Origin of the sequence: Microbispora sp. H10949, from assembly GCF_014161435.1 — a bacterium.
GTDB lineage: Bacteria > Actinomycetota > Actinomycetes > Streptosporangiales > Streptosporangiaceae > Microbispora > Microbispora triticiradicis.
In genome coordinates this window covers 57,672-172,722 of sequence record NZ_JABBWZ010000014.1, presented here as the reverse complement: position 1 = coordinate 172,722, position 115,051 = coordinate 57,672, and the positions used below count along the sequence as shown (strand labels likewise).

Genomic DNA, 115,051 nt, shown 5'->3' with positions numbered 1-115,051 from the left:
CGAGGGCAACGCGGCGCCCGGTCTGTTCAGGACGCCCGAGCAGGGTGCGGCGACACCGGTCTGGGCCGCCACGGCCCGCGAGCTCGACGGACACGGCGGTGCCTACTGCGCCGACTGCCGCGTCACCGGGGAAGGCCCGGCGGACGACGACGAGGCGGCCCGTCTCTGGGCGCTCTCGGCCGGCCTGACCGGCCTCGACCACATCCGCTGAGCCCTTCGACCGCGGTTTACATTGATCGTTTCCCTGGAGGCGGGTAGCTTGGCGCTGATTACATAATTACAAAGGGGTGGGTTGGTGATCGTCGAATACATCCGGTACCGGGTCGCCGACGGGGAGGAGTTCGAGGCCGCCTACCGGCGCGCCGTCGTGCCGCTCGGGCGGGCGCCGCAGTGCCTCGACTACGAACTGTCCCGTTGCGTGGACGAGCCCGCGTGCTACATCCTGCGGATCATCTGGACCTCGGCCCGTGACCACCTCGAAGGCTTCCGCGGCAGTGAGCACTTCCGCGAGTTCTTCGCCGAGATCAAACCGTACGTGTCGGACATCGAGGAGATGCGACACTACGAGAAGGTGATCGAGAAGACCGAGCCCACGCTGTTCGAGTGGGCCGGGGGCGCGCAGGCGCTGGACCGGCTGACCGAGGCGTTCTACGGGCGGGTCAAGGACGACGACCTGGTCGGGCCGCTCTTCGCGCACATGGACGCCCGTCACCCCGCGTACGTGGCGATGTGGCTCGGCGAGGTCTTCGGCGGCCCGGCCCGCTACAGCGAGGAGCGCGGCGGCCACTCGCACATGGTCTCCCACCACCTCGGCAAGGGCATCACGGAGCAGCAGCGCCGCAGGTGGGTGAGTCTGCTCATGGACGCGGCCGACGAGGTCGGGCTGCCCGCGGACCCGGAGTTCAGGGCGGCGTTCGCGGGTTACGTCGAGTGGGGAACCCGCCTGGCCGTCCACTTCTCACAGCCGGGCGTCACACCGCCGGGCGAGGAGCCGGTGCCGCGCTGGGGCTGGGGCGTCATGCCGCCCTACCAGGCCTGAACCCCGGGCCGGGCGGGCCTGGCCATCCGTCTCCTCACCTCAGCGTCCCCTTCCGTACAAGGAGGTCCCAAGACGCGTGGCGGTAACATCCGCCGCGGTTCTCCCATCGGTCAGATCCTCCATGGCCTGCGGAAACGCTTGTATCAAGTGCTCTGGACGCCCTCGGGACGTTCCATTGAGCATCGAATTGAGGCCGTTGGGCGGCAACTCGTCAGGTGAATCCTCCCTTTCAGTAATCGATCCCATTTCGGGCGGTATGCCGGTTTGGTCCGGGAGAGGGAGGCGCCCGCGGCGCAATTCGGGAGTCAGGGAAAGCCCAGGTGGCTCGACCTGCGCGACCCGATACGGGCCCAAGGAGGGACCATGCATCGCAAGTCCGGACAGCTCGCTCTCTCGGCGATCATCGCCGCGACGTTCACGGCCGGAGGGGTCGCTCTGGCGAGCGGCGCGGCCTCCGCCGCCACGATCTCGCCGCAGGAAAGGGTGCCGGGTGGATCGGCGCGCTCGCTGGCCTACACCACCGTCCTGGAGCCCTCGCTGAGCACGGTCGCCGAGGTGCCGGCCATCTCCACGATCGCCGTGCCGGAACTGCCCGCCACCCTGGCGGCGATGCCGCAGGCGATCTCCACGTCCGCCCTGCCGGCGGGCATTCCGATGTCCGAGATCCCGATGTCCGAGATTCCGATGGCCGCTCCGATCGTGGCCGCCCGGCCCTCAAGCCTCTCGATCACCGTACGCGAGCAGTTCCCGAGCTCGTCGTTCTCGCGCGAGTGGCGCGGCTCAAGCCTGAGCGGCCTGAGCAGCATGGGCGGCCTGAGCGGCACGATGGAGCAGGCGCGGGCCGACATCAACGCGGAGGCCGGCAGCGCCATGCAGCGCATCAGGGACGAGGCCGCCAGCGCCCAGAAGCGCATCGAGCAGCTGGCGAGCGACGCGATGGCGCAGCTGCCGAGCGAGTCGTCCTCGCTCCCGTCCTCGCCCGAGTCGTCACTGGAGTCGTCCCAGGAGTCGTCCGTCGAGTCGTCGGTGGAGTCGTCCACCTCCGGTGAGTCGAGCCTCGGGACGGAGAGCGAGGCGTCTTCCTCGTCCTCGTCCTGCCAGTGACGAGCGCGTACGACCGATCGGAGAGGGTCCCGCACGTGCCGCGTGCGGGACCCTCGCGTGCGGGGCCGGCTCCGGGTGGTACGTCCGCATCGCCATCTCTCCAGGCTGTGAAGACACCAATAGGTGGCGGTTAGGTAATCGCCGACCCCGCTGGCCAGGCATAACGCGCTTTTCCACAGAGTGGATAGACGTGGCACCTCACAACGCGATGTAGACCTGGTTTGCTCGCTCGCGGCGATGCTTGCACCATGGGCGTGGCTTACCTGGAAGAATTGGCTAGACCGCTAGGGTGAATACTTCAATGCGGCTAACCGGAACGAGAGCAAGAGGAAACCGCGCCAGCCGGATGGATCGGCGCGAGCGGAGGCGTGATGGCTCGCAGGTCAGACGTCCAGCAGGATCCTCGGATCGCTGGCGACCCTGAGCCGTACCCTCCGGAGGGCCTCGACCGGTCGATCGCCGCTCACGGCACGGCCCCCCGGCGCAGAGGATGGAGCGGCGGTGGAGGCCGCTGGCTCGTCTGGGCCGGACGCGCGATCCTCTGGGCCCTGATCATCGTGATCGTGGTCAACGGGGTCCGGGCGCTGTTCGAGCGCTCCATGCAGGACACCGGCACCGGCACCACTCCGGCCGAAACGGTCACGTCCGCCTTCCCGACGACGCGGGCTGCGGCCTTCGCGGACCAGTTCGCGGCGGTCTACCTCAACTACGACGCGGCCAACCCCCAGCAGCGTGCGGAACGGCTGAAGGCGTTCCTGCCGGAGGGCGCCGACGCGCAGTTCGGCTGGAACGGCTACGGGCGCATGTCCGCCGGCGCCTTCCAGTACGCGGGAATCGACGTGATCGACGACCACAACGCCCGGGTGAGCGTGTCGTACCAGTCCGGGGACGCCCGTGGCCTGCTGTCCGTGCCGGTTTACTACGACGGCGGCAGGTTCGTGGTGTCGGCGCAACCCGCCCTGCTGCCCGACCCCGGCCCGGCCGGTCTGCCGCAGCTTGCCGAACCCGACAGCGACTCCGCCACCGAGGCCGAACTGCGTCCCCAGCTCGAAGGCTTCTTCAAGGCGTACGCCGCGGGCAACCAGGTGGATCTGCAGCGGTACGTCGCGAACGGCGTGACGATCGAGGGCTTCAACGGCAGGTTCGCCTTCGCCGAGCTGAAGAAGGTGTCCGTGCCACCGGGTGGCGCCGACAGCAGGAAGGTGACCGCGGTGGTGGTGTGGGCAGTGGCCTCCGGGGACGCGGCGGCGCCGAGTCCGTCCCAGGACCCGGCGGGCGAGCCGGGAGGCCTCGAACAGGCCTACGAGCTGACGATCGAGAAGCAGGGCGGCAAGTGGTTCGTCAAGGACATCCAGGGTGCGAACCGGTCCGTGGGGTAGCGCATGCCCGGCACAGACATCGCTGATCCATACCCCCGGGAGGGCGAGAGTTGATTGTGAAGACCATCGCGGATCATTTCCTTGATCTCGCCGCACCGTCGCCGGCGCCGGTGACGGGCATCAACACCGAAGGTCTCGCCGAATTCCTCAGGAAGTTCTTCGCCCCGCTGTTCCTCGCGGTCGTCTCCGTCGTGGCGATCTTCTTCCTCTTCACCCGTGAGATCACCAGGTTCGTGCAGTTCATCATCCTGGCGATCGCGATCGGCGTGATCTTCTACGTTCCCAACATCATCGAGGTGACAGCGAAGGCCATCGCGGGCGCGCTCGGGATCAAGTGATCGGGCGGAGAGGAGGTTCGGGGTGGATCTGCCCACATATACCAATATCTGGCGTATTGAGAAGCGGCTGTACAAGCTGTACGACCTACGGCTGCCGATGCCGCTTCCGGTCGTCTGGATCGGTGTGTTCGTGGGTGTCTCCGTACCCTGGTGGCTCTTCCTCCTTCTGGTGAGACTGCCGCTGGAGGCGCCGTGGCACGTCGTCTACCTGGTTCCTCCCGGCGTGCTCACCTGGCTGTCCACCCGTCCGGTCATCGAGAACAAGCGTCTCACCGAGCTTCTGCAGTCGCAGGTTCGCTACATGGCCGAGCCCAAGACCTGGTGCCGGATGGCTCCGTTCGACGAGCCGGACGAGATCGCCCTCACCGGTCGCGTCTGGCGGACCACTCCGCCGGTCGTCACCGGCAACGGCAGAGCCGCCCTCCGGGGGGCCGGCGCCAGGGCGCGCCGTCCGATCTCGGTCAAGGCCGCCGCCGCCCCGGAGACCGCGCACGCCTCAGGCGCCTCCGCACGGGCCGCCGCGGCGCACGCGGGCGGGCCGCCACTCGACCCGTCCCGCGTCGTGCGACCCGCGGTGGCCGCCGCTGCCGCCGCGGCCGTGCCGGTCACCACCGGCAGCCCCGCCCCGCTCCCCTGGAGCGGCGCCGTGGCCGCGGCCAAGGGCGACGTCACGGGTGAACGGGTCTTCTCCCTGCCGCAGCCGTCCGCGCCGCCGGCGGACCCCGCCCGTACGGCCGATCCCGAGCGGGACCGTCACCCGGACGGACCTCCCGCCGGACGGGAGGACAGCACCGCCCACGACCGCGCGATCCACGACACAGAGTCGCAGGGCCAAGGCCAGGGCCAGGGTCAGAGCGAGAGCCAGGGCTGGGGCTGGGATCGGCGGGCGCCCGGCGCGAGCCCCGCCGTCTCGGAGTCCCACTCGGAATCTCACTCGGAGCCCCACACGGAGTCCCACTCGGGGACTCATCCGGTGCCGCCCCTCGGCACCGAGACGCTGCGCCGCCTGCGCAGGCTCGCCGCCTCGGCCGAACCCCGCTCTGTACGGCCCGCCGACCCGGCGTTCTTCACCCCGGACCGGCAGGACTCGGACCGGCACGACCCGGACGGCGAGCGGGCCGGTGACCCGCCGGCCGCGTCGGCCGTTCGAGAAATCGCCGCAGGAACCGCCGCAGAGACCACCACAGGATCGGCCGCAGATACCGCCCCGGAGGACGCTCCGAGGGCGGCTTCCGAGCGCGACGAGGCCACGCGGCAGCATGGGACAGCGCCGGGCGAGAGCGCGGAGGCCCGGCCCCCCGCCGCTCCTGTCGCTTCTGCCGCGTCCGATGCTCCCGCTGCTCCTGCCGCCTCCGAGTCAGCCGACGATGAGCCGGCCGACGATGAGTCGGCGGACGCCGAACCCGCCGCCTCCGACCCGGGCACGGGGAGGAGTGAGGCGCCCGCGCGGCGGGAGGACGCCGACGTTCTCGCGCAGCACCGCAGGGGGCGGCCGCCTCGGCTGGTGCGACCCCGTGAGCAGAGCGGAGCGTCCGGAGAGGCGTTCCCCGCGGCGGCACAGGCCCAGACCCCGCCCGATCGGCCCGCGGACATCGCGGCGGACATCGCGGACGTCCCGGAGAGCGTCGAGTCGGCCGACGGGACGACCACCGGTCCGGTCCGGACGGGCGCGACGGCGGCTGCCGGGCCTGCGAACACCAACACCAAGGCCAACACCGGCACCAACGCCAACACCAACACAAAGGCTGACACCGACGCGGACGCGGACCCGGCCGGTGAGGTATCCGCCCCGGTCGCGCAGCCGATCAGGATCCGGCCGCCCTACTCGCAGCCCCCCGCCGCGCACCGTTCCGAGCCGCAGCCGCCCGGCGGCCGGCCCGGTGATGCGCGGCCCGGCGACGCCCAGCCTGGTGCCGGTCATCGGGAGGGGTCGTACGGCCTCGGTCCGGGACCGGTAGGACCGACGGGCAAGGGGAGTGTCACGCCTCCGGCGGGTCCGGCCGGGGTGCCGATCCGGACGGTCCCGGCCGGGCCCCGCCACGCGGCCCCGTCCGGTGCGCGGCCCGCGCTGCCCGCCGCCGGCTCTCCGAGCGGCCGTCCGGGGCACGAGGAGCCGCCGCGGCTGCGCCGGGTCGAGGCGGTGGTGGGCCGCGACCCGTCCGGCGGCTGGCGGCGCCTGGCGCAGGTGGTCGTGGGCGGCAGCCGTACGGACGGCATGGAGGTCGACGAGGCGCGCGCCCGCGTCCCGCTGACCACGAGCAGGCGGATCATGGTGCTCGGCTGCACGGGCGGCGCCGGGCAGACGACCACGGCCTTAATGCTGGGCCACACGCTGGCCCGATACCGAGACGACCGGGTGCTCGCGCTCGACGCGAACACCGGCGAGGGCACACTGACCACGAGGATCGCCGCAGAGTCGCCGGAGACGCTGAGCTCGCTGCTGGAGGGCTCCGAGGAGGTGACCGGCTACCTGGGCATGCGGTCCTACACGACGCGCTGCGAGTCGGGGCTGGAGGTCGTCGGAGCGGACACCGACGACCGGGTCACGCAGCGTCTGGCGGAACGCGCGTTCCTGGCCGACTGGCGCCGGACGCTCGCCGCGCTCGACCGGCACTACCGGCTGACCGTCATCGACCCCGCGGCCGCGCTGGCCGCCCGCCTCCTGCCGTACGCCGACCAGCTCGTGCTGGTCGCCCCCGCGAGCGAGGACGCCTCCGAGGCGGTCGCGATGACGTACGAGTGGCTCGACGGCCACGGCTGCTCCGACCTGCGGCGGCGGGCGGTCATGGTGATCAACGGAGTGAGCCGCCGCAGCCTCCCCGACGTGGAGCAGGCGGAGGCGGTCGCGAGCGGCAGGTGCCGCGCGATCGTCCGCATCCCCTGGGAGGACGAGCTGGCGCCCGGACGGCCGGGACCGGTCGACATCACCCATCTCCGGACAGGCGGCCGCAGGGCGTACGTCGCGCTCGCGGGAGTGATCGTGAACGGCCTGGCGGCTGCCCAGGCCAAGCAGGAGGTGGCGAGATGAACGCCGGACGCGGGCCGCGGCGAGGGCGGTCGCGCGGGTCCGACGGGTCCCGGGACGTGCGATCAGGAGAGCTGGTGAAAGGTCGATGAGCAGGGCGCGCAGTCGCCTGGCGGTGCGGTACTTCGATGATCGGGTTCTGCTCACCGACTCGGCGGCCTGGGCCTACTTCCGCCTGCCGACGGTGAGCTACGAGTTCCTCACCCCCGAGGAGCGCGAGGCGCTGGCCACGAACGTCACGATCGCGCTGGCCGCGATCAGGATGCCCGACGCCGAGGTGCACCTGCGGGTCGCGCACCGGGCGTACCCGGCGGCGGAGTGGGCGATGGCCCTCAACGCGACCTCCGACGAGGGCCCGGGCTGGCGGGAGTACCTGGAGGAGATGTACCGCCACGTCTGGGCCAAGGACTTCTGGAGCAAGGAGGTCTACCTCGGCGTCAGGCTCGGCCCGCGCGGCGCCCAGCTCGGCACCGGCGTGCTGGCCCAGCTGTTCGGCTTCTACCAGCGCAGCGAGAAGAAGCTGGGCATCGAGGACGACCACGTGCCGGACCGGGAGATCGCCCGGTGGACCGAGGCCGCCGAGCGGCTCGGCCGGGCGCTGGCCTCCAGCGCGCTCTACGCCCGCCACGCCACCTCGACCGAGATCGCCTGGTTGTTCCAGCACGCCGCGGCGGCCGGTCTCGGCGAGCCGTGGCCCTCGGCCTCCCCCCGCCGCAGGTGGGGCAAGGGCGAGATCGAGGCGCTGGTCGAGGGCCAGATCCACAACGGCAGGTCGCTGCTGCGCATCCAGCAGCCCGCCGGCGAGGCCTACGTCGCGCACCTGTCGTTCGCCAGGTTCCCCGATCTCATGCCGTTCCCCGACGGCGAGCCGTGGCTGCACTTCGCCGACCAGCTTCCCTTCCCCGTCGAGATCTCCAGCCGGATGCGGCTGATTCCCCCCGTACGGGCCAGCAAGGACGTGGCGCGCAAGCTCGCCCACGCCCGCGACATGGACATCCACATCCGCGAGGCGGGGGCCGAGGCCCCGCTCGCGCTGGCCGAGCAGATCGACGCCGCCCGCATGCTGGAGCACGGCATCACCAAGGAGCGGCTCCCCTTCGTGTACGGCTGGCACCGGCTGAGCGTCAGCGCGCCGACCGAGGAGATGTGCGTCCAGCGGGTCGAGGCCATCGTCGAGCACTTCCGTGACATCGGCATCGACGTCGTCAACTCCACCGGCGACCAGTTCTCGCTGTTCTGCGAGGCGTTGCCGGGGGAGCGGCTGCGGGTCAACGCGTACGCCCAGCGGCAGCCGCTGCGGACGATCGCGGGCGGCATGGCCACCGCGACCGTCGAGATCGGCGACCGGGTGGACGAGTCGAACGCCGGGTGGATCGGGCCCTACGTCGGGGAGACCCTGGGCCGGGCGCGCAGCATCGTCCACTTCGACCCGCTCGTCGCGGCGGCGCGCAACCGCCCGACGGCCATCGCGATCACGGGTGAGCCGGGCGGTGGGAAGACCACGCTGGCGCTGCTGCTGATCTACCAGATGGCGCTGCGCGGCGTCACGATCGCGGTGATCGACCCCAAGGGCGACGCCGAGTCGCTCGTACGGCTGCTGCGGGCGCGGGGCCGGAAGGCGAGGGTCATCCCGCTGGGGTCGGCCGCGCCGGGCCTGCTCGACCCGTTCGCGTTCGGCGACGACATCGCGGCGAAGAAGACGATGGCGAGCGAGACCTTGCGGCTGCTGCTGCCGAGGATGTCGGAGGAGCGCGAGTCCGCCATGATCCAGGCGGTCGCGGCCGTGTCGAACGAGCCCGACCCCTCGCTGGGGAAGGTGGTCGACCACCTGGAGCAGTCGTCCGACCCCGCGTCGAAGAACCTCGGGGCCGTGCTGCGCTCCATGTCGGAGATGCACCTGGCCCGGCTGTGCTTCGACGCCTACGGCGGCGAGCAGATCGACACCGAGGGCTGGACCACGGTCTTCACGCTCGGCGGCCTCACGCTGCCCGACGTGGCGACGGTCAGGGACGACTACTCCTACGAGCAGCGGCTGTCGGTGGCGTTGCTCTACCTGGTGTCGCAGTTCGCCCGCCGCCTGATGAACGGGCTCGACCGGCGCACGCCGAAGGCCATCTTCCTCGACGAGGCGTGGGCGATCACGTCCACCCCCGAGGGCGCCAAGCTCGTGCCCGAGGTCTCCAGGATGGGCCGTTCGCGCAACACGGCGCTCGTCCTGGTCTCGCAGAACGCCGGTGACCTGCTCAGCGAACAGGTCACGAACTGCCTGTCGTCGGTGTTCGCGTTCCGGTCCACCGAGCGGGTGGAGGTCGAGCACGTGATGGAGCTTCTCGGCGTGGATCCCTCGGAGGACCACAAGGGGGTGCTGCGCTCCCTGGGCAACGGGGAGTGCGTCTTCCGGGATCTGGACGGCCGGGCCGGCCGTATCGGGGTGGACCTTATCTCGGAGGAGCTGCTGCGCTGGCTTGACACCAATCCGACACACGACAAACCCGGCGAGAACATGCATGATCTCTTTGACGGGGGCTCCGGTCGGTCGGGGGTCGCGCAGGAGGTGCGATCGTGAGCGTGCGCAGGAACGGTCCCAGAGGTCGCACCAGAGAGGGCGGCAGACGCGGCAGGAGGCTCCGGCGGAGCCTCGCCCTGCTGTTCGTCGCCTTCGCGGCGTTCGTGACGCTGCCGCTGGTCTTCCCGTCCGGTACGGCGAGCGCCGACGGGATCTGCGAGCTGTCGCCCAAACTCGCCCCCGAGATCGTGGGCGGCGGCGTCGACGGCCTGGTGCAGCCCCCGGCGCCGGACGACGCGACGGCCGCCGGCACCGGTAAGCCGCCCGCCGGCTCGGCACAGGGCTCGGCGGACGGCTCGGCGCCGAAGGAGCCGCTCACCAACTACGAGCGGTACGGCATGGCCGGGCAGTTCTGGCACACCTACGACCTCGGGTGCTCCGACGTCACCGCGGTCCTCGGCAACGCGTGGGCCAACACCGTCTTCTCCTGGGCCAAGGCCGTCGACCGGCTGACGATCAGCACGTACCAGGCGGCGGCCACCGAGGGCCCGCTGCAGCCCATCAAGGAAGTCGCCGACGACATCGTCAAGAACCTCGCCGACGCGATGTACTGGCCGTACCTGCGGCCGGTCGTCATCCTCGGCGCGATCTGGCTGGCCTGGTACGGCCTCATCCGCAAACGCGCGACGACGACCACCGAGGGCGTCGTCTGGATGGTCCTCGCGGTCACGGTCGCGATCTGGTTCTTCAGCCGCCCGGGAGACTTCACGGGCCTCGGCAAGACCGTGACCGACAAGACCGGCGAGATCGTCAACTCGGCGTTCTCCGGCCTGCCGGGGGCGGGCGGCGCGTCCTGTCTGCCCATGAAGGCGACCGAGCCGGGCGAGGTGCCGAGCGAGCCCACGGCGGGCGGCTACGGCCGGCAGGGCACCCCCGGCGTGGCCCAGAACGCCGACGCGCTGTGGTCGATCCTCGTCTGCAAGCCGTGGCTGATGGGTGAGTTCGCCACGGCCGACCCCAACGCCGGTCTCGTGAAGGGCCTCGGCCAGAAGACCCTCGACCTCCAGGCGATCGACGCCCAGGAACTGGCCGCCAAGCAGACTCCGGCCTCCGACTCGCATCAGCAGCGGTTCGAGGAGGAGGTCGCCAAGCCGCTGCAGAGCACTCCGGTGTTCTTCCTCTTCCAGGGCAAGGACTGGACCAGCCGCCTCGGCATCGCCATCGGGGCCTTCATCGCGGCGATGGTCGCCGGTCTGCTCATCTTCCTCGTCGCGGTGTCGCTGCTCGTGCTGAAGGTCGGCTTCCTGCTGCTGCTGATGCTCGCGCCGGTCTTCCTGCTGATCGGCGTGCACCCCGGCTCGGGACGGATCATCGCGATGCGCTGGCTGGAGATGCTGGTCGGCACGCTGCTCCGCCAGGCCGTGCTCGCGCTGGTGCTGGGCATCCTCGTGTACGGCTACGCGTTGATCATCTCGACCAACCTGCCGTGGGGCATGCAGATCCTCTTCATGGCGCTGCTGACGATCGCGGTCTTCTTCTACCGGCGGCCGTTCCAGCATCTGTTCGCCTCGATGGACGGGCACACGCTGGCCACGCGGATGCTCGGCGAGGCCGCGACCGCGCCGACCCTCTCCCGGGCGGCCGCCGTGCTGCCGCCGGTCGCGGCGGCCCGGGCGGGCCGGTGGGGCCTACGCAAGGCCGAGCCGATCATCGGCGCCGCCGCGATGGCGAGCGGTGCGGGCGCCGCCGCCGCTGCCGCCTCCTCCGTGGCCCAGGGCCGGGTGCGCGGCGAGGAGGGCGCGGGCAACGTTCCCGCCCAGGCCGGTGCGCGCGCGGGGGCGCAACCCGCGCCGCTCGACGCCGACGGGCAGGCGGGCCGTCGCAAGGCCGGGGTCGCCGCCGCCCGTCCCGGCACCGCCCCGCCGCTGAACCTGTCCGGCGTACGGCCGGCCGGTGCGCGGGGCCCGGCGAACGGCCAGGCGCCCGGACGGGCCCCGGGAGGCGGGGCAGCGCCGTCCGGGCCGTCGGCGCCGTCCGCTCCGTCCGTGCCCCGGCGGGTGACGGGAGCGGCGGTCACCGGTGTCTCCGCCGCCTCCGCCGCTCCTGCCGCCCCCGCGAGCGGATCCGGTGGGTCCGGTAGCGGGTCTGGCAGTGGGTCCGGTGGGTCCGGCGGGTCCGGTGGCGGCTGGTTCAGCGGCCGGTCCGGCGGCTGGGCCTCCCGGCCGTCGACCACGCGTGGCTCCGGCGGCGGGCCGGGCAGCCTGTTCGGCGGCGGCTCGGGTCGCTCGTCCCGGGGCTCCTCCGGCGGCTCAAGCGGCTCAAGCGGCTCAGGCGGTTCGAGTGGCGGTTCCGGCGGTCTGTTCGGCGGTTCGTCCCGCCGGGGCGACGCGGGCCGCTCCCGTCCGGCGCCGCCGCCACCGCGTGACTCGGGGTCGTCCGCCGGGCGTTCGCGTCCGGCCGAGCCGCCCCCGCTCTGGCTGCCGAGCCGGGGGGAGAGCACGCGGCGCGAGGGCGACGCGCCGGCCCCGTTCTGGGCCAAGCCGGCCGACCGCGACTCCGGCGAGTGACGGGACCACCGACGAGGCCATGAGAAGCCGGAACAGCGACCGGGGCAAGGGGCTCGCCTTCGGGGCGGCCGTGGTGGTGCTCGCCGCCGTCGGCGTCTACCTCAGCATGAGCCCGCCCACGGACGGCGACGAGCAGGCGAGACAGCAGTCGGTGGGCCAGTCGGTGGCCGCCACCGGGCGGGCGACCAGCGGAGCGCGGGAGCCCGGCCCGGTCGCCACCACGCCCGGCGCCTTCGACGTGTACGCGTACCTGCCGCTGTCGAGGGAGGAGATCGGCGCGGCGGCCGACCTGGCCCGCCGCTTCGCCGAGGCGTACGGCACCTTCTCCCACGACGAGGAGCCGGCCGCCCGCGCCGAGCGGCTCACGGCGTTCGCGACCACCGAGTTCGCGGGCCAGCTCACCAGGACCGTCACCGATCCCGCCGTGGCGGACCAGAACGAGGCCGACCAGGTGATCTCGAAGGGGTCGGCGAAGGTGGCGTCGATCCGCGACATGACGGGCAGTCAGGTGGTGTTCGTCGTCGACTCCACCCGGCACGTGACGGACCGGAGCGGCCAGAAGGACGTGCCCGAGCGGTTCGCCGTGACCGTCGTCAAGTCGGGCACCGACTGGCGGGTGTACGACCTGCAACTGGCCGACTCCGGCCAGGACGGGGACACCTCGCCGTGACCGTCCCGCCGCGCGGCACCTCGGTACGCACCTCGGGGAGCGTCGTCCGCCGGCTCGCCTCGGGAGGGCGGTCCTGGCGGTTGATCGCCGTGGCCCTCGTCGTGATCGTGCCGGTCACGCTGTTCGCCTCGATCATCCTCATGACCCCCAGCCCGTCGATGCTGCTCGGCGGCGGCTCGTCCGGGAACTGCGCCGAGGCCGCCACGGGACCCGGTGCCGGGGCGGACCTGTCCGCGACGGCGCGAAGCGACATCCCCGAGGACTACCTGGAGCTCTACAAGAAGTTCGGCAAGCAGATCGGCGTGCAGTGGAACGTGCTCGCCGCCATCGGCAAGCGGGAGACGAACCACGGCCGGTCCTCGCTGCCGGGCGTGCGCAGCGGCACCAACTACGCGGGCGCGGCGGGGCCGATGCAGTTCCTCATCAGCACCTGGGGCGGCCAGGCCAAGATGAAGATCGAGCCGGGCATCAACGGCTACGCCTCCGACGGCGACGGGGACGGCTTCGGCGACGTCTACGACCCGGCGGACGCCATCCTCGGCGCGGCCAAGATGCTCAAGCGCAACGGCGCCCCCGACGACCTCAGAAGGGCGATCTTCGTCTACAACCGCGCCACCTGGTACGTCGACCAGGTCCTGGAGATCGCCAAGCGCTACGCCGCGACGGGGGACATCGGCCTGCCCGCCGAGGCCGACCCGGCCTGCGACTCCGGGTTCGTCGAGAACGCCCCCGACGACGTCGTCCGCCAGATCCTCGAATACGCTCTGGCGCAGCGGGGCAAGCCGTACCGGTGGGGCGGCACCGGCCCGGACGCCTTCGACTGCTCGGGGATCATCTACATGGCCTACCGGAACGCCGGTCTGAGCATCCCGCGGACGACCTTCGGTCAGTGGCCCTTCGGCGTACCGATCGAGCAGGGCGAGGAGCAGCCCGGCGACCTCGTCTTCTTCAACGCCGGCCCCGGCACGTCGAAGGACAACCCCGGGCACGTCGGGATGGTCGTCTCGCCCGGCACGATGATCGAGGCGAGGTGCACCCTCTGCGGGCCGATCAAGGTGACGACCTACCGCGACCGGCCGAACATCGTGGGCTTCACCCGGCCGCTCCGCAACGAGACCGTGCTGGCGCAGCTCAAGCGGGCCCAGACGTGACCGGCAGGCTGGTCGTGGGCGCCGCGATCGTGGAGGACGGCCGGCTCCTGGCCGCCCAGCGGTCCGCGCCGCCGGAACTGCGCGGCGGCTGGGAGTTCCCCGGCGGGAAGGTCGACCCGGGGGAGGACGAGCGCGCCGCGCTGGTGCGCGAGTGCGTCGAGGAACTCGGCGTCGACATCGTGGTGTCACACCGCGTCGGCGGGGACTGGCCGCTGCCGAACGGCGGCGTGATGCGCGTCTGGCTCGCCGGGCTCGCCGCGGGCGTCCCCCGGCCGATCGAGCACCTCGCGTTGCGCTGGCTGGAGCCGCACGAACTGTACGACGTCGCCTGGCTGCCCGCGGATCTGCCGGTGGTCGCCGAGATAGAGACGCTGTTGCCCGGATAGGACGCAGAATCGTGCCCTGAGACCGGCTTTGCCGCGCCGTGGACGGAACTACAATCGGTGTTGACCTCGCACGCGCTGACAGGAGGCGATCGGTGATCGGACGCGCATACATCAGGGCCGCGTCCTCGGCTGCCGCGTCGCTGGCACTCGCCACGCTGGCGGTCGTGGTCGTGAGTCCCATGCTCGGCGCGACCGCCGACCCGGTGAACCCGTGCGACACCACCCAGGGCGACAACTGCGACGTCGTCACGGTCACCGTCACGCAGACGCCGTCGCCCTCGCCCAGCCCGACCGCCGAGCCGGTAGTGACGAAGACCGTCACCGTCACGCCGACGCCCAAGCGCACCACCCGCAAGCCCACGGCGACCCACTCCACCACCCCGCCCGCGTCGACCAGCGGCCAGCAGGGGCAACAGGGCCAGCAGGGGCAGCAGCCTCCGGCGACCACCGAGCACTTCCCCTCGACGACCGAGGTGCCCGCCGGGGCGGGCGGCACGTCCCCCACCCCCACCCCGGAGAGCGAGGGACAGGTGAGCCTGCCGCCGGCCTCGACGCCGGATGTCGGCCAGACTCCCACCGCGGCCGCCTCGTTCGAGGAGCCCGCGCCCGACACCGTGCCGTACGAGATCCGCAACGCATCGCCCGAGTACGACAAGGCGTCGCTGGCCCACCGGCTCGCGATCCCCGCCGGTGTGCTCCTCGGCATCGCGCTGATCGCCTGGCTGATCTTCGAGGGCCGGCTCCGGCGGATGGCCCACGCCGCCGCCGTACGGCGGGGCGGCCCGGTCGCCGCCACGGCCGCCGCACCGGAGACCCCGGCCTATCCGGCGGGCGCCGGCTACGCCCCGATGATGGGCTTCGTGCCGGTCCAGCCCTACCCGCAGCAGCCGTACCCCCAGCAGTACGCCGTGCCCTACCCGCAGCAGCCCTACGGCTACCCCGTGCCGTACGGGTACGCCCAGCCGTACGGGTACCCGGCCGGGGACCCCGCACAGGCTCCGGCACAGGCACAGGGGCAGGCGCCGGCGGCCGGAGAGCCCCAGCAGCGAGAGCAGTAGACCCGCAGTAGACACTCAGAGCAGCACACGAGAGGCGCCGCCCGGACGAGTCCGGGCGGCGCCTCTCGTGTCACGCGCGGGTCAGCGCTGGCGCTTGAAGATCTTCGAGCCCAGCCAGACCAGCGGGTCGTACTTCCGGTCGACCACGCGCTCCTTCATCGGGATCAGCGCGTTGTCAGTGATCTTGATGTGCTCGGGGCAGACCTCGGTGCAGCACTTGGTGATGTTGCAGTAGGAGAGGCCGTGGTCCTCCTGCGCCGACTCCTTGCGGTCCAGCACGTCGTACGGATGCATGTCGAGTTCGGCGATCCGCATGAGGTAGCGCGGGCCGGAGAAGTTCGGCTTGTTCTCCTCGTGGTCCCGGATCACGTGACAGACGTTCTGGCACATGTAGCACTCGATGCACTTGCGGAACTCCTGCGACCGCTCGACGTCGACCTGCTGCATGCGGTACTCGCCCGGCTTCACGTCCGCCGGTGGCGTGAACGACGGGACCTCGCGGGCCTTCTGGTAGTTGAACGACACGTCCGTCACCAGGTCCTTGATGACCGGGAACGTCCGCAGCGGCGTGACCGTGATGGTCTCGTCCTCCTCGAAGGTGGACATCCGGGTCATGCAGCCCAGGCGCGGCTTGCCGTTGATCTCCATGGAGCACGAGCCGCACTTGCCGGCCTTGCAGTTCCAGCGGACCGCGAGGTCGGGCGTCTGGGTGGCCTGGAGCCGGTGGATGACGTCGAGGACGACCTCGCCCTCGTTCACCTCGACGGTGAAGTCCTCAAGCCTGCCCTCGCCGCCCTCACCGCGCCAGACGCGGAACTTCGCCTTGTATCCCATCACGACTCCTTGACGGCGGCGTCGTACTCCGCCAGCTCTTCTTCGGTGAGGTACTTCTCCAGCTCGCCACGCTCGAACAGGCTGATCAGGTCGGAGCGCATCGACGGCTGGACCCTCTCCTCGACGCTCACGCCAGACTCGTCCGGCGTCACCGCCACGCGCAGCAGCTTCCTGCGCCACTCCGGCGACATGCCGGGGTAGTCGTCCCGGGTGTGCCCGCCACGGCTCTCCTCACGAAGCAGCGCGGCCTTCGCCACGGCCTCGCTCACCAGCAGCATGTTGCGCAGGTCGATCGCGAGGTGCCAGCCGGGGTTGTAGATCCGGCTGCCCGAGGAGGCGGTGTGCCTGGCCCGCTCCTTGAGCTTCTCGACGACCTGGAGGGCCTCGCTGATCTCCTCCGCCTTACGGATGATGCCGACCAGGTCGTTCATCGTGCGCTGGAGCTCGTGGTGGACCTCGTACGGGTTCTCCCCGCCGGTGCGCTCCAGCGGAGCCAGCGCCTCCGCCCTGGCCTCCTCGACCAGCCCGGCGGCCGCCGCCGGCCGCCTCGCCAGGCCGTCGACGTACGCCGCGGCGCCCGCACCGGCCCGGCGGCCGAACACCAGCAGGTCCGAGAGGGAGTTGCCGCCGAGGCGGTTGGAGCCGTGCATGCCGCCGGAGACCTCACCGGCCGCGAACAGGCCGGGCACCGAGGCCGCGCCGGTGTCGGCGTCCACCTCCACGCCGCCCATGACGTAGTGGCAGGTCGGGCCGACCTGCATGGGCTCCTTGGTGATGTCGACGTCCGCCAGCTCCTTGAACTGGTGGTGCATCGACGGCAGCCGCCGGATGATCTCGGCGGCGGGCAGCCGGGTGGACACGTCCAGGAACACGCCGCCCTGCGGTGAGCCGCGCCCCGCCTTGACCTCCGAGTTGATCGCCCGGGCCACCTCGTCACGGGGCAGCAGCTCGGGCGGGCGGCGGTTGCCCGCCTGGTCGTCGTACCAGCGGTCCGCCTCCTCCTCGGTCGTGGCGTACTTGTCCTTGAACACGTCCGGGATGTAGTCGAACATGAACCGGCGGCCCTCGGAGTTGCGCAGGACGCCCCCGTCGCCGCGAACCGACTCCGTCACCAGGATGCCGCGCACCGACGGAGGCCAGACCATGCCCGTCGGATGGAACTGGATGAACTCCATGTTGATGAGGTTCGCGCCGGCGAGCATGGCCAGCGCGTGCCCGTCGCCCGTGTACTCCCAGGAGTTCGACGTGACGACGAACGACTTGCCGATGCCTCCGGTGGCCAGCACCACGGCGGGAGCGTCGAAGACGATGAAGTCGCCGGTCTCCCGCCAGTAGCCGAAGGCCCCCGCGATGGCGTCGCCGTCCTTCAGCAGCCGGGTGATCGTGCACTCGGCGAAGACCTTGATGTACGCCTCGGGGTCGCCGTGCAGCTTCTCGTCCTCCTGCTGCAGGGCGACGACGCGCTGCTGCAGGGTGCGGATCATCTCCAGGCCCGTACGGTCGCCGACGTGGGCGAGGCGCGGGTACTCGTGACCGCCGAAGTTGCGCTGGCTGATCTTGCCGTCCTTGGTGCGGTCGAACAGCGCGCCCCAGGCCTCCAGCTCCCAGACCCGGTCCGGAGCCTCCTTGGCGTGCAGTTCGGCCATGCGCCAGTTGTTGAGGAACTTGCCTCCGCGCATGGTGTCGCGGAAGTGCACCATCCAGTTGTCGTTCGGGTTGACGTTGCCCATCGCGGCGGCGGCGCCGCCTTCGGCCATGACCGTGTGGGCCTTGCCGAAGAGCGACTTGCAGACGATGGCCGTCCGCTTGCCCTGCTGCCGCGCCTCGATCGCCGCGCGGAGTCCCGCTCCGCCGGCTCCGATGACGACGACGTCGTATTCGTGACGCTCCACCTTGAGATCCTTACAACGACGTGCTGCTTAAGCGAACGGGAAGTTGATGACGCCCTTGGCGACGAGGCGGACGTACAGGTCCGCGACCACGATCGAGACCATGGACGCCCAGGCGAACTGCTGGTGCCGCGCGTTGAGCTTCGAGACCAGCGTCCACGCCTTGTAGCGCAGCGGGTGCCTGGAGAAGTGGTTCAGGCGCCCGGCGGTGATGTGGCGGCAGGAGTGGCAGCCGAACGTGTAGCAGAGGACCAGGACCGCGTTCACCACGAGGATGACCGTGCCGAGACCGACGTGTCCCCAGTTGCCGTCCGCGTCGCGGAAGGACAGCACCGCGTCGTACGTCAGGATCAGACCGATGAGCGCGGCGACGTAGAAGAAGTAGCGGTGGACGTTCTGCAGGATCAGCGGCAGGCGCGACTCGCCGGTGTACTTGCTGTGCGGCTCGGCCACCGAGCAGGCCGGCGGCGACATCCACCACGAGCGGTAGTACGACTTGCGGTAGTAGTAGCAGGTGAACCGGAACCCGCCCGGGAACGCGAGGATCAGCAGTCCCGGCGGCAGGGTGTACCAGTCGCCGAACGGGGCGAATCCGAACAGCCGGGCCCCTTCCGGGCAGGTCGCCGCGGCGAGGCAGGGCGACGAGAAGGGGGCGATGTACGACCCGGCGAGCATGCTCAAGTCGAACATCGCCCAGAAGCCGTAAATCAGGAACAAGAAGAGCCCGGCGAACGTGAGCACCGGAGCAAGCCACCATCGGTCGGTGCGCAGAGTGCGCACCCTGATCTGCGCGCGTTGTTTCCGTACCGCGCTCTCGGCCGTTGTCTGGGTCATCGGAGACCTTCCACCCTCACTGACTCCGCGCACGCCGGAGCGGTCGCGCGTGCTCAGGCCGTGCTGCTCGGGCCGTGCTGACCCTGCTGCTCAGGCCGTGCGCGTTATTGGTGGGGCACACATTACGACGAGCACATCACGAACTGTGAGGAGGGTCACTCCTACCCGCTGTGATCTCGGTCACTTCCCCGGGAGTTTGACCACGGTGACGAAGAATTCGTCGATCTGCCGCACCACTCGGGTGAACTGCTCGAAGTCGACGGGCTTCGTGATGTACGCGTTGGCGTGCAGGTTGTATCCCCGAAGGATATCCTGCTCAGCCTCCGAAGTGGTCAGGATCACCACCGGGATGCTCCGCAGCGAGGGGTCGGCCTTGACCTCCTGCAGCACCTCGAAGCCGTTCAACCGGGGAAGGTTCAGGTCGAGCAGCACGAGGTCGGGCCGCGGCGCCGCGCCGTGCGGACCCTCGCCGCGCAGGAAGGCCAGCGCCTGCTCCCCGTCCTGGACCACGTGGAGGTTGTTGCCGACCTTGTTGTGCGAGAACGCCTCCTGGCAGAGCAACACGTCGCCGGGGTCGTCCTCCACCAGGAGGACCTCGATCGGGCGGAACTCACTCATCGGGGTCTCCCAGGGCCGGCAGCGTCCAGCGGAACGTGGCCCCGGCATCCCCGCCGGTGTCGAGCCAGATCCGGCCGCCATGATATTCGACAATCTTGCGGCAGAGCGCCAGCCCGATTCCCGTACCGGGATAGACGTCCCTTGAATGCAGCCGCTGGAAGATCAGGAAGATCCGGTCGGCGTACTTCGGTTCGACGCCGATCCCGTTGTCCGCGCAGCTGAACTCCCACACGTCGCCGTCCCGCCGTACGCCGATGTGGACGCGGGGCGGCTCCTCGGAGCGGAACTTGAGCGCGTTGCCGACAAGGTTCTGGAAGAGCTGCGTGAGCAGGGTCCGGTTGCCGAGGACCCTCGGCAGGTCGTCGTGCGTGACCGTCGCCCCGGTGTCGGTGAGCCGGGCGTCGAGGTTGCGCAGCGCGGCGGCCAGCGCGTCGCCGCTGTCCATCTCCTCCCGCTCGCCGCCCACCCGGCCGACCCGGGAGAAGTCGAGCAGGTCGTTGATGAGCAGCTGCATGCGCCGGGCGCCGTCCACCGCGAAGCCGATGTACTGCCGGGCCCGGTCGTCGAGCCGGTCGGCGTAGCGCTGCTCCAGCATCTGGGTGAAGCTCGCCACCTTGCGCAGCGGCTCCTGCAGGTCGTGGCTCGCCACGTACGCGAACTGCTCCAGCTCCCGGTTGGAGCGCCGGAGCTCCTCGGCCTGGTCCGCGAGCTGCTGGCGCGCCTCGACGGACGACTGCCACTCGGCCATGATCCGGCGGCGCATGCCGTCGATGTGGCCGGACAGCTCCCACAGCTCGGCCGGCCGGGTGACGCCGAGCTCGTGGTCGAAGTCGCCCGCCGCGACCTCCCGGACCTGCCGGGTCAGCCGCGCGATCGGGCCGACGACGGCGCGGCGCACGATCAGCGCGCAGACGACGAGCGCCAGCACCATCGCGCCGCCCAGCGCCGCGATCGCCGCGTAGATGGTCGTCCAGGCGGAGTAGAGCCGGTCCCGCGCGACGTCGTGGAGCCGGCCCAGAGCCGACTGCTGCCGGTCGAGCGCGGCCTTGACGGCCGCGAAGCGCTGGAGGTTGCTCCTGGCCAGGTCGGTGAGGGGGCCGGGACCCCGGTCGAGCGTCCTGGTGACGACCGGCTCGGCGTAGTCGCGCCGCCAGGCGTCCGTGGCTTCGGTGAGGGCGGTGATCTGGCCGCGGACGCCGTAGCCGTGGGGCAGCCGGGGGACGAGCCTCGCGATCTCGTCCTTCGCCGCCCGCTCGTCGGAGACGCCCTTGCGGTAGGCGTCGAGGTACTGCTGTTCCCCGGTGAGCCCGAACCCGCGGATCGCCCCCTCCTGCGCCTGTACGGCGGTGGCGACCCGCAGCGTGTGGAGGGCGGCCGGGTCGACCGCGTCGACGAGGGTCTGCCGGGCCTCCTGCGCCTGCACGAGCGCGAGCAGGGTCGCGCCGAGGGCGATGAGGAAGACGGCCAGCACGCCCGCGCCCGTGAGCAGGAACCAGCGGCTGACCGTCAGGCGGGAGTCCAGCGCGGGCGGGCTGAGCGGCGGAGGAGCGAGCGGGGGCGGGCCGGCGAGGGCCGGCGGCGCGCCCGTCTCAGGCGCGGTGGTCTCAGGGGTGGTCGTCTCAGGGGTGGTCGTCTCAGGCACTGGCGTCTCAGGCATGGTCGTCATGCCCTGCCCTCCCCGGCGCCCGTGATGCCGGTGACCCCGGTGATGCCGGTCAAGGCCGTTCTGCCGCGGGAGACGAGGACGGCCGCGACGTCGTCGTGCATGGCGCCGTCGAGGCTGGCGATGATGCGGTCGAGGTCGATCCCCTCCTGGGCGCGGATCAGGTTCGCCAGCCCTTCGGTGCCGAGCAGGTCCCGGTTCTCGCCGACCGTGGCCTCGATCAGCCCGTCGGTGTAGAGCAGCAGCGACCACCGCTCGCCCAGCGTGACGTCGATGGGCGTCCACTCGATGTCCGGGAAGATCCCGAGCGGCGGGCCGGACGGCGTCTCGGTGACCACCCCGAGCACGCCGTCACGCAGCAGCAGTGGCGGCGGATGGCCGATGACGTGCAAACGGGCGGTGGTCAGGTCCGGGCTGATGGCCGCGCTGCACATCGTGGTGAAGATCTCCGGAGACTTCCGCTCGTGCCGCAGCAGCGTGTCCAGCGTCCGCAGCACGTCGTTGCCGGTCTGCCCGGCGAGGACCAGCGTGCGCCAGGCGATGCGCAGCGCCGTGCCGAGCGCGGCCTCGTCGGGCCCGTGCCCGCACACGTCGCCGATCAGCACGTGCACCGCGCCGTCGGGCGTCTGCACCGTGTCCCAGAAGTCGCCCGCCAGCAGCCCGCCCGTACGGCCCGGAAGGTAGCGGGCCTGGTGCTGCAGCAGCGTGGGGTCGAGCAGCGGGACGGGCAGCAGGCCGCGTTCGAGCCGGGAGTTCTCCTTGCTGACGATGCGTTCCTGGAGCAGTTCGCGCATGGCGAGATCGGCGCGCTTGCGCTCGATCGCGTACTGGATCGCGCGGATCAGCAGGCGGGCGTCGACGTCCTGCTTGACCAGGAAGTCCTGGGCTCCGGCGGCGACCGCCTCGATGCCGGCGTGCGTGTCGCCGAGGCCGGTGAGCACCAGCACGGCCGTGTCGGGGGCCATGGCGATGACCTGCTCCAGCGCCTCCAGCCCGGTGGCGTCCGGCAGGGACAGGTCGACGACCACGCACTGCACGTCGTCGGTCAGCCGCTCGCGCCCCTCGGACAGCGTCCGCGCCCAGGTGATCTTCGGTGGCCTGTCGGCGTCCGCCAGCAGCTCCTCGACGAGGAACGCGTCGCCGGCGTCGTCCTCGATCAGCAGGAGCGTCAGCGGATCGGGCAGGTCAGGTGGGACGGGGGTCACGAACGCCTCTCGGTCAGCGTCGGCAGCATCGTGGGGACAAACTTAGCGTCAGGGGAGGGCGGGGTGCGGCTCCCCTGGCTACTCACATGGCTACTCACATCGCGACGAGTGCCTCGATTCCGGGGGCGAGGGTCCCGGCGTGCGCGGCCTCGCTCAGGAACGACAGCAGCGTCGAGCGGAAGGCCTGCGCCGCCCGCGTCGGCTCCACGTCCTTGCGGTGGGCGAGAGCGACCGTACGGCGGAGCCCCGGCACCAGTGGTGTGCCGACCAGCCCCGGCCGGTTCTCCAGCACCATCGAGGGCACCACGGCGATGCCGAGCCCCGCCTCGACGAAGCGCAGCACCGCGTCCATCTCCCCGCCCTCCACCGCGAAGCGGGGTTCGAAACCCGCCTGACGGCAGGCGGCGAGCGTCGCCTCCCGCACGTCGTAGCCCCGGCGGAACATCACCAGGGGCCGCCCGCGCAGGTCCTCGATCCGCATGAACGGCTTGCGCCCCCGGTCGCCCCCGGAGACCACGACGAGGTTCTCGCTCAGGATCTCCTGGGTGACCAGGGCCGGATCGCTGCTCTGCAGCGGCAGGATGATCAGCGCCAGGTCGAGCTGGCCGCGGGCGAGGTCCCGCACCAGGTCGCGCGACCCGCCCTCCTCGACCCGCAACTCCACACCAGGGTAGTCGCGGTGGAAGCGGGCCAGCGCGTCGGCCAGCAACCCGGCGCACAGGGAGGGGGTCGCGCCGAGGCGGACCCGCCCCCGCCGCAGCCCCGCGAGCTCGGCGACCTCCCGCCGGGCCGTGTCGGCGTCGGCCAGGATGCGGCGGGCGAGCGGCAGCAGCGCCTCACCCGCCGGAGTGAGCGTGACGTTCCCCCGCGCCCGGCTGAACAGCGGGGCTCCCAGCTCCGTCTCAAGGCTCTTGATCTGTTTGCTCAGCGACGGCTGGGCGACCCGCATCCGCTCGGCGGCCTGGGTGAAGTGCCGCGTCTCTGCCACGGCCGTGAAGTAGGCCAGTTGCTGGAGCTGCACAGCTCGATAGCCTACGGCTATGGTTCCCGGCGGCCCGATGCGGCCCCCGGACTGTGAGTTTGGTCGCACCCGCCCGGCGCGTCCCGGCCCCGCACGCGTACGGCGCAGAGGGCATAGCCCCCGGCTATCGAAACCAGAACCGCGATGACTTGGACGCCTGGAAAGACCGAACCTAGCGTTTCCATACGTGACTGCCACCATTGACCACTCTGTCGACCATGTTCCGGGGCACGGCCCTGCTGATCACGGCTCTGTTGATCACGGCTCGGTGGGGCGTGGCTCGGCGACCGCGCCGGTTCCCCGGCGGGACGTGTCCCGCGCGCCGGCCCGTCCCGGCCCGCGTACGCCCGCCCGGCGCGGCCTGTTCGGCACCTCCGCCGGCAGGAAGGCCGTCATGGCCGTCACGGGCGCCGTGCTCGTGCTCTTCCTGCTCGGCCACATGCTCGGCAACCTCAAGATCTTCCTGGGCGCCGGCTCCTTCAACCACTACGCCGACTGGCTGCGTACCGTGGGCTCGCCCGCGCTGCCCGACCGGACCCTGCTGACGATCACCGAGATCGTGCTCGTGCTCGCCGTCGCGCTGCACATGTGGGCGGCCGTGTCGCTCGCCCGCCGCGCGGCCAAGGCGCGGCCCGTCAAGTACGCGGCCAAGCGCAGGTCGCAGGCCGGCGGGTACGCCACGCGCACCATGCGGTACGGCGGCGTGATCATCGTGCTGTTCGTGATCTGGCACCTGCTCGACATGACCTTCGGCACGGTGAACCCCGGGGGCGGCGACGCCACACCGTACGACCGGATGATCGCCGGCTTCCAGCCCGGCCGCTGGTGGGTGGGGCTGTTCTACCTGGTCGCCATGGTCATGATCGGCCTTCACCTGCGGCACGGCCTGTGGAGCGCGTTCCAGTCGCTCGGCCTCACCCGCCGCCCCCGCGTCCGGAACGCGCTCAGGGCGGGCGCCGCCGTGGTCTCCGCGGTGCTCGTGGTCGGATTCGTCGCGGCGCCCGTCTGCATCATGATCGGAGTGGTCAAGTGAAGTTCCGCCGCCGCCAGCAGCAGGAGCCGGTGGTCCCGTCGCCGTCCCCGTCTCCGTCCGTGTCCCTGCCCGTGTCCCTGCCCGTGTCCCCGCCCCGGCCCGGCACGTACCGGACCGGGGAGCCCATCCGGGACACCAAGGCGCCGTCGGGTCCCGTCGAGGACCGCTGGGACACCCGGCGCTTCCAGGCCAAGCTGGTCAACCCGGCCAACAAGCGCAAGCTGACCGTCATCGTGGTCGGCACCGGCCTCGCCGGCGGCTCGGCCGCCGCGACGCTCGGCGAGCTGGGCTACAAGGTCAAGTCGTTCTGCTACCAGGACTCGCCCCGGCGGGCCCACTCGATCGCCGCGCAGGGCGGCATCAACGCCGCCAAGAACTACCGTGGCGACGGCGATAGCGTCTACCGGCTCTTCTACGACACCGTCAAGGGCGGCGACTTCCGCGCCCGCGAGTCGAACGTCTACCGCCTCGCCCAGGTCAGCGTGAACATCATCGACCAGGCCGTGGCGCAGGGCGTGCCCTTCGCCCGCGAGTACGGCGGCCTGCTCGACACCCGCTCCTTCGGCGGCGCCCAGGTGTCGCGCACCTTCTACGCCCGCGGCCAGACGGGCCAGCAGCTGCTGCTCGGCGCGTACCAGGCGCTGGAGCGTCAGATCGCGGCCGGCACGGTCGAGATGCACACCCGCCACGAGATGCTGGAGGTCGTCGTCAGCGGCGGGCGGGCCAGGGGCGTCGTGGTCCGCGACATGGTCACCGGCGAGATCGAGACCCACCTCGCCGACGCGGTCGTGCTGGCCACCGGCGGCTACGGCAACGTGTTCTTCCTGTCCACCAACGCCAAGGGCTGCAACACCACGGCGATCTGGCGGGCACACAAGAAGGGCGCGTACTTCGGCAACCCCTGCTTCACCCAGATCCACCCGACCTGCATCCCCGTCAGCGGCGACTACCAGTCGAAGCTGACCCTGATGTCGGAGTCGCTGCGCAACGACGGCCGCGTCTGGGTGCCGCTGCGCAAGGGCGACGGCCGGGCCCCCGCCGACATCCCCGAGGACGAGCGCGACTACTACCTGGAGCGCATCTACCCGGCGTTCGGCAACCTGGTGCCGCGTGACATCGCCAGCCGGGCCGCCAAGAACGTCTGCGACGAGGGACGCGGCGTCGGCCCGGGCGGGCTCGGTGTCTACCTCGACTTCGCCGACGCCATCGCGCGGCTCGGCCGCGACGCCGTCGAGAAGAAGTACGGCAACCTCTTTGAGATGTACGAGCGCATCACCGGCGAGAACCCGTACGAGGTCCCGATGCGCATCTACCCGGCCGTCCACTACACGATGGGCGGGCTGTGGGTGGACTACGACCTCCAGTCGACCATCCCCGGCCTGTTCGTGATCGGCGAGGCCAACTTCTCCGACCACGGCGCGAACCGCCTGGGCGCCTCGGCCCTCATGCAGGGCCTGGCGGACGGCTACTTCGTGCTGCCGACGACGATCGGCGACTACCTCGCCGGGGTCGGCGCGTTCGGGCCGGTCGAGGAGGACGACGTCGCCGAGGCCAGGAAGGCCGTCCAGGACAGAATCGACAGGCTCCTCTCCGTCAACGGCACCCGTACGGCCGACTCCTACCACCGCGAGCTCGGCCGGATCATGTGGGACTACTGCGGCATGGAGCGCACCGAGGAGTCGCTGCGCAAGGCGCTGGAGCGCATTCCCGAGCTGCGCGAGGAGTTCTGGAACAACGTCAAGGTGCCGGGCGACGCCGAGGGGCTCAACCAGGCGCTGGAGCGGGCCGGCCGCGTGGCCGACTTCTTCGAGCTGGCCGAGCTGATGTGCGTGGACGCCCTGCACCGCACCGAGTCGTGCGGCGGCCACTTCCGGGCCGAGTCGCAGGACGCCGACGGCGAGGCCCTGCGCGACGACGAGAACTTCGCGTACGTCGCCGCGTGGGAGTGGACCCCCGACGGCCCGGTCCTGCACAAGGAAGAGCTGGACTACGAGTACGTGAAGATGACCCAGCGGAGCTACAAGTGAACCTGACCCTGAAGATCTGGCGCCAGTCCGGCTCCTCCGACAAGGGGCGGATGGTGACCTACCGGGTCGAGGACGTCTCCCCGGACATGTCGTTCCTGGAGATGCTCGACGTGCTGAACGAGCGGCTGATCCTGGAGGGCGACGACCCGGTCGCCTTCGACCACGACTGCCGCGAGGGCATCTGCGGCATGTGCGGCATGGTCATCAACGGGGTGGCGCACGGCGAGCAGCGCGCCACCACCACCTGCCAGCTGCACATGCGGCACTTCGAGGACGGCGCGGTCATCACCATCGAGCCGTGGCGGGCCGCGCCCTTCCCGGTGATCAAGGACCTGGTGGTGGACCGGTCGTCGTTCGACCGGATCATCCAGGCGGGCGGGTTCGTCTCCGTCCCCGCCGGGTCCGCGCCCGACGCCCACGCCGTCCCGGTGCCCAAGGAGGACGCGGACGCCGCCTTCGACGCCGCGACCTGCATCGGCTGCGGCGCCTGCGTCGCGGCCTGCCCCAACGGCTCGGCCTCGCTGTTCACCGCCGCGAAGATCACCCACCTCGGCCTGCTGCCGCAGGGCCAGCCGGAGCGCGACTCCCGGGCCAGGGCGATGGTCGAGCAGATGGACGCGGAGGGCTTCGGCGGCTGCACCAACACCGGCGAGTGCACGGCCGTGTGCCCCAAGGGCATCCCGTTCGACACGATCGCCCGGATGAACGCCGACTACCTCAGGTCGGCTTCCAAGTAGCGCGACATCGCTCTGGGGCCCCGAGTTCCGGTGTCCGGGCACATAACCTCCCCTGCTCCCGGGTAACGTGTGATTTGTGTTGGCGTAACACGTCTGCCGTGAACCCGCAGGCGAGGAGTGTGCATGTTCGTGTCCGGTCCCCGTTCGACCTTGAAGGTCGCGTCCGTCGCGCGAGGCGACGCTCTCGTCGTGTACGCGGAGGGCGACCTGGACGCGACCACCGCCCACCTGCTGCGCGAGGAGCTGCGGCAGGTCTGGGAGTCGTCCAGGATCTCCGTCGTCGTCATCGACGTCGCCGAGATCATGTTCTGCGACTCCCGGGGGCTGAGCGAGCTTATCTCCGCACTTCAGCGGGGTCAGGCCGCGAACGTCAGGCTGATCCTGAGCGGCGTGCAGGGCGTGCTGCGCCGGGTGCTGACGATCACGGGTCTGCGCAACGTCTTCGAGCAGCACCCGACGGTCGAGGAGGCGCTCGGCAGCGCGTCCGACGCGGGCCCGCGGCACCCCCCAGGCCCGGAGATGGGCGGACTGTTCGAGGTCGCGGGCGACCGCTGACGGCTCTCGGGCCGGCGTGATCAGGCATCCCTCGCGAGCGGGAGCCACAGCAGGAAGAACGCCCCGGGGGCGGACGAATCCCTGACCTGCAGGCCGCCGCCGTGTGCTTCCGCGATCTCCCTGGCGATGGTCAGGCCGAGGCCCGGGCCGCCCTGCGCGCGGCTGCGGGCGGCGTCCAGCCGGTAGAACGGATCGAAGACCCGCTCCCACTGGCCATGGGGGATCCCGTCGCCGTCGTCGGTGACCAGCAGCTCACCGGTGTCCTTCCCATGCCGGACCTCCACCCGGACACGGGTCCTGGCGTGCCGCACCGCGTTGTCGAGCAGGTTGGCCAGGGCGCGCCGGACGAGGTCCTCCGCCACCTCGACCACGACCCCCGGCCGGATACTCAGGTGGACGCTGCACCCCCAGGACTGAAGGGAGGTCTCGTCCCGGACGAGGCGGCCCAGATCCAGCCGCATCGTCGACCCGGGTTCGGCGGCGCGCAGCCTGGTGAGCAGCAGCAGGTCGGTGACGATCGACTCCAGCCGGTCGACGTCGCCGAGCGTCTGCTCTAGCAAAGCCGGCAGGCCGGCCTCATCGGGATGCGACCGCGCGTCCTCCAAGCGCGTGCGCAGCGCGGTGAGCGGGGTACGCAGCTCATGTGAGAGGTCGCGGGCGCACCGACGCTGCCGGTCGCGCAGCTCCCTGAGGCGCCGGTTCGTATCGTCGAGGCGGGCGAGGGTGCCGTTGACGCTGCGGCCGAGCCGGGAGACCGGCCCGTACCCGTACGGCTCGGGGACTCGGCCCACGGTTTCGCCACGGTTGACGGCGTCCAGCCTCCTGGCGATCTCGTTCACCCGTCGCAGCGTGCGGTGTGGTCGTTCCGGAGACATGGTCGGTCACTCCTCGAAGGCCAGGTGGCGCCACGTCTCCAGAATCCGCGTTCCACCGCTCACCTGCCAGGACGCACTCAACCTTGGTGTGGAACTCCCCCTCAGACGGGAAAACGCCGCCTACTGTGGAGGTATGGAACGGAACCGGTTCCTCGGAGAGTTCCTTCGGGCGCGCAGGGAGGCCACGCCGGTCGAGCAGGTCGGCCTGGCGCGGGTCGGCCACCGCCGTACCCCGGGGCTCCGCCGGGAGGAGGTGGCCGTCCTGGCGGGCATCAGCACCGATTACTACTCGCGGTTGGAACAGGGGCGCGAACGCAATCCCTCCGACCAGGTCCTCGTCGCCCTCGCCAGGGTCATGTGCCCCGACCCCGAGGCCGTCGAGTATCTGTACGCGCTCGCCCACCCGTTGCCGAAGCGGTGCCGGGTCGTCGAGCAGCGCGAGGAGGCCGCGCCCACCCTCCTCCGGGTGCTGCGCGGATGGACGCGGACACCCGGGTTCATCATCGACCGCTGGATGAACATGCTCGCGACCAACCGTCTCGCCGATGCGCTGTACGCGGGGCTGGAGTGCAACGACAACCTCATCCGGCTGGTCTTCCTCAACCCTGAGGCCGTCCATTTCTACGCCGACTGGGAGAAGACCGCCAATCTCAAGGTGGCGCATATACAGACCGTCGCGGCGATGGATCCGCATGATCCACTCCTGCTCCAGCTCGTTCAGGAGCTCGAGGAGCACAGCGAGGAGTTCCGCCGCCTGCGGAGCCAGCGCGACCTGCGGCCGAGGACGACCGACACCAAACGGTTCCGTCATCGGCTGGCCGGCGAGCTGGCGTTCGAGTACGACTTCTACACCGCCAGGAGCGCCCCCGGCCAGCAACTCGTCCTCATGCAGGTCGAGCCGGGCAGCGCGTCGGAGCACGGACTGGCGTCACTGTGGGCTCTCGCCGATCCCGACGCCAACGTCATCCGGCTCGCCCAGACGCCCGAGCCGGTGCCGCCCGCGGAGGCGGAAGCGGTGACGGCGGCGGTGACGGTGGCGGTGACGGCGGCGGTGTCCGGGTTGAGTGATCGAGGGTGAGGCGTGGTCGCCGTCAACGCCTTGCCTGTCCCTGTCGCCGTGGGATGCTCAGAGGTGTAGCTTCTCTGTAGATCTTTCCGGGCTGAGGACAGGCGATGACGAGACTTGCCGTCACGGTGAGCCATGAGGCGACGCACACTCTCGTCACCCTGACCGGTGAGCTCGACGTGATCTCGGGCGAGCGGCTGCGCCCCGCGCTGGACAAGCTGCTCGACGAGGGCTACACCCGGCTCGTCCTGGACACCGCCCGGCTCGGATTCTGCGACTCCATGGGGCTGCGGCTGCTGCTGGAGACGCACGACCGCGCCGTCGCGGCGGGCGGCTTCATGAGGCTCGCCGGTGTCGAGGGCGTCTTCCGGAGGATCCTCACGGTCACCGGGCTGTACGCCGCGTTCCCCATCTACGGAAGCGTCACGGACGCGGTCGCGGCCGCGACCGACTGACCGGCCGGTCGGCCCCGGTCACCGCTGTCACCGCTGTCACCGCTGCCGCCCCGCGCCGGCCAGGTGACTCTTGACGTCCTCCCGGAGGGCGACCAGGTTCACCCCCGCATCGGCGAGGACCCGTACGCCCAGGCCCTCGCCCTCCCGGATGATGCCGAGGAGGATGTGCCCGTCGCGGATCTCCTTGCTCTTGAGCGCGACGGCCTCGCGCAACGCGAGTTCGAGCACCTTCTTGCTCCGCGGGGTGACGGTCGCCCAGCGGCCGCCGCCGGGGACCCCCCGGCGGCCCCGGGGCGCCTCGTGGTCGAGCGCGCCGGGGCCGAAGGCCTCCTCGACCTTCCGCCGCACGGCCGACAGGTCGATGCCGATCGTCTCCAGGGCCTCGGCGTCGATCTCCCCGCCGGCCGTGTTGCCGCGGATGCGCAGGATCTCCGTGCGCACCCGCTCGTGGTCGACCCCACGGGCCGCGAGGAGCCGGGCGGAGGCCGAGTCCGTGACGCTCAGCAGGCCGAGCAGGAGGTGCTCGGTGCCCGCCTGCCCGTGCCGCAGTCGCCGGGCCTCCTCGACGGCCTGCCGCACGGCCTGCCGGGCGTCTTCGGTGAACCGTTCGAACATCTACTTCTCCCGTCTCAGCAGTCCTCGGCCGCCCGCGTACTTCTTGTGCACCGCCTGCCGGGACACCCCGAGCAGGAGCGCGATGTCCTGCCAGGACCATCCCGCCGCGCGCGCGTTCTCCACCTGTAGCGCCTCGAGCCGTTCCACCAGCAGCCGCAGGGCCCGTACGGCCCGCAGGCCGATGGCCGGATCGCGGCTGCCGGCGTCGCTCGCCAGCTGTGCCGTGTCGCTCATGTCGTCAACATAGGTTGACGGCGCGATCATGTCAACCCTGGTTGACGGCAAAGAAAACGATTTGCCCTCCGACCTGCGATCTTGCGAGGCTGGAACAACCATGCGCTCTCTTCCTGTGACCGATCCCGGCACTCCAGACGCCCGCGGGCCCCTCCGGTACCTGTGGTGGGTGGCGCGCGCCCAGAGCGCCCCGCTGCTGGCCGGAGTGGGCCTCTCGGTGCTGTGGTGGCTGGGCCAGGCGCTGGTGCCGTCCGCGGTCGGCCGGGCCGTCGACGCCGTCACCGCGGCGGACTCGAAAACGCTCCTCACCTGGTCGGCGGTGCTGCTCGGACTCGGTGTGGTCCAGGCGGTCACCGGGGTCATGCGCCACCGCTTCGCCGTCTTCACCTGGCTGTCGGCGGCGTACCGCACCGTGCAGGTCACCGTGCGGCAGGCGGCCAGGCTCGGGGCGACGCTGCCCAAGCGGCTGTCGACCGGCGAGGTCGTCAGCGTGGGCAACTCGGACATCGCGCAGATCGGCAACGCGATGGACATCCTGCTCCGCGGCGCCGGGGCGGTCGTCGCGATCGTCGCGGTGACGGTGATCCTCATCGCCACGTCGGTCCCGCTCGGCCTGGTCGTGCTGATCGGCGTGCCGCTGATGGCGGCCGCCGTGGGTCCCCTGCTGAAGCCGCTGCACCGGCGTCAGCACGAGCAGCGCGACCTGCAGGGCGACCTCGCCACCCGCGCCGCCGACATCGTGGCGGGCCTGCGGGTGCTGCGGGGAGTCGGCGGCGAGCAGGTCTTCGCCGCGCGCTACCGCGAGGAGTCGCAGCGCGTACGGCACGCCGGCGTCCGGGTGGCCTCCGTGGAGTCCCTGCTCGAAGGCGCCCAGATCCTGCTGCCCGGCGTGCTGATCGCGTGCGTGACCTGGCTCGGCGCGCACTTCGCGCTCGACGGCCGCATCACCCCCGGCCAGCTCGTGGCGTTCTACGGCTACGCGGTCTTCCTGATCGCGCCGCTGCGCACGCTGACCGAGGCCGCCGACAAGCTCACCAAGGGGCACGTGGCGGCCCGCCGCGTCTGCCGCATCCTGTCGCTGGAGCCCGAGATCACGGGTGGCGACGCCCGCTTCACCGCCGGCGAGGGCACACTCCGCGACGGCGAGTCGGGCGTCGAGGTCCGGCCCGGACGGCTGACCGCGCTCGCCGCCGCCGCGCCCGAGGACGCGATCGCCGTCGCCGACCGCCTGGGCGCCTTCGCCCCCGGCGACGTCACGCTCGGCGGCGCGCCGCTGGCGGACCTGCCGCTCGCCGAGGTCAGGGAGCACATCGTGGTCGCCGACAACGGCGCGCGGCTGTTCTCCGGACGGCTGCGCGACGAGCTGGACGTGCGCGGCGCGGCCGGCGACGAGGAGATCGGCCAGGCGCTGTACGCGGCCTGCGCCGAGGACATCGTGGCGGCCCTGCCCGACGGGCTCGACGCGTACGTGGCCGAGTCGGGCCGGGAGTTCTCCGGCGGCCAGCAGCAGCGGCTGCGGCTCGCCCGGGCGCTGCTCGCCGACCCCGAGATCCTGATCCTGGTCGAGCCCACCAGCGCGGTCGACGCCCACACCGAGGCCCGCGTCGCCGAGCGGCTGGGCAAGGCGCGGGCCGGCCGGACGACCCTCGTCTGCACGACCAGCCCGCTCGTGCTGGACCGGGCCGACCACGTGCTGTACGTCGAGGGCGGCGTGGTGCGGGCCGAGGGCGGCCACCGCACGCTGCTCGGCACGTCGCCCGGTTACCGCTCGGCCGTCACCCGCGGAGAGGACTGAGAGGTTCAGGAATGGCCCGCGAGATCCTGCCGGTCGCCGACCGGGCGCAGGTGCGCGCCTACGCGCGCCGGCTGACGCTGAAGTATCCGCGTGAGCTGGGCCTGGCGCTGGCCCTGCACGCCCTCGCGGCCGTCGCGGGCCTGGTCGCCCCCCGGATGCTCGGCGGCCTGGTGGAGGGCCTCGCCGAGGGCAGGGCCGGTCTGCGCGTGGACGCGGTCGCCCTGGCCATCGCCGCCTTCGTGGCCGCGCAGGCGGTGCTGATCAGGTTCGCGGTGTACGCCTCCTCCCGGCTGGGCGAGAAGGTCCTGGCCGAACTGCGGGAGGACTTCGTCGGCCAGGTGCTCGCACTGCCGCTGTCGACGGTCGAGCGGGCCGGCGCCGGTGACCTGCTCACCCGCACCTCCCGGGACGTGGACGCGCTGTCGCGCACCGTGCGGCACGCCGTGCCGGAGACGCTGATCGCCGTCGTGACCGGCGCCTTCGTCGTCGGCGCCGTGATCCTCGTCGGGCCGCTCATGGCCGTGCCGTCGCTGATCGCCGTACCGCTGCTGTGGATCTCCACCAGGTGGTACCTCACCCGCGCCAGGGACGGCTACCTGCGCGAGAACGCGGCGTACGCCGACATGACCGAGGGCCTGGCCGAGACGGTCGAGGGCGCGCGCACCATCGAGGCGCTGGGCCTGCGGGACCGCCGCCACGAGCGGACCGACCGGGACATCGCCCGGTCGTTCGCGGCCGAGCGCTACACCCTCGGCCTGCGCATGGTGTGGTTCCCGGCCGTCGAGTTCAGCTATGTCGTCCCGGTCGTGGCGACCCTGCTCGTCGGCGGGCTTTTCCACATCGAGGGCTGGGTGTCGGTGGCCCAGGTGACCACCGCCACGCTGTACGTCCAGCAGCTCATCGACCCGCTCGACCGGCTGCTGTCGTGGACGGACGAGCTGCAGGTCGGCGCGGCCTCGATGGCCCGGCTCCTGGGCGTCGGCGGCGTCCCCGACGACCGCGCGGCCGGAACCGCCCGGCCGGTGGGGGAGGAGCTGAAGGCCGGCGGCGTGCGGTACGCCTACCGCCCCGGCCACGACGTGCTGCACGGCGTCGACCTCGACGTACGCCAGGGGGAGCGGCTGGCCATGGTCGGGCCGTCCGGGGCGGGCAAGTCCACGCTCGGCCGGCTGCTGGCCGGGGTGCACGGGCCGCGGACCGGGTCGGTCACGGTCGGCGGGGTCCCGCTGGTCGAGCTGCCGCTCGACGAGCTGCGCGGGCACGTCGCGCTGGTCACCCAGGAGCACCACGTGTTCCGGGGCACGCTGCGCGACAACCTGCTGATCGCCCGCCCGGACGCCGCCGACCCGGACGTACGCCGCGCCCTCGAGGCCGTGGACGCCTGGGAGTGGGTGGCCGCGCTGCCGCGGAGCCTGGACACGACCGTGGGCTCGGGCGGCGCGGCGATCTCGCCCGCCCAGGCGCAGCAGCTCGCGCTCGCGCGGCTGGTCCTGGCCGACCCGCACACGCTCGTGCTGGACGAGGCCACCTCGCTGATCGACCCGCGCGCCGCCCGCCACCTGGAGCGCTCGCTCGCGGCCGTGCTGGAGGGCCGTACGGTGATCGCCATCGCGCACCGGCTGTACACGGCGCACGACGCCGACCGGGTGGCCGTCGTGGAGGACGGCCGGATCAGCGAGCTGGGCTCCCACGACGAACTGGTGGCGGCGGGCGGCGCCTACGCCGCGCTGTGGGACAGCTGGCACGGCACCGCCCGGTGACTCAGCCGGTCATGTTCAGCCGGTCATGTTCAGGGACTTCTTGAGGAAGTCGAGCTGCAGGAGCAGCAGGTTCTCGGCGACGACCTCCTGCGGGGTCATGTGCGTGACGCCCGACAGCGGGAGCACGGTGTGCGGGCGCCCCGCCGCGAGCAGGGCCGACGACAGCCGCAGCGTGTGCGCGGCGACCACGTTGTCGTCGGCCAGGCCGTGGATCAGCAGCAGCGGGCGCTCCTGCTTCCCGGTCTCACTCCCGGCGCCCTTCTCGGCGTCGCCCAGGAGGGACGACCTCTCGTAGTGGCCCTCGTCCGGGTGGCCGAGGTAGCGCTCGGTGTAGCAGGTGTCGTACAGCCGCCAGTCGGTGACCGGCGCCCCCGCGACGGCGGCGTGGAACACGTCCGGGCGGCGCAGCACCGCGAGCGCGGCGAGGTAGCCGCCGAACGACCAGCCCCGGATCGCCACCCGCGACAGGTCGAGATCGCCCGGGTGCAGGGCCGCCACGCCCTGGAGGGCGTCCACCTGGTCCTGCAGGGAGATCGTGAAGTCGTGCAGCATCTCCCGCTCGAAGGCCGGGCCGCGCCCCGGCGTGCCCCGCCCGTCGGCCACGATCACCGCGAAGCCCTGCTCGGCCCACCACTGGGACTCCAGGAACATCCGGCGGGCGGACAGCACCCGCTGCGCGTGCGGCCCGCCGTACGGGTCCATCAGGACGGGCAGCGGGCCCGAGCCGGGCACGTGCCAGGACGGCAGCAGGACCGCCGCGGCCAGTTCGCGCTCGCCCGCGCGGACCAGCGAGACACGCGGCTCCAGGCCGGGCCGCTCCGCCACCGACCTGATCGAGGATCCCCCTGCAGACGCTGGTCTGACCGACACCGTCACGCCCTCGGTGTCGAGGCTCTGCCGGATGACGAGCGTCGTCCCGCCCGCACGGCGGCCGGAGTGGACGCCCGGCTCGGTGGTCACCGGGCTGAGGGTGCCGTCGTGGTACGTCCACAGGTGGATCTCGGTGGAGTCGCCGCTCGCCTGGAAGAGCACCGTGTCACCGTCCACGTCGAGCACCGCGCGGACCTGCAGCGACGGCGGCGTGACCGGCTCGGAGCCGACCACGAGGCGACGCCCGCCCTCGGCGTCGGCCACCCAGACGAGCGTCCCGCCGGACAGACGCGCCGGCACGCCGGGGACGATCTCCACCCAGGCCGGATCGGTGTCCTCACGCAGGATCGTCGTCTCGCCCGTGTCCGGGTCCGCCGACAGCAGGCGCATGCTCCTCTGGTCCCGCGAGAGCGTCACGAGCGCGAGGCCGTGGGCGTCCCACACGGCCGTCGCCAGGTACTCCTGCTCGAACGGCACCTCCGTACGCGTGCCGTCCAGGCCGATGACCCACAGCGTGACCTCGGCGTTGGCCGTGCCGGCGGCGGGGTAGCGCTGGGGGACGGGCTCGCGGGAGGGGTTGGCCGGGTCGGCGATGTGCCAGAGCGCGACCGGCGCCTCGTCCACCCGGGCCACGAGCAGGCGGTCCCCCGAGGGCGACCACCAGTAGCCGCGCATCCGGTCCATCTCCTCGGCCGCGATGAACTCCGCGAGGCCGTAGGTGACCGTGTCGCTCTCCGGCTCGGCGAGCAGGGTGTCGGTCCCGGTAGCGATCTCCAGCGCGTGCAGGGCGCCGCCCGTCACGTACGCCACCCGCGTGCCGGTGGGGTCGAGGCGGGGGTCGATGACCGGCCCCGCCGCCGGGAGCCGCCGCACCTCGCCCGTGGCGAGTTCGGCGAGGTACAGCTCGCCGGACAGCGCGAAGACGGCGAGCCGCGTCTCCCGGTCGGTGGCGTACGCCACCACGCCGCCGGCCGACTCCCGCGACCGCTCACGGCGGGCGCGCTCCTCCGGCGGCAGGTCCTCGTCGGCCGCGCCGAGCGCGAGCGGGTCGACGACCAGCCGCTCGGCGCCGGTCGCGCCGTCGGACAGCACGTCCAGCTCCCACAGGCACGTCACGGGATCGGTGCCCGACCTCGTCCTGAGGAAGACCACACGACCACCGTCGGGGGAGATCGTGAAGCCGCGCGGCACCCCGAGGGTGAACCGCCGGGTCCTGGCATGCAACCGTGGGAAGCTCTCCGTCATAGCTCCTCATACTGCCAGCAGGAGGGCACTACCCTCGGAGGCATGACTGACCGCCGTCTGCTGCTCGTGCACGCCCACCCCGACGACGAGACCATCGGCACCGGCGCGACCATGGCCAAGTACGCCGCCGAGGGCGCCCACGTGACGCTCGTGACCTGCACCCTCGGCGAGGAGGGCGAGGTCATTCCCCCGGAGCTCGCCCACCACGCGGCCGACCGGGACGACACCCTCGGCACGTACCGCATCGGCGAACTCACCGCGGCGTGCAAGGCGCTCGGCGTCACCGATCACCGGTTCCTCGGCGGCGCCGGCCGCTGGCGCGACTCGGGGATGATGGGCGGGGCGGCCAACGACCGCCCCGGCTGCTTCTGGCGGGTCGGCCTCGACGAGGCCGCGGGCGAGCTGGTCAAGGTGATCCGGGAGGTCAGGCCGCAGGTGCTCGTCACCTACGACGAGAACGGCTTCTACGGCCACCCCGACCACATCCAGGCGTACCGCGTCTCCTGGCGGGCCTTCGAACTGGCCGCCGACCCGGAGCACCCCGGCGGGGAGCCGTGGCGCGTCGCCAAGTTCTACTGCACCGCGATGCCCAGGTCCGTGCTGCGGCGTACGACGGAGACGATGCGCGAGACCCGCGTCGGCTTCTGGGTGCCCGACTCGGTCGAGGACCTGCCGTCGTGCCCCGACGAGGACGTGACGACCGAGATCGACGCCCGGCCGTACGTCGAGGCCAAGGTCGACGCGATGCGGGCGCACGCGACCCAGATCGCGGTCGACGCGCCCTGGTTCGCGTTGTCGAACAACGTCGGCCAGCAGATCCTCGGGGTCGAGCACTACATCCTGCGCGCGGGGGTGCCCGGGCCGCCCGGCATCGGCGTGCCCCCGGAGGCGGGAGGCATCGGCGAGCCGTACGACCGCGAGAGCGACCTGTTCTCCGGCATCGGCTAGGTTGGCGCTATGACCCCGGAGACCGAGGAGACGCAGGTCGGGGCCGAGGACGGTCCCGGCCCTGACGCCGGTCCTGTGGCCGGGGCCGTGGCAGGCGCGGCCTACGGCATGCTCTTCCTGCTGGGGCTCGTGCTGGGGGTCGTCGGCGGCTTCCAGCACGCGTGGTACCTGGGCGGGCTGCCGATCGCCGCGATCGCGTGGCTGGTCGTGCTGTTCGCCCTGCCGTACGCGATGGGCAGGATGATGGGCGGCAAGCTGGGGGCCCTCGTCCCGGCCGCCGGCTGGCTCCTCGTGTCGTTCGTGCTGTCCACGCCGCAGCGGGCCGGCGACCTCGCGATCGCCGGGAACCCCGCCGGCTACTGGTACCTCTACGGCGGCGTCCTCGCCGTCGCGGCCGCCGTGGCCGTGACCCGCTCCACCGGCTCCTGGCTGCTGCGGTCGTACGGCCGGGCGTGAGCTTGTCATGTAGCCTGCCCGGCAGCTTGCCCGGCTCCGGAGAGTCGCCGATCCTGGGGACATGCGGCGGTCGCACCGGGTCCGGCAGGTCATCAACTACGCCAATCTCTCCACACCCCTCGGCCTGCTGATCGCGAGGCTCGGCCGGGCACGCACGTGCAGGGGGGAGCGGGGGCTCGTCTACGCGCACGGCTACCGGATCCCGTTCCCGGTCGCCGGGGCCTTCACGGTCGGCAACGTGATCCTCACCAAGTACGGCGAGGGCTATCTCACCGGCCGGCTGCTCGACCACGAGGCGCGCCACGCCACGCAGTACGCCTTCTGCGTCGGCCTGCCGATGGTCGTGCTGTACCTCGTCGCCTCGGCGGTCTCGTTCGCCCTCTGCGGCCATCCGGGTTCGTGGAACCTCTTCGAACGGATGGCCGGCCTCGACGACGGCGGCTATCCCCGGCTGCGTCCCCTGTGGGCGAGGGCGCGATGGAGGGGGAATCGAATCCGCCGGTCGTAGGAGGAATATTTCCGGTCTCGTGGGGATCATGAGAGCGGAAGGGAGTTCCCCATGTCGCAGACGATCCAGCCGGAGAGCCCTGAGGCCCCAGAAATACGCGTTTCTTCCGATGTCGTCGTACGGCCCGCCACCACTCCCCGCCGGTGGCCGTCGAGCTTCGCCGACCGGCTGACCGCTCCCCTCCCGGACTTCCGAGAGGTGACGAGCGTCATGTGGCACGGGCAGCTCAGGCCCGACATCGGCGACGGCGACCAGATTCCTGTCCAACGTGTGGGCCTGCCCCGCGCCGCCGCGACCGAGACCATGGTGACCTGGGTCGGCCACGCGACGTTCGTGCTGCAGATCGGCGGGCTGACCGTCCTGACCGACCCGGTGTGGTCCCGGAAGATCCCCGGAGTGCGCCAGCGGCTGACCCCTCCCGGCGTCGCCTGGTCGGATCTGCCCAAGGTCGATGCGGTCGTGATCAGTCACAACCACTACGACCACCTCGACGCGCCGACCATCCGCCGCCTGCCGCGAGACACGGCCGTCTTCGTGCCCGCCAGGCTCGCGGCCTGGTTCCGGCGCCGGGGCTTCCACAACGTGACCGAACTGGACTGGTGGGAGTCGGCCCGCCTCGGCGAGGTGTCGTTCGACTTCGTCCCGGCCCACCACTGGAGCCGCCGTACGTTGTGGGACACCTGCCGGACACTGTGGGGCGGCTGGGTGCTCACCTCCTCCGAGCACCGGGTCTACTTCGCGGGCGACACGGCCTACGGGGAACGGTTCGCCCAGATCGGTGAGCGTTATCCGGGCATCGACCTCGCCCTCATGCCCGTCGGGGCCTACGATCCCCGCTGGTTCATGAAGGTCTCTCACGTCGATCCCGGGCAGGCCGTACAGGGATGCATCGACGTGGGCGCCCGGCGGATGGCGACGATGCACTGGGGCACCTTCGTGCTGTCCGGCGAGCCGCTCCTGGAACCGGTGCGCGAGGCCCGCGCCGCCTGGGAGTCGCGCGGCCTCGACCCGGGCGACCTGTGGGACCTGGCGGTCGGCGAGAGCCGTAGGCTGCCCTGACGAGGCGCTTTGGCACAATTCCCGCATGAGCTTCGCCACCGCTGATCTCTACGACGCCCACGGCGACGCGCTGCGCAGTTGCCTAACCCAGTTCCGTTCGTACGGCTCGCGTCCGCGGTTCTCCGGCCGGATCTCCACCATCCGTTGCCTGGAGGACAACGCGCTGGTCAGACAGGCCATCGGATCGCCGGGCGAGGGCCGGGTGCTGGTGGTCGACGGCGGCGGGTCGTTGCGTACGGCGCTGCTCGGCGACGTGATCGCGACCGCCGCCCTGAAGCACGGCTGGGCGGGCGTGGTCGTCAACGGCGCCGTACGCGACACGGCGGCGCTCGCCGGCCTGGACTTCGGCATCAAGGCACTTGGTTCCAATCCCCGCAAGAGCGCCAAGACCGGCCTGGGGGAGGTCGACGTCCCGGTGACCTTCGGGGAGGTCACCTTCGCCCCCGGCGAATGGCTCTACAGCGACGAGGACGGCATCCTCGTCGCCCCCGACCGCCTCGACCTCTGACCGGCCTCGGCTTCTTACCGATGCTGACTTCTGACCGACGCTGACTTCTGGTCGATGTCGGTTTCTGACCGGCCTCGACCTTTGACGGCCCGCCCGGCTCCCACGCGCCGCCCGCCCCTATACCCGCAGTCGGGTGGTGCGGGGGTTGCGGTAGGTGAAGGCCCAGCGGTCGTCTCCGATCTTGCGGCGGGTGTAGCGGGTGGGGTGGCGGTAGCGGTCGCGGTTGTGGAACTGGCACGCCGGTCCCAGCAGCTTGAGGTCGGTCAGCCCGCCGCTGCACCAGTCCTCGGCGTGGTCGATCTGGCACATCGTGGCCGGCAGCGGGCAGCCGTCCACCCAGCAGGTCGCATACCGGGCGAAGACCGCCCGCCGCTGCGCCGGGGTCGCCAGGCGGACCTTGCGGCCCATGTCCAGCACCTGCCCACCGGCGTCCATCACGATCCGCACCAACGTGCTGGTACGGGCCAGGCGATGCACGCTGGAGACGGGCAGCAGATGCCCGGTCGCCAGGATCAACCCCGGCAACCCCCGCAACCACACCCCCGGCGGCGGACTGTTCACCCCCACCCCCTCCCAGGCATCACCTTCCCGCCGGACGCTGCCTCCCAGCCACGCCCGGCCTCCCGGCCAGGTCTCGCGCCCCACCTGGGCGTCTCCTCCCAGCCAGGTGCCCATCGGGCCGGTGCCCGACAGGTCGGGATCAGGACCAGGGCCTGGGTAGGTGCCGGAGAAGTCGGGGCCAGGGCCGTCGCTCGGATCGGTGTCTGAGGGGCCGCTGGTGGCATGGTCCGCTGTGGGGTCGCCTGTGGGGTCGGCTGTGGGGTCGTCTGTGGGGTCGTCTGAAGGGCTGGCTGTGGGATCACCTGAGGGGTCGGTGCCTGCGGGCTCGCGTGAGGGTTCGTCGGCTGAGGGTTCGTCGGCTGGGGGGTCGTCGGGGAGGGATTCGGCGTTGACCAGTACCAGGAGCTCGGCCGCGATCTTGTTCTCCAGGAACGCGATGACCGCATCGGCGTTCCGCACGCTCGGGGTGCGGTCGTCGCCCTCGGCCTTGGGCCTGGCGTAGACGTCCAGCAGGTGCTGCATCCGCGCGGCGGCTTCGACCGGGAGGTAGAACTCTCCCTCCAGCCCGCCGTTCCTGCGCCGCCGGACCCGGAAGAACCGGCGGTCGAAGTCGGCCTGCTCGTCCTGCTCGTGGCCGTCGGGGTCCAGCACCGCCCGCAGATACCGCCCCGCCTTGGCCACCTCCGCCGCACCCGCCGAACCCGCCAACTCCAGCAGAATCCCCTCGGCGGTGGTCGCCTGCTCATCGGTCAACCCGGAGGTGGCGGTGCAGATCGCCTCCACGATGCCTTCGGCCAGGCTGCCCTCGGCGAACCGCTCACGCACCCGCGACAGACGACCCAACTCCACGCCCATCGTCACCAACCGACCGGCTCCGGGGATGGTCATCCCCCCGACAGAGCGCAACCACAACCTGGTGGAGGCATGCCCCTGGTTCCTCGCCTCCCCGGACCGATGCACCCGGCCCACCCGGGCGGCCAACGCCGAAGTGATCCGGTCACGGGCCACCAGCAACTCCTCGGCCTCGGCCAGACACACCTCCGCCGACTCAGGCACCGGCACCAGCGCCACTACCCGCGCCGCCTCACCAACCGCCGCCACCGCCACCCACGACGACGACCCACCGGCACCAGAAGCATCCCGGTCCGGGCCCGCATCGTTCCGGCCAGCGCCCGCGGCGCCGTCAGGCGCGCCACCAGGCGCGCCCTCGGCATCCCGATCAGGGCCCGCATCCCGACCCCGACCCACATCACCTTGGCCAGCGCCCGCGGCACCGTCCGACGCACCACCGGGAACAGCACCAGAAGCGCCACCAGGAAAACCGCCCGGATCGCCCGCCAAAGCGCAGTAGGGAACGCCAGCGGGATCGTCGCTCCAGGCTCCTCCTCCGACGCCGTCAGGAGAGACACCACTCGCGGTCTCATCACCGGTGAAATCAGTATCGGGCGCGTTGCCGCCACGAGTCTCGAATGCGCGGTCGAAGTTGGGCGTTTTCGCCGAATCGTCGAACCGGCTCGCGTGCTTCCGCGCCCTGGGCTCGACGATCGGCACATATTCACGGGCAAGTGCGCCCTCGGACGACCAGAGGGGCGAGTTGGCGGTGAGCTGATCCCACCAGTCGCCATCACCATTATCGTTCGAACGACGGAGGTGCTCAGGATCAGTGTCGAACAGATCCATCACGTCTCCTCACCGCTCGCTGATTCGAAATCCTGTATGAATTCTTCCATGTCAGCGCGCCGTGAACACCTCTGCATGGCGATTTGTTGGAGTCACAAATCGGCGGTTCATCAACGTGTTTCAGCCATTTGTCGGGCGATTTGTCGCCAGGGGATGTCGGATGATGCGGCAGCTCGCCGCCCGCAGTTCCGTCTCGCCCGCAGCGGACCGCAGCGGACTCGCGTTGGACTCGCGGAACATGGCCGCCGAGAGGCGCCCTGGCCGCCGCCAAGGCGTCCGGGTTGCTACCGCCGGGACGGCTCCCGGAACTCAAGCCGGCGGTGCTCCGGAACCCGAGCCGCAACGACTTCCGGAACCCGAGCCGAGACGGCTTCTGGAACTCAAGCCGGCGGTGCTCTCGAAACAGAGTCGGCAGGACGCTTGGAATCGAGCCGGCAGGCGCTCGGAACTCGGCCTGCCCGGAGCGCTGCCGTGGAGGTCAGATCCTGCCTATTTCGGCGGGCAGGTCGAGGGCGAGCACGTGGTCGAAGTGGAGGAAGGTCTCGAACTTGGCTCCCGGCGCGACCGACTCGTCGGTCTCCAGGTCGCCGAGCAGGCGCAGGGCCTCCGGGGTGTCGAGATCATTGTCCAGCGCACTCTGGACGCGTTCGGCGTGCGCGGCGTCGATCGGGCGGCTGGGCGACTCCGCCCACTCGGCCACGCTCCGCCGCAGGCGGCGCAGTTCCGCGTCGGCCGTCTTCAGGGTGTCCCAGGTGAGGTCCACCTGCTGCCGGTAAGGGTGCCGCAGCAGGGCCAGCCGTACGGCCAGGGGGTCGAGCCCCGCCGCGGCCACGCGGGACGGCGTCAGGGCGCCGCCAGAAGAACCGCCAGAAGAACCGCCAGAAGAACCATCAGGAGAACCACCGGGAAAGTCACCTTCAGACTCACCAGACGAGCCGCCGTCGGAGCCCACCGGCCGGCCCTCGAACAGCAGGCGTCCGGCGTGCGCCCAGTGGGCGGCCGCCTCTTCGCCGGTGGCGGCGTTCGACTGGGCCCGCACCCTTTCGTGGTGCGGGGAGCGCAGGTCGTCGCCGCCGACGTAGAGGTCGAAGCGCGGCCCGAGGAACCGCAGCGGCGTCGCCGTGCACTCGATGTCGCGGCTCGGCAGCCCGCGTCCCCAGGGCGCGTTCCAGGCCGCGCCCGCGCCATCCTCGTCGCCGGGCTCCCACAGGGTCCAGTCGCCGGAGGCCGCTTCACCGCGGATCTCCCCGTAGGCGGGGAAGGACGCCGCGTCGAACAGCACCGCCCCCTCCGGGGTGGCGTACGCGTGGCCGCGCTCGATGAGCCGTCCGATGAGCTCGATGATCAGGCCCATGGTCTCGCTGGTGCGGGGGGAGTGCTCGGGTGCGCGCAGGTTGAGCGCGAGGGACTCGGCTTCGAGCGAGGCTCCGTCGTCGCTCCCGTGCCCGAGGTCGTAGACGTTCCGGCAGGCGAGGACGCGCAACCCGGCCCGCTCGCTGAGGCGGCGGATCAGGTCGGCGAGCAGATGCGGGCGCGGGTCGCCGAGACCGGTGGGCCCGTGTGCGGCGCAGGTGTGCATCCGCAGGATCCGCGAACCCGCCGGTACGAGGGGCACGATCTGCCGGGTCAGGGTGTCGTGGAGCCGCAACATGCCTTGAGCCTACGTGCTGCGCCCGGCGTCCCCTTCACCCGAGCAAGGAACCTGAGTCAGGAAGCCCTCGGTCAGAAGAGGAAGGTCAGGACAGGAAGCGGAGGATCTCGCGGTCGCCGCGGTCGCGCAGGCGGTCGAGCACCTCTTCCCGGCCGGTTCCCTCGGCCAGGCCGATGCGCGCGCCGATGAGGCGCAGCCCCTCGGCCTCGGACGCCACCGGCGCGGTGTACCCGATCAGGTGCAGGGCCTGGTTGATCGCGGGCAGCCCGGCCGCGGCGGCGGGCAGGAACCGGGTCAGCAGTTCGCCGCCGTCGGAGACGGTGAGGAAGACGTGGTCGCCCTCGGAGGCGTTGTAGTCGGCCAGCACGTTCCTGATCGATCCGATGGTCGGCTGGTTGTGCCAGCTGATCACCACCTCGCCCGACGAGGTCGACACGGTGAGCTGGCCCCCGGGCGCCATGCCGAGATGGGCCGCGAAACCCGTCGGCAGCGGCGAGCCGGAGCCCCGCAGGTGTTCGGCGTTGACGTCGACCCGGTGCCACCACCGGCCGTCGCGGCTGCGGAAGCAGCGCCGGGTCATCGAGACGTCCCGGCGCGGCTGGTACGGCTCGCCCTGCGCCTGCCCCGCGACCCTGATGTAGCCGCGCTGGGTGCGTTCGAACCCGGGCCCTCCGGCGTACGCCCTGATCGAGCTCTCGCTCACGTCGTAGCGCGAGGTGAGGTTGTCCACGATCGTGCTCACGGACGCCTCGCCGCCCGCGCGCTCGATCTCCCGGGTGATCATCTCGCGGATGCCCAGGTACTCCTCGCCGCCCCAGCGGCGCAGGCCGTACTTGCTGCGGTCGAGCCGGATGAAGCGCTCGTCGGCGGCGAGCTGGTTGCGCAGCCCGACGAGGCTGTAGTCCTCGCCGATGCGGGCCTGGATCTCCTCCGGCGTCAACGGTCCGCCGGAGACCGCCAGCACGGCCTCGGCCTTGTCGCCCATGCTGCGCGGCCAGGGCACGACGTGCCCTTCGAGTACGCGCAGGTGCGGCACCGACGCCAGCCAGCGCTCGGCCACGTCCTCGCGTACGCCGAGCTGGGCCACCTGCGCGACCGCCTCGTCCATCGGGCGGGGGCCGTCGGAGAACAGCTGGCGCGTCTTCTCCCTGAGCTCGTCCGCGCCGCCCGCGACCAGCCAGCCGTCCACCTGGTCGTACCCCGTCAGCAGTGTGCGGACGAACCGCCACGCGGGGATCGCGAGGGTGATCAGCTCGGTGCGGTGCCACGGCACGGCCGCGGCGAGGTCGTCGGCGGGCACCGCGGAGCCGAGCCGGGTACGCAGCCAGGCCAGGTGGGCGTTGAGCGGCGCGGCGGCCGGGCTCTGCAGCCATTCCAGCACGTGGTCGCGCAGGTCGCGTTCGATCTGCCGGATCCGCTCGCGGGTGACGGAGAAGCGCTGGGCGAGCTCGTCGAGCGTGGCGCGCTGGGCCTGGCCGGGGTGCTGGCCGGACTGCTGGGAGGTGTCGTAGTAGAGCCGGTCCCTGGCGATGGCCCGCTGGCGGTCGTCCAGCCGGGCGAAGATCTGGTCGATGATCTCGGCCATCGGCCGTTCGGGGAGGGCCGGCGGGACCGGGACCCCGGCGGGCTCCCCGGCCGGCTCGGTGGCCAGCAGCCTGTCGATGACGTCGATGAACAGCTTGTGGACGACATCGCGGGGCCCGGGCGTCTGCAGGCTCTCCTCGGGGTGGGTGAACCTCAGCAGCGGCAGGATGTCGCCGAGGACCAGATGCGCCCAGCAGGCGCTGGTGAGGTCGGCGAGCCGGGAGGCGATCTGGACGGTCCCCACCGCCGCGCAGGCCCGGTCGAGGGGGAGTGCCTGCCACCACGCGTCGGGAAGACCGGGGTCGCTCGCGATCGGCTCTACCTGGCTGGGCGCGGTCCAGCGCAGCGGAGGCACGATGTCGCTAAGGCTCAGGTTCATGCAGGTCCAACCGGCGAGGGGAATATATCCGCAGTTCACACTAGGGGATCAGGCCAAGGTGGTCACACAGGCAGGAAGGGACTGGCGCGTCCCGAATAGGACACGTAGAGCAACTCTCCCGCTCGTGTGCACGCCACGTAGAGCAGCCCCCGTTCGCGTTGCAGATCGTGCGCCCGTGCCGTCGGATCCTCGGCGGCCGGGGTCAGCGCATCGGGCGCCGGCACGATTCCGTCAGCCACGCCTATCACGGCGACCCGGCGGAATTCCAGCCCTTTCATCCCGTGAAGCAAGGCGACTTTGACCGTGATGCCCGCTTCGCGAAGTGCGGTACGGGCGGTGCGCACGAGGTCAGCGGTACGCGCGGCTACCGCGATCTCGGCCGTGGGCACGCCTTCCCGCAGCCATTCGGCCACCGTCGAGACGAGGCCGGCGATCTCCGCCGCCGGGGTCACGTACTCGCGCACCATCGGGCGCGGACCGTGGCCCAGCCCGCGGTAGCCGTACAGCCCGGCGTTGCCCGCCACCAGGCCGTCGGCGGGCCCGCCGCCGCGCAGCCGCACGCCCCACGAAAGGATCTCCGGGGGCAGCCGGTAGGAGAGCTTCAGATGGAACCGGCGGACGGGGATGCCGACGTCCGCGAGCGCGACCCGCGTGTCGAACATGCGCTGGTGCGGGTCGCCCAGGATGAACAGGTCGTTCGGCGCGGCGGGGACCGCGGCCCGCAGCAGCCGCCACTGCGCGGGGTGCAGGTCCTGCGCCTCGTCCACCACGATGTGCCGGTACGGCTCCCGCCCCGGCTCCCGGTCGCCCAGCAGGTCGCCCACGGCCCGCCCCAGCAGCCCCGCCGCCTCGGAGGCGAGCTGGAGAAGGGTCCGCCGGCCCGTCTCGCGCAGCCGCCCGATGACGTGCTGGACGGCCTCCCACACCAGGGTCCTCGCCCCGGCGTCCAGCGGCACGCTGCGGCCCGGCCGGGCCGCCGCCTGGTACTCCTCCAGCGTCCGCAGGTCCTGCGCGAGGATCACCTGTTCCCACTCCCGCAGCAGGAACGCGCTGCCGAAGCGCCTGCCCGAGTGCTTCCCGAAGCGCCCGGCCGCCGCCTCCTGCCACAGCCCGGCCAGGTCGTCGGAGGAGACCAGCGCCGGGGCGCGGCCCTCCGCCTCGGCGACGATGCGGTGGGCGATCCGGTCCACGTTCCCCACCTCGACGCGCTTGCGCACCAGCTCGTCGCCGACCATCGTGTCGAGCCGCGCGGACAGCTCGGTCGCGAGGCCCTGCGAGAACGTGACCAGCAGGACAGGGCCGGTGGCCGCCCGGGCCAGCAGGGCCGCGCGGTGCAGCGCGATGACCGTCTTGCCGGTGCCGGCGCCCCCGGTGATCAGCACCGGCTCGTCGTACGCCGGCCAGTTGGCGTACGTGTGCTGCGGCGGGTAGAGGAACGTGCACCAGTGCGGCTGGGCGACGAGCCGCTCCAGCTCGGCGGCGTCGGCCGCGAACGCCGCCCGGTCGGGGCTGCGCCGCAGCGCGGTGAGCAGGTCCTCGGGGTCGACCTCGTCGGCCGCCCGGCAACGGCAGGCGTCCAGCTCGCGCCAGGCCGCCGCGAGCGAGCCGCCCCGGGCCAGCGCCGACAGCGGCGCGAACTGGCTGCGCGGGAGCAGCGGCTCCACCGCGGCGAGGTGGGCCTCCGACGTCATCATCCGCAGCAGCGGCAGCAGGCGGGCGTCCACGCCGATGTTCAGCAGGTCGGTGTCGCAGAAGTCCTCGAACACCGGACGGCCGCCGCTCCGCGACGCCCGGCGCAGGGCCGGTTCGATCCGCTCCAGCGCCTCGGCGTCCCAGACCTCCACGATCCCGACGGCCGTGTTCACCCCGAACCGGTGCCGCTGGGCGTACGACCACGCCTCGGCGTCCGGCAGCACGGTCAGCAGCCAGTAGACGTCGTCCTGCCGTACGACCACCCCTCGGTGGCGGTCGGCGAGCCGCAGCGTGGCGACCCGGGGATCGCGGCAGTTGCGCACCCTCTCGGGGTGCGGTGCGGTGGAGGCGTTCAGCAGGAAGCGGCGCACGGCGAGGATCGCCTCCCGGCGGACGGGCCGGGGGAGCGCGTCGAGCCCGTGCAGGAACTCCGGGGAGAGCGCGAGCCGGGGCATCCCGCTATCCCAGCAGGGACAGCAGGTCGCGGTCCCCGCGTTCGCGCAGCCGCGCGAGGATCTCCGGCCGCCCGGCGGGCCCGGTGAGCCCGACCCGCGTCGCGATCACCCGTGCCGCCTGCTCGGGCGTGCCGCCCGGAGCGGTGTAACCGACGAGGCGCAGCGCCCGTCTCGTCTCGTCACCGCCGGCCGCCGGCAGGTGCCGTACGCGCAGCAGGCCCTCCTCGGACAGGGTCAGGAAGATGTGGCTGCCCTCCTCGGCCGCGACCTCGGTGAGGATCCGCCGCAGCGAGCCCAGCGACGGCCGGGTGTGCCAGGAGAGGCCGATGTCCCCTGCGGCGCTCTGCACGGTCCGGGTGTCGCCTGGGGCGAGCCCGACGTAGGCCGCGAACCCGGTCGGCAGCATCACCTCGGCGCCGCCGAGATGTTCGCCGGAGACGTCGACCCGCAGCCACCACCTGCCGTCCGGCTGCCGGAAGCACCGCCGGGTCAGCGACACGTCCTTGAGCCCGCTCCCGCGGGGCACCCGCTGCGCGCGTAACTGGGGGACGCTGTCCAGCCACTCCCTGGCCGCGTCGGGACGGACGCCGAGTGAGCGGACCAGTTCGAGCGCCTGCGAGACGGTCGGCGGCCGCTCGGCGGCGGTGATCAGGCCGCGGGTCCGCTCCCGCAGGTCCTCGATGTCCCCGGCCACCAGCCAGTCGCCGGAGAGACGGTGGTCGGGCAGCGTGGCGAGCACGAACCGCCAGGCGGGCACCTCGAGCGAGCGCAGTTCGCGCCCGTGCCAGTCGGCCGCCCCGACCAGCCGCGCCTTCGGGACCGCGACCCCGAGCGCGGCGGTGAGCCGGGCCAGGTGCTCGTTGTACGGCGCCGCCTCCGGTGACGCGAGCCAGTGGGCGATCCGGCCGCGCAGGGCCGCCTCGGCGCCGGCGAGGACCTCGGGGGGTACGGCGAGCAGCTTGGCCAGCTGCTCGGGCGCCGACGGGTCGTCGGTGAAGACCCGGTTCTGCGCCACCATCCAGGTCTGGTCGTCGAGGTCGGCGAAGGCCGCGTCGATCAGCTCGGGCAGGCCGGCCGGCTCCGGTTCCGGCTCGGGCTCTGGTTCGGATTCGGGTTCCGAGGAAGGCTCCGGAGTCGTCCGCGAGGACTCCGCCAGCCGGGCGAAGACGGCGGAGAACAGGGCGGTGAGCACCGGCCGCGCCTTGACGAAGGGCTGGTCGGCCAGCTCCCGGCCGGACAGCGCGAGCAGGCCGTGCCATGATCCCGCCCGGTCGAGCGCGATCGCGACCTGGGGGTCGTCGGCCTCGTCGGGATCCAGCACGTGCAGCGCGGGCAGCACGTCGCCCACGGCGGCGGCGGGCCAGTGCTCCAGCGCGAGGACGGTGAGCAGCTCGGCGAGCGCCTCGGCGTCCGCGACGGCCAGCACCCGGTGCAGGGGGAGCGTGCGCCACCAGGCGTCGGGCAGGCCCGGCCGGTCGAGCGTCCCGATGCGGGCGGCATCACTCCAGCGCAGTGGTGGCACGAGGTCACTCAGGCAGAAGTTCATGCTGTCCCCATCGCTCACAAAGACCAGACCATAGTCTGGCAAATCGCCTCGCCGTGCTGGAGATTCCCGACTCAGTTGTCGGCTCAGTGGCGTTCGGCGGCGAAACGGAGGCGTACGTAGTCGGCCATCCAGCCCGACTCGCGCCGCAGCGCCGGGGCGGCCAGCTCGTTGACCCGCCGGAGCAGCGGCTCGACGGTCGCCGGAGGGACCCGGTCGAGCAGCGGGCCGGCGAACAGCCGCACCCAGTCGGCCGCGCCGTTGGGGCACTCGTCGAGAGGCGTGGGACGGTCGAAGTGTTCGAGCAGCCGCACCGTGAACCCGCCCTTCTCCAGCCGCAGGGCGTACTCGGCCGGGCCGGGGAAGTACCACGGCAGCTCGGGCTCGCGCAGGCCGTGCTCGCGCCAGGCGGTGAGCATGGCCGAGGTCAGGGCCGCGCAGTTGCCCGCGCCGCCCATCTCGGCGACGAACCGGCCACCCGGCCGCAGCGCCTCGCGCACGCATTCGATCACGGCGTCCGGGTCGCGGCTCATCCAGTGCAGGGCGGCGTTCGAGAAGACCGCGTCGTACGACTGGGCCACGGTGAAGTCGTGGCCGTCGCCGACGGTGAAGTCGAGGCCGGGGTGATGGGCGATGGCCTGCTCGATCATCGCGTGGGAGCCGTCGATGCCCAGCACGTGGGCGCCGCGCGCCGCGATCTCGGCGGTCATCACCCCGGTGCCGCAGCCGAGGTCGAGCACCCGCTCACCGGGGCGGGGGTCGAGCAGGTCCACCAGCGGCGCGCCGACGGGCGAGACGTAGCCGAAGGAGCTGTCGTAGGCGCGAGCGTTCCATCGAGTGGGACTGGGAGTTTCGTACCTCAAGATCGGCTCGCATTCTTACTGGCCGGTGCCGGGATCACCACGCTTCGATCCGCGGCTTGGCCACCACGCCTTGATCACCACGGTCTCGTGCCGACTGAGACTCCTGGGATCTGGTGGGATTCCGGTGGGATGCGACACACTTTACGGCTTCCGCCGCCTCTGCGAGTGTCAGCCGACATCCTTCGCCCAGTGTGTGGCCAGGTACGCCTTGGCCTTGTCCTGCTCGGGGATGGTGAGGATCACCGGGTCGCCGGACGCCTCGGGCAGCCGGGCGGCGGCGTCCCCGTCGAGGGCCCCGCGCGTCTGCATCGCCTCCATCCGCGACGGCCGGGCGTAGGCCTTGAGGAAGAGGTTCTGTCCCTCGTCGGACAGCAGGAACTCCTCCCACAGCCGGGCGGCGGCCGGATGCGGCGCCGCGGCGTCGATCGCCTGCATGTAGTAGGAGGCGAGCACCGCGTTCTTCGGGATCGTGACCCGCCAGGCCGCCGCGCCGCGCCCGCCCGCGGCCCGCGCCGCGTTCATGAAGTCCCAGTCCACCACCGTCGTGGCCTGGTCGGGACGGCCGAGCATGCCGCCCTTGCGCAGCCGCGCGAACAGGTTCACCCCGCGCGCGGCGTCGGGCAGCCCCTGGCCGAGCGAGGCGGCCATGACGCCGCTGAACGCCGACGCCACCTGCCGGGGGTCGCCGGGCAGCGCGACCGTCGTCCCCGGCCGGGCCAGCGCGGCGTACGACGCCGGGGCGGGCACCTTCCTCGGGTCGTAGCCGATCGACATGTATCCGCCGTAGGCGGCGTACCAGCGGCCGTCCTGGTCCTTGGCCTCGTCAGGGATGTCCGCCCAGCCCGTCACCCGGTACGGCGCGAAGAGCCGGGAGTTGGCCACCGCGACCTCCAGCGTGACGTCGAAGACGTCCGGCGCCTGGGCCGTCCCGCGCAGGCGGGCAGCGGCGTCGATCTCCTGCCGGCTGCTCGCCTCCGGCATGACCGACGTCACCTTGATCCCGTACTTGTCGGAGAAGCGGGCGATGATCTCCTTGTAGCCGACCCAGCCGCCCGGCAGGCCCACGACGGTGAGCGCGCCCTCCTTGCGGGCGGCGTCGACGAGCCTGTCCATCGTGCCGAACCCGTCGGCCAGACTGGCCGCGCGGGGATTCAGCGGAGGCGGCGGCCTGTCCGGCGTCCGCTGCCGGGAGCACGCGGAGGCCGCGGCCAGGAGGACCGCCGCCGAGGAGATCGTCACGACACAGGCGCGTAGGGTCACGTCGCGTATGCTCCGCCCCGCCGGCGCGGCCGGTCGAGGCGGCGCGCTGCGGGATTGCCGCCTGATTACCTCGGCTGTCCGGGCGGCACGACCTTGGCGGCGGCGAGGGTCTCCTCGTCGATCTCGACGAGGCTTCCGTCCCGTTTCCGCACGGTGAGCACCCCGTCGCGCCAGGATTCCAACACGCCGACGGCGTCCCGGTACCCACCTGGCGCCCTGCGCCGGGTGGTCACGCGTTGGCCCACGTCGGCGGGCGTGATCGCGACAACGAGACGGGCTCCGGCCCGAGGGGCCACGACGATTGCCCCCCTCCTGTTCCGGCTGGTAAGCAGGCACCGCAATACTAGGGCTAGCAACCCGCGGTCGAGCCGTGCAACCCAGAAGGAGCCCGAGGTGACGTACGTCATCGCGCAGCCTTGCGTGGACGTCCTGGACAAGGCGTGCATCGAGGAGTGCCCCGTCGATTGCATCTACGAGGGCGAACGCATGCTCTACATCCACCCCGACGAGTGCGTGGACTGCGGGGCGTGTGAGCCGGTCTGCCCCGTGGAGGCGATCTTCTACGAAGACGACCTTCCCGAGCAGTGGAAGGACTTCTACAAGGCCAACGTCGACTTCTTCGAGGAGCTGGGCTCGCCCGGCGGCGCCTCGAAGGTCGGGAAGATCAACAAGGACCACCCGGTGGTCGCGGCGCTTCCGCCGCAGAGCGAGGAACACTAAAGAGTCACCGACCCTCGCGGGCCCGCTCCGTCACGACTGGGGGATTTCCTTTGATCGCGTTGCCCGACTTTCCATGGGACCGGCTGGTGCCGTACCAGGAGGTGGCGCGGGCGCATCCCGGCGGGATCGTCGACCTGTCGGTCGGCACGCCGGTCGATCCGGTTCCCCCCGTCGCCCGCCAGGCACTCTCCGCCGCCGCCGACAGCCCCGGTTATCCCCTGACGTACGGCACGCCGCGGTTGCGTGAGGCGGCCGCGGGCTGGCTACGGCGGCGGCACGGGGTCGTCGTCGACCCCGCGGACGTGCTGCCGACGATCGGCACGAAGGAACTGGTGGCCTGGCTGCCGACGCTGCTCGGCGTGCGGCCGGGGGAGCGGGTGGTCTTTCCCGCGCTCGCCTATCCCACCTACGACGTTGGGGCCAGGCTCGCCGGAGCCGAGCCCTACGCGACCGACGGGCTGCTCTCGCTGGGGCCCGAGCGGGTGCCGCTCGTCTGGGTGAACTCGCCGTCCAACCCCACGGGACGGGTCCTGCCCGCCGAGCACCTGCGCAAGGTGGTCGCGTGGGCGCGGGAGCACGGCGCGATCGTCGCCTCCGACGAGTGCTACATCGAGCTCGGCTGGGAGGACGAGCCGCTGTCGGTCCTCCATCCGGACGTGTGCGAGGGCTCGCACGAGGGGCTGCTCGCGGTCCACTCGCTGTCGAAGCGGTCGAATCTCGCCGGATACCGCGCGGGGTTCGTCGCCGGCGACCCCCGGCTCGTACGGCGGCTGCTGGAGGTGCGCAAGCACGCGGGCATGATCATGCCCGCTCCGGTGCAGGCCGCGATGGCGGCCGTGCTGGACGACGACGCGCACGCCGACGAGCAGCGGGAGCGGTACGCCCGCCGCAGGGCGGCGTTGCGCCCCGCGCTGGAACGGGCGGGCTGGCGGGTGGAGCACTCCGAGGCCGGGCTCTACCTCTGGGCCGCCAACGGCGAGGACTGCTGGGACCAGGTGCGCGCGCTGGCGGACCGGGGCATCCTCGTCGCGCCGGGCGAGTTCTACGGCGACGCCGGGCGTGGTCACGTCCGTGTCGCGATCACCGCCACCGACGAGCGCGTCGATGCGGCGGTGAGCCGCCTCCAGTAGGATCGCGCGCCATGACGACAACGATCGTGATCGTGCTGGGCCTCGCCACGGTCGTCGTCCTGCTGGGTGCCGTGATGGCGAGCCGGCGCAGCCGTACGCGTCAGCCGGTGCGCACCCCGCCCACCGCCCCGGGAGAATCGGCGGCGCGGGACCTCGCGTCCGATCCCGACTACTTCGACCCCCGCACGATCAAGGTGGGGGACACGGTCTACGTGGAGGCCGCCCGCTACCGGGCCGTCGGCGCGGTGCACTGCGCGGTGCAGGGCGAGCAGTGGACCGACTACCTCCTCGACGAGGGCGCCCGCCGGTACGACAACTGGTTGTCGGTCGCGGAACGGCCGGGTCCGGGGGGTGAGCCGTCCCACCTGGAGGTCCTGCTGTGGACCGACGTGCCGACCCAGGGGATGGTGCCGGCCAAGCACATGCTGATCGTCGACGGCGTCGAGTTCTCCCCGATCGAGCGGGGCACCGCAGCCTTCCGGTCCGAGGGGAGGACGGGCCTGCCCGAGCGCGGGCTGCTCGACTTCGCCGACTACCGCGCGGGTGACGGCCGCCTGCTGTCGTTCCAGCGTGTGCAGGGCGGCCAGTGGGAGGCGGCGTACGCCCGTCCCCTCACTCCCGGATCCGTCCGCGCGGAACGACTGCCCTGATCACCGGGGTAGGTTCTGGATCGTGGAACGGCGCCTTACCAAACCTGTCGTGACCGTCGTGGTCATCGTCGTCCTGCTGGGCGGGGCGATCTTCTACGGCGCCTATCACCTGCTGAAGCGGACCGAGCCCTTCGCGCTCGGGGAGCACTGCCTCGTCACGACCCCCGAGGGAACGCTCGACATCGACATCGAGCAGGCCCAGGTGGCGGCCACCGTCGCCGCCGTCGCGGCCCGGCGCAAACTGCCCGAGCGGGCCCTCCAGATCGCCTACGTCACCGCGATCCAGGAGTCCAAGCTGGCCAACCTCCCGTACGGCGACCGCGACTCGGTGGGGGTCTTCCAGCAGCGGCCCTCACAGGGCTGGGGGACGGTCGAGCAGTTGCAGGACCCGGTCTACGCGACCCGCAAGTTCTTCGCCGCCCTGGAGAAGGTGAAGCACTACCGGACCCTGCCGCTGCACGACGCCGCCCAGGCCGTGCAGCGCTCCGCCGACGGCTCGGCCTACGCCGAGCACGAGCAGTCCGCCCGGATCCTGTCCGCCGCGTTCACCGGGCGGGTCCCGCGGGCCGTCCACTGCTGGTACCCGCCGGCCGCCAAGCCGGTCAAGCCGCAGGCGGAGACGGCCCGCAAACAGCTCGTGCGGGCGCTCGGCACCGAGGCGGCCGGCAAGCGCGGCTGGCTGGTCGCCGCCTGGTACGTCGCCCACGCCAAGAAGTACGGCCTGCGCGAGGTGCGGTTCGAGGGGGTCGCCTGGACGGCGGCCGCCGGGCACGACGGCTGGCGCAAGGACGCCAAGCCCACCGACTCCGTCCAGGTGGCGTAAGGTCGGGAGGCATGCGACTTGACCTTGCCGAGGACGTGGGCGCGCTGACCGCGCGGCTGGTGGACATCGAGTCGGTGAGCGGCGCGGAGAAGGCGCTGGCCGATGCCATCGAGGAGGCCCTCCGCGCCCTGCCCCACCTCACCGTGCTGCGGGACGGCGACGCGGTGGTGGCGCGGACCGATCTCGGCCGGGCCGAGCGCGTGGTGATCGCCGGGCACATCGACACGGTCCCGGTGGCCGGAAACCTGCCGAGCAGGACCGAGGACGGCATGCTGTACGGCTGCGGCACCTCCGACATGAAGAGCGGGGTGGCGGTGCAGCTCAAGCTCTGCCTGCTGGCCGCGCCGAACCGCGACCTGACCTTCGTCTTCTACGACTGCGAGGAGATCGAGGCCGAGCGCAGCGGGCTGCTGCGGCTCACCCGCACCCACCCCGAGTGGCTCGCCGGCGACTTCGCGGTCGTGATGGAGCCGACCGACGGGCTCATCGAGGGCGGCTGCCAGGGCACGCTGCGCGCCGAGATCACGGTGAAGGGCGTCCGGGCGCACAGCGCCCGCTCCTGGGAGGGCGTCAACGCCGTCCACGGGATCGCGCCGGTGCTGGACCGGCTGGTCCGGTACGAGCCGCGCAGCCCGCTGGTGGACGGCCTCCGGTTCCGGGAGGGGCTCAACGCGGTCGGCGTACGCGGCGGGGTGGCCGGCAACGTCATCCCCGACGAGTGCGTGGTGACCGTCAACTACCGCTTCGCCCCCGACCGGACGATCGAGGAGGCGTTCGCGCACGTGTGCGAGGTGTTCGACGGCTTCGACGTACGGCTCACCGACGGCTCTCCCGGGGCGCGGCCGGGACTGAACGACCCGGTCGCCGCGGCGTTCGCCGCCGCGATCGGCGGCACGCCCCGGGCCAAGCTCGGCTGGACCGACGTCGCGCGTTTCTCCGCCCTGGGTATGCCCGCCGTCAACTGCGGTCCGGGCAACCCCGACGTCGCGCACACGGCGGGAGAGAGCGTGAGCCTGGCCAAGATCGTCGAGAGCGAGCGCCGCATGACGGAGTGGCTTACCGAGAAGGTCGGCGGTAGATAGAAGAAAGTGGCTCTCCTCGCCGGCCATTTGGCGGGGAGAGCCACTTTCGTCCCGAGCAGCACCCTCGTTTCTTAGACGGAGCCTCGGCGAGGAGCGGTTCCCTCCCGCCAAGATTTCATCCAAGATTTTTTCGCCGGTCCCGACGGCGGCCGTTAGCGTGACGGGCATGAACTACACCCGACCCGAACGCCGGCAGGGCCCATCGCTGGTTCGCGGCGGCCTCGTCCCCGAATCCACCCACGACCAGCGCCTGCTCGACCGCCGGGGCCCCACCGGCTGGCTGCACGAGGACCCGTGGCGGGTCCTGCGCATCCAGTCGGAGTTCGTGGAGGGCTTCGGCGCCCTCGCCGACCTTCCCCCGGCCGTGACGGTCTTCGGGTCGGCCCGCACCGGTCCCGACACCGCCGAGTACGAACTCGGGGTGAAGGTGGGCGCGGCGCTCGCCAAGGCGGGCTACGCGGTGATCACGGGTGGCGGCCCCGGGGTGATGGAGGCGGCCAACCGCGGCGCGCTGGAGGCGGGCGGCGTCTCGGTGGGCCTCGGCATCGAACTGCCGCACGAGCAGCGGCTCAACGACTACGTCGATCTCGGCATCGAGTTCCGGTACTTCTTCGTCCGCAAGACCATGTTCGTGAAGTACGCCAGCGGGTTCGTGGCCCTGCCCGGCGGGTTCGGCACGCTCGACGAGCTGTTCGAGGCGCTGACGCTGGTCCAGACGCGCAAGGTGACCTCGTTCCCGGTGATCATGATGGGCGTGGCCTTCTGGACCCCGCTGATCGACTGGATCCGCGACACCCTGATGGCGTCCGGCAAGATCTCCCCGCAGGACGTCGAGCTGGTCACGGTCACCGACGACCCCGACGAGGCCGTACGGACCATCGTGGAGGCGGACCGCCGCGACCCCAACAAGTAAGGTGTCCGGGTGTTCGTGTGCGTCTACTGCTCGTCCAGCCAGCGAATCGACCGCAAGTACGCCGACCTCGCCCGGGAGGTGGGCACGGAGCTGGCCCGCCGGGGCCACGGGCTCGTCAGCGGCGGCGCGGTCGTCTCCTGCATGGGCGAGGTCGCGCGGGCCGTCCGCGCGGGCGGCGGCCGGACGGTCGGCGTGATCCCCCAGGTGCTCGTGGACATCGAGATCGCCGACACCGACTCCGACGAGCTGATCGTCACCGCGGACATGCGCGAGCGCAAGGGGGTCATGGACGCCAGGTCCGACGCCTTCCTCGTGCTCCCCGGCGGCATCGGCACGCTGGAGGAGCTGTTCGAGATCTGGACCTCCAGGGTCCTCGGCATGCACGAACGGCCGCTGGTCGTGCTCGACCCGTGGGGGCTCTACGGCCCCCTGCGCGTCCTGGTCGACGGCATGTACGAACACGGCTTCCTGCGGCCCGACGCCTTCGACGCGATCGCGTGGGCGACCACCGTGGACGAGGCCCTCGATCTGCTCGAACGGCCGGTCCCGCAGTTGCGCCCCACCGGAGAGGAACTCGGCGAGAGCTGACCGCCCGGAGGACGGGCCCGGCTCAGGCCAGCCCGCGGCGGGTCAGGGCCGGGGGCCGGCGGCCCAGCAGGGCCTCGGTCATGTCGAGCGCCTGCCGCACGGAATGGGAGACCGCGGGGTGGGAGGTCGCGGGGTGGGACGTCCGGAAGACGCCGGCGCCCGCCCAGGCGTACGCCGCGGCGGCGGCGATCGCCTCGGTCTCGTCCTCCGGCAGCGTCACCAGGACGGTGCGCCCCGCCCGGACCAGGGCGGACACCTCCGGCAGCGAGGCGGCCTCGGCCCACTCCGGGTCGGCCGGGTCGTCCGGCCCGATCACCAGCGTCATGCCTTCCATGCTCGCACGCACACGAGTTGTGGCACGATTCGTATGTGCTGGTCGTACTCGTCATCGCCGGGCTCGCCGTGATCGCGTGTGTGGTGATGGTCTCGCTGGGCCATGGGGGTGAGATGGCGGAGTTCTCCTCCGACGCTCCGCCGCTCGGCCTGCCCGCCGCCGGACAGTTAACCCCCACCGACCTGATGACGCTCAGGCTGCCGATCGGTCTCGTGGGCTACAGCACCCATGCCGTGGACGAGACCCTGAACCGGGTGTCGATCGCGCTCGCGGAGCGGGACACCCGCATCGCCGTGCTGGAGCAGCGGGTGGCCGAACTGGCCCACGGACGGCCGGGGGCGCGCGACGCGGCCGACGACGCGACCGAAGACAAGACTGAGAACAGGACCGAAGAACTCCCAGGCGAAAGGGCCGACGACAGGGCCGGCGACCAGCCCGAGGTGCCCGTGCCGGCGGCCAGGGAGGGCAGGGACGGCGACCGTTCCGACGCCGAAGAGACATGGTGACCGAGTGACCACGGAGCTGACCACGGAGGTGACCACGGTCATCCGGTGCGGCTGGGCGGGGTCCACGCCGGACTACGTCGCCTACCACGACGAGGAGTGGGGCCGGCCGGTCCGCGGCGACGACCTCGTCTTCGAGCGGATCACCCTGGAGGCGTTCCAGTCCGGCCTGTCGTGGCTGACGATCCTGCGCAAGCGGGAGAACTTCCGCAAGGCGTTCGCCGGGTTCTCGATCCCCGCGGTGGCGGCCTTCGACGAGGCGGACGTGGAGCGTCTGCTCGCCGACGCGGGCATCGTGCGCAACCGCGCCAAGATCGAGGCCGCCGTCGCCAACGCCCGCGCCGCCGCGGAGTTGCCGGGCGGGCTGTCGGCGCTCGTGTGGCGGTACGCCGAGGAGCCCGGACGGACGCCCCCGGCGACCCTCGCCGACGTCCCCGCCCGCACCCCGGGCTCCACCGCCCTGGCCAAGGAGCTGAAGAAGAGCGGCTTCCGCTTCGTCGGGCCCACCACGGCGTACGCCCTGATGCAGGCCATCGGCCTGGTCAACGACCACGTCGCCGACTGCCACGTCCGCGAGGCCGTCACCGCTCTCCGCGGCGCCTGACCGCGGCGGGTCTCAGCTCGCGGCCAGGTTGCGGTCCACGAACGCGGCGGCGGCCGGCAGCAGCCGGGCGGCCTCCTGGTCGAAGAAGGCGCGGGCCTTCTCACCCGGCCAGCCCGGCGGCAGCAGGTCGGCGGGCAGGCCGGGGTCGCGGAACAGGAAGTTGCGCCAGCCGTGCACCAGCTCGCTGCGGACCGCGAAGACCTGGTCGTCCGGTGCCCCCTCCGGCAGCGAGCCGATCAGGTCGGCCGCGCTGGTAAGCCAGTCCTCGTACGCCCTGCCGACGGCGTCCAGGTCCCACGCGCGGGCGAGCAGGTTCCGCGCGTCGCCCTCGTAGGCTGCGTCGAACCGGTGGCCGGGGATTCGCAGCGCGTCGAGCTCCGGCGACGGCCGCGGCCCGATCCAGGTGGTTTCGGACAGCGGCGCGTACCCGAGGAAGGCGAGGTCGGAGCGGAGGCGCTCGCGCCGCGCCCGGTCCCTGACCGGTTCGAGCACCAGGACGTGCCACCGCCCGTCCCAGGGGGCGTCGCCCCCGCGGTACACCCGGGCCGCGGCGTCGTCGAGCCTGCGCTCGCACTTCGGCGTGACGGCGTACCCCGGTCCCTGCGGGAGCCGTACGGGATCGAGCCAACCCTGCCGGACCATGCGGGAGATCGCGGTCCGCACGGCCGGCGCCGCGATGCCGAGCGGCGCGAGCAGCCGTACGAGCGCGGCCACGGAGGCGCGGCCGCCACGGGTGCGGAGGTGGTCCCCATAGAGATCGAAAAGCGCGGCTCGGGCGTTCACGCCACCCAGTGTGGGGTCACGTCCCGCCCTCCGACAACGCGCGCGGTGCGTGCATTGATCCACCTACCGGGGCCGGGCCGTTACCTTTTTGAGCTCCGAGGCGGGATAATAGAACATCACAGAAACGTGAATACGCCGGTTACCCCCTGGGGCGGCCGACAAGGCGGGAAGGGATACACGCATGGCGGCGATGAAGCCGCGGACCGGTGACGGTCCGCTGGAGGTCACCAAGGAAGGGCGGGGCATCGTCATGCGGGTCCCTCTGGAGGGTGGCGGCCGACTCGTCGTGGAGCTCTCGGCGGACGAGGCCAGCGCCCTCGGCGACGCGCTGAAGAAGGTCGTCGGCTGATCATCCGGCCGGCTTGTTGATCCACGGCCCTGGCGGCGGGTCCCTCCGCGCCGGGGCCGCCCTGTTGGAGGTGGACGTGCCCATCGAGACCACGCCGGTCCTCTCCGGCCCCCGCACCGCCGGGCCCGCGCCGGAGGCGGACCTCGTGGCCGTGCCCTTCGGCCCCGGACCCACCCTGCCCGCCGTGCCCTGGGCGGAGCTGCCGGTGCCGGCGGACGCGCTGCTCGCGCAGTACGAGGCCAAGGGCGAGCCCGGCGAGGTCGTCGAGGCGACCGCCCCGCGGGAGGGCGGGCTGCGGCGCGTCCTGTTGTACGGCGTCGGCGACGGCTCGCCCGGCGCGCTGCGCAAGGCCGGGGCGGCCGTCGCGAGACGGGCCAGGCGCCGGGCGTCGCTGTCGGTCGTGGTCCCCGCCGTCGAGGGGGCCACGGCGCCCCTGGTGGAGGGGGCGCTGCTGGCGTCGTACTCGTTCACCATCGGCGACGGCCGCGCGGGGAAGCCGGTGCGGGAGATCGTCTTCGTCGGCGGCGACGAGCGGGAGCTGCGGCGGGGCGAGGCCCTCGCGCGGGCCACCGCGCTCGCCCGCGACCTTGTCAACACCCCCGCCAGCGTGAAGACCCCCGCCTGGCTCGCGGACCGGGCGGTGGAGGTGGCGGCCGGCGCCGGCCTGGACGTGCGCGTCTGGGCGGGGCCCGAGCTCGACGAGTTCGGCGGCATCCGGGCCGTCGGCCAGGGGTCGGTGAACCCGCCGCGCCTCGTCCGGCTCTCCTACACGCCGGAGAACCCGCGCGCCCACGTGGTGCTCGCCGGGAAGGGCATCACGTTCGACTCCGGCGGCCTGTCCCTGAAGCCCACCGAGGGCATGAAGACGATGAAGACCGACATGGCCGGCGGCGCCGCCGTCATCGCCGCGATGAGCGCGCTGGCGGACTTCGAGGTGCCGGTGCGGGTGACCGGGCTCGTGGCCTGCGCCGAGAACTCCATCTCCGGCTCCGCGCAGCGCCCCGGCGACGTCATCAGGCAGTACGGCGGGCGGACGGTCGAGGTGCTGAACACCGACGCGGAGGGCCGCCTGGTGCTGGCCGACGCGCTGGCGTACGCGGACGCCGAGCTCGACCCCGACGTCGTGATCGACGTCGCCACCCTGACCGGCGCGGCCAAGATCGCTCTCGGCCCGGCGATCGCGGCCCTCTACTCGACCGACGAGGAGCTGGCCGCGGGCCTGGCCGGCGCGGGGGAGGCCACCGGGGAGCGCCTGTGGCGGATGCCGCTGATCGACGACTACCGCGCGATGCTCGACTCCGACGTGGCCGACCTGGCGAACGTCGACCGGGCGATGTCGGGGTCGGCGGGGTCGATCCTCGCGGCGCTGTTCCTGCGCGAGTTCGCCGGCGGGCGGCCCTGGGCGCACCTCGACATCGCGGGTCCCGCCCGGGCGGGCTCCGACGAAGGAGAGATCACCAAGGGCGGCACCGGCTTCGGCGTCCGCCTGCTCCTGCGCTACCTGACCGGCTGACGCCGGTTCAGGTGAGCCTGACGGCGGCCAGCAGGCCGGAGCCGAGCGGCAGCATCAGCGGGCGCAGCCGCTCGTCGTTCCGGACGAGCTTGCCCAGCTCGCGGATCGCGACCGTGTCGGGGTCCCGCTGGGTGGGGTCGGCCACCTGGTCGCCGCCGAAGGCGTCGCCGAACACCACGACGCCGCCCTGGCGCAGCAACCGTACCGACTCGGTGAGGTAGTCGATGTACTCCTGCTTGGCCGCGTCGCAGAAGACCATGTCGTAGCCGCCGTCGGCGAGGCGGGGGAGCACGTCGAGCGCGCGGCCGCCGATCAGCCGGATCCGGCTGCCGGAGAAGCCCGCCTCGGCGAACGTCTGGCGGGCCATGCGCTGATGCTCCGGCTCCACGTCGACGCTCGTGAGCGTGCCGTCCGGGCGCATCCCGCGCAGCAGCCACAGGCCGGAGACGCCGCAGCCGGTGCCGACCTCCACCACCGAGCGGGCGTTCACCACCGTGGCGAGGAAGCAGAGCGCCGCTCCGCACCCGGGCAGGATCGGGCGCGCTCCGACCTCGATGCCACGCCGGCGCGCGGTCCGCAGGATGTCGTCCTCCGGGACGAACTCCTCCGCGTACTCCAGGCTGGCCGGTGTCGCCATCGGCCTCTCCCTCCCCTGCTTCATCTTGCACGCAGCCTAGGGGAGTCGGCCCGGAACGGGAACTCACGCCACAACGGGGACGTTGCACGCTTTGAACGGTCTTTGTTCAAGGCCGCTCGGCCCACGGTACGCAGGAAGGGGCGAAACCAGGCACTATGGCTGTAGCGACGATCCTGCAGAGAGGAATGCCGGTGGACGAGCACGACCACCAGGCGGAGACTTCGGTGTCCGACTGGACGCCTCCCACATGGGAGGAGGTCGTCAGAACGCATTCCGCACGCGTCTACCGGCTGGCCTATCGGCTGACGGGCAACGTCCACGACGCCGAGGACCTCACGCAGGAGGTCTTCGTCCGGGTGTTCCGATCCCTGTCGAGCTACACCCCCGGCACGTTCGAGGGGTGGCTGCACCGGATCACCACGAACCTCTTCCTCGACATGGCGCGGCGCAGGCAGCGCATCCGTTTCGAGGGGCTGGCGGACGACGCCGCCGAGCGGTTGCACGGCCGCGAGCCGTCCCCGGCGCAGGCGTACGACGACGCGCACATGGAGCCCGACATCCAGGCCGCGCTCGACGCCCTGGCGCCGGAGTTCCGGGCCGCCGTGGTGCTGTGCGACATCGAGGGCCTGTCCTACGAGGAGATCGCGAGGACTCTCGACGTGAAACTCGGCACGGTGCGCAGCCGCATCCACCGCGGCCGCGCGCAACTGCGGGAGGCACTCGACCACCGGGCGCCCTCGGCGAACCGGAACGGCGACCAAACCCCCCCTTCATTCAGCAGGGAGGGACTGTGAGTCATCTTGGCGAGCGCGTCTCCGCGCTCATCGACGGCGAACTCAGTCACAACGAGCGGGAACGCGCGCTGGCGCACCTGACCTTCTGCGCGGACTGCCGCGCGGAGGTCGACGCGCTGCGGGCGCTGAAGACCCGCCTGCGGTCCATGGATCCGCCCGCCATGCCGGCGGACCTCACGATGTCGCTCCTGCGCATGGCGGAGCCGGGAGGGCCGTTGCCGCCGCGGATGCGGCCCTTTCCCGACCATCCGGCCTTCGGCCGGCTTCCCGGCATGCACGCCGCGGGGCCGATGGACAACCGGCCCCGGCGCCGGGACGACGGACGATCGGGGCCAGGGCGGCCCGGCAGGGCCAGACGCGCGGGATACGTGGCCGTGGGAATGGCCTCCGCGGCCGTCGCCCTCGGCACCATGCTCATGGCCGGCGGATCGAGCGCCACTCCCAGCCAGACCCCCGGGCAGATGTTCGTTCATCCCGCCCCGAACAAGGCGCCGGTGGTGAGCGTGTCGCCCAGTCCGTCGCAGAGCGTGACCAAGGGTCTTTCGCGCTGACAGGGGGAGACGGCATACGATCGGACACCGCAGCCGTTTGGGTGCGAGAAGTGCGCTCGTGTGCGAGGAGTCACTGTCGCGATGACCGACAACACGCGTTCCCACGGCGCGTCGGACCGGCCCGAGTTCCTGCCCGCCGGACATGAGGCGCCGCAGGAGCCGTCCCACGACTCCTGGGGCGCCCGGTGGGCGCCCCCGCCGGGGGTTCCCCGGCAGCCGTACTTCACGGAGGCGGCCTTCACGGAGGCGGCGCCGGAGCCCCGCGGGCCCAACCTCGCGCTGTTCACGGCCCTGGCCGTGGTGATCGCGCTCGTGGCGGGCGGGGTGGCGAGCTGGGGGACGTTCCTGCTGACCCGCCCCACCTCCGGGATCGACCCCGGCTACACGCTGAGCGGGCCGTCGTCCCTCCCCACGGCACGGCCGCCCGGGTCGGTCGCGGGGGTGGCCGCCAAGGTCCTGCCCAGCGTGGTCTCGCTGGAGGTGAAGGGCAACAGCGAGGCCGGCACCGGGTCGGGTTTCGTCATCAAGGGCGGTTACGTCGTCACCAACAACCACGTCGTGGCCGTCTCGGGCCAGGTGGGGAACATCCGTGTGCGCTACAACGACGGCACCTCCGCCGCGGCGCGGGTCGTGGGCCGCGACCCGAACTCCGACATCGCGGTGGTCAAGCCCGACGGGACCGTCAGGGCGCCGGAGCTCGCCCTCGGGAACTCCGACGGGGCGGTCGTCGGCGACCCGGTCATCGCGGTCGGCTCGCCCCTCGGCCTGACCGGCACCGTCACCACCGGGATCATCAGCTCGCTCAACCGTCCCGTCGAGGCCGGCGGCAGCACCGGGTCCGACTACGCGCTGATCAACGCGATCCAGACCGACGCCGCGATCAACCCGGGCAACTCCGGCGGCCCGCTGGTGAACACGGCGGGGGAGGTGATCGGCGTGAACTCGGCGATCGCCACGGTCGGCGGCGGCTCGCTGCTCGGCCAGCAGTCCGGCAGCATCGGCCTCGGCTTCGCGATCCCGGTCAACCAGGTGCGCCGGATCGCCCAGGAGCTGATCACCACCGGGGCCGCCCGCACCTCCCGGATCGGCATCACCATCGACCAGAACTATCAGGGCGAGGGGGTGCGGATCGCCACGGAGACCGAGGGCGGCGCCGTGCCGGTCACCCCCGACGGGCCCGCGGCGAAGGCGGGCCTGCGGGCCGGCGACGTCATCCTGGAGGTCGACGGCCGGCCGGTGAGCGACAGCCGCGAACTGGTCGTCACCATCCGCAGCAAGGCACCCGGCGACCAGGTCCGCCTGCGGTTCCGGCACGACGGCGAGGTGCGGACCGCCACCGTCACGGTCGGCGCGGCCCCCGCCCCCAGCGCCGCCCCGTCCTGACCGCCCCGTCCTGATCCTGCCGCTGATCCTGCCGGGACGCCCCCGTCCCCAGCGCGGGGGCGTGGGCATTAGTCTGAAACCAGTCGTACTTGCTGGAGGAGATCGCCATGTTCGGACTCGGCTGGGCGGAGGCCCTGGCGCTCGTGGTGATCGCCTTGCTCGTCTTCGGCCCGGACAAGCTGCCCCAGGCCGCCCAGCAGGCGGGCCGCACGTTGCGGCAGCTCCGTCAGATGGCCAACAACGCCAAGTCGGACCTGCAGGCCAACATGGGTCCCGAGTTCGCCAACTTCGACCCGGCCGACCTCAACCCCAAGAACTTCGTGCGCAAGCACCTGCTCGACGACCTCGAGAAGGACTGGAACGACCCCGGGCACACGGACCACGGGCCGGACTCCCCGACGCCCGAGCTGCCCGAGCTGGGCGTGGGGGAGATCCCGCCTTACGACAACGAGGCGACCTAGTGCTTGACCGGTGAGATGTCGAGCTTCAGGCCCTTGAGGCCGGTCGGCTTGCGGCCGAGCCCGGCCGCGATCCGGCGCAGCTCGGCGGCCGCCGGGGCGTCGGGGTCGGTCAGCACGAGCGGCTTGCCCTCGTCGCCGCCCTCCCGCAGCCGCATGTCGATCGGCACCTGACCGAGCAGCGGCACCCGCGAGCCCAGCGTGCGGGTCAGCGCGTCGGCCACGGACTGGCCGCCGCCCTCGCCGAACACGGAGATGCGCTCGTCGCAGTGCGGGCAGGGCAGCCACGCCATGTTCTCGATGACGCCGGCGATCTGCTGGTGGGTCTGGGCGGCGATCGAACCGGCGCGCTCGGCCACCTCGGCGGCGGCCTGCTGGGGGGTCGTCACGACCAGGATCTCCGCCGTGGGCAGGCGCTGGGCGACCGAGATCGCGATGTCGCCGGTGCCCGGCGGCAGGTCCATCAGCAGGACGTCGAGGTCGCCCCAGAAGACGTCGGTCAGGAACTGGTACAGCGCGCGGTCGAGCATCGGGCCGCGCCAGACCACCGGGGTGTTGCCCTCCGGCTTGAACATGCCGACCGAGATGACCTTGATGTCGTGCGCCACCGGCGGCATGATCATGTCTTCGACCTTGGTGGGCCGCTCGCTCACACCGAGCATGCGCGGCACCGAGTGGCCGTAGATGTCGGCGTCGACGACGCCGACCTTCAGGCCCTGGGAGGCCATCGCGGCGGCGAGGTTCACCGTGACCGACGACTTGCCGACGCCGCCCTTGCCGCTGGCGACGGCGAAGACGCGGGTCAGCGAACCGGGCTTGGAGAAGGGGATCTCCTTCTCCGGCCCGCGGTCGCCGCGCAGCTTCGTCTGCAGCTCCTTGCGCTGCTCGGCGCTCATCACGTCCATGTCGACGTGGACGCGCGACACGCCGTCGAGCCGGGATACGGCGCCGGTGATGTCGCGGGTGATGGTGTCCTTCAGCGGACAGCCGGCGACGGTCAGGTACACGCCGACGCGCACCACCCCGTCGGGAGAGATGTCGACGCTCTTGACCATGCCGAGCTCGGTGATCGGCCGGCGGATCTCCGGGTCGTTCACCGTGGCGAGCGCGGCCGTGACCTGTTCAGGGGATGGTGCCATGAATCCATGCTATGGACTCAGCGGGGATCCTCCGAACCCGCCCCGCACGATCTCGCCGGTTCACCGCCCAGCTCCTCCTGGAGGCGCTGGAGCTCCGACCGGATGTAGTCGCGCGTGGCCACCTCGCCGATCGCCATGCGCAGGGCGGCGATCTCCCGGGTGAGGTACTCGATCTCGGCCTGGTTCCGCTCGGCCGACGTCTTGTCCTGCTCGTACTGGACGCGGTCGCGGTCGGCCTGCCGGTTCTGGGCCAGCAGGATCAGCGGCGCGGCGTACGACGCCTGGAGGGAGAGCATGAGCGTGAGGAAGATGAACGGGTACGGGTCGAACGTGACCGGCGCGAACAGGTTCCACAGCAGCCACACCGCGACGAACACGGTCATGTAGACGATGAAGCGGGCGGTGCCGAGGAACCGCGCGAACCGTTCGGAGAACCTGCCGAACGCCTCGGGGTCGTAGTAGAGCCGCACGCGGTAGCCGATCTCGCGCGGCTGGTCGAGGCGTTCTGTCATGGTCGTTCCCGCCAGTCGTCCGGCAGCATGTGGTCCAGCACGTCGTCGACGGTCACGGCGCCGAGCAGGCGCCCCAGCTCGTCCACGACGGGGACCGCGACCAGGTTGTACGTCGCGAGGTACGCCGCCACCTCGGACACCGTGAACTCCGGCCTGATCGGGTCCACGGTGATGTCTATCACGCTGCCGAGCAGCGTCGACGGCGGCTCCCGCAGCAGGCGCTGGAAGTGCGCCACGCCCAGGAAGCGCCCGGTGGGCGTCTCGCTCGGCGGCCGGGCGACGTACACCTGGGCGGCGATGGCCGGCGTCTGCTCCTGCTGCCGGATGTGCGCGAGGGCCTCGGCCACCGTCGCGGTCGGGGGCAGGACGACCGGCTCGGTCGTCATCATGCCTCCGGCCGTGTCCTCGCGGTAGTTCAGCAGCCGCCGCACCGGGGCGGCCTCCTCGGGCATCATGAGGCGCAGCAGGCCCTCGGCCTGCTCGGCGGGCAGTTCCTGGAGCAGGTCGGCCGCGTCGTCCGGGCCCATCTCCTCCAGCACGTCGGCGGCCCGGTCCCGGTGCAGCCGGCTCAGCACGAGCACCTGGTCGCGCTCGGGCAGCTCCTCCAGGACGTCGGCGAGGCGGTCGTCGTCCAGCGCGGCGGCCACCTCGGCCATCCGCTTGCTGGGCAGTTCGTGCAGCATGTTCGCCAGGTCGGCCGGGCGCAGCGCCTCGAACACGGCGAGCAGGTTGGCCGCGCCCTGGTCCTTCTGGACCCCGGCGAAGCCGGAGACGTCCTCCCAGTCGACGATGAGCGTCTCGCCCCTGCGCCGCGACCCCCGCCGTACGGCGACCTTCGCGATGAGCCAGTCGGAGGGGCGGGTCCGCTCCATGGCGAGGTCCTGCACGGTGACCCGCTCGCCGCGGTACTCGACGCTGCGGTCGAGCATCTCGCCGATGGCCAGCGTCTCGGTGTCCCGGCACTCGAACCTGCGCATGTTGAGCTTGCCGGTGAAGATGACGGCGCGGGCCTCGATGGAGGTGATCCTGGTGACCGGCAGGAAGACCCGGCGGCGCGGCTGCACCTCGACGACGAAGCCGTGGACCCGGGGGAGCAGCGGCCCCCGCAGCGATACGACGACGTCCCGGATCCGGCCGATCTGGTCGCCGGCCGGGTCGAAGACCGCCACCCCTGCTAGGCGGGCCACGAAGATCCGATCCACCCTGCCAGGTTACGCAAGGATGCGGGCCGGTCCGTGTTGTGACAGGATCAAAGCCTTTTATTGGTGATTACATGGGCAGGTGGCGATGAGGGCGGTCAGCCTGGCGATCGCGGGCGTATCGGCCTTCTGTTTCGGGTTCTCCGGCCCGATGGCGAAGATCCTCGGTATGGCGGGGCTCACGCCGCTGGAGGCCGTGTGGGTCCGCATGGCGGGGGCGGGGGTGCTCCTTCTGCTGGTCCTGGCCGTCTTCAGGCCGCGGGCGCTGCGCATCCCCCGCGACCGCCTGCCGTTCTTCGCGGCGTACTCGGTGATCGCGGTCGCCGCCGTGCAGGGCCTGTTCTTCGTCGCCATCACGCGCCTGCCGGTCGGCGTCGCGCTGCTGCTGGAGTACACCTCTCCGGTGCTGGTGGTCCTGTGGGTGCGGTTCGTACGGAGGGTCCGGCTGCCGCGCTCGGCCTACCTGGGAGCCCTGGTCGCGGTCGCCGGTCTGGCGATCGTCGTCCAGGTCTGGGAGGGTCTGCGCCTGGACGCGCTCGGGCTGCTGCTGGGTCTGCTGGCCGCGGCCTGCTGCGCCGGATATTTCCTGATGAGCGATTCGTTCGGCGACGACGTGGACATGCTGGGCCTGATCGGCTGGGGCATGCTCGGCTCGGCGGTGGTGCTGCTGCCCGTCTCGCGGCCGTGGCAGATCGACTGGGCGGCGTTCACCCGCACGGCCGAGGTCTCCGGGCACACCGTGCCGGTCGCCGCGGCCGGCTTCTGGATGATCGTGGTGGCCACCGTGGTGGCGTACACGACGGGGGTCACCGCCGTACGGCGCCTGTCGGCGGCGGTCGGCGCGACGGTCGCGTCGGTGGAGGTCCTCGCCGGCGCGCTGATCGCCTGGGTGCTGCTCGGCGAGCACCTCGGCGCGGCCCAGATCACCGGGGGCGCGATCGTGCTCGCCGGCGCGTTGTTCGCCCAGTCGGCGACCACGCGGATCGGCGCCGCGCACCACGCCCCCGAGGCGCCGCAGGCCGTACGCGTGTAAGGGGGGCCGGTAAGGGGGTGCGGGTTCAGGGGGCGCGGGCCGTGCCGCGGCGGCCTTCCGCCCACCGGATCTCGCTACGGTAGGGCCATGCGCGCGCGACGTTCCTGCCTGGCGGTGCCCGGCAGCAACCCCCGATTCCTGGAGAAGGCCCAGGGCCTGGGCGCCGACGAGGTCTTCCTCGACCTGGAGGACTCCGTCGCCCACGGCGCGAAGGAGGAGGCGCGCCGCAACGTGGTCGCCGCCCTGCGGCAGGGCGACTGGACGGGCAAGACGGTCGTCGTCCGGGTCAACGACCTCGCCACCCAGTGGACCTACCGGGACGTCGTCGAGGTGGTCGAGGGCGCCGGTGACAGGCTCGACTGCCTGATGCTGCCGAAGGTCCGGGACGCCTCGCACGTGGCCTGGCTCGACACCCTGCTCGGCCAGATCGAGCGGGCCGTCGGGCTGCCCGAGGGCCGCATCGGCGTCGAGGCCCAGATCGAGGACGCCCGGGGGCTCGTCGAGATCGACGACATCGCCCGGTCCTCGCCCCGGCTGGAGACCCTGGTCTTCGGCCCGGCCGACTTCATGGCCTCCATCGGCATGCGGACGCTGGTCGTCGGGGAGCAGCCCCCCGGATACGACGAGGGGGACGCCTACCACTACATCCTCATGCGCATCCTGATGGCCGCCCGCGCGTACGGCCTGCAGGCCGTGGACGGGCCGTACCTCCAGATCCGCGACCTGGACGGCTTCCGGCGGTCGGCGAGGCGGTCGGCGGCGCTGGGCTTCGACGGCAAGTGGGTGCTGCACCCCTCGCAGGTCGAGGCGGCCAACGAGGTCTTCTCCCCGTCCCAGGAGGACTACGACCACGCCGAACTGATCCTCGACGCGTACGAGTACTACACGACGGTCGAGAAGCGGGGCGCGGTGATGCTGGGCGACGAGATGATCGACGAGGCGTCGCGGAAGATGGCGCTGGTGGTCTCGGCCCGGGGCCGCGCCGCCGGGCTCGCCCGCACGAGCGCCTTCACCCCGCCCTCCTGAAGCCCTCCCGAAGCCCTCCCGAAGGCCCGCCTGAAGCGGGCGTACGAGGGCCGCGAAGAATGGACACATGAGCGAGACACAGCCGGATCCGCGCCGGCTTCCCGCGGTCTACCTGGCTCCCGGGCCCTACGCGGGCGGGACCGCGTGGCCGGCCGGCCCGCCGCCGGGATGGCACCCCGGCCGGTACCCGCGCGGGCCCCAGTGGGGGGACGCGGCCTGGGGAAGCTCTCCCTGGGGAGGCCCTGCCGCATGGGGAGGCCCTGTCTGGGGAGGCGCTGCATGGGGGCCGCCCGCGCGGACGCGCTGGGACGTCCCGCCGCCGCCCGGCACGCCGTACGACCAGATGGCGCGCACGGTCCTGAACCGCTGGTGGCGGCCCATCGTGGGCACCCTGGCGATCGTGGCGACCTTCGTGGTGATCTCCATCGGGGCGGGGCTGGTGGCCTACCTCGTCTCCCTGGTGACCCGGGTGCCGATGACGGGGTCGGGACCCCGGCTGTTCGCCGATCCCGTGCTCGACCTCGGGTTCCAGCTGGGCGTCATCGCGTTGCTGCTCCCCCTGGTGCTCGGCGCGGCGTGGGTGTTCCAGCGGAGGCCGCCCGGATCGCTCTCCTCGGTGGCCCTGCGCCTGCGGTGGAGGTGGCTGGCGGCCTGCCTGCTGGTCGCTGTGGTGTCGGTCGTGCTCGGGCAGGCCGCCGAGGCCGGGATGCTGCTGTCGGCCGGAGTGGGTCCGGGGTACGGCTGGGCGGGCTGGGGGGCGTTCCTCCCGGCCCTGATCGTCATCCTGCTGCTCGTGCCGTTCCAGGCGGCGGCCGAGGAGTACGCCTACCGGGGCTGGATCATCCAGGGGCTGGGGGCGTACTTCCGCAGCCCGTGGCCGGCGATCCTGCTGGGCGCGGTGGCCTTCGCCGCCTCGCACGGCTACACGGGCTGGGGGATCGTCTACGTCTTCGTGTTCGGCGTGCTCATGGGGTGGCTCGCGGTCCGCACCGGCGGGCTGGAGGCGCCGATCGCCCTGCACGCCTCGAACAACGTCGTGGCGTTCGGGCTCGTGGCCGCCTCCGGCGACATGAACGGCGCCCTGGAGCAGGGTGCGGTCCCGTGGCAGGCTCTGATCGGATCGGCCGTCCAGTTCGCGGTTTTCGGGTTTGGTGTCCTAATAATCGCCCGAAAGTGGGCAATTCAGACTCTCTCCCGATAAATCTCACTAGAGAGGTATGGTCCCCGGGGCTTTCCCGTGTTGCTCTGGATTCGTGATGGGGTATCACTGTGATCGCTTTGCCGTAATAGAGGTGGAACGGTCCGGATTGACCTCTCCGGGGAGGAGGTACTGAGCGTGGCCTCGGGCCCCGACGAACGTGACCGCCGGCGTACGCCCGGTGAGCAGGAGACGCCCGCGCCCCCTCCGGAGCTGCATCACCGGCCGCCGGGTCCCTCCCCGTGGGCACTGCCCCCCTTCGCCGCCCCCGTACCCGAGGACGCCTTACCCGAGGAGCCCTTGTCCGGGGACGTCCTGTCCGGGGACGACGAGGACACCCGGCCCTACCGCAAATTCGGCGACCCGCAGCCACGCCCCGAACCCCAGGCAGGGCCTCAAGCAGGGCCTCAAGCAGGGCCTCAAGCGGGGTCGCAGGCAGGGTCTCAGGGCGAGGCGCACGACTGGGCGCCGCGGCCGGAGGCGGAGGACCCGCCCCACTTATCCGGCGGCCACCCGCACCGGACCGGCCGCAGGCCCTACTCGGCCCCGTACGGCGCCGCCGCGGACACCGGAGCCACAGACACCGGAGCCACGGACACCGGAGCCACCGGCCCACCGGGCTCCCCTCAGGACTCCACCACCTGGCACGGCGAGGGTGCCAGGTCGACCGGACCGTCGGAGGCCGGACCGCTGGAGGAAGGGGGCCGGCGGCGGCGCGTCGTGGACCGGCCGGACAAGCTGGTCGCCTCGGGCCCGCCCCGGCAGCGCCGGGCGCAGATCCCGCGTGAGAACCCCGACGGCCCCGGGGCCCCCGAGATCGACACTCCGCCGTCCGGCCCGCTGCGTCCCCCGGCTGGACAGGAGACGGCGGGACACGAGGCGGCGGGACAGGAGCACGTGTGGGCGCACACGCCCCCCGAGCCCGCCTCCCGCCACGGCCACGGACACGGCGACGATCCGGACACAGACGACCGGGAGCCAGGTGAGCCGGAGACAGCCGAGCCGGGCATCCGGATGCGCCCGGAGATCCCCGTCGAGCCGGAGCCCGGGCCGGAGTTCGGGCTGGAGTTCGACCCTGAGTCCGGCCCTGAGTTCGGGCCGGAGCCCGGGTCACGGCCCGGACCCGAGGCCGGGCCGGTCGAGCGCATCGGCCGCCCGCCGGGAGGCCGCCCGGCCCGGCACGACGTGCTCGTGGCCGTCGGGCCGCCGAGACCGGGCGGAGGGCGCCACCACAGGCGGGTGCTGCCGGGCCGCGGCTCGCCGGTCCGGGGGCTGCCCCGGCTCGTCACGCCGCTGGTCGTCGCGGCGGTCCTCGTCGTCGCGGCGGTGCTGGGCGTGGCGGTGGTGAAGTGGTCCAGGGGCCCGGCCACGACCGGGCTGCGGCTCGCCGCGGGCGACGGCCAGTCGGGCGACACCGCCTTCGCCGCGCCGGGCCTGCCGGGCAACGGCTCCAGCCAGGTGCTCAACGCGTTCGCCTCGGCGGGATCGACCGTCGTGGCGGCGGGCAGCGACATGACCGGGGCGCTCGCCCGGCCGCTGTTCCTCGTCTCCGCCGACGGCGGCGCGCACTGGCAGTTGGGCCGGGTCGCCGGAGCCCCGGGCTACGAGACCGCGGCGGCGGCCGTGGGCCGGGTCGCGGGCGGCGACGGCCGCTGGCTCGCGGTGGGCACCGACGCGCCGGGCCCCGCGGGCCCCGCCGCGCGCGGCATGTGGGTCTCCTCCGACGGCCGTTCCTGGACCGCGGTCGACCCGCTCCGGCTGACCGCCTTCTGGAGCCAGGACAGGATCACCGACGTGGCGCGGACCGCGACCGGTTTCCTGGCCGTGGGCGCGACGACCCTGCGCGACGGCACGGCGGGCCCGGTGGCCTGGGTGTCGGCCGACGGCACCGGCTGGACGCGGGTGGACACCGAACAGATCGGCACGCCCGACAAGGTCCGGGGCATGCGGGCGGTGGCGGCGCGCGGCGACCGGGTGGTGGCGCTCGCCGACCCCGGCTCCGGCGACACGGTCTCGGTCATCCTGCGGTCCGACGACGGCGGCCGCACCTGGCTGCGTACGGCCGCGGCGATCTCCGATGTACGGCCCGAGCCGGGCGCGCTCGCCGCCGCGGAGAAGGGCTTCGTGCTCGTGCCCACCCGGCAGCGGGACGCCGGCGGCGAGGTGCGGGTGTACTGCTCGCCCGAGGGCGCCGCCTGGACGCAGTGCGGCGCCATCGGGCCGCTCGGCGCGCAGGGCACGGGCGTACGCGGCCTCGCCTCGTCGGCGGCGGGCATCGCGGCGGTCGCCGAGTCGGCCTGGGAGCGGTACGCCGTCTACACCAGCCGGGACGGGCGCGAGTGGACGAAGAGCGCCGACCTCGGCGAGATCCCCGGCACGGTGCGGGGGCTCGCCATCACCGACGGCGGCATGCTGGTCGCGGGCGGCGACAAGCGGGGCCCCGGCGATGTGGAGAACCTGCCGGTGCTGATCACGGCGGGGAAGGGCGAGGCGGCCCACCCCGTGCCGCTCAAGGAGATCGGCGGACTCAACCGGCTGGCCAGGGAGACGGCGGACCTCGCCGCGGCCGGCGGCACGTTCGTGGCGGTGGGCTCGGCCAACGGCGACGCCGCCATCTGGACGAGTGGCAACAACGGGGCGAACTGGAAGGACGCGGGCTTCCCCGACCTGCTCGGCGGCCCCGGGCGGCAGGCCCTCGGCGGCGTGGCGCACGGCCCGAAGGGGTGGCTCGCCGTGGGCGGGACGATGACCGACCCCGCCGTGACCCGGCCGCTGCTGGTCACCTCGGCGGACGGCAGGTCCTGGCGGCCCGGCCCGCCGATCGAGGTGCCCCCGGGCCACTTCCTGCTCGCGCCCCGCGTGGTCGCCGCGGGGGAGAAGGGCTACGTCCTCGCCGGTGAGGACCGGAGTGCGGCGGGGGTGGTCGCCGCCCTGTGGTTCAGCCCGGACCTCAGGCGGATCACCCGCTCGGCGGCCGGCAGCCTGCCCGCGGGCGGGGTCAACGTGCGCCTGTCCGGGGTCACGGCGACGCCCCACGGGTTCATGGCGGTCGGCGGTTCGGGCTCGGCCGACCGCGAGTCGGGGGTGGTCTGGGTCTCCTCCGACGGGCTCAACTGGACCGCGCGCGGCAGGGTCCTGCCGCCGGACGCCACCTCGGCCGGGCTGCGCCACGTGGTCGCGACGAAGGCCGGGGTCGTCGCGGTGGGCGTCGCCGTGACCGAGGACGGCCCCCGCCCGTTCTCCGCCGTGTCCACCGACGACGGCGAGCACTGGGAGTACGCCATGCTGCCCGCCGAGGCGGACGCCTCGGTCCTCGACCTGACCGCGACCGCGAAGGGCGTGGTGGCGGTGGGATCGCACCGCTCCGCCGAGGCGGACGGCGAGGGGGACAGCACCGCCTGGATCTCCGAGGACGGCCTGGACTGGTCGCGGCACACGCTCACCCAGGACGGCCTGGGCGGGCGGGGCGCCCAGTGGCTCGGCGCGGTGGCCGTCTCCGGCAGCCGGGTCGTGGCCGTCGGCAGGTCCACCGACTACGCCGACGACCACCTGACGATCTGGCGCAGCACGGTCACGGACCGGTGATCCTGGAGACGACCCCCCATTCGGCCAGGGCGTCGGCGAGGCCGTCGGTCAGCGGGAGGCCGGCCAGGTCGGCCGGCGCCCACCAGCGGGCGTCGGCGGCGTCGTCCCCGGCCACCGGCGTCCCCGAGGCCGTTCCCGAGGGTGTCGCCACGTAGTCGTGGATCTCGTACGTCACGCCGCCGGGGCCGGGCCGCAGCACGGTCCCGGCGAGCCGTACGACGGCGACGTCGAGGCCGGTCTCCTCGCGCAGTTCGCGGCGCACCGCCTGCTCGTCGGTCTCGCCGGGCTCGACCCTGCCGCCGGGCAGCGACCACAGTCCCTCGCCGGGCGGGCGGCCCCGCCGCACGAGCAGAAGCCGCCCGTCCGGATCGGTGACGATCGCCCCGACGCATCTGACGCGCTTTCCAAGACCAAGATGTCGCACAACACCAAGATTACGACTAGATAACGGGCAGGCTCTTGACTGATGGACATCACCGAAGCACCGTGAATATTTGTGAGAACCGCGCCAACCTGCCCGCGGTGCTTCGGGCCGCTGCACGAACCGAACGTCTGGTCGAGCTCATGGCGATGCGCCGCCCACGGCGACGTCCTGCCGTTCCAGCCGCCCCACCGGCCCTCTCAGCCCGCGCTCGACGCTATGTGCGAGGCCGCCCGGGTTCCCGTGTGGCTTCCGTGGCCGCTCCCCACGGGGTGGCTGGTGACCGGCTTCGCCGAGGTGGGCGATGAACGGACCGGTGCGAGGGCGAGCGTCGTCGCGCTGACCGGCCCCTCGATCACCCACGGGCCCGCCGACATGCTGATCGTCGCCGAGGAGCCCGGGATCGGCCTCGGGGCCGCGTACGCGGGGCTGCCCGGGCCCGATCCCGGCTCCGGCTTCGACGCCGGTCCGCCGCACGCGAAGATCGACGTACGCGGCCACCCGACGGCGCTGTGGTGCGCGGGGCCGGGCGTGCCGGACGACCGTGCGGCCTATGTCGGGGAGGCCCTCGGAAACTGGCTGTGGACGGTCGCCTGGCCGGCCGAGGCCGGTTGTTTCATCGCGCTGGCCGATCTCTCGCTGCGTGACCTGCGCGACCAGGACCAGGCGGTGGCTCCGCCCTTCGGCGCCCTCTCGCCGAGACTGGACGGGGATGCGCGGTAAAGCCGGTCCGAAGCGCCGGGGATAGTAAGGTTCTGAGCCGTGACAGCGCGTATCGAACGAGTGGTGACCTCGGGCCTCGTGGACATCGAGGGCGACGAGCACAAGGTCGAGAACAACACCTGGATCCTGGGTGACGACGACGAGGTGATCGTCATCGACCCGGCACGGGACGCCGAGAAGATCCTGGAGAAGGTCGGCGACCGCGAGGTCCTCGCCGTCATCTGCACCCACGGGCTGCCCGACCACGTGGGCGCCGCGATCGAGGTGGCGGCCAGGGACGAGGCGGTGATCGCCGTCCACGCCAAGGACAGGCGCCTGTGGCGGCAGACCTGGGAGGAGACCTGGCCCGACATCGAGATGGAGGACGAGGGACTGTTCTCCGTGGCCGACGTCGAGCTTGAGGTGCTCGCCACCCCGGGCGTGACCGCGGGCGGCGTCTCGCTCTACTGCGAGGAGCTCGCGGCGGTCTTCACCGGGAAGACCCTGCTCATGGACGGGCCGGGCAAGCTCGGCGGGGAGTATCCCGCCCTCGCCGACCAGCTCACCTCCATCGGCGAGCGGCTGTTCACGCTGCCGCACGAGACGAGGGTGCTGCCCGCGCACGGCGAGGAGGGCAGGATCGGCGACCTGGAGCCCGAGTTCGACCGCTGGCTGTCGGGGTCGCTCACCGGCGCCGAGGAGGCCGAGCCGATCTCGCCGCTGGTGGACGGCACCGGCGCGTCCGGCATCACGCTGAACCGCGACGAGTAGTGCCGTGGAGCAGCTCGGCCTCGAGGGCATGCCGAGGCGGCTCTACACCTGCACTCCGTCACGCCTGAACACCTGGCTCGACTGCCGGCGCCGCTACCGCTTCGCCTACCTCGACCGGCCGGCCCCGCGCAAGGGGCCTCCATGGGCGCACAACAGCGTGGGGGCCTCGGTGCACAACGCACTGGCCGCGTGGTGGCGGGAGCCGTACGAGCGGCGTACGCCGGTCGTGGCGGCCACCCTGCTGACCGGCGGCTGGATCCGCGAGGGGTTCAGGGACGAGGAGCAGTCGGCGGCCTGGCGGGACCGGGCCCGCGAGATGGTCTCCTCCTACGTCGCGACGCTCGACCCGGCCGACGAGCCGGTGGGCGTCGAGCGGACGGTCGCCACGCGCACGTCCGTGCTCGCCCTGTCCGGCCGGATCGACCGGCTGGACCGGCGTGGGGACGAACTGGTCGTCGTCGACTACAAGACCGGCCGACGCCCGCCGACGCCCGACGACGCCCGGTCCTCGCTCGCGCTCGCCGTCTACGCGATCGCCTCGTCCCGCATGATGCGCCGCCCCTGCCACCGGGTGGAGCTGCATCACCTGCCCACCGGTTCGGTCGCGGAGTGGGAGCACGGCGACGAGTCGCTGGCCCGCCACCTGCGCCGGGCCGAGGAGATCGGCCTGGAGGCGGCGGACGCCGACGACGCCTACCGGGAGTGGGCCGGGCCCTCCTCCCGCGAGAGCGGCCGTACGACGGGCCGCGGGCGGGGCCGTGCGACGGGCGCCGTGCCGGCCCCGAGGCGAGGGGAGGGCGGGTCCGCGGAGGACGGCGCCGCCGTCGCGGTGCCGCCGGAGATCGACGCGTTGTTCCCGCCCGAGCCGGGACCCATCTGCTCGTGGTGCGACTTCCGCGCGCACTGCCCGGAGGGACGGGCCGCCTCCTCCGAACGCCTGCCCTGGGACGGCCTCCCCACGGCCGAGGAGGTCCCCGGCTAGGCTGTGTCTCCGGTCAGCCTCCGGGCGGGGTCGCGGCGGGGTGGCGGCGTGGGTCGGCCAGCCCCCGCAGGCCCTGGCCGACGTCGTACCCGGCCGCGCCGAGGCGCTCCCGGGAGGCCCGCAGCATGGCCCTGGTGCCCTCGCCGAGCACGCGCTGGTGCATCGGGTCGGGAATGGTGTTCATGGTGAGCCGGAACGCCCTCAGCGCCGCCGTGACCGCGATCTCCGGCACCTCCGGCAGCACGCCGTACAGGCGGCGGGCCCAGCGGGGCAGCGTGTAGTAGCAGAGCGCGCCGAACGGGAAGTAGACCGGCCTGGCCGGGGACAGGAACCGCAGGTTCTCCGGCAGGCGCGGCCAGAGCAGGAACCGGACGGCGGCGGCCGACTCGGGGATGACCCGCAGGACGGGCCGCATCCGGGCGAAGTAGTCGTCCATCTCGCGCATCGTGCCCGGCACGTCCTCCGGGCGCAGCCCGACGTACGCCGCGCTGCGCCGCTGCTCGGCGAGGTAGCGGTCGGCCTGCCGGTCGGTGATCGGGACGCCGGCGCGGCGGACGACCTCCAGGTAGGACGTGACCTCCGCGCAGTGGACCCACAGCAGCAGTTCGGGGTCGTCCACCCGGTGGACCCGGCCCGTGTCGGGGTCGTGGACGCGCAGCGCCCGGTGGATCGCGCGGATCCGCCTGCCGATCCGCTCGGCCTCCTCCGGGCTGCCGTACGTCACGCGGCCCACGAAGTCGGCCGTACGGCGCAGCCGCCCGAAGGGGTCCTCCCGGAAGTCGGAGTTCTGCCACACGCCCCGCATCGCCACCGGATGCAGGGCCTGCAGCATCAGGCCGCGGACGCCGCCCACCCACATGGTCCGGTCGACGTGGACCAGCCACGTCACGGACTCGGGAGGCTGGACGGTCGGACCGCTGACCCCGGTCATGGCCGTCGCGTCAGCCGTGCTGGAGCAGCCGGCTCTCGGCCGCGTTCCAGAACCGGGTCAGGGCGGCGGCGGTGGTCTCGGGCGCCTCGACGGCGGGTGAGTGGAGCGCCCCGGGCACCACGACGCACTCCGCGTCGAGCCGGCGGGCCATCTCGGCCTGCAGCGGCGGCGGCCAGCCGTCGTCATGCTCGCCGTACAGGACCAGGAGGTCGAGGTCGCACTGGGCGAGCTCGTCGCACCGGTCGGCGGCGCCGAGCACCTCGTGCGCCATGGTCATGAGCCCGGTGGGGTGGTTGGCCAGCAGCCGCTTGCGCAGGAACGCCACGATGTCGTCCGGGACGCCCGCCTTCAGCGCCTCCGGCTCCATCCGGTTGGACCACATGTAGTCCAGGCCGTACTCGGGCAGTTCGGCGAGCATCACCCGGCCCATCTGCTCCCGGGGCCCGACGATGCCGGCGGGCCCGGAGCTCATGAGCGTGAGCGAGGCAATCTTGGCGGCGCCGTTCAGCGCGACCTCCCGGGCGACGAGGCCGCCGAAGGAGTGTCCCATGAGGTGCACCGGCTCGCCCTGCCCGACGACCGCGGCGATCGCGTCGACGTCCGCGCCGAGCGCCCCGCAGGTGTACGCCGCCGGGTCGTCGGGGCCGGGCGTCTCGTACTGCCCGCGCATGTCCACGGCGATCACCCGGCGGCCGGCCTGCGCGAGGGTCTGCAGCACCGCGATGAAGTCCTCCTTCGACCCGGTGAAGCCGGGGACGAGGAGGGCGGGCCAGCGCTCGGGGATCCCGCTGACGGGAAGCGCCTCCAGGGCCGCGAACGAGCCCAGCGGCGTCTCGATCTGCTCGCTGCTGACGCCCGGAGGGAGGGTCAGGAACCGTGGCGTGCTCACGAGACCTCCTCCATCTCACCCGGGTTCCCCGGCATGGACCGTCTGCTGAAGGCTCGCTCACTCACGTGGCATCACGATACCCAGCGGGGACTCCGGCGACACCGCCGAAAGATCCAAGCCGGTTGCGGACCGGCCGGGCAGAGAGAGTCCGGGTGTCATGACGCGTGCCTCCTGTCCAGGTCATACCCACTGCGAACGTGGCGGCCCGCCGGGGGGACCGTGCCCACGTGTGAAGGCACCCACGCGTAAAGGCGCCCACGCGCGAAAGCAGGGAGGGCGCCGGGTGTCCGGCGCTCTCCCTGCCCTGGTGGTCGTGCTCATCGACGAGCGGGCCGCGGCCGGCCCCTCACCCCGTACGGCGCGGGCGGGGCCGGGCCGGGCGGCGCCGCTGCTGGGCGCGCTCGGTCGCGGCGGACGGAGCGGGATCGTCGTCGTCGGTCGCGAGGTCGGGGGACCTGAACACGACCATGAACGGGCTGGCCGGAATGATCCGTTCCGGCTCCTGCCGGGCGACCGGCGGCCGGGCGGGCTCGTCCGCCACGCCGTTCACGGTCGCCTCGCCGGCCGGCGCAGACGGCGTGGACGGCGCCTCGTCCGAGGCGCCCGCGTCCGTGCTCCGCGTACGGCGGCGCGTGGGCCGGTCCACGGAGACAGTCGGAGAGACGGCCGGAGAGGCCGGAGAGCCCGCCGCGGCGTCCTCCGTGCCCGTGGTGGCCCCCGTGGTGGCCGCCGTGGTGGCCGCCGCGGCGGCGCGGGTTCCGCGCCGGCGGGCGGGCCGGTCCTCGACGGGCGCGGCGACCGCCTGGTCCCCGCTCCGCTGCTCGCCGGCCTGCGACTCGTCGATCCGGGGCTCGTCGATCCGGGGCTCGGCGACCGGGGTGCCGGCCGTGTCGGCGGCGCGGGTCCTGCGGCGGGAGGCCCGGCGCGGGGCCGGCTCCGGCTCGGACACCGCACCGGCCGCCGGTCCGTCCGCCTGCTCCTCCTGCGGCCGTGCGGCCGGAACCTCGGCCAGCGCGCCGGTCAGGGCGTCCGTGTTGGCACCCCCTCGCCGGGACCTGCGCCCCTGGGTCTGGGGCTGGGCCTGCGCGGCCTGGGCGGGCTGCTCAGGCGACTCGGAGCCGTCCCCCACCTGCGAGGTCAGGGCGTCGGCGTCGCCGGGGGAGGACGCTCCGGCCTCCTGGAGGCGCCCGCCACGGGTGCGCCGCCGCTCGCGGGTGCGGGCGGGGCGCTCCCGGCGCTCCTCGCTGTTGTCGTGGTCACGATCACGGTCGCGGTCACGGCCGTTGCCGCGCCCGCCCCGGTCGGACTTGCCGCGGGAACGGGTGCGCCCGGTCTCGCCGAGGTCCTCGATCTCCTCGGACTCCAGGCCCGCGCGCGAGCGCTGGGCGCGCGGCAGCACGCCCCTGGTGCCCTCGGGGATGTCGAGTTCGCCGTACAGGTGCGGCGAGCTCGAATAGGTCTCGACGGGATCGGCGAAGTCCAGCGAGAGGGCGTTGTTGATGACCTTCCAGCGGGTCAGCTCGGTCCACTCGACGAAGGTCACCGCGACGCCGGTGCGGCCCGCCCGGCCGGTGCGGCCGATCCGGTGGACGTAGGCCTTCTCGTCCTGCGGGCAGTCGTAGTTGACGACGTGGGTCACGTCGTCGATGTCGATGCCGCGCGCCGCGACGTCGGTCGCCACCAGCACGTTGATCTTGCCGTTGCGGAAGGCGCGCAGCGCCTGCTCGCGCTGGCCCTGACCGAGGTCGCCGTGGACGGCCGCCACCGCGAAACCCTTGTCCTTGAGCTGCTCGGCGACCATGTCGCAGGCCCGCTTGGTCTCGCAGAACACCATCGTGAGCCCGGCGCCCCTGCTCTGCAGCAGCCGCCCGAGAATCTCGATCTTGTCCATGCGGTGCGTGCGGTACACGTACTGCGTGGTGAGCGTGGTCGTCTCGGCCTCGGCCGTGCCGCTCTCCGCGCGCACGCGGGTGGGCCGGTCGAGGTAGCGGCGCGACAGGTTCACGATCTCGCCGGGCATCGTGGCCGAGAACAGCATGGTCTGGCGGTCGTCCGGCACGAGCTTGATGATCCGCTCGATGTCCGGAAGGAACCCGAGATCGAGCATGCGGTCGGCCTCGTCGAGGACGAGCATGGTGATCTGGCTCAGGTCGAGGTGCTTCTGCTTGACGAGGTCGAGCAGCCGCCCCGGGGTGCCGACGATCACGTCGACGCCGTTCTTGAGCGCCTCGATCTGGGGCTCGTACGCGCGCCCGCCGTAGACGGTGAGGATGCGCGACCCCAGCTTCCCGGCGGCGAGGACCAGGTCCTCGGTCACCTGAAGGGCCAGTTCGCGCGTGGGGACGAGGACGAGACCGCGGGGCTTCTTGCGGTTCTTCCTCGGCTTGCCGACCAGTTGGAGCATGGCGACGCCGAAGGCATAGGTCTTGCCGGTGCCCGTGCGCGCCTGCCCGATGACGTCCTGGCCGGCCAGCGCCAGCGGGAGCGCCATCTCCTGAATCGGGAACGGTGAAGTGATGCCCTCGGTCTCGAGGGCATCGGCGATCTCCGGGATGACTCCCAGGTCTCGGAACGTCGTTGTCAGCGTGGCCTGCCTCAATCTGTGAAGGCGGCCCTCCGGGACATCCGGCCGGCAGATCTTTCCCGGTCCGGGTCCTCGCGGACAGTCGCGCCCTCGTCGTGAACAGCGACCGCGGCATCCACTGGTTCCAGAGGTCCGGGGCAAACCCCGGATCGACTCGGTTGTAGGCCAGCGCTGGTTGTTGGCCAGTGCGGTCGCACTTCCACGAACCAGTCTACTCGATACCACAACACGGAACCGATTTCCGCGTCTTCTCGCTAAAAACTGTTGTCCTGTGGGCGGCCGTACGGGGTTCCACCGGGGGTCGCGCCGGGGTTCCGCCGGACCGGAGCGGCCGGCTCCGCGGGCGTCGCGCCGACCCTTACGCTGCATCCATGAGTGATTCGTCTCCCGGGATCGTCGACCTGCTGGGCGTCCTCGCGTACGCCGAGCTCACCGCCTTCCTCAGGCTGGCCGAGGACGCCGCGCTGTTCGCGCCGACGCTGAACGACAGGGCGGCGCTCGGGGACGTGGCCGCGGCCGAGTACGGGCACTTCCGGGTGCTGCGCGACCGGATCGCCTCGCTCGGGGCCGATCCGGAGGAGGCGATGGCCCCCTTCGTCGAGGCGATCGACGCCTGGCACGCCCAGACCAGGCCGAAGGACTGGTACGAGGCGCTGGTGAAGGCCTACGTGGGCGTGGGGATCGCGGGCGACTTCTACCGCGAGGCCGCCCGCCACGCCGACCCCTCGACCACCGCCCTGGTCGACGAGGTGCTGGCCGACGAGGGCCGTTCGGAGTTCGCGGTGGAGCGGATGCGCGCGGCGCTCGACGCCGATCCGCGTCTGTGCGGGCGGCTCGCGCTGTGGGCCCGCCGGATGGTCGGCGAGGCGCTGAGCCAGGGGCAGCGGCTGGCCGCCGCCCGTCCGCACCTCGCCGCGCTGCTCGTGGGCGAGCAGGGGGAGGATCTGGCGGAGATCGGGCGGATGTTCGCCCGGCTGACCGAGGAGCACGGCAGGCGCATGACGGCTCTCGGCCTCACCCCCAACGGGTGAAACCTCGCCGTTCCTGATTCGCGCACCCGGCAAACGGATGTACGGTGCGAGCATGAGGGCCTCGCGCCGCTACGGCAGTTCCTTGACAAGATGTGGGCCGAACAGCTGGACCCCCCGTGCGATTCTGCGGAGAGGAAGCGCGGGCTGTCCGACGATCGGCGGAAGACGGGACGATCCGCATCGGGCGGATCTCACCCGGCGTCCCCGCGGATGCGGTTACGGGCGGTCCTGACCCGGGCGGCCGGCTCCGGCCGCCGGCACGCCGCGCGTCCTGGGACACCCGCGCCGCCGGTCGGCTCCGGCCGCCGTCAGACTGTTTCCGCGTCAGAGCGTTCTGAGTCAGAGCGTTTGAAGTCAGGGCGTTCTGAGTCAGAGCGTCTCCTAGCCGGAGCGTCTCCGGGTCAGAGAGTTCCGCCGAAGCCGACGGGACGCGTCTCGTCCTCGCCGATCTCGACGAACCCGAGCGAGGTCACGGGTACGACCACCCGGCGTCCCGTCGTGTCGGTCAGGGAGAAGACGCCCTTGTCCGAGGCGAGCGCCTTGCGGAGCTCCTCTTCGATCTCCTCGGCCGACAGGTCGGTCTCCACGACGATCTCGCGGTGCACCGACTGCACGCCGATCTTTATTTCCATAAGGCTCCCCTTTCGCGAGGGCTGTTCTCTCCCCATCGTCGTCGCCCGGTAGCGCGGCGAGCCCTGTGATCGCGTCAAGCGAACAGGGAACCGGAGGCCCGGTCAGCCGGTGCGGGGGAAGCCGCTGATGCCGCGCCAGGCCAGGCGTGCCATCAGCTGCGTCGCCGCCTCCTTGGGGATCGAGCCGTGGCTGCTCAGCCAGTAGCGCGCGCTCACCTCGGCCATGCCGACCAGTCCGACGCCGAGCAGGTGCGCCTCGTCGCTGGAGCAGCCGGTGTCCTCCTGGATCACCCGGCTGATCGCCTCGGCGCTCTCGTACAGCGAGCGCTCCATGCGCTGCCGTACGGGCGCCACGTTGCGCAGGTCGGACTCGAAGACCAGCCGGAAGGCCTCTCCCTGGCTCGACACGAAGTCGAAGAAGGCGCCGATGGCCGCCTGCACCCGCTGCTTGTTGTCGGTGGTCGACTCGAGCGCCTGGCGGCACCGGTTCACCATGTCGTCCACGTGCAGGTCGAGCAGTGCGAGATACAGCTCAAGCTTGCCCGGGAAGTGCTGGTAGAGCACGGGCTTGCTGACCCCGGCCCGCTCGGCGATCTCGTCCATCGCCGCGGCGTGGTAGCCGTTCTCCACGAACACTTCCTGCGCCGCGCTCAGCAACTGGCGGCGGCGGGCCATCCGGGGCAGCCGGGTGCCCCGGGGCTTGGCGTCCGGGGTAGCGGTCACGGCAGTCTCCTTGCAAGAAGCGCATCGGGGGCTCCCGCCCCGGGGCCTCATCCTACGTGTCGGTATCTGTGATCAGCGATAGTCGTCGTCGTCGAGGTCGACCGTGCGCTCCTGCTCGGTCACGTCGGCCGGGTCGGCGTCGAACGGGACGCGTTCGGGCCAGCGCCTGTCCTCGGCGACCTTGACGAGCTGGTGCTGCTCGACCGCGTCGGCCTCCGGCGCCTCGATCGAGATCTCCTCGGCGGTCTCGTCGAGGGGCTCCATCTCTGGCATGTGATCTTCCTTCCGTTCGACGGTCGGCTGCGACAGGTCTGACACCCAGGTCCAACACTACGGCCAGGGGTGCGGCCCGGCTAAGCGCCGAGGGCCACGAACAGGTCGCCGTGTTCCGCGACGCGCTTCAGCACGTCGGAGGAGGTGAAGACGAGCTGCTCCGGGTTCTCGCACGCCTCGACCTCTTCCCACCGCAGGGGCGTCGACACGGTCGGCAACGGGTTCGCGCGCAGCGAGTACGGCGCGACGGTGGTCTTGGCCGGATTGTTCTGGCTCCAGTCGATGAAGACCTTGCCCGGCCTTTCCTTCCTGGCCATCACACTGGTGACGAACGGGTGCTCCGCCTGCATCCGCCGGGCCAGCTCCTTGGCGTAGTCGGAGGTGCCGGGCCCGCGGTCCCACGGAACGTAGAGCTGCATGCCCTTGTTGCCGCTGGTCTTCGGATGGCTCTCCAGGCCGTCGTCGGCCAGTGCCCGCCGCAGCAGGACGGCGACCCGGCAGCAGTCGACGATCGTGGCCGGGGCCCCGGGGTCGAGGTCGAGGACGAGGGTGTCGGGCGGCTGCGGCTCGCCGTCCTTGGCCACCCGCCACATCGGCACGTGGATCTCCAGCGCGGCCAGGTTGGCGTAGTAGACGAGCGTCGGCAGGTCCTCCACCACCGCGAACTCGATCTCCTCGCGGTTCTTCGTGCTGCCCGGCGCCGGGAGGGTCACCGTACGGACCCAGTCGGGGGTGTGGTCGGGGGCGTTCTTCTCGAAGAAGAACGCGGCGTCCGCGCCGTTCGGGTAGCGCTTGACCGTGAGCGGGCGTCCCCGCAGATGAGGGAGCAGGGCCGGGGCGATCCGGGTGTAGTAGTCGATCACCTCGGCCTTGGTGAACCCGGTGCCGGGATAGAGGACCTTGTCCAGGTTGGTCAGGACCAGCATCCGGTCCTCGACCTTCACCCGCACCTTCTCCGTCATCACCGCTCCTCCCGCCGGCCCCCGGCGGGCATTCCCGGAGATCGCCCTTGGCGGCCCGCCAGAGAAGGGGCTCTGCCCGATCTCGGGCGGCTCAATCAGGCACGCGGGTGAGCGCCGGAGGCCGCGAGCGCGGATTCCACCGGGTACGGCTCCGCCATTAGTGGGTACCTGCCCATGAGGTAACTCCCTTGAATCCCACCATAGCGGTATTCGAACACAGAGACGAGAATGTAGCCATGCGGAGCATCTGGAAGGGCGCCATCTCGTTCGGTCTGGTCACCATTCCCATCAAGCTGTACTCCGCGACCGAACAGAAGGACGTCAGCTTCCACCAGGTGCACCGGGAGGACGGCGGGCGGATCAAGTACAAGAGGGTCTGCTCGGTCGACGGCGAGGAGGTGCAGTACTCCGACATCGCCAAGGGGTACGAGCTTCCGACCGGTGAGATGGTCGTGCTGACCGACGAGGACTTCGCCGACCTGCCGCTGACCACCTCGCGCCGGATCGACGTGCTGCAGTTCACCCCCGCCGCCCAGATCGACCCCATCTACTTCGCGAAGTCGTACTACCTGGAGCCCGACGGGCAGGGGACGAAGCCGTACGTGCTGCTGCGGGACGCCCTGGAGAGGTCGGGGCAGGTGGCGGTCGTGAAGATCGCCCTCCGCCAGCGGGAGTCGCTGGCCGCGCTGCGGGTCCGGGACGGCGTGTTCGTGCTGGAGACGATGCTCTGGCCGGACGAGATCCGCGAGGCCGAGTTCGGCTTCCTGGAGGAGGACGTCCAGGTGCGGCCCCAGGAACTGAAGATGGCCGAGTCGTTGATCGACACGATGGTGGCAGACTTCGATCCGGCGGAGTACACCGACGCCTACCGGGAGGCTCTGCAGGAGGTCATCGAGGCCAAGGTCGCGGGCAGGGAGATCGTCGCGCCCGAGGCGCCGGCCGAGCAGGGCCCGGCCGTCGACCTCATGGCCGCGCTGCGCGCCAGCGTCGAGGCCGCCAAGCGGGAACGCCAGGGCGCCGGGGCGGCCGAGAAGAGCGCGGCGAAGACTCCGGTGAAGGCCGCCGGGAAGAGCACTGCGAAGAGCGCCACGAAGAGTGCCGCGAAGAGTGCCGCGAAGAGTGCCGCGAAGAGTGACGGCAGGGCGGCCCCGGAAGGCGCGGAGGAGGAGAGCGCGCCCAGGAAGCGGAAGACCCGCCGCTCCGCCTGATCGTCCGCCTCGCCACTGCGCGGGAGCCCCGGCGGCTGTCCCGCCGGGGCTTGTTCACGGTACGGATTGTTCACGGTACGGAAGCGGCGCAGGGTAGCGCCGTCCGGGATCAGTCGTCGTCGTCGCCGTCGATGTCGACCACGGCGTCGCCGGACGCGAAGGCGGTGTTGTCCCGGTGGACCTTCTTGATCCTGTAGTACTTGAAGCTGCGGAAGTCGTTCCGGTTCACGAGCTTGTTCTTGTTGTAGTTGCGGCCATGCCCGTGGCCGTTCCAGCCGTTGCCCCCGTTGGTGCTGATGGTGGCGGTGGTCGGGGTGGAGGCGTGGGCGGTGACGGTGCTCAGAGCGAGCGCGCCGCCGGCCATCGCCGTGCTGACCGCCAGGCCGGTGATGACGTTCCGGAATTTGGGCATAGAGGCCCTCCTCGAAGGATGGATTGCCCGTACTTCTGACTTCTCCGGTGGGAACCGGAGATGTCCGGTTATGACCTATATGTCCGGTCATCGCCGTGGTGTCTTGATTGCCGAAGGGGCCCCCGGCCAAACTCGGCGGGGGAGAGTTTGACCTCTCGTCGCGACTCATGGCGCGGATTGGCCCGGCCGCTGACGCAGTCGGTGTCCGGCCCGCGATTCGCCGGCCGTTCCGGAGGGTACTCGCCCGGCCGTTTTCCCCGTCCCGGTCCCCGATCCTCGCGGCCGCGGACTCGCCCGCCCGTCCAGGGCGTGGAAAGGTCAGGGCTCCGGCGAGGATCTCGCCGGAGCCCTTGTCTCATGCCATCCGGTGGAAGGCGTCTCCAGACTTCCGGTCGCTCGGCGCGCGGATGCGCTGGAAACACCTGGCTGCACTCACCGGCGCCGTCGTCCCCGGCCGGTGGCGGAGAGGCACTCGTGGGTGGTCCCGCCCACCGGCTCCCGTCACCCGACCGGACGGCGCGGTGCCGCGCGAGGCGTCAGGCCTCGCGGATCAGACGTTGTTGCCGTTGTTGTTGTTGCCGTTGTTGGTGTGCTCGCGGTCGTTGCGGTTCCACCAGTCGTTGTTGTTGTGGTCCCACCAGTTCTGGTCGGCCCACCAGTTGTTGTTGAGCCAGTTGAACGCCTTGTCGTCCTTCTCCTGGAAGCCGAAGGCGACGTCCTTGGCGACGAGGCCGAAGGCGTCGTGCTGGGCCTTGTCGTCCTTGTAGAGGTTCTGGCCCCACCAGTTGTTGGTGTCCCAGAAGTTGTTCTGGTTGCGGTCGTTGATGTTGTGGTTGCGGTCGTTGCGCTCCCGGTTGTTGTTGTTCGGGAAGAACGCGCGCGGGAAGTCCACCCCCTTCTTGTTGTCCTGGGCGATGCCGCCCGTGCTGTCGTCGACGCCGTTGGCCGCGCCGTCCTTGACGATGGGGCGGTCCTCGTTCTTCGTGTAGAAGGGGCTGTCGTCGGCGCTGGCGGCCGCGGCACCCATGGCGACGGCGCCGCCGACGACCGCGGTGCTGAGCGCGAGCCCTGCGAAGATCTTCTTGAGGTTGGGCATTATGGTTCCTCCCTGACAGGATTCGATTTCGAATTGCCCTGTGTCTGTCGGCGTTTCCTGGCCGCCTACTGCGGTCAGGATTTTTTCTTCATGGCCCTTATTGGGCCCTGCTCCCGACGCTAGGGTGATTTCCTGCCGGGTGGCCCGACAAACTGACGTCTGCTGCTTTTGATTAATGATTAGCTGCGTATAGGCTTGATTCGATGGATAATGCGCCTTATGTAGTGATAGGTACGATTTGCCCCCTGGCGCGGACGCGGCCCGACGCTCCGTGAGGGGGGTGCCGGCTCAGCTGCGTTCGCCACCAGGGTCGGCCGGCAAGGTCGGGGAGGTCGGGGAGGCGGGGAGCGGCCGCGGTCGCGGGCGGAGAAAGGCCGCGGAAGGACGTGGTGGCGGCGACGACCACGGTCGGGGGAAAGAGCAGGGCTCCGGCGGAACCTTCCCGCCGGAGCCCTTGGTTGTCCCTGTAGGAGGATTGACGGCCGTTCCCGTTCAGACCGCCGCCGCTCGGTGAGCGAGCGGCCGGCCGGTCGGGGAGCGTGTCTCTGCACTCAACGGCGCCGGTTCCTCAGCCGGAGTCGGAGACCTCGTGGGAGGTCTTCGGGATCCGTCGTCTTCCCGGAACGGCGCGATCGTCTCGCAGGAGCCGCTGGACCTGCCTTCTCAGTTCACGTGGTCGTTGTTGTTGTTGTTCCACCAGTTGTTGTCGTTGCAGTTCCACCAGTTGTTGTTGTTCCACCAGGCGTTGTTGAACCAGGTGTTGTCCTTGTTCGTCTTGTCCTGGAAGCCGATCGCGACGTCCTTGGCGACGAGACCGAAGCCGGAGAAGTCGTCCCGCTTGTCGGAGAACGCCCCCTGGTTCCAGAACTGCTGGTTGTTCCACCAGCAGTTGTCGTTGTTCTGGTTGAGGTTGTGGTTCTGGTTGTTCCTGTCGACGTTGTTGTTCGGGCTGGAGAAGACAGGGAAGACGTTCTCCTGATCACCGCGCTCGCCGACACCCCTGTTGCCCTGGGCGATGCCGCCCGTGCTGTCGTCGACGCCGTTGGCGAGGCCGTTCCGGACGATGGGACGGTCGACGTCGCCGGTCCTGGTCACGGCGCCGGCGGCACCGGCGCCCAGGGCCAGTGCGCCGCCGACGGTGGCGGTGCCGAGCGCGAGGCCAGCGATGATCTTGTGGAGCTTGGACATGCGTGTCCCCCTTGACAGGATTCAGTATCCCTGAATTTGTTAAGGGCGTTTCTTTGAGAGAAAGGCCCTTCGGGCTCTTAATTGAGCCCTAACTTCCTGTGCTGTGATGATTTCCAGCGTGGTGGGCAGACAAACGGCCATCTAAGCCTTTTGATCACCAGTTAGACTCTTATGGACTGACTTAGAGGTATTGAAAGTGAAATGTCGCGATTGACCGATTTCTGGAAGGGTGTTCACCGGCCTGGCCACGCGGCGGAAACGGAGGCGGCGGCCTGAGTGCGTCGTCGCGGGTGTCCCGGCAGGCGTCGTTCGCCCGCGTACCGCTGGCGCACCGCCGCCGCATGGCCGCTGGAAATCCTGCCGGGGCAGGGAAGGGCGACCTGGAGGGCTCCGTGCCGCCCGGAACCCGCCGGTGAACCTGTCCCTTCGGGCTCCGTGCCTGAGCCCGCCGTACGGGGGAAAAAGTCAGGGCTCCGGCGAGAGTCTCGCCGGAGCCCTTGTTTCTGCTTTCTGCTGAATCGAACGGCCGTTCCCTGAGCGTGAAGTGCTACGGATCTTTCGGCGCTGTGGGAACGTGGCTGCGCTTCAGGGCGCCGTTCTCCTGTCGAGGCGGTGGACGACCGGGTGGCCGGCCGTATCAGTCATCCCTTCACCCGGCAGGATTCCGAGCGGCGCGGTCGTCTCGCAGGCCGCTGCCGGCCCCGCCTTCTCAGTTGACGAAGTTGTTGTTGTTGTTGTTCCAGTTGTTGCAGTTGTTGTTGTTCCACCAGGAGTTGTTCTGGAACCAGCCGTTGTTGAACCAGTTGCTCTCGCGGTTGGTCTTGTCGCTGAAGGCGATCGTCGCGCAGGGCCCGACGATGGCGAAGTTGGAGTCGCTGTCCAGGTTGTCGCAGAACGCGCTCTGGTTCCAGAAGCTCTGGTTGTTCCAGAAGTTGTTGTTCTGGTTGTTGTTGCACCAGTTGTTGTTCGCGAAGTTGTCGTTGTTGTTGTTCCCGCAGTTGTTATTGTTGTTGGTGTTGAAGGGAACGAAGTTGTTGTTGTTGCAGGGCATGCCGCCGAGACCCATGAGGCCGTCTCCACAGCCGGCGCTCGCGGCCGTGGCGCTCATGGCGATCGCGCCCCCGGCGATCGCGGTGCCGAGTGCGAGTCCGGCGAAAAGCTTCGTGAACTTGGGCATTGCTGTCCCCCTTGAAAGGATTGGAATTCCCCGCATCCTTCGGTATTTCTCCGTGGAGATTCGAGAGAAATACCTCTTGGCCCCCGTGGGCCGGGTTCCTGCGATACGTTGATATCCGGCGACATCACCCGACAAACGCGCCCTTATGGCTTTTGGTCAGCTATTAGCAGGCTATGGCACGAATTGGAGATAAAAGGGGCGACTTGTCCCGTAATGTCCGATTCGAACGTGGGGTGCTCGGTGGAGACCGGAGGCGGGTGGTGGTGTTCCAGAGGGGTTCGAAAGGGCATGGGGCGGGCCGCGGCGGGGGTGGCTGGACGGCGACCCGGAGGTGGCGGCAGGGGGGACCGCGACCTGGATGACGAACCCCCGGGGCGGACGCGGGGAAAGCGGTCGGGGTGGGGGAGACGAAGAGTGCCCGTGCTCACGATGGGCGTGTGACTTCACGCTCAGGTGAGCACGGGCACATGTTTTCGGCACCCGGGCCGGCGGCCCGAGGCTCAGCGCGACCGGTCGTCCCGGTCACGCGAAGGACGCCGCGGATCAGGGAATGGCGTCGTATCCCGGCCGCTCGTAGTCGTCCCTCTTCTTCTTCTCCTCTTCCTTCTTCTTGATGTCGGCGTCGACGTCGATGTCGACGTTCTTGGTCTTGGCCTTCGGGTTGATCTCGGTGGCCGTGTTCGTGCGCGGGTCGGCCTGCGAGGACTGGTCCTGCCAGGGCCGGTTGTGCATCTGGTTCCAGTCGGTGGTGTTGGTGTACGGGTTGGTGGAGTTCTGCGACCACTGGGCGTTCCACGGCACCGCGGCGGAGCCGTTCGACGACTTCTGGAACGGAGTGAGCACGAGCGTGAAGTCACGCATCAGGAACTGGTCCTGGTACTCCGACTGCCGGGCGTGCTGCCACTCGTGGTTCTTGTTCTTGTTCTTGTTCTTGTTGCGGTTCAGCGCCTTGTGCCCCTGGCGCTGCCGGTTGGTGTTGTAGTTGTAGTTGTAGGCCCGCGGGACGTAGCGGGCGCCACCGGACGGAGCGGGAACGTAGCCGCCCATGACGGTCGCCGCGCCGGCTGTGCCGGCGGCGACGCCACCGAGCACGATGGCCGCGCCGCTCAGCGCGGTGCCGAGAGCGAGGGCCCCGGCGATGTTCTTCAACACGGACATTTGGGTGTTTCTCCTCTGAATATCGCGACCCCGGCCCGGTCCGGTGGGGGACCAGGGCGGGTGGTAGTTGGTTCGGCGCCGTCGTGTGTGACGCGGCGCGATGCGTTCACTGGCACCGGCGGCCCTCTCCTCGGAACACGCCTCCGGTGCTCTGTTCTCTCGACTGCTCTCTCAACTGCTCTCGACTGCTCGCACGGCCGCGGACGGAGCGGCGGACGCGGGTGGCGCCGGTGCCGTGTCTCACGGTCATCCGGTCGCCGCCCGTCCCGCCGGGCGGGTGTGCCCGCCGCTCCGCCGCTCGCGTGTGTCTCCCGCCGCTCGCGGGTTCCGGCTCGGGTGAGGCCGCCGGTCACGAGTACGGGTGGCCGTCGGCCGGCGCGTCACCCGTCGTGGCCGGGACGTCTGCCGAGGCCGCTCGTGCCGATCGCGTCAGCGCACGAACTCCGGCTCGCTGCCGTAGTCCTTCTTCTTCTCCTTCTCCACGTCCACGTCGATGTCCGCGTCGATGTCCTTCTTCTTGATGCGCGGGTTGATCTCGGTAGCCGTGTTCGTCTTCGGCTGGGCCTGGGCGTCCTGGCCCTGACGCGGGTTGTTGAACTGGTCGCTGAAGCTGTTCGTGCGGGTGTACGGGTACGACTGCGTGTTTCCGTACTGCCAGTTGTACGGAAGCGCCCGCGCGTCGGTGTCGGTCTTCTGGAACGGCGTGAGGACGAGCGTGAAGTCACGCAGCAGGAACTGGTGCTGGCCCTGGTTCTGCCGCTCGTGCTGCCACTGCTTCGTCTTGTTCTTGTTCTTGTTCTTGTTGCCGTTCAGCGCCTTGTGCTTCTGCCGCTGCGAATTGCGGTTCGCGTTGAAGTTGCCGTAGGGGTACGGGTAGCCACCGCCGCCCACGTAGCCGCCCATGACGGTCGCCGCGTTCGCGCTGCCGGCGGCGACCGCGGTGCCCAGCGTGACGGCACCACCGGTGAGCGCGGCGCTGATCGCGAGGATCCCGACCAGGTTGTTGAACTTGGGCATTTCATGTCCTCCTTGAAGGATTGTTGCCCCGACACTCCGGCGTTTTCCAAGTCGTTCGGAAAATGCCCTTACTGATGACCCTTGGTGGATCATCCCTGCATTGTCTTGATTTCCTCGGTGTCCGAGCGACAAACGGCGATCGGCGGCTTTTGCCTTCTGCTTATCGCTTTATTGGCTCCGTTGAACCGCTAGCGCTCGGTTTGGCGTGGAATGTCATTCATATCCGCATTTCGAAATGTCCGAATGGGGTGGATATTGGGCTTATGTCGCGACCGGCCGATCGGGATGAACCGGATGATCGCTCCCGTCTCGCCTGGGTAGGGGGAGCGCCTGCCGAGGTGTCGCAGGGGCGGGGTTATGGTCGGAAACGCGAGGTGAACGGGGGAGGACACGTGCGAGACGAGCCGATTCCGGTGTGGCCCGGCCGGTTCATCGACGTGGAGGGCGGTGGCCGCCTCCATCTCCGGGCGACTCCGGAGGGGCCGCGGGAGACCGCCGTCTACGTACACGGACTGGCGGGTTCGGCGACGAACTGGACGGACCTGATGGGCGAGCTCGCCGGTGAGGTGCGGGGCGTCGCGGTCGACCTGCCCGGCGCCGGGCACTCCCCGGAGCCGCCGGACGGCGACTACTCCGTCGCGGCCAACGCCACCGCGGTGGTCAGGCTCGTCGAGGCGCTCGGGGACGGCCCGGTCCACCTGTTCGGTCACTCCATGGGCGGCGCGGTCTCGGTCCGGGTCGCGGCCACGCGGCCCGACCTGGTCCGGTCGCTGACGCTGGTCTCGCCGGCGCTGCCCGACCTGCGGCCGAGGTACGGCCCGGCCAGGATCGCCCTGTCGGCCGCCCCGTCCATCGGCGAGCTGGCCGTCCGGTGGCTGAGCGCGCTCCCGCCCGAGCGGCGCGTGCTGGCGACGGTGAGCATGTGCTACGCCGACACGGGCCGTGTGCATCCGGACCGGCTGCGCGAGGCGGTGGAGGAACTGCGCCGCCGCGACGCGCTTCCGCACGCGGTGTTGTCCATGGTCGGCTGCACCCGTGCGATCGTGCGGGAGTACTTCAGGTTCGGCGAGGAGAACCTCTGGCGGCAGGCCGGGCGGGTCACCGCGCCCACCCTCGTCGTCTACGGCCTGCGCGACCGCCTGATCCACGCCCGCATGGTGCACCGGTCCGGGCGGGCCTTCCGTGACGTGCGCCTGGTCACACTCCCGCACGCCGGGCACGTGGCGCAGATGGAGTATCCCGAGCTCGTCGCGCGGGAGGCGCGCCGCCTGCTGGCCTACACGAGGATGTCCCCGCGCCGAACAGCGTGATTGGGGAATGCGGGGCCACCCCGGTTAAGTTGTGAGAAGAGCTTGTGATGGGCCCATGGAGCCGAGCGCGACCATTGGCACGAAGACGGACACGCAAAGCAGGAGTGGAACTGTGTCGTTGCCACCGCTGGTAGAGCCGGCAGCAGAGCTGACGGTCGACGAGGTGCGCCGCTACTCGCGCCACCTGATCATCCCCGATGTGGGCATGGCGGGTCAGAAGCGGCTCAAGAACGCCAAGGTGCTGTGTGTGGGCGCGGGCGGCCTGGGCTCTCCCGCCCTGCTGTACCTGGCCGCGGCCGGGGTGGGCACCCTCGGCATCGTCGACTTCGACGTCGTCGACGAGTCGAACCTCCAGCGGCAGGTGATCCACGGCCAGTCGGACGTGGGCCGGCTGAAGGCCGAGTCGGCCGCCGCGAGCGTGCGCGAGGTCAACCCGCTGGTCAACGTCATCATTCACAACGTCGCTCTGACGACCGACAACGTGATGGACATCTTCTCCGGCTACGACCTGATCGTGGACGGCACGGACAACTTCGCCACCCGCTACATGGTCAACGACGCGGCCGTGCTGCTGGGCAAGCCGTACGTGTGGGGGTCCATCTACCGCTTCGACGGCCAGGCGAGCGTCTTCTGGGCCGAGCACGGGCCTTGCTACCGCTGCCTCTACCCCGAGCCCCCGCCGCCGGGCATGGTGCCGAGCTGCGCCGAGGGCGGCGTGCTCGGCGTGCTGTGCGCGTCGATCGGCTCCATCCAGGTGAACGAGGCCATCAAGGTCCTCACCGGCGTCGGCGAGCCCCTCGTCGGCCGCCTGATGATCTACGACGCGCTGGAGATGAAGTACCGGGACGTCAAGGTCCGCAAGGACCCCGAGTGCCCGCTGTGCGGCAAGAACCCCTCGATCACCGAGCTGATCGACTACGAGGCGTTCTGCGGCACGATCTCCGACGAGGCCCAGCAGGCCGCCGCGGGCAGCACGATCACCGCGGCCGAGCTCGAGGCGATGCGCGACCGCGGCGACGACATCATGATCATCGACGTCCGCGAGCCGAACGAGTACGAGATCGTCAACATCCCCGGCGCCGTGCTGATCCCCAAGGGCGAGTTCCTCAACGGCTCGGCCCTGGAGGGGCTCCCGCAGGACCGGAAGATCGTGCTGCACTGCAAGTCGGGCGCCCGCTCGGCGGAGGTCCTCGCGGTGCTGAAGAACGCCGGCTTCTCCGACGCCGTCCACGTGGGCGGCGGCGTGCTGAGCTGGGTCAAGACGGTCGACCCCAGCCTGCCGACCTACTGATCGCCGCCACGGGGCTTCCCCACGACGGCCGCGGCCGCCGCCTCCACCCCGGAGGCGGCGGCCGCGTCGTTCCGGCCCCCGCGCTCAGAGGGGCCTGCCCGCGGGCTGCCCGCGTTCCTCCGGCACCACGTTGAGACCGCTGGGCGAGACGATGCGCTGCAGGTTCGCGACGTACGCCGTGAACGCCGCCCGACCCCTGTCCGTGAGCTTGAACCAGGTCTTGGGCCGCTTGCCCACGTACCCCTTGCGTACGTGGACGTATCCCGCGTTCTCCAGCGCGCTGCCCTGCTTGGACAGGACCGAGTCGCTGACGCCCAGGGTGTCGCGGACGAACGCGAACTCCGCCTCCTCGGCCGCGGCGAGCAGCGAGACGATCTGCAGCCGGGTGGGCGCGTGGATGACGGGGTCGAGTTCCATCACGAGCCGCTCTCGATCCGGCGCGCCAGCATCGCCGACATCCACCGGCCGACGAACGGTCCGGTGACCAGCAGGAACGCGGTCATGACCAGGCCGGCGTAGGTCCGCGCGTAGGCCACCTCCGCCGCGTCGAGCCGGAAGGCGACGGCGAGGCAGAGCCCGATGCCCAGCGCGAGCCAGAGCATGAAGAGCGTCATGACGTTCGCCCGCACCAGGCTGCGGTGGGCCGTCATGGTGCGGGTGCGCACCAGCAGGGCGATCAGCGCGCCCATGCCGGCGGCCAGCAGGAGGCCGGTGACCATCATCACCACGACGGGCGTGCCGGGCTCCGTGACGAACTGCACGCCGGTCACGAACAGCCCGACCCCGGCGGCGTACCAGGCCGGGAACCAGGCCTGCGACCTGACCGCCTTGGCCTGAGTCCGCCGGATGAGCGCCAGGCTCCGCTCCGCTTCCTCGACGTTCATGGGGACTCCGTTCGCGTGACAACCACTTTCCAGTGTGGAAAGTACTTTTCGCTTTCCATCGCGTCAAGTACTTTCCGTCGCATTTGGGGGTATGGCGGGCGGTTGGTCGCGTTAAGGTCACGTAGGAGAGGAGGCCGAGACGCGAACGGAGGCGCAGTGGGCGAGACCCGCACCTGGCCGGCCGTCGCCGTGGCCTCCGCGATCACTTTGATCTGCGCGATCGTCGGCGGCATCGCGGCGAGCGCGGCGGTCGCCGAGCTCACCCGGGGGCCCAGCCGGGCCGAGTTGCGCGAGGCGCAGGCGGCCGAGACGGCGCTGCGCTGGGAACGCTGGCCGGTGGGGCGCGTCTTCCCCGCGAGCCTGGCGTACAACAGCGAGCAGGGCGGCCGCGAGCTGGCGCGGCGGGTGGGCGTCTCCACGCGCACCGACTGCCGGTCGGCCGTCGACACCGCCGCCGTCAGGGCGCTGCGCGCGGCCGGGTGCCGGGCGGTCCTGCGGGCCACCTACCTCGACGGCCTGCAGGGCGTCGTGGTCACGATCGGCGTGGCGGCCTTCCCCGACGCGGCCCGGGCGCGCACCGCGCTCGCCGCCTTCCCCCGCGAGGGGGCGCCCGTCCCGGGCCTGCGCGCCCTCCCGTTCCCCGGCACCGTGACCGACCGCTTCACCGCGGGCGGACGGCAGGCCGCGACCGTACGGCAGGCCGGGCCCTACCTCGTGCTGACCACGGCGGGCCAGGTCGACGGGCGGCCGGCCCGCGGGGTCGGGCAGCAGCGGGCGACGATCTTCTCGTTCGCCGGCGACCTGGCCGGGGACGTCGCCGCGATCCTGACCGCACCGGTGTCCCCGGACTGCCGGGCCCGGGAGTGGCAGTGCTGACCCGCCGCGCCCGGACGAAGATCCGGAGGTGCGTCCTGGCCGCGCTCACGGCCGGGACGCTCACCCTGCCCGGCGGGGCGTTCCTCCACGCGGCCCGGGCCGACGACGTACGGCTCAGCCAGCAGGACGTGCTGCGGACCCTCGACGTCGACGACGCGTGGCAACTGACGAAGGGCGCGGGCGTCACGGTGGCGGTCCTGGACTCGGGGGTGGACCCCGACCACCGCGACCTCGCCGGTTCGGTCGTCACCGGCAGGGACTTCACCGCCGGTGCCAACCCCCGCGGGGTGCAGCCGGTGCGGCTGCACGGCACGTACATGGCCTCGCTCATCGCCGGGCACGGACACGGCCCCGGCGGGGCCGACGGCATCATCGGCGTCGCGCCGGAGGCCAGGGTGCTGTCCGTGCGGGTGATCCTGGAGGACGAGGAGCCAGGGTTCCGCACGTTCAACTCCGACGCGCGTTACGAGGGCGTGGTCGCCAAGGGCATCAGGTACGCCGTGGACCACGGCGCCGAGGTCGTCAACCTGTCGCTGTCGAAGGACATGCCGACGGAGGACGAGCGCGCGGCCATCCGGTACGCGATCTCCAAGGGCGTGGTCCTGGTCGCCGCGGCGGGCAACGACGGCGCGGGCAAGCAGACCGCGCCGTACTCCTACCCCGCGGCGATCCCCGGCGTGATCTCGGTGGCCGCGGTCACCTCCACGCTGCGGCGGGCCTCGTTCTCCAACCGCAACTCCTCGGTCATGGTGGCCGCCCCCGGCGTGGACGTCCTCGGGGCGGGCCCGGGCGACGAGTACTGGGTCGGCCGGGGCACCTCGCAGGCCACCGCGCTCGTCTCCGGGATCGCCGCGCTCATCAAGTCGCGCCATCCGCGGATGTCGCCCGCGCTCGTCGCGCAGGCGCTCACCTCGTCGCCCGCCCGCAAGGGGCCCTACAACACGGGCACCGGCTTCGGGGTGGTCAACGCGTACCGCGCGCTGAGCGTCGCGGCCACCCTCGCGCGGCACCGCGCCGTCGCCTCCGGCGCCGGCGTGCTGAACCCCGCGCGCCCCCTCCGTACGGCGGCGCGCGGCCAGGAGCCCATCGTGGTCGTACGGCGCGACACCGGCGCGATCCTGCTCTACGGCGGCATCGCGCTCGCCGCGTTCGCGGGCTCCGGCGCGGGACTCGCCGTCCTGCTCGTGCTCGCCCGGCGGGCGAGCCGGCGGGAACGAGAGGACGACGCACTGCCTCCGGCTCCTTGGCCGTCGAGCCTGCCGACGTAGCATCGGAGTATGCCGCCCGAGCAGTCCCACAGCCCCAAGAGGGCGCGGATCCCGCAGACGGCCCGGCTGCCGCGCCGGGCGCGGGCGCGGCCCTGGACGGCGTCGCGGGGACGCGCCGCCGCGGCGCTGGCGGCCAGGGAGCGGGCGGAACTGGCGCGCGGGGTCCGGTTCCGGTCGGCCTATCTCACGATCATGGGTGTCGTCCTCGCCGTGGCCGCGGTCAACGTGCTCCTCGGGGCGTTCGGGCTCTTCCGCGAGACCCGGTCGAGGCCGCTCACCGACGCCGAGCGCGCCCGCTACGTCGCGCAGGACGTGGCCCGCCGATGGCAGGCCTGGCCCGCGGGGATGGTCTTCCCCGAGGAGCTTCCCTACACCGGGCTCGGCCGGACCCAGCAGTACGCGCGCAGGGTCGGCATCGCGCCCGAGGCGGCGTGCGGGTCGGTGGTCGACGCCACGGTGGCGCCGGTGCTGAGCGAGCACGGCTGCGTGACCCTGCTGCGTGCCACGTACGTCGACCAGACGGCCACCTTCGCCGTCACCGTGGGCGTCGCCGTCATGCCGAGCGAGGAGGCGCGCGCCGACGCGGCGGCCGACCTGCCCGTGGACGACCGGGTGGGGGTGCGGCCGGTGGCCTTCCCCGGCACGGTCACCGACTCGTTCGGCGCGGCCCAGCGGCAGCGCACCGGCTGGGTCGGCGCGGGACCGTACATCGTCTTCCTCACAGTGGGGTACACAGACGGAAGGACACGCGCGTCCGTCCCCCTGGAGGAACAGGTGAACAGCGAGATGTGGCCCCTGGCCCAGACCGTGGCCGGGCGCATCGCGCGTGCCCTCGGCGAGCCCCCGGACGTCCCCCGCTGCACCCAGGGGAACGCGTGCTGAGGGCCGTCTCGCTCCGCGCGGGGCTGGCGGCCCTCCTGCTCGGGACCGGCCCGGCCGTCTCCGCGGCGGCCCTGCCGGACGAGATCCCCGCCGCCGCACGGGTCGCGGCGCCGGGCGGCGGGGAGGAGCGGTGGGCGCTCGACGTCGTCGACGCCGCCGAAGCCTGGAAGGTGACCAAGGGCGCCGGGGTGGTCGTGGCCCTCCTCGGCGAGGGCCAGCCCGACACCGGCCTGCCCGAACTGGCCGGCCGGGTCGAGCGCGGACCGGACATGACGGGCACCGTGATCGGCGACGAGACGCAGCGGCCGGGCGACGACGCGACCGGGCTGGCATCGGTGATCGCGGGGAGCGGAAGCGGCGGCGGGTTCTCCGGGGTCGCGCCGGAGGCGCGGGTGCTGTCCCTTCCCGTCACGGTCGACCGGCCGGAGCGTGACTACGTCGATCCCGAGGAACGGCCGGAGGAGACGCGGGACAGCCCGCTCGCCCGCGGCATCCGGTACGCCACCGCCCAGGGAGCCAAGGTCATCTGCCTGCCCGTCCCGGCGTACGGCGTCGACCGCGTGGAGCGCGACGCCATCTCCTTCGCGCTGGCCAGAGGCGTCGTGCTCGTGGCCGCGGCGGGAGACGCGGGCCAGTCGGCGTACACGCGCCAGAACGGCACCTCCTTCTGGGCGTTCCCGGCGGGATATCCCGGAGTGGTGGGCGTGGGCGCCGTCGACCGGCGGGGCGGCAAGACCTCCGGCAGCAGCGACAACCTCTCGGTCCTGGTCGCCGCGCCCGGAGAGCGGGTGCCGGTCGCGCTTCCCGGCGGACGCAGGGGCACGGCGTCGGGAACGGGAGTGGCCAGCGCGATTGTCGCCGGCGCCATCGCGCTAATTAAGGCGAAATATCCGGATTTGCCGCCGGAATTGGTATCGCGGGCACTGACCGCGACGTCGCGTCCCCATCCACCCGCCGGTTATGACGACAAAGTCGGATTCGGAGTCGTGGACGCGGCGGCGGCCCTCGCGAAAGCCGGAGAACTGGTCGGATACGGCCACGCGTCGGCGGTGCAGGACGACGCGCACTTCGGCAAGGGCCCGGTCTCACGGGCGCCCGCGCGCCCGGGGCCGGATCCCGTTAGGCTCTGGGTCTACGGCATCGCCGTCGTTCTCGGGATCGGCGGTTTCTGCGCGGCCGCCCTCGCGCTCAGCCGCCGGTGATCACATGTTGGCCGCCGTTCGGCCGCATTTCGGGCGCGGTCTTCCCGTTGTTCGCGTTTCCGGTCACAAAGCCGGGTCAATTTTCGCTAAGGTCGCGGCTCATGGGGTACGAGCTGCGCGTAGAGCGTGATGCACCGCTCGCCTACGCAGAACTCGCGAACGTCACGGCGCAGGCCGGATTCGAGCTGCGAGGGTCGCACGAGGCGGGCGAGGTCCTGGCGCGCCACGGCGACTCCGAGCACCGGATCGCGACCTGGTCCGGACGGCTCGCGGGCCAGCCGGGGTCGGACTGGCAGGTCGCCCAGCTCGCCCGGCTCACCGATCTCATGGGAGCCCGGCTCGTGGGCGAGGACGGCGAGGCGTACGGCATCAGGAACGGCGTCGTCGAGCAGATCAACGGGGCGGCGACCTACGAGTTCGGCAAGCTCGAAGAGATCATCGCGGCCGGGCCCACCGACTGGGGTGTCTGAGGCCGGCCGCGAGCCCCCGCCGTACGCGGAGCGGGTGCTCGACGTGGTGGAGCGGATCCCGCCCGGCAAGGTCATGTCGTACGGAGACGTCGCCGAGTATCTCGGCGAGGGCGGTCCCCGGCAGGTCGGCCGGGTGATGTCCCTGTGGGGCGGCGCCGTGCCGTGGTGGCGGGTCATCCGCGCCGACGGGACCCCGGCGGCCGGCCTGGAGGCCGAATGCCTGGCGAGATGGCGGGCCGAGGGCACCCCGACCCGGGGCGCGCGGGCCGACATGCGCACGGCCCGCTGGGACGGCCGCGAGTGACGCCCCGGATCCGGCCCGGCCCCTGACGGGTCACCCTTCGCCGTCGGCGCGTCACGCGCCGGATCACACGAAATTCACAGGCTGCACGGAGTCAGGTCTGGCAGTGTCCTGACAGCATTACCATTTTCTGAACACAGGTCTGGCGAAGGGCGGTGCCTCCCTTATGACACCCGCACCCACGAGCGACGCCGTCGCTGAACGATTGCGGGCTGTCCAGGAGCTTTACGACCGGGGCGAGCCCATCGACGCGTTGGTCGCGCTCGTGCGCGCGGAGGGCCTGAGCCCCGCGCAGCGCAGAGAGCTCGACCGTGAGGCGATCGTCGGCCCCCTGGGCCTGCGCCTCGACGCCGCGGCCAAGCGCGGGGCGGCCCGCCGCCGCCAGGCCGTCGACGTGCTCCGGCCGTACCTGGCGCAGGTCGATCCGAAGGTCAAGCGGGAGCTGCCGGTCGGGCGCCGGGTCGCCTGCCACCTCATCGAGACCCAGGATCCGGGCGCGCTCGCCGAGGGCGACGCGCTGGTCAAGCTGGCCGCCGCCGCGGCCGAGCCGTCCCGCCGGGTCCGCCGGGGCCTGCGGTGGTACGCCGACCTGCCGGTGGAGGTCGGCGACCCCTCGCTGCTGCGCCTGCGGGCGGCCGACCTCGTGCCGGTGACGCAGATCGACGACATCACCTGGGCGGGCAACCGGCTGCGGATCACCGGGCACGCCTACATCGCGGGCCTGTCGGTCCGCGGCCGGCGCTTCAACCACGCCACGGTCGTGCTGCGCGGCCCCCGCTGGCTGCCCCGGGTCACGCTGCGGACCCGGCGGATCTACCGCCCGGAGGCCACCCACGCCGCCCGGGAGCCCGGGTGCAACTACGACTGGGCGGGCTTCACCGCCGAACTGCACCCGTTCTCGCTGCGCTGGCGGGCGGGGGTGCGGGCCCTGGTGCGCGGCGCCAAGCGGCTGCTGCGCCGCCGCCACACCGTCCAGGACACCACCACCTGGCGGGCCGAGATCGTCATCTGGAGCCGCGCCGCCCGGTCCAGGGGCGTGCTGCGCGGCCCCGTGATCGGCCGCACTGAGCGGCCGGCCGGCCTGCGGGTGCGCCCGCGCTGGTGGGTGCGCCCGGTGTGGACCTCCGACAAGGCGCTGCAGGTGGTCTACCAGCCCACCCGCGCGGAGCTCACCGGCGTCCGGCTGAACGGCGACAGCGTCGAGCTCACCGGCTTCCTGCCGGGCCGGCCGGTCGCCAGGGGCAAGGCCCGCGTCGGCGGGCACCGGATGTCGGCCGACTTCACCCCGGCCGAGGGCGGCAGCCGCTTCTCGCTCTCGCTCGCGGTCAACACCCTGCTCAGCGCCGAGTCCCGGCGGCTGTGGGTCGAGCCGAAGGGCGACCCGGCGGCGGCGGTGATGCTGGAGGGCGCGGAGGAGACGCGGCTGCTCGTGGGCGACCGCGAGATCACCGTGCAGGGCGACCGGCGCGACCGGGTCGTCATCTCCGGCCACAAGATCCTGCCCGTGATCACCTCCGCCGTGTGGCAGGACGAGTCGATCACGCTGAGCGGGCGCTACCCCGACCCGGACGACGGCCCGCGCGACCTCGTGCTGCGGCACCGGGGCGGGCTCACCATCCGCGTCCCGCTGGAGCGCGACGGCGAGCGGTTCACCGTACGGCTGTCGCCCGGCGCGATGCCGCGCTTCGGCACGGCCGTGCCGCTGGCCGAGGGCACCTGGAACATCTCGGTGGCCCCGCCCGGCAAGTACGGCCCCGCCATGGTGCCCACCCGGTTCGACCACGCGGCGCTCGACGGGCTGGACGAGGGGCCCCGGACGATCGGCGGCCGGGTCTACCGGTTCGTCGCCACCCGGTTCGACGTGCCGGTGCTGGTCACGGCCGAGGACCGGCCGGGCGACGAGCGGAGCGCGGCGGGCGTCTGGGCGCTCAGCCGCACGTTCTACCCCGCCGAGCGGGCCCGGCCGGTGCGTGACGCCACCGTCTACGTCTCCTTCGACGGCCGTGCCTACTCCGACAACCCGCGGGCCATCTACGAGGAGCGGCTGCGCCGCGGCGACGAGAGCGAGCACATCTGGGTCGTCCGGGACGGCGCGTTCGTCCCGCCGGGCTCGCGCGAGCTGGGGCTCGGCGACGGCGTGACGCCCACCGTCGTGCGCGAGGGCAGCCGCGAGCACTACGAGGCGCTGGCCCGGGCGCGGTACGTCGTCTCCAACGGCTTCCTGCCGCAGTGGTTCCGCGCCCGTGACGAGCAAATGTGCGTGCAGACCTGGCACGGCACGCCGATCAAGCACATCGGCCGCGACCAGGCCCACATGAAGCGGGAGCCCCGGCCCCCGGTCTGGCACCGCCAGGCCGTCGAGGTGCGCGGATGGGACCTGCTGCTGTCGCAGAGCCCCTGGGCGTCGTCGGTGCTCCGCAAGGCGTTCGGCTACGAGGGCGAGATCCTCGAGTCGGGCTACCCGCGCAACGACGTGCTGCTCGCCGGTGACCGCGACGTCATCGCGGCCGAGATCCGGCGCCGCATCGGCGTCCCCGAGAGCAAGCGGGTCGTCCTGTACGCGCCGACCTTCCGGGACTGGGACCGCAGGAACGCGGCGGTCAAGCTCGACCTGGCCGACGCGAGGCAGGCCCTGGGGGACGACCACGTCGTGCTGGTGCGCGGGCACATGATGCAGGCCTTCCCGCACGTGCACGCGCACGGCGGGTTCGCGATCGACGTCACGACCTACCCCGACACCGCCGACCTGATGCTGATCGCCGACGTGCTGGTGACCGACTACTCGTCGGTGGTGTTCGACTTCGTGGCGACCGGGCGGCCGGTCGTGCTGTTCACGCCGGACCTGGCCAAGTATCGCTCGTCCCGCGGGCTGTACCTCGACCTGGAGTCGCAGCGGCCGGGGCCGCGCCTGGAGACCTCCGCCGAGGTGGTGGAGACGCTCCGCCACATCGACACGGTCACCGCGAAGCTGCACGACCGCTACGCCGCCTTCGTCCGCACCTACGCCCCCCACGACAACGGCAAGGCCGCCGCCCGCGTCGTCGACCACGTCTTCACGTCTTGACCGGCACCGAGGACGTCGTGGACAGCGGGGAAGAGGTATCGGACGGACGAGGTTCGCCGGGGACGGGACCACGAACGCGGCCGTACGGGCGGATGCTCGTGCTGGCCGCGGTGGTCCTCCTCGTGGACCAGGCCTCCAAGCTCTGGGCGACCTCCGCGCTCTCCGACGGTGCGGCCATCACGGTGATCCCGCGGCTGCTGCGCTTCCGGCTGCTGCTGAACCCAGGCGCCGCGTTCTCGATCGGCGAGGGGGCGACCTGGGTGTTCACCCTGGCCGCGGCCGGCGCGGTCGGCGGCATCCTCTACGTCGGGCGGCGGCTGCGTTCACCGGCCTGGACCCTGGTGCTGGGCGCGTTGCTGGGAGGCGCCACCTCCCATCTGCTCGACCGCCTCTTCCGCCCGCCCGGCTTCGCCCAGGGCCATGTCGTGGACTTCATCGACTACGGCGGCCTGTTCGTCGGCAACGTGGCGGACATCGCGCTGGTCGGTGGCTGCGCCCTCCTCCTGCTGCTCAACCTGCGCGACGTCCCCCTCGGAGACCCGGCCGACCAGGCCCGCCCCTCCTCGTAAGCCAGGCGGGGGGCCCGATGAGCATGGGATTCGAGGCGTCGGGCGAGACCGGATAGCGCTGTACTGGGCATTCGGGCACGATCTGCCGCAGGGATCTGGTGGAATGCTGTGTTGTGAGTGGTCAGAACTACCGGCTGGTGCGGCGTGGAGGCGTGGGACGGCGCGCGGCTCCCGTGCTGGACGAGCACCAGAGGGCCGTCGTCGAGCACGAGAGCGGGCCGCTGCTCGTGCTCGCCGGGCCGGGCACCGGAAAGACCACAACGATAGTGGAGACCGTCGTCGACCGGGTCGAACGGCGGGGCGTGGATCCCGAACGGGTGCTGGTGCTCACGTTCAGCCGCAAGGCCGCCGGGGAGCTGCGCGAGCGGATCACCGCGCGGATGCGCCGGACCACCAGGACCCCGCTGGCCCTCACCTTCCACAGCTACGCGTACGCGCTGCTGCGGCGGGAGGCGGTGCTGGCCGGTGAGCCGCCGCCGCGCCTGCTCACCGGCCCAGAGCAGTTGCTGGAGGTCCGGCGGCTGCTGCACGGCGAGCTGGAGGACGGCGCCCGGCACTGGCCGGCGGACATGCGGGAGCTGCTCAAGACCCGGGGGTTCGCCGAGGAGCTGCGCGACTTCCTGTCCCGGGCGGCCGAGCGCGGCCTGTACGGCGACGCGCTGGTGCGGCTGGGCCGCGAGCACGGCAGGCCCGACTGGGAGGCCGCCGGGCTGTTCTCCTTCCGCTACCAGGACCGGTTCGACCTCGATCCCGTGCCGGCGCTGGACTACTCGGAGCTGATCCGGGAGGCGGCCGGCCTGCTGACCGACGGGGAGGTGCGGCGGCGCGAACGGGCGGCCTACGACGTGGTGCTCGTGGACGAGTACCAGGACACCGACCCGGCGCAGGAGTTCCTGCTCAGGCAGCTCGCCGGGGACGGCCGCGACCTCATCGCCGTGGGCGACCCCGACCAGTCCATCTACGGCTTCCGCGGCGCCGACGTGCAGGGCATCCTGCGGTTTCCCGAGCGGTTCCCGGCCCGGGACGGCCGCGACGCGCCGGTGGTCGCGCTGCGCGTGTGCCGCCGTAGCGGCCCGGCCCTGCTGGAGGCCTCCCGCCGCGTGGCCTCCCGCCTGCCCGCCGTACCGGGTCATGACAACAGGGCCGGCGGCCACCGTGACCTGATCCCCGTCGGGGACGCGGACCCGGGCGAGGTCAGGGTCCTGCTGGCCGACAGCGTCAGCCAGGAGGCCGCGGTGGTGGCCGACACGCTCCGCCGGGCCCACCTGCTCGACGGGGTGCCGTGGTCGCGCATGGCGGTGCTGGTGCGCAGCGCCATGCGGCAGGTGCCGCTGCTGCGGCGGGCGCTGGTGTCGGCGGGGGTCCCGGTCGTGGTCGCGGGCGACGAGCTGCCGCTCGTGCAGGAGCCCGGCGTACGGCCGCTGATCACGCTGCTGCGGGTCGCGGTCTCGCCGTCCGCGCTCGACGTGGCGACCGCCGAGGAGCTGCTGACCGGTCCGCTCGGCGGCACCGACATGATCGGCGTACGCCGGTTGCGCCGGGCCCTGCGGATCGCCGAGCACGAGGCGGTCGCCGCGGAGGCCGCCAAGGAGGAGGCGGGCCAGCCGGCGCTGCCCTTCACCTCGCGTTCGTCGGACGAGCTGCTGGTCGCGGCGCTGCGCGACGCCCGGGAGCTGACCGGGGTCGAGCCGCACGTCGCGGCCCCCGCGGAACGCCTCGCCCGGCTCCTCACGACCGCCCGGGACGCCGTACGGCACGGCCGGGGCGCTGAGGAGGCCCTGTGGGAGATCTGGCAGGCCAGCGGGCTCGCGGAGCGCTGGAGCGAGGCCAGCCTCGCGGGCGGGGCGCGGGGCGCCCAGGCCGACCGGGACCTCGACGCCGTCGTCGCCCTGTTCGACCACGTCGCCCGCTTCGCCGACCGGCTGCCCAAGGCCGGCGTCGCGGTCTTCCTCGACGACCTGACGTCCCAGGAGATCGCCGGTGACTCGCTGGCCGAGTCGGCCCCCGAGGGCGACGCCGTACGGATCCTGACCGCGCACCGGTCCAAGGGCCTGGAGTGGGACGTGGTGGTGGTCGCGGGCGTGCAGGAGGGCCTGTGGCCCGACCTGCGGCTGCGCGGCTCGCTTCTCGGCACCGCGGCGCTGGTGGAGTTCGCGGGCGGGTCGGCGCTCGACACCACCCAGGCCGCGGCGGCGGCGCTGGCGTCGAAGCTGCTCGCCGAGGAACGGCGGCTGTTCTACGTGGCGGCGACCCGGGCCCGCCGGAGGCTCGTCGTCACCGCCGTCGGCGGCGAGGACACCGACGAGCGGCCCTCACGGTTCCTCACCGAACTGCTGCCCCACGGCGTGGAGGCGGCCACCGTGGACGACCGGGCGCGGTGGCTCAGCATGTCCGCGCTGGTCGCGGACCTGCGCGCGGCCGTGTGCGACACGACCAAGGCGGAGGCGGTGCGCCGGGAGGCCGCCGCGCACCTCGCCCGGCTGGCCCAGGCCGGGGTGCCGGGGGCCAACCCCGGCGAGTGGTACGCCCTGACCCCGATCTCCGACGACCGGCCGCTCGGCTGGCCGGACGACATCGTGCAGATCTCGCCGTCGTCGGTGGAGAACTTCACCAAGTGCGGGCTGCGCTGGATGCTGGAGACGGCGGTCGGGGCGGGGTCGAGCAACGTCACCCAGAGCCTCGGCACGGTCGTCCACGCGATCGCCGCGATGGCCACCGAGGACGGGACCGACTACGTCAAGCGGCTCGACGACATCTGGGACCAGTTCGACTTCGGCGGGCTGTGGTTCAACCGCAAGCAGCGCCGCGTCGCCGAGCAGATGGTCGACCGCTTCGTCCGGTGGCAGAAGGACAAGCAGCGTGACCTGGTCGCGGTCGAGGAGGCCTTCACCGTACGGGTGCCGGGTCACGACATCCAGATCACCGGCCGGGTGGACCGGGTGGAGCGGGACGGCGCCGGCCGGGCCGTGATCATCGACATCAAGACCGGCAGCGGCAGGCCCAAGGACACCGAGATCGACCGGCATCCGCAGCTCGGGGTCTACCAGCTCGCCACGACGCTCGGGGCGTTCGAGCGGCACGGCCTCACCCAGCCGGGCGGCGCGTCGCTGCTGCACCTGGGCAAGGCGGCGGGCCAGGGCGCGGACGCGCGGGAGCAGGCGCAGCGGGCGCTCGCCGACGACCACGCGCCCGGCTGGGCGGACGACCTGGTCAAGACGGTGGCGACCGGCATGTCCGCCAACGTGTTCGTCGCCACGGTCAACGACGGCTGCCGCAACTGCGCCGCCAGGATCGCCTGCCCGGTGAACGACAACGGGGGACAGGTGTGCTGACGCCGGGTGAGCTGGCCGGCCGGCTCGGGATCCTCCCGCCCACGCCCGAGCAGGCCGCCGTCATCGAGGCGCCGCTGGAGCCGATGGTGGTCGTGGCGGGCGCGGGCTCGGGCAAGAGCGAGACGATGGCGGGGCGGGTGGTCTGGCTCGTCGCCAACGGCTACGCGCGCCCCGAGCAGATCCTCGGCCTCACCTTCACCCGCAAGGCCGCCGCCGAACTGGCCGAGCGGGTGCGCCGGCGGCTGGCCGGGCTCGCGGAGGCCGGGCTGGTCGAGCCCGAGATGCTCGACTCCGAGCCGACGGTTTCCACCTACCACGCGTACGCCGCGCGACTGGTGACCGACCACGCGCTGCGCGAAGGGCTGGAGCCCACGATGCGGCTCGTCACGCCCGCCGTGGCCTGGCAGATGGCGGCGCGGGTGGTCGGCCAGTACGACGGGCCGATGGACCGGGTGGACCTGTCCCCGCCCAGCGTCACCGCCGCCGTCCTCGACCTGGCCGGGGAGCTGGCCGAGCACCTGCGCGATCCGGGGGAGGTGCGCGAGGTCGGCGACTGGCTGCGCGAGCGCCTGGCCTCGCTCACCGGGCGGATCACCAAGGACCAGCGCAGACCGGTCGACACCCAGGCCGTGCGCGAGCAGTTGCTGCCGATGGTCGAGGCGTACGGCCGGCTCAAGCGCGGCCGGGAGGTCATCGACTACGGCGACCAGATGGCGCTGGCGGCCCGGATCGCCTCCCGGCATCCGGAGGTCGGCGCGTCCGAGCGGTCGCGGTTCTCGGTCGTGCTGCTCGACGAGTACCAGGACACCAGCCACGCCCAGCTCGTGCTGCTGCGGTCCCTGTACGCGGGAGGCCACCCGGTCACCTCGGTCGGCGACCCCTGCCAGTCGATCTACGGCTGGCGCGGCGCGTCGGCGGGCAACCTGTCCCGCTTCCCGCAGGACTTCCCGGCGGCGTCGGGTGAGCCGGCGCAGGTGCGGCGCCTGTCGGTCAGCTTCCGCAACGGCGAACACGTGCTCGGCGTCGCGGCCCGGATCCAGGCGCCCCTGCGGCGGGAGGCCCGGGAGGTGCCGGTGCTGGTGCCGGGCGGCAACCGGACCGGGCGCGGGCGGGTGGTGTGCGCCTTCCACGAGACGGCCGAGGACGAGGCGGAGTGGATCGCCGGGGGCCTGGCCGCGATGCTGCACGGCGAGGGCGCCCCGGACGGCCTGCCCTGGGGGGAGGGCGAGCGGGCCAGACGCGGACCGGCCCTGCAGCCGCAGGACGTCGCGATCCTCGCCCGCAAGAGGTCGCAGTTCCCGGCGCTGCGCCGGGCCCTGGAGGCGCGGGGCATCCCGGTCGAGGTCGTCGGGCTCGGCGGGCTGCTGACCGTGCCCGAGGTGGCCGACATCGTGGCGACGCTGCGGACGCTGTACGACCCGACCGCCGGGGACGCGCTGGTCCGGCTGCTCGCCGGGCCGCGCCGGCGGATCGGCCCGGCCGATCTCAAGGTGCTCGGCGACCTGGCCCGCGAGCTCAACCGCGAGATCAGGGCGGCCAGGGGAGGGCCGCGGCCGGAGGACCCGCTCGACCAGGTCGTCGCCGACCTCGCCGAGGAGCGCGGCAGCCTGGTCGACGCGCTCGACGAGCTGCCCGACCGGCCCGACTGGCTCGCGCGGTTCTCCCCGCTCGCCCAGGAGCGGCTGCCCGCCGCCGCCCGCGAGCTGCGTCAGCTGCGCGCCCACGCGGGGCAGCCGCTGCCCGACCTCATCAGCGAGATCGAACGCCGCCTCGGGCTCGACGTCGAGGTGGCCGCCCGGGGCCGTGGCGGCGGCCCGCTGGCCGCCCGCGCCGACCTGGACGCCTTCCTCGACGCGGCGTCCCGGTTCGCCGGCGACTCGGAGGACCCGACGCTCGGCGCGTTCCTGGCGTACCTGAAGGCGGCCGAGAGCGAGGAGTTCGGCCTGGAGGCCGGGCGGGTCGGCGACAGCAACACCGTCAAGCTGATGACCGTCCACGCGTCCAAGGGCCTGGAGTGGCCGGTCGTGGTGGTGCCGGGGCTGTCGCAGCTCACCTCGCAGAAGGGCGGGCTGATCAAGGGCAGCGTGTTCCCGGCGACCCCGGTCACCAACTCCCGCTGGACGGAGAACCCGCGCAAGCTGCCGTACCCGCTGCGGGGGGACAGTTCCGACCTGCCCGAGCTGGCCGGGCTGGACCGGGAGGCGCTCGGCGCGTTCGACGAGCGCTGCCGCGACCGCGACCTGATGGAGGAGCGGCGGCTGGCGTACGTCGCCGTCACCCGGGCGCACTACCTGCTCATCGCCTCCGGCTACCGCTGGGGGAGCTCGTCCCGCCCGCTGGAGCCGTCGGACTTCCTGCGGGAGATCCGCGAGGCGGGTGCGGGGGTCGCCCACTGGGCGGAGGACGAGGACGCGCGGAGCCTGGAGAATCCTCTGCTGGCCGAGCCGTCGGCGGCCGAGTGGCCGTCCGTCACCGTCCACGACGCCATCCGCGACGGCGCCCGCCTCGTGGAGGAGGCGATGACCGGCGCCACGCCCGCGACGGCCTCGGCCGGCGACGGTCCCGCTCTGCTGCGGGACCGGGACCTGGAACGGATGCGGGCCTGGGCCCGAGACACCGACCTGCTGCTGCGCGAGCGCGAGGCGAACCGCCAGAGAGCCGGCGCGGTGGTGGAGCTGCCGTCGCGGCTGTCGGTGTCGTCACTGGTGACGCTGGCCCAGGACCCGGCGGCGTTCGCCCGGCAGGTGCGGCGGCCGGTGCCGCGCAGGCCCGCCCCGCTGGCCCGGAGGGGCACCACCTTCCACCGGTGGCTGGAGTCGCGCTGGGGTCAGCAACGCCTGATCGACGACCTGGAGCTGCCGGGCGCCGCCGACGAGCTGTCGGAGACCGACGTGCAGCTCGCCGAGCTGCAGGAGCGGTTCGAGGAGAGCGAGTGGGCCGTGCGGGAGCCGGTCGACCTGGAGGTCCCGTTCGAGACGATGATCGGCGATCGGCTGGTGCGCGGGCGGATGGACGCGGTCTTCCGCGAGCGCGACGGCTACGTGGTGGTCGACTGGAAGACCGGCGAACGGCCGCACGGCCGGGCCGCCGACACGGCGTCGGTGCAGCTCGCGGCATACCGGGTGGCCTGGGCCGCACTGGCCGGGGTGCCCTTGGAGCAGGTCGGGGCGGCCTTCCACTACGTCCGTTCGAACGAGACCATCCGTCCCGTGGACCTCCTCGACGCGGACGGCCTCACCATCCTCATCCAACGCGTTCCCGAGGAGTGACCGAGGGGAGCCGCCGGCCGTCGTCGGATTCAGGAGGCTTTCCCGCCGCAGGGGCTGCGGTCAGTCGCGCCCGCCCGCGACCGCCTTGATCAGACGCAGCAGGTCGTCCAGGTCGGCCTCGAACTCCGTGTCGAGGTCCCAGGGCAGGTCAAGCCATGGCGCGAGCCTGCCGTGGCCGGGAAGCTCGCCCTCCGGCAGCCGGCCGCGCCGGCCGCGCGGATCGAGGGAGCCGGTGCCGAAGCGGCCGGAGGCCTCGGAGGCGGCGAAACCGATCACGAAGGTGGAGATCAGGCGCTCCAGCCGGGGCACCTCGCGGTCCGGAACACCGGCCTCGACGAGCGCTGTGTAGATGAGGTCCACCACCCGCACGGCGTCCGGTGTGACGGCCGGCCGGGAGAACAGCAGTTGCGCCGCCCAGGGATGTCGCCGGGCCATCCCGCGGACGGCGTACCCGAGGGCGGCGAGTCGTTCGTGCCACGCCCGGCCCTTCCCCGCGTCCGGTGGCAGGAGCCCGGTGAGAAGCCGGCCGACCATGCCGTCCAGGAGTTCGGCCTTGTCGCTGACGTGCCGATACAGCGCCATCGGCGTCACTCCGACCCGCTCGGCCAGCGCGCGCATCGAGACCTTGCCGATGCCGTGCTCGTCGGCGATCGCCAGCGCCGCGTCCAGGATCTCTTCTCTCCGGCCACTCACACGTATACAGTGTAGACGTATACGCCGTAGACCAGAGGGGGCGGGATGCTCGTCGCGGAGGGGTTGGTGAAGCGCTACGGCCGGCACAGCGCGCTCGACGGCTTCGACCTCGCGGTCGCGTCCGGCGAGATCGTCGGCCTGATCGGGCACAACGGAGCGGGCAAGACGACCTTTGTCGAAGTCGTCACCGGCCTCGTACGCCCCGATGCGGGCCGTGTACGCATAGCAGGTGGCTCCGGTCGTGCCGTACGTCGGCTGCTCGGCGTCGCCCCACAGGAGTTCGCGCTCTACAACGGCGTCAGCGTGCGCGAGAACCTGCGGCTGTTCGCCGGACTGGCCGGGCTGCGCGGGCGGCGCCGGGACACCGAGATCACTCGCGTCCTGGACGAGCTGCACCTCGCCCCGATCGTGGATCGGCCCGTCGGCGTCCTGTCCGGCGGCCAGCGCCGCCGCGTCCAGGCGGCCACCGCCATGGTGGGCTCGCCACCGCTGCTGCTGCTGGACGAGCCGACCGCGGGCGCCGACCCGGAGACCCGCTCGGCCCTGCTGGCAGCGGTCAGGGCCCGCGCGGAGGCGGGGGCCGCGGTCCTCTACACCACGCACTACCTGCCGGAACTCGTGGATCTCGACGCGACCGTGGCGCTCGCCCGAGCCGGTCGGGTCGTCGCGCGCGGCACCCAGCGGGAGCTGACCCGAGGGCTGCCGGGCGAGCTCAGGGTGACCTTCGCCGATCCCGCCGAGCCCGAACTGCGTCTGCCGACCACCGATCCCGGCGCCGACCTCGCCGCGTTGCTCGCCTCGGGCCGCACGCCCACGTCCGTCGACGTACGCCGCCCCAGCCTGGACGACCTCTACCGCGTGCTGGAAGCCGGGAAGGCTCGTGATGTCGCCGCGTGAGTCCGTGTTCCGTACGGGTGTCCTGGTCCGTCACAACCTGCTGCTGATGCTCCGAGAGCCCGGCCCGCTGCTGAGCAGGATGATCCTGCCGCTCGCCTTCCTCACCATGCTGCGCCCGCTCTACGTCGCCGCACAGGGGCGGGCCGCGGGCACGGAACAGGCCGTCGTCGGCACCCTGGTCACCTTCTCGCTGCTCGCCCTCAGCATCTCCGGCAACTCGATTCTCACCGAACGGCTCGGCCGGACCTGGGACCGCATGCGCGGAACGGCCCTCCACCCGGCGGAGATGCTCGTCGGCAAGGCCGTGCCCGTCTTCGCCGCTCTACTCGCCCAGCAACTGCTCATCGTCGGATTCGGCGTGTGGGTCCTGGACGTGAGCGTTCCCCATCCGCTCCCGCTGCTGGGCGTCCTGCTCTGCTGGAGTTGCACCCTGCTCGGCATCGGCGCGCTGCTCGGCGTGCTCGTGCGGAGCATGGGCGAACTGTCGGCGGCCTACGACATCGGCGGCATGCTGCTCAGCAGCCTGGGCGGCGCGCTCGTCCCGCTCGGCGCCATGCCGGGGTGGATCGCCGCCGCGGCACCGGTCTCTCCCGGGTACTGGGCCGTCCAGGGCCTGCGCGCCGCCGTCACCGGTGACACGCACACCGTGGCGACGGCCTGCGGCGTGCTGCTCGTGGTGGCGTCGGCCTCCGGCGCCCTGGCCGCTGTCCGTCTCCAGGGGCGCGGCGGACGCCTGGTCGCGCTGTGATCCGTCCGCCTCCAACGGTCTCCGGGCAGGGTTTCTAGTCGAACAGCACACTCGTCTCGATCTTGATCCCGAACGGTTCCGGCAGTTCCAGGACCTCGCCCTCCTCGGCCGTGACGATCTGCCGGTACGCCTGCCGGTGGTAGTCGAAGGGCTTCAGATCGGAGAGAGGATCGCTCATAAGCGTCACTCTGCGCGGAGACGTCACGGGGTCCACGATCAGATAGAGCGGTACGCCCGCTCGCGCGTAGTCGAGCGGCTTCTCCTGCCAGTCGGCCACTTGGGTGCCAGGCGAGCAGGCCTCCACGACCAGCAGGACGCTGTGCCCGTGTACGCGCATCGGATCGAGGCTCTCGACTTTGGATGGTACGACGATCATGTCGGGCAGTCGATGGTCGAGTAGCGGTGGAATGTGCACCCCCCAGTGGTAGTGAAAGCGCCAGCGGTTAGCCAGCTTCAAGGGGTACAGAAGTTCGGTGAGCCGGTCGAGAACGTCGCCGTGCTGCATGGTTGCCGGCGGCGTCACGACGACCTGCCCGAGCCGAATCTCCGCCCGGTAACCGGCGTCGTTGAGTTGCATGAACAGTTGCTGCACCTCGTCCGGGAGCTCTTGGGGCTCTTCGGGCTTCCCGG

106 protein-coding genes (2 of these 106 only partly in view) are annotated in these 115,051 nt (G+C 72.0%); 63 read left to right on the top strand and 43 right to left on the bottom strand.

Annotated elements, in window-relative coordinates:
* From HHX40_RS31515 to HHX40_RS31460, 12 genes are all read left to right on the top strand, one after another.
* Positions 1-211, top strand: partial view of an oxidoreductase gene (locus tag HHX40_RS31515; RefSeq protein WP_182883481.1) — the final stretch only. Its footprint begins 743 nt before the window's first position; only the last 211 of its 954 coding nucleotides appear in the window; its start codon lies off the left edge, out of view; its stop codon occupies positions 209-211.
* Positions 212-295: 84 nt separating this feature from the next.
* Positions 296-1,039: a group II truncated hemoglobin gene (locus tag HHX40_RS31510; RefSeq protein ID WP_138462773.1), complete on the top strand. Its 744-nt coding sequence runs from the start codon at positions 296-298 to the stop codon at positions 1,037-1,039.
* Between the two features lie 363 nt (positions 1,040-1,402).
* A complete protein-coding gene (locus HHX40_RS31505; RefSeq protein WP_167521631.1) occupies positions 1,403-2,143 on the top strand; it encodes a hypothetical protein in 741 nt (246 codons plus the stop codon).
* Positions 2,144-2,514: 371 nt separating this feature from the next.
* Positions 2,515-3,522 (top strand): conjugal transfer protein, encoded by a 1,008-nt coding sequence (locus HHX40_RS31500; RefSeq protein WP_182875918.1) that lies wholly within the window; start codon positions 2,515-2,517, stop codon positions 3,520-3,522.
* Between the two features lie 65 nt (positions 3,523-3,587).
* Positions 3,588-3,860 carry a hypothetical protein gene (locus HHX40_RS31495; protein WP_396777362.1) on the top strand — a complete coding sequence of 91 codons (273 nt, stop codon included), beginning with the start codon at positions 3,588-3,590 and terminating at the stop codon, positions 3,858-3,860.
* Between the two features lie 22 nt (positions 3,861-3,882).
* Entirely contained in the window at positions 3,883-6,888 is a 3,006-nt protein-coding gene (locus HHX40_RS31490) for a TcpE family conjugal transfer membrane protein (RefSeq protein WP_182883480.1), read from the top strand.
* Positions 6,889-6,973: 85 nt separating this feature from the next.
* Positions 6,974-9,451, top strand: a complete 2,478-nt coding sequence (locus tag HHX40_RS31485; RefSeq protein WP_117410229.1) for an ATP-binding protein — start codon at positions 6,974-6,976, stop codon at positions 9,449-9,451.
* Entirely contained in the window at positions 9,448-11,958 is a 2,511-nt protein-coding gene (locus HHX40_RS31480) for a type IV secretion system protein (RefSeq protein ID WP_259404081.1), read from the top strand. The genes HHX40_RS31485 and HHX40_RS31480 overlap by 4 nt, the downstream gene beginning before the upstream one ends.
* Positions 11,959-11,977: 19 nt before the next feature.
* Complete coding sequence (locus tag HHX40_RS31475) at positions 11,978-12,628, top strand: hypothetical protein (protein ID WP_182883479.1); 651 nt, start codon at positions 11,978-11,980, stop codon at positions 12,626-12,628.
* Positions 12,625-13,779 carry an NlpC/P60 family protein gene (locus HHX40_RS31470; protein ID WP_244302375.1) on the top strand — a complete coding sequence of 385 codons (1,155 nt, stop codon included), beginning with the start codon at positions 12,625-12,627 and terminating at the stop codon, positions 13,777-13,779. The genes HHX40_RS31475 and HHX40_RS31470 overlap by 4 nt, the downstream gene beginning before the upstream one ends.
* A complete protein-coding gene (locus tag HHX40_RS31465; protein ID WP_111701324.1) occupies positions 13,776-14,165 on the top strand; it encodes a (deoxy)nucleoside triphosphate pyrophosphohydrolase in 390 nt (129 codons plus the stop codon). Before HHX40_RS31470 ends, HHX40_RS31465 begins: the two co-directional genes overlap by 4 nt.
* A 92-nt stretch (positions 14,166-14,257) precedes the next feature.
* On the top strand, positions 14,258-15,223 hold the full coding sequence (locus HHX40_RS31460) for a hypothetical protein (RefSeq protein ID WP_182883478.1): 966 nt from the start codon (positions 14,258-14,260) through the stop codon (positions 15,221-15,223).
* Between the two features lie 81 nt (positions 15,224-15,304).
* Here the strand turns inward: HHX40_RS31460 and HHX40_RS31455 are convergent, their stop codons facing one another.
* The 7 genes from HHX40_RS31455 to HHX40_RS31425 form a co-directional block, all read right to left on the bottom strand.
* Entirely contained in the window at positions 15,305-16,057 is a 753-nt protein-coding gene (locus HHX40_RS31455; protein ID WP_182875913.1) for a succinate dehydrogenase/fumarate reductase iron-sulfur subunit, read from the bottom strand.
* Positions 16,057-17,949 (bottom strand): fumarate reductase/succinate dehydrogenase flavoprotein subunit, encoded by a 1,893-nt coding sequence (locus HHX40_RS31450; RefSeq protein WP_111701327.1) that lies wholly within the window; start codon positions 17,947-17,949, stop codon positions 16,057-16,059. Before HHX40_RS31450 ends, HHX40_RS31455 begins: the two co-directional genes overlap by 1 nt.
* 27 nt (positions 17,950-17,976) lie before the next feature.
* Positions 17,977-18,780 carry a hypothetical protein gene (locus HHX40_RS31445; RefSeq protein ID WP_182883477.1) on the bottom strand — a complete coding sequence of 268 codons (804 nt, stop codon included), beginning with the start codon at positions 18,778-18,780 and terminating at the stop codon, positions 17,977-17,979.
* Between the two features lie 180 nt (positions 18,781-18,960).
* A complete protein-coding gene (locus HHX40_RS31440; protein ID WP_182883476.1) occupies positions 18,961-19,398 on the bottom strand; it encodes a response regulator in 438 nt (145 codons plus the stop codon).
* Positions 19,391-21,064 (bottom strand): sensor histidine kinase, encoded by a 1,674-nt coding sequence (locus HHX40_RS31435; protein WP_182883475.1) that lies wholly within the window; start codon positions 21,062-21,064, stop codon positions 19,391-19,393. The genes HHX40_RS31440 and HHX40_RS31435 overlap by 8 nt, the downstream gene beginning before the upstream one ends.
* Positions 21,061-22,266, bottom strand: a complete 1,206-nt coding sequence (locus HHX40_RS31430; protein ID WP_182883474.1) for a PP2C family protein-serine/threonine phosphatase — start codon at positions 22,264-22,266, stop codon at positions 21,061-21,063. Before HHX40_RS31430 ends, HHX40_RS31435 begins: the two co-directional genes overlap by 4 nt.
* Positions 22,267-22,360: 94 nt before the next feature.
* Entirely contained in the window at positions 22,361-23,287 is a 927-nt protein-coding gene (locus HHX40_RS31425) for a LysR family transcriptional regulator (RefSeq protein WP_111701332.1), read from the bottom strand.
* Positions 23,288-23,555: 268 nt separating this feature from the next.
* Here HHX40_RS31425 and HHX40_RS31420 point away from each other — a divergent pair, with 268 nt between their 5' ends.
* The 4 genes from HHX40_RS31420 (at position 23,556) to HHX40_RS31405 (ending at position 27,639) form a co-directional block, all read left to right on the top strand.
* Complete coding sequence (locus tag HHX40_RS31420) at positions 23,556-24,320, top strand: succinate dehydrogenase cytochrome b subunit (RefSeq protein WP_310738369.1); 765 nt, start codon at positions 23,556-23,558, stop codon at positions 24,318-24,320.
* Positions 24,321-24,403: 83 nt separating this feature from the next.
* A complete protein-coding gene (locus HHX40_RS31415) occupies positions 24,404-26,347 on the top strand; it encodes a fumarate reductase/succinate dehydrogenase flavoprotein subunit (RefSeq protein WP_182883508.1) in 1,944 nt (647 codons plus the stop codon).
* Positions 26,344-27,084: a succinate dehydrogenase/fumarate reductase iron-sulfur subunit gene (locus tag HHX40_RS31410; RefSeq protein ID WP_111701333.1), complete on the top strand. Its 741-nt coding sequence runs from the start codon at positions 26,344-26,346 to the stop codon at positions 27,082-27,084. Before HHX40_RS31415 ends, HHX40_RS31410 begins: the two co-directional genes overlap by 4 nt.
* Before the next feature lie 123 nt (positions 27,085-27,207).
* On the top strand, positions 27,208-27,639 hold the full coding sequence (locus HHX40_RS31405) for an STAS domain-containing protein (RefSeq protein ID WP_182883473.1): 432 nt from the start codon (positions 27,208-27,210) through the stop codon (positions 27,637-27,639).
* 20 nt (positions 27,640-27,659) lie between these two features.
* Here HHX40_RS31405 and HHX40_RS31400 read toward each other — a convergent pair whose 3' ends face one another.
* The gene (locus HHX40_RS31400; RefSeq protein ID WP_182883472.1) at positions 27,660-28,478 is read right to left on the bottom strand and encodes a sensor histidine kinase; all 819 of its coding nucleotides are present in this window, start codon (positions 28,476-28,478) and stop codon (positions 27,660-27,662) included.
* Positions 28,479-28,647: 169 nt separating this feature from the next.
* Here HHX40_RS31400 and HHX40_RS31395 point away from each other — a divergent pair, with 169 nt between their 5' ends.
* Positions 28,648-29,592, top strand: coding sequence for a helix-turn-helix transcriptional regulator (locus tag HHX40_RS31395; RefSeq protein WP_220499792.1), 945 nt, complete (start codon positions 28,648-28,650; stop codon positions 29,590-29,592).
* A 95-nt stretch (positions 29,593-29,687) separates the two neighbouring features.
* A complete protein-coding gene (locus HHX40_RS31390; protein ID WP_182883471.1) occupies positions 29,688-30,035 on the top strand; it encodes an STAS domain-containing protein in 348 nt (115 codons plus the stop codon).
* A gap of 36 nt (positions 30,036-30,071) precedes the next feature.
* Here HHX40_RS31390 and HHX40_RS31385 read toward each other — a convergent pair whose 3' ends face one another.
* Both HHX40_RS31385 and HHX40_RS31380 read right to left on the bottom strand, forming a co-directional pair.
* A complete protein-coding gene (locus HHX40_RS31385; protein WP_182883470.1) occupies positions 30,072-30,650 on the bottom strand; it encodes a Clp protease N-terminal domain-containing protein in 579 nt (192 codons plus the stop codon).
* The gene (locus HHX40_RS31380) at positions 30,651-30,884 is read right to left on the bottom strand and encodes an RNA polymerase subunit sigma-70 (protein WP_111701339.1); all 234 of its coding nucleotides are present in this window, start codon (positions 30,882-30,884) and stop codon (positions 30,651-30,653) included. It abuts the gene before it with no gap.
* 100 nt (positions 30,885-30,984) lie between these two features.
* On the opposite strand from HHX40_RS31380, the gene HHX40_RS31375 reads away from it, so the two are divergent.
* Positions 30,985-32,679, top strand: a complete 1,695-nt coding sequence (locus tag HHX40_RS31375) for an ABC transporter transmembrane domain-containing protein (protein ID WP_182883469.1) — start codon at positions 30,985-30,987, stop codon at positions 32,677-32,679.
* Positions 32,680-32,690: 11 nt separating this feature from the next.
* Complete coding sequence (locus HHX40_RS31370) at positions 32,691-34,439, top strand: ABC transporter ATP-binding protein (RefSeq protein WP_182883468.1); 1,749 nt, start codon at positions 32,691-32,693, stop codon at positions 34,437-34,439.
* Positions 34,440-34,454: 15 nt separating this feature from the next.
* Here HHX40_RS31370 and HHX40_RS31365 read toward each other — a convergent pair whose 3' ends face one another.
* The gene (locus tag HHX40_RS31365) at positions 34,455-36,554 is read right to left on the bottom strand and encodes a DPP IV N-terminal domain-containing protein (RefSeq protein WP_182883467.1); all 2,100 of its coding nucleotides are present in this window, start codon (positions 36,552-36,554) and stop codon (positions 34,455-34,457) included.
* 42 nt (positions 36,555-36,596) lie between these two features.
* On the opposite strand from HHX40_RS31365, the gene mshB reads away from it, so the two are divergent.
* From mshB to rraA, 5 genes are all read left to right on the top strand, one after another.
* Positions 36,597-37,502, top strand: a complete 906-nt coding sequence (gene mshB, locus HHX40_RS31360) for an N-acetyl-1-D-myo-inositol-2-amino-2-deoxy-alpha-D-glucopyranoside deacetylase (RefSeq protein ID WP_182883466.1) — start codon at positions 36,597-36,599, stop codon at positions 37,500-37,502.
* A gap of 9 nt (positions 37,503-37,511) precedes the next feature.
* Positions 37,512-37,958, top strand: a complete 447-nt coding sequence (locus tag HHX40_RS31355) for a DUF6113 family protein (RefSeq protein WP_111701344.1) — start codon at positions 37,512-37,514, stop codon at positions 37,956-37,958.
* Between the two features lie 61 nt (positions 37,959-38,019).
* Positions 38,020-38,466 (top strand): hypothetical protein, encoded by a 447-nt coding sequence (locus HHX40_RS31350; protein ID WP_182883465.1) that lies wholly within the window; start codon positions 38,020-38,022, stop codon positions 38,464-38,466.
* A 51-nt stretch (positions 38,467-38,517) separates the two neighbouring features.
* Positions 38,518-39,525: an MBL fold metallo-hydrolase gene (locus HHX40_RS31345; protein ID WP_182883464.1), complete on the top strand. Its 1,008-nt coding sequence runs from the start codon at positions 38,518-38,520 to the stop codon at positions 39,523-39,525.
* A gap of 25 nt (positions 39,526-39,550) precedes the next feature.
* On the top strand, positions 39,551-40,033 hold the full coding sequence (gene rraA / locus HHX40_RS31340) for a ribonuclease E activity regulator RraA (protein ID WP_182883463.1): 483 nt from the start codon (positions 39,551-39,553) through the stop codon (positions 40,031-40,033).
* Positions 40,034-40,150: 117 nt separating this feature from the next.
* Here rraA and HHX40_RS31335 read toward each other — a convergent pair whose 3' ends face one another.
* The 8 genes from HHX40_RS31335 to HHX40_RS31300 all read right to left on the bottom strand — a co-directional run bounded on the left by HHX40_RS31335 (position 40,151) and on the right by HHX40_RS31300 (position 51,701).
* The gene (locus tag HHX40_RS31335) at positions 40,151-41,695 is read right to left on the bottom strand and encodes an HNH endonuclease signature motif containing protein (RefSeq protein WP_182883462.1); all 1,545 of its coding nucleotides are present in this window, start codon (positions 41,693-41,695) and stop codon (positions 40,151-40,153) included.
* Positions 41,665-42,006 carry a hypothetical protein gene (locus tag HHX40_RS38000; protein ID WP_182883461.1) on the bottom strand — a complete coding sequence of 114 codons (342 nt, stop codon included), beginning with the start codon at positions 42,004-42,006 and terminating at the stop codon, positions 41,665-41,667. The genes HHX40_RS31335 and HHX40_RS38000 overlap by 31 nt, the downstream gene beginning before the upstream one ends.
* A 746-nt stretch (positions 42,007-42,752) precedes the next feature.
* On the bottom strand, positions 42,753-43,925 hold the full coding sequence (locus HHX40_RS31325; protein WP_182883460.1) for a cysteine--tRNA ligase: 1,173 nt from the start codon (positions 43,923-43,925) through the stop codon (positions 42,753-42,755).
* An 85-nt stretch (positions 43,926-44,010) separates the two neighbouring features.
* Complete coding sequence (locus HHX40_RS31320) at positions 44,011-45,888, bottom strand: sigma factor-like helix-turn-helix DNA-binding protein (protein WP_182883459.1); 1,878 nt, start codon at positions 45,886-45,888, stop codon at positions 44,011-44,013.
* A gap of 62 nt (positions 45,889-45,950) precedes the next feature.
* The gene (locus tag HHX40_RS31315; protein ID WP_182883458.1) at positions 45,951-48,035 is read right to left on the bottom strand and encodes a UvrD-helicase domain-containing protein; all 2,085 of its coding nucleotides are present in this window, start codon (positions 48,033-48,035) and stop codon (positions 45,951-45,953) included.
* Between the two features lie 4 nt (positions 48,036-48,039).
* Entirely contained in the window at positions 48,040-49,599 is a 1,560-nt protein-coding gene (locus tag HHX40_RS31310) for a hypothetical protein (RefSeq protein WP_182883457.1), read from the bottom strand.
* Positions 49,600-49,664: 65 nt separating this feature from the next.
* Positions 49,665-50,441, bottom strand: a complete 777-nt coding sequence (locus HHX40_RS31305) for a class I SAM-dependent methyltransferase (protein WP_111701354.1) — start codon at positions 50,439-50,441, stop codon at positions 49,665-49,667.
* 168 nt (positions 50,442-50,609) lie between these two features.
* A complete protein-coding gene (locus HHX40_RS31300) occupies positions 50,610-51,701 on the bottom strand; it encodes an ABC transporter substrate-binding protein (protein WP_138462758.1) in 1,092 nt (363 codons plus the stop codon).
* Between the two features lie 393 nt (positions 51,702-52,094).
* On the opposite strand from HHX40_RS31300, the gene fdxA reads away from it, so the two are divergent.
* The 7 genes from fdxA (at position 52,095) to HHX40_RS31260 (ending at position 57,607) form a co-directional block, all read left to right on the top strand.
* Positions 52,095-52,421 carry a ferredoxin gene (fdxA, locus tag HHX40_RS31290; protein WP_111701357.1) on the top strand — a complete coding sequence of 109 codons (327 nt, stop codon included), beginning with the start codon at positions 52,095-52,097 and terminating at the stop codon, positions 52,419-52,421.
* Positions 52,422-52,471: 50 nt separating this feature from the next.
* On the top strand, positions 52,472-53,551 hold the full coding sequence (gene dapC, locus HHX40_RS31285) for a succinyldiaminopimelate transaminase (RefSeq protein WP_111701358.1): 1,080 nt from the start codon (positions 52,472-52,474) through the stop codon (positions 53,549-53,551).
* An 11-nt stretch (positions 53,552-53,562) separates the two neighbouring features.
* Positions 53,563-54,201 (top strand): DUF4178 domain-containing protein, encoded by a 639-nt coding sequence (locus HHX40_RS31280; RefSeq protein WP_182883456.1) that lies wholly within the window; start codon positions 53,563-53,565, stop codon positions 54,199-54,201.
* 49 nt (positions 54,202-54,250) lie between these two features.
* Positions 54,251-55,024, top strand: coding sequence for a hypothetical protein (locus HHX40_RS31275; RefSeq protein ID WP_111701360.1), 774 nt, complete (start codon positions 54,251-54,253; stop codon positions 55,022-55,024).
* An 11-nt stretch (positions 55,025-55,035) separates the two neighbouring features.
* Positions 55,036-56,106 carry a succinyl-diaminopimelate desuccinylase gene (gene dapE / locus HHX40_RS31270; protein ID WP_182883455.1) on the top strand — a complete coding sequence of 357 codons (1,071 nt, stop codon included), beginning with the start codon at positions 55,036-55,038 and terminating at the stop codon, positions 56,104-56,106.
* A 166-nt stretch (positions 56,107-56,272) separates the two neighbouring features.
* On the top strand, positions 56,273-57,019 hold the full coding sequence (locus HHX40_RS31265) for a TIGR00730 family Rossman fold protein (protein ID WP_182883454.1): 747 nt from the start codon (positions 56,273-56,275) through the stop codon (positions 57,017-57,019).
* A gap of 9 nt (positions 57,020-57,028) precedes the next feature.
* Positions 57,029-57,607, top strand: coding sequence for a TIGR00730 family Rossman fold protein (locus tag HHX40_RS31260; protein WP_182875887.1), 579 nt, complete (start codon positions 57,029-57,031; stop codon positions 57,605-57,607).
* A gap of 22 nt (positions 57,608-57,629) precedes the next feature.
* Here HHX40_RS31260 and HHX40_RS31255 read toward each other — a convergent pair whose 3' ends face one another.
* Positions 57,630-57,932: a hypothetical protein gene (locus HHX40_RS31255; protein WP_182883453.1), complete on the bottom strand. Its 303-nt coding sequence runs from the start codon at positions 57,930-57,932 to the stop codon at positions 57,630-57,632.
* 44 nt (positions 57,933-57,976) lie between these two features.
* Here HHX40_RS31255 and HHX40_RS31250 point away from each other — a divergent pair, with 44 nt between their 5' ends.
* Positions 57,977-58,447 (top strand): hypothetical protein, encoded by a 471-nt coding sequence (locus HHX40_RS31250; RefSeq protein ID WP_182883452.1) that lies wholly within the window; start codon positions 57,977-57,979, stop codon positions 58,445-58,447.
* Between the two features lie 4 nt (positions 58,448-58,451).
* The gene (locus HHX40_RS31245) at positions 58,452-59,048 is read left to right on the top strand and encodes a DNA-3-methyladenine glycosylase I (protein ID WP_396777314.1); all 597 of its coding nucleotides are present in this window, start codon (positions 58,452-58,454) and stop codon (positions 59,046-59,048) included.
* A 12-nt stretch (positions 59,049-59,060) separates the two neighbouring features.
* Here the strand turns inward: HHX40_RS31245 and HHX40_RS31240 are convergent, their stop codons facing one another.
* Positions 59,061-59,831 carry a PaaX family transcriptional regulator C-terminal domain-containing protein gene (locus HHX40_RS31240; RefSeq protein ID WP_182883451.1) on the bottom strand — a complete coding sequence of 257 codons (771 nt, stop codon included), beginning with the start codon at positions 59,829-59,831 and terminating at the stop codon, positions 59,061-59,063.
* Positions 59,832-60,012: 181 nt separating this feature from the next.
* On the opposite strand from HHX40_RS31240, the gene HHX40_RS31235 reads away from it, so the two are divergent.
* Entirely contained in the window at positions 60,013-60,180 is a 168-nt protein-coding gene (locus HHX40_RS31235) for a DUF3117 domain-containing protein (protein ID WP_076433904.1), read from the top strand.
* A gap of 76 nt (positions 60,181-60,256) precedes the next feature.
* Positions 60,257-61,693: a leucyl aminopeptidase gene (locus HHX40_RS31230; RefSeq protein ID WP_310738368.1), complete on the top strand. Its 1,437-nt coding sequence runs from the start codon at positions 60,257-60,259 to the stop codon at positions 61,691-61,693.
* Positions 61,694-61,700: 7 nt separating this feature from the next.
* Here HHX40_RS31230 and HHX40_RS31225 read toward each other — a convergent pair whose 3' ends face one another.
* Positions 61,701-62,330, bottom strand: coding sequence for an O-methyltransferase (locus HHX40_RS31225; RefSeq protein ID WP_182883450.1), 630 nt, complete (start codon positions 62,328-62,330; stop codon positions 61,701-61,703).
* Between the two features lie 185 nt (positions 62,331-62,515).
* Here HHX40_RS31225 and sigE point away from each other — a divergent pair, with 185 nt between their 5' ends.
* The 4 genes from sigE (at position 62,516) to HHX40_RS31205 (ending at position 65,519) form a co-directional block, all read left to right on the top strand.
* Positions 62,516-63,124 (top strand): RNA polymerase sigma factor SigE, encoded by a 609-nt coding sequence (sigE, locus tag HHX40_RS31220; protein WP_111701367.1) that lies wholly within the window; start codon positions 62,516-62,518, stop codon positions 63,122-63,124.
* Positions 63,121-63,675 (top strand): anti-sigma factor family protein, encoded by a 555-nt coding sequence (locus HHX40_RS31215; RefSeq protein WP_182883449.1) that lies wholly within the window; start codon positions 63,121-63,123, stop codon positions 63,673-63,675. The genes sigE and HHX40_RS31215 overlap by 4 nt, the downstream gene beginning before the upstream one ends.
* 81 nt (positions 63,676-63,756) lie before the next feature.
* The gene (locus tag HHX40_RS31210) at positions 63,757-65,058 is read left to right on the top strand and encodes a S1C family serine protease (RefSeq protein ID WP_182883448.1); all 1,302 of its coding nucleotides are present in this window, start codon (positions 63,757-63,759) and stop codon (positions 65,056-65,058) included.
* Between the two features lie 107 nt (positions 65,059-65,165).
* Positions 65,166-65,519, top strand: a complete 354-nt coding sequence (locus tag HHX40_RS31205; protein WP_182883447.1) for a sec-independent translocase — start codon at positions 65,166-65,168, stop codon at positions 65,517-65,519.
* Here the strand turns inward: HHX40_RS31205 and HHX40_RS31200 are convergent.
* The 3 genes from HHX40_RS31200 to HHX40_RS31190 are packed head-to-tail and all read right to left on the bottom strand — an operon-like array spanning position 65,516 to position 68,369.
* Positions 65,516-66,655 (bottom strand): Mrp/NBP35 family ATP-binding protein, encoded by a 1,140-nt coding sequence (locus HHX40_RS31200; RefSeq protein ID WP_182883446.1) that lies wholly within the window; start codon positions 66,653-66,655, stop codon positions 65,516-65,518. The two genes, HHX40_RS31205 and HHX40_RS31200, sit on opposite strands and share 4 nt — an antisense overlap.
* Positions 66,656-66,672: 17 nt before the next feature.
* Positions 66,673-67,167, bottom strand: coding sequence for a DUF1003 domain-containing protein (locus HHX40_RS31195; RefSeq protein ID WP_182875877.1), 495 nt, complete (start codon positions 67,165-67,167; stop codon positions 66,673-66,675).
* Complete coding sequence (locus HHX40_RS31190; protein ID WP_182883445.1) at positions 67,164-68,369, bottom strand: magnesium transporter MgtE N-terminal domain-containing protein; 1,206 nt, start codon at positions 68,367-68,369, stop codon at positions 67,164-67,166. The genes HHX40_RS31195 and HHX40_RS31190 overlap by 4 nt, the downstream gene beginning before the upstream one ends.
* Positions 68,370-68,454: 85 nt before the next feature.
* On the opposite strand from HHX40_RS31190, the gene HHX40_RS31185 reads away from it, so the two are divergent.
* From HHX40_RS31185 to HHX40_RS31170, 4 genes are all read left to right on the top strand, one after another.
* Positions 68,455-69,399, top strand: a complete 945-nt coding sequence (locus HHX40_RS31185; RefSeq protein WP_182883444.1) for an EamA family transporter — start codon at positions 68,455-68,457, stop codon at positions 69,397-69,399.
* Between the two features lie 87 nt (positions 69,400-69,486).
* On the top strand, positions 69,487-70,425 hold the full coding sequence (locus HHX40_RS31180) for an HpcH/HpaI aldolase/citrate lyase family protein (protein ID WP_182883443.1): 939 nt from the start codon (positions 69,487-69,489) through the stop codon (positions 70,423-70,425).
* Between the two features lie 67 nt (positions 70,426-70,492).
* Complete coding sequence (locus tag HHX40_RS31175) at positions 70,493-71,626, top strand: CPBP family intramembrane glutamic endopeptidase (protein WP_182883442.1); 1,134 nt, start codon at positions 70,493-70,495, stop codon at positions 71,624-71,626.
* A 717-nt stretch (positions 71,627-72,343) separates the two neighbouring features.
* Positions 72,344-75,208 (top strand): hypothetical protein, encoded by a 2,865-nt coding sequence (locus HHX40_RS31170; protein WP_182883441.1) that lies wholly within the window; start codon positions 72,344-72,346, stop codon positions 75,206-75,208.
* Here the strand turns inward: HHX40_RS31170 and HHX40_RS31165 are convergent.
* Positions 75,195-75,632, bottom strand: coding sequence for an NUDIX hydrolase (locus tag HHX40_RS31165; RefSeq protein ID WP_182883440.1), 438 nt, complete (start codon positions 75,630-75,632; stop codon positions 75,195-75,197). The two genes, HHX40_RS31170 and HHX40_RS31165, sit on opposite strands and share 14 nt — an antisense overlap.
* Before the next feature lie 72 nt (positions 75,633-75,704).
* Between HHX40_RS31165 and HHX40_RS31160 the strand changes: the two genes are divergently transcribed.
* Genes HHX40_RS31160 through HHX40_RS31150 form a run of 3 tightly spaced genes read left to right on the top strand, consistent with a single transcriptional unit; the run spans position 75,705 to position 78,084 of the window.
* Positions 75,705-76,352 carry a DUF6758 family protein gene (locus tag HHX40_RS31160; protein WP_117409114.1) on the top strand — a complete coding sequence of 216 codons (648 nt, stop codon included), beginning with the start codon at positions 75,705-75,707 and terminating at the stop codon, positions 76,350-76,352.
* Between the two features lie 39 nt (positions 76,353-76,391).
* Complete coding sequence (locus HHX40_RS31155) at positions 76,392-77,102, top strand: MBL fold metallo-hydrolase (RefSeq protein WP_117409113.1); 711 nt, start codon at positions 76,392-76,394, stop codon at positions 77,100-77,102.
* A 4-nt stretch (positions 77,103-77,106) separates the two neighbouring features.
* Entirely contained in the window at positions 77,107-78,084 is a 978-nt protein-coding gene (locus tag HHX40_RS31150; RefSeq protein ID WP_310738367.1) for a PD-(D/E)XK nuclease family protein, read from the top strand.
* 13 nt (positions 78,085-78,097) lie between these two features.
* Here HHX40_RS31150 and HHX40_RS31145 read toward each other — a convergent pair whose 3' ends face one another.
* The 3 genes from HHX40_RS31145 to HHX40_RS31135 all read right to left on the bottom strand — a co-directional run bounded on the left by HHX40_RS31145 (position 78,098) and on the right by HHX40_RS31135 (position 82,395).
* Positions 78,098-79,015: an oxygenase MpaB family protein gene (locus HHX40_RS31145; RefSeq protein WP_182883439.1), complete on the bottom strand. Its 918-nt coding sequence runs from the start codon at positions 79,013-79,015 to the stop codon at positions 78,098-78,100.
* Between the two features lie 10 nt (positions 79,016-79,025).
* On the bottom strand, positions 79,026-79,904 hold the full coding sequence (locus HHX40_RS31140; RefSeq protein ID WP_117409111.1) for an alpha/beta fold hydrolase: 879 nt from the start codon (positions 79,902-79,904) through the stop codon (positions 79,026-79,028).
* Between the two features lie 346 nt (positions 79,905-80,250).
* Positions 80,251-82,395, bottom strand: coding sequence for a DEAD/DEAH box helicase (locus tag HHX40_RS31135; RefSeq protein ID WP_259404078.1), 2,145 nt, complete (start codon positions 82,393-82,395; stop codon positions 80,251-80,253).
* A 464-nt stretch (positions 82,396-82,859) separates the two neighbouring features.
* Here HHX40_RS31135 and HHX40_RS31130 point away from each other — a divergent pair, with 464 nt between their 5' ends.
* A complete protein-coding gene (locus tag HHX40_RS31130; protein ID WP_182875867.1) occupies positions 82,860-83,519 on the top strand; it encodes a ferritin-like fold-containing protein in 660 nt (219 codons plus the stop codon).
* A gap of 401 nt (positions 83,520-83,920) precedes the next feature.
* Here HHX40_RS31130 and HHX40_RS31125 read toward each other — a convergent pair whose 3' ends face one another.
* The 4 genes from HHX40_RS31125 to ligD form a co-directional block, all read right to left on the bottom strand.
* Positions 83,921-84,151 carry a DUF3107 domain-containing protein gene (locus tag HHX40_RS31125; protein ID WP_182875866.1) on the bottom strand — a complete coding sequence of 77 codons (231 nt, stop codon included), beginning with the start codon at positions 84,149-84,151 and terminating at the stop codon, positions 83,921-83,923.
* 102 nt (positions 84,152-84,253) lie between these two features.
* Positions 84,254-84,874 (bottom strand): TetR/AcrR family transcriptional regulator, encoded by a 621-nt coding sequence (locus HHX40_RS31120; RefSeq protein ID WP_117409108.1) that lies wholly within the window; start codon positions 84,872-84,874, stop codon positions 84,254-84,256.
* A 72-nt stretch (positions 84,875-84,946) separates the two neighbouring features.
* Positions 84,947-85,147, bottom strand: a complete 201-nt coding sequence (locus HHX40_RS31115) for a hypothetical protein (protein ID WP_182883437.1) — start codon at positions 85,145-85,147, stop codon at positions 84,947-84,949.
* A gap of 80 nt (positions 85,148-85,227) precedes the next feature.
* A complete protein-coding gene (gene ligD / locus HHX40_RS31110) occupies positions 85,228-86,109 on the bottom strand; it encodes a non-homologous end-joining DNA ligase (RefSeq protein WP_182883436.1) in 882 nt (293 codons plus the stop codon).
* Positions 86,110-86,345: 236 nt separating this feature from the next.
* Here ligD and HHX40_RS31105 point away from each other — a divergent pair, with 236 nt between their 5' ends.
* Positions 86,346-87,317, top strand: a complete 972-nt coding sequence (locus tag HHX40_RS31105) for a Ku protein (RefSeq protein ID WP_182883435.1) — start codon at positions 86,346-86,348, stop codon at positions 87,315-87,317.
* Between the two features lie 109 nt (positions 87,318-87,426).
* Here HHX40_RS31105 and HHX40_RS31100 read toward each other — a convergent pair whose 3' ends face one another.
* From HHX40_RS31100 to HHX40_RS31075, 6 genes are all read right to left on the bottom strand, one after another.
* Positions 87,427-87,729, bottom strand: a complete 303-nt coding sequence (locus HHX40_RS31100) for a hypothetical protein (protein WP_182883434.1) — start codon at positions 87,727-87,729, stop codon at positions 87,427-87,429.
* A gap of 550 nt (positions 87,730-88,279) precedes the next feature.
* Entirely contained in the window at positions 88,280-88,825 is a 546-nt protein-coding gene (locus HHX40_RS31095) for a hypothetical protein (RefSeq protein ID WP_182875861.1), read from the bottom strand.
* Between the two features lie 663 nt (positions 88,826-89,488).
* Positions 89,489-90,013: a hypothetical protein gene (locus HHX40_RS31090; protein ID WP_182883433.1), complete on the bottom strand. Its 525-nt coding sequence runs from the start codon at positions 90,011-90,013 to the stop codon at positions 89,489-89,491.
* Between the two features lie 709 nt (positions 90,014-90,722).
* On the bottom strand, positions 90,723-91,190 hold the full coding sequence (locus HHX40_RS31085; RefSeq protein WP_182883432.1) for a hypothetical protein: 468 nt from the start codon (positions 91,188-91,190) through the stop codon (positions 90,723-90,725).
* A 543-nt stretch (positions 91,191-91,733) separates the two neighbouring features.
* The gene (locus tag HHX40_RS31080; RefSeq protein WP_117409100.1) at positions 91,734-92,348 is read right to left on the bottom strand and encodes a hypothetical protein; all 615 of its coding nucleotides are present in this window, start codon (positions 92,346-92,348) and stop codon (positions 91,734-91,736) included.
* A gap of 429 nt (positions 92,349-92,777) precedes the next feature.
* On the bottom strand, positions 92,778-93,365 hold the full coding sequence (locus HHX40_RS31075) for a hypothetical protein (protein WP_117409099.1): 588 nt from the start codon (positions 93,363-93,365) through the stop codon (positions 92,778-92,780).
* 392 nt (positions 93,366-93,757) lie between these two features.
* Here HHX40_RS31075 and HHX40_RS31070 point away from each other — a divergent pair, with 392 nt between their 5' ends.
* Both HHX40_RS31070 and moeZ read left to right on the top strand, forming a co-directional pair.
* Entirely contained in the window at positions 93,758-94,675 is a 918-nt protein-coding gene (locus tag HHX40_RS31070; protein ID WP_182883431.1) for an alpha/beta fold hydrolase, read from the top strand.
* 112 nt (positions 94,676-94,787) lie between these two features.
* Positions 94,788-95,966, top strand: a complete 1,179-nt coding sequence (gene moeZ, locus HHX40_RS31065) for an adenylyltransferase/sulfurtransferase MoeZ (RefSeq protein WP_117409097.1) — start codon at positions 94,788-94,790, stop codon at positions 95,964-95,966.
* Positions 95,967-96,050: 84 nt separating this feature from the next.
* Here moeZ and HHX40_RS31060 read toward each other — a convergent pair whose 3' ends face one another.
* Entirely contained in the window at positions 96,051-96,383 is a 333-nt protein-coding gene (locus tag HHX40_RS31060; protein WP_182883505.1) for a winged helix-turn-helix domain-containing protein, read from the bottom strand.
* Positions 96,383-96,850 (bottom strand): hypothetical protein, encoded by a 468-nt coding sequence (locus HHX40_RS31055; RefSeq protein ID WP_182883430.1) that lies wholly within the window; start codon positions 96,848-96,850, stop codon positions 96,383-96,385. Before HHX40_RS31055 ends, HHX40_RS31060 begins: the two co-directional genes overlap by 1 nt.
* Before the next feature lie 156 nt (positions 96,851-97,006).
* On the opposite strand from HHX40_RS31055, the gene HHX40_RS31050 reads away from it, so the two are divergent.
* From HHX40_RS31050 to HHX40_RS31005, 10 genes are all read left to right on the top strand, one after another.
* Positions 97,007-97,726 (top strand): hypothetical protein, encoded by a 720-nt coding sequence (locus tag HHX40_RS31050; RefSeq protein WP_117409094.1) that lies wholly within the window; start codon positions 97,007-97,009, stop codon positions 97,724-97,726.
* On the top strand, positions 97,720-98,994 hold the full coding sequence (locus HHX40_RS31045; protein ID WP_244302370.1) for a S8 family serine peptidase: 1,275 nt from the start codon (positions 97,720-97,722) through the stop codon (positions 98,992-98,994). Before HHX40_RS31050 ends, HHX40_RS31045 begins: the two co-directional genes overlap by 7 nt.
* A 9-nt stretch (positions 98,995-99,003) precedes the next feature.
* Positions 99,004-99,876, top strand: a complete 873-nt coding sequence (locus HHX40_RS31040; RefSeq protein ID WP_259404077.1) for a hypothetical protein — start codon at positions 99,004-99,006, stop codon at positions 99,874-99,876.
* The gene (locus HHX40_RS31035) at positions 99,870-101,078 is read left to right on the top strand and encodes a S8 family serine peptidase (RefSeq protein ID WP_182883429.1); all 1,209 of its coding nucleotides are present in this window, start codon (positions 99,870-99,872) and stop codon (positions 101,076-101,078) included. Before HHX40_RS31040 ends, HHX40_RS31035 begins: the two co-directional genes overlap by 7 nt.
* 101 nt (positions 101,079-101,179) lie before the next feature.
* Positions 101,180-101,548, top strand: coding sequence for a hypothetical protein (locus HHX40_RS31030; RefSeq protein ID WP_182883428.1), 369 nt, complete (start codon positions 101,180-101,182; stop codon positions 101,546-101,548).
* On the top strand, positions 101,541-101,852 hold the full coding sequence (locus tag HHX40_RS31025; protein ID WP_117409451.1) for an MGMT family protein: 312 nt from the start codon (positions 101,541-101,543) through the stop codon (positions 101,850-101,852). Before HHX40_RS31030 ends, HHX40_RS31025 begins: the two co-directional genes overlap by 8 nt.
* A gap of 202 nt (positions 101,853-102,054) precedes the next feature.
* Positions 102,055-104,913, top strand: coding sequence for a CDP-glycerol glycerophosphotransferase family protein (locus HHX40_RS31020; RefSeq protein ID WP_259404076.1), 2,859 nt, complete (start codon positions 102,055-102,057; stop codon positions 104,911-104,913).
* On the top strand, positions 104,910-105,482 hold the full coding sequence (locus HHX40_RS31015; RefSeq protein WP_220499789.1) for a signal peptidase II: 573 nt from the start codon (positions 104,910-104,912) through the stop codon (positions 105,480-105,482). The genes HHX40_RS31020 and HHX40_RS31015 overlap by 4 nt, the downstream gene beginning before the upstream one ends.
* Positions 105,483-105,595: 113 nt before the next feature.
* Positions 105,596-108,814: an ATP-dependent helicase gene (locus HHX40_RS31010; RefSeq protein ID WP_182883426.1), complete on the top strand. Its 3,219-nt coding sequence runs from the start codon at positions 105,596-105,598 to the stop codon at positions 108,812-108,814.
* Positions 108,808-112,083, top strand: a complete 3,276-nt coding sequence (locus HHX40_RS31005; protein ID WP_182883425.1) for an ATP-dependent helicase — start codon at positions 108,808-108,810, stop codon at positions 112,081-112,083. The genes HHX40_RS31010 and HHX40_RS31005 overlap by 7 nt, the downstream gene beginning before the upstream one ends.
* A 60-nt stretch (positions 112,084-112,143) precedes the next feature.
* Here the strand turns inward: HHX40_RS31005 and HHX40_RS31000 are convergent, their stop codons facing one another.
* Positions 112,144-112,776, bottom strand: a complete 633-nt coding sequence (locus HHX40_RS31000) for a TetR/AcrR family transcriptional regulator (protein ID WP_182883424.1) — start codon at positions 112,774-112,776, stop codon at positions 112,144-112,146.
* A gap of 45 nt (positions 112,777-112,821) precedes the next feature.
* On the opposite strand from HHX40_RS31000, the gene HHX40_RS30995 reads away from it, so the two are divergent.
* Both HHX40_RS30995 and HHX40_RS30990 read left to right on the top strand, forming a co-directional pair.
* On the top strand, positions 112,822-113,673 hold the full coding sequence (locus HHX40_RS30995; protein WP_182883423.1) for an ABC transporter ATP-binding protein: 852 nt from the start codon (positions 112,822-112,824) through the stop codon (positions 113,671-113,673).
* On the top strand, positions 113,660-114,421 hold the full coding sequence (locus HHX40_RS30990; RefSeq protein ID WP_182883422.1) for an ABC transporter permease: 762 nt from the start codon (positions 113,660-113,662) through the stop codon (positions 114,419-114,421). The genes HHX40_RS30995 and HHX40_RS30990 overlap by 14 nt, the downstream gene beginning before the upstream one ends.
* A 34-nt stretch (positions 114,422-114,455) precedes the next feature.
* Here the strand turns inward: HHX40_RS30990 and HHX40_RS30985 are convergent, their stop codons facing one another.
* Positions 114,456-115,051, bottom strand: the 3' portion of a protein-coding gene (locus HHX40_RS30985; protein ID WP_182883421.1) for a Uma2 family endonuclease. It continues 97 nt past the right edge of the window; the window shows 596 of its 693 coding nt (coding positions 98-693); its start codon lies beyond the right edge, outside the window; the stop codon is at positions 114,456-114,458.

Excerpts from the sequence above, each read along its gene's own strand:
- HHX40_RS31505 (WP_167521631.1), top strand. The coding sequence starts at position 1,403 with ATGCATCGCAAGTCCGGACAGCTCGCTCTCTCGGCGATCATCGCCGCG.
- HHX40_RS31500 (WP_182875918.1), top strand. The coding sequence starts at position 2,515 with ATGGCTCGCAGGTCAGACGTCCAGCAGGATCCTCGGATCGCTGGCGAC.
- HHX40_RS31485 (WP_117410229.1), top strand. The coding sequence starts at position 6,974 with ATGAGCAGGGCGCGCAGTCGCCTGGCGGTGCGGTACTTCGATGATCGG.
- HHX40_RS31475 (WP_182883479.1), top strand. The coding sequence starts at position 11,978 with ATGAGAAGCCGGAACAGCGACCGGGGCAAGGGGCTCGCCTTCGGGGCG.
- HHX40_RS31455 (WP_182875913.1), bottom strand. The coding sequence starts at position 16,057 with ATGGGATACAAGGCGAAGTTCCGCGTCTGGCGCGGTGAGGGCGGCGAG.
- HHX40_RS31445 (WP_182883477.1), bottom strand. The coding sequence starts at position 18,780 with ATGACCCAGACAACGGCCGAGAGCGCGGTACGGAAACAACGCGCGCAG.
- HHX40_RS31440 (WP_182883476.1), bottom strand. The coding sequence starts at position 19,398 with ATGAGTGAGTTCCGCCCGATCGAGGTCCTCCTGGTGGAGGACGACCCC.
- HHX40_RS31435 (WP_182883475.1), bottom strand. The coding sequence starts at position 21,064 with ATGACGACCATGCCTGAGACGCCAGTGCCTGAGACGACCACCCCTGAG.
- HHX40_RS31405 (WP_182883473.1), top strand. The coding sequence starts at position 27,208 with ATGTTCGTGTCCGGTCCCCGTTCGACCTTGAAGGTCGCGTCCGTCGCG.
- HHX40_RS31395 (WP_220499792.1), top strand. The coding sequence starts at position 28,648 with ATGGAACGGAACCGGTTCCTCGGAGAGTTCCTTCGGGCGCGCAGGGAG.
- HHX40_RS31390 (WP_182883471.1), top strand. The coding sequence starts at position 29,688 with ATGACGAGACTTGCCGTCACGGTGAGCCATGAGGCGACGCACACTCTC.
- HHX40_RS31385 (WP_182883470.1), bottom strand. The coding sequence starts at position 30,650 with ATGTTCGAACGGTTCACCGAAGACGCCCGGCAGGCCGTGCGGCAGGCC.
- HHX40_RS31380 (WP_111701339.1), bottom strand. The coding sequence starts at position 30,884 with ATGAGCGACACGGCACAGCTGGCGAGCGACGCCGGCAGCCGCGATCCG.
- HHX40_RS31375 (WP_182883469.1), top strand. The coding sequence starts at position 30,985 with ATGCGCTCTCTTCCTGTGACCGATCCCGGCACTCCAGACGCCCGCGGG.
- HHX40_RS31370 (WP_182883468.1), top strand. The coding sequence starts at position 32,691 with ATGGCCCGCGAGATCCTGCCGGTCGCCGACCGGGCGCAGGTGCGCGCC.
- HHX40_RS31365 (WP_182883467.1), bottom strand. The coding sequence starts at position 36,554 with ATGACGGAGAGCTTCCCACGGTTGCATGCCAGGACCCGGCGGTTCACC.
- mshB (WP_182883466.1), top strand. The coding sequence starts at position 36,597 with ATGACTGACCGCCGTCTGCTGCTCGTGCACGCCCACCCCGACGACGAG.
- HHX40_RS31355 (WP_111701344.1), top strand. The coding sequence starts at position 37,512 with ATGACCCCGGAGACCGAGGAGACGCAGGTCGGGGCCGAGGACGGTCCC.
- HHX40_RS31350 (WP_182883465.1), top strand. The coding sequence starts at position 38,020 with ATGCGGCGGTCGCACCGGGTCCGGCAGGTCATCAACTACGCCAATCTC.
- HHX40_RS31345 (WP_182883464.1), top strand. The coding sequence starts at position 38,518 with ATGTCGCAGACGATCCAGCCGGAGAGCCCTGAGGCCCCAGAAATACGC.
- rraA (WP_182883463.1), top strand. The coding sequence starts at position 39,551 with ATGAGCTTCGCCACCGCTGATCTCTACGACGCCCACGGCGACGCGCTG.
- HHX40_RS31325 (WP_182883460.1), bottom strand. The coding sequence starts at position 43,925 with ATGTTGCGGCTCCACGACACCCTGACCCGGCAGATCGTGCCCCTCGTA.
- HHX40_RS31320 (WP_182883459.1), bottom strand. The coding sequence starts at position 45,888 with ATGAACCTGAGCCTTAGCGACATCGTGCCTCCGCTGCGCTGGACCGCG.
- HHX40_RS31315 (WP_182883458.1), bottom strand. The coding sequence starts at position 48,035 with ATGCCCCGGCTCGCGCTCTCCCCGGAGTTCCTGCACGGGCTCGACGCG.
- HHX40_RS31280 (WP_182883456.1), top strand. The coding sequence starts at position 53,563 with ATGACGACAACGATCGTGATCGTGCTGGGCCTCGCCACGGTCGTCGTC.
- dapE (WP_182883455.1), top strand. The coding sequence starts at position 55,036 with ATGCGACTTGACCTTGCCGAGGACGTGGGCGCGCTGACCGCGCGGCTG.
- HHX40_RS31265 (WP_182883454.1), top strand. The coding sequence starts at position 56,273 with ATGAACTACACCCGACCCGAACGCCGGCAGGGCCCATCGCTGGTTCGC.
- HHX40_RS31255 (WP_182883453.1), bottom strand. The coding sequence starts at position 57,932 with ATGACGCTGGTGATCGGGCCGGACGACCCGGCCGACCCGGAGTGGGCC.
- HHX40_RS31235 (WP_076433904.1), top strand. The coding sequence starts at position 60,013 with ATGGCGGCGATGAAGCCGCGGACCGGTGACGGTCCGCTGGAGGTCACC.
- HHX40_RS31225 (WP_182883450.1), bottom strand. The coding sequence starts at position 62,330 with ATGGCGACACCGGCCAGCCTGGAGTACGCGGAGGAGTTCGTCCCGGAG.
- sigE (WP_111701367.1), top strand. The coding sequence starts at position 62,516 with ATGCCGGTGGACGAGCACGACCACCAGGCGGAGACTTCGGTGTCCGAC.
- HHX40_RS31210 (WP_182883448.1), top strand. The coding sequence starts at position 63,757 with ATGACCGACAACACGCGTTCCCACGGCGCGTCGGACCGGCCCGAGTTC.
- HHX40_RS31205 (WP_182883447.1), top strand. The coding sequence starts at position 65,166 with ATGTTCGGACTCGGCTGGGCGGAGGCCCTGGCGCTCGTGGTGATCGCC.
- HHX40_RS31200 (WP_182883446.1), bottom strand. The coding sequence starts at position 66,655 with ATGGCACCATCCCCTGAACAGGTCACGGCCGCGCTCGCCACGGTGAAC.
- HHX40_RS31195 (WP_182875877.1), bottom strand. The coding sequence starts at position 67,167 with ATGACAGAACGCCTCGACCAGCCGCGCGAGATCGGCTACCGCGTGCGG.
- HHX40_RS31185 (WP_182883444.1), top strand. The coding sequence starts at position 68,455 with ATGAGGGCGGTCAGCCTGGCGATCGCGGGCGTATCGGCCTTCTGTTTC.
- HHX40_RS31180 (WP_182883443.1), top strand. The coding sequence starts at position 69,487 with ATGCGCGCGCGACGTTCCTGCCTGGCGGTGCCCGGCAGCAACCCCCGA.
- HHX40_RS31175 (WP_182883442.1), top strand. The coding sequence starts at position 70,493 with ATGAGCGAGACACAGCCGGATCCGCGCCGGCTTCCCGCGGTCTACCTG.
- HHX40_RS31145 (WP_182883439.1), bottom strand. The coding sequence starts at position 79,015 with ATGACCGGGGTCAGCGGTCCGACCGTCCAGCCTCCCGAGTCCGTGACG.
- HHX40_RS31135 (WP_259404078.1), bottom strand. The coding sequence starts at position 82,395 with ATGGCGCTCCCGCTGGCGCTGGCCGGCCAGGACGTCATCGGGCAGGCG.
- HHX40_RS31130 (WP_182875867.1), top strand. The coding sequence starts at position 82,860 with ATGAGTGATTCGTCTCCCGGGATCGTCGACCTGCTGGGCGTCCTCGCG.
- HHX40_RS31125 (WP_182875866.1), bottom strand. The coding sequence starts at position 84,151 with ATGGAAATAAAGATCGGCGTGCAGTCGGTGCACCGCGAGATCGTCGTG.
- HHX40_RS31115 (WP_182883437.1), bottom strand. The coding sequence starts at position 85,147 with ATGCCAGAGATGGAGCCCCTCGACGAGACCGCCGAGGAGATCTCGATC.
- ligD (WP_182883436.1), bottom strand. The coding sequence starts at position 86,109 with ATGACGGAGAAGGTGCGGGTGAAGGTCGAGGACCGGATGCTGGTCCTG.
- HHX40_RS31105 (WP_182883435.1), top strand. The coding sequence starts at position 86,346 with ATGCGGAGCATCTGGAAGGGCGCCATCTCGTTCGGTCTGGTCACCATT.
- HHX40_RS31100 (WP_182883434.1), bottom strand. The coding sequence starts at position 87,729 with ATGCCCAAATTCCGGAACGTCATCACCGGCCTGGCGGTCAGCACGGCG.
- HHX40_RS31095 (WP_182875861.1), bottom strand. The coding sequence starts at position 88,825 with ATGCCCAACCTCAAGAAGATCTTCGCAGGGCTCGCGCTCAGCACCGCG.
- HHX40_RS31090 (WP_182883433.1), bottom strand. The coding sequence starts at position 90,013 with ATGTCCAAGCTCCACAAGATCATCGCTGGCCTCGCGCTCGGCACCGCC.
- HHX40_RS31085 (WP_182883432.1), bottom strand. The coding sequence starts at position 91,190 with ATGCCCAAGTTCACGAAGCTTTTCGCCGGACTCGCACTCGGCACCGCG.
- HHX40_RS31080 (WP_117409100.1), bottom strand. The coding sequence starts at position 92,348 with ATGTCCGTGTTGAAGAACATCGCCGGGGCCCTCGCTCTCGGCACCGCG.
- HHX40_RS31075 (WP_117409099.1), bottom strand. The coding sequence starts at position 93,365 with ATGCCCAAGTTCAACAACCTGGTCGGGATCCTCGCGATCAGCGCCGCG.
- HHX40_RS31060 (WP_182883505.1), bottom strand. The coding sequence starts at position 96,383 with ATGGAACTCGACCCCGTCATCCACGCGCCCACCCGGCTGCAGATCGTC.
- HHX40_RS31055 (WP_182883430.1), bottom strand. The coding sequence starts at position 96,850 with ATGAACGTCGAGGAAGCGGAGCGGAGCCTGGCGCTCATCCGGCGGACT.
- HHX40_RS31040 (WP_259404077.1), top strand. The coding sequence starts at position 99,004 with ATGCCGCCCGAGCAGTCCCACAGCCCCAAGAGGGCGCGGATCCCGCAG.
- HHX40_RS31030 (WP_182883428.1), top strand. The coding sequence starts at position 101,180 with ATGGGGTACGAGCTGCGCGTAGAGCGTGATGCACCGCTCGCCTACGCA.
- HHX40_RS30995 (WP_182883423.1), top strand. The coding sequence starts at position 112,822 with ATGCTCGTCGCGGAGGGGTTGGTGAAGCGCTACGGCCGGCACAGCGCG.
- HHX40_RS30990 (WP_182883422.1), top strand. The coding sequence starts at position 113,660 with ATGTCGCCGCGTGAGTCCGTGTTCCGTACGGGTGTCCTGGTCCGTCAC.